General features: G+C 34.2%; 122 protein-coding genes and 1 riboswitch (2 of these 123 cut by a window edge). Of the genes, 119 read left to right on the top strand and 3 right to left on the bottom strand.

From position 1 onward, the window contains the following. From SPD45_RS00915 to cotE, 36 genes are all read left to right on the top strand, one after another. A protein-coding gene (locus SPD45_RS00915) for a phosphatidate cytidylyltransferase (RefSeq protein ID WP_336265698.1) crosses the window boundary here: on the top strand, positions 1-107 show its end. Its footprint begins 661 nt before the window's first position; 107 of the gene's 768 nt are visible here — the last part of the coding sequence; its start codon lies beyond the left edge, outside the window; it ends in the stop codon at positions 105-107. Positions 108-134: 27 nt separating this feature from the next. Beyond that, on the top strand, positions 135-1,394 hold the full coding sequence (rseP, locus tag SPD45_RS00910) for an RIP metalloprotease RseP (RefSeq protein ID WP_336265697.1): 1,260 nt from the start codon (positions 135-137) through the stop codon (positions 1,392-1,394). 145 nt (positions 1,395-1,539) lie between these two features. Then, positions 1,540-5,832, top strand: a complete 4,293-nt coding sequence (locus SPD45_RS00905; protein WP_336265696.1) for a PolC-type DNA polymerase III — start codon at positions 1,540-1,542, stop codon at positions 5,830-5,832. Between the two features lie 229 nt (positions 5,833-6,061). Beyond that, positions 6,062-6,532 carry a ribosome maturation factor RimP gene (rimP, locus tag SPD45_RS00900; RefSeq protein ID WP_336265695.1) on the top strand — a complete coding sequence of 157 codons (471 nt, stop codon included), beginning with the start codon at positions 6,062-6,064 and terminating at the stop codon, positions 6,530-6,532. A 14-nt stretch (positions 6,533-6,546) separates the two neighbouring features. Further along, positions 6,547-7,668 carry a transcription termination factor NusA gene (gene nusA, locus SPD45_RS00895; protein WP_336265694.1) on the top strand — a complete coding sequence of 374 codons (1,122 nt, stop codon included), beginning with the start codon at positions 6,547-6,549 and terminating at the stop codon, positions 7,666-7,668. A gap of 20 nt (positions 7,669-7,688) precedes the next feature. Beyond that, entirely contained in the window at positions 7,689-7,970 is a 282-nt protein-coding gene (gene rnpM / locus SPD45_RS00890) for an RNase P modulator RnpM (RefSeq protein ID WP_336265693.1), read from the top strand. After that, complete coding sequence (locus SPD45_RS00885) at positions 7,960-8,259, top strand: YlxQ family RNA-binding protein (protein ID WP_336265692.1); 300 nt, start codon at positions 7,960-7,962, stop codon at positions 8,257-8,259. Before rnpM ends, SPD45_RS00885 begins: the two co-directional genes overlap by 11 nt. Before the next feature lie 20 nt (positions 8,260-8,279). After that, positions 8,280-10,349, top strand: a complete 2,070-nt coding sequence (infB, locus tag SPD45_RS00880) for a translation initiation factor IF-2 (protein WP_336265691.1) — start codon at positions 8,280-8,282, stop codon at positions 10,347-10,349. Next, a complete protein-coding gene (locus SPD45_RS00875) occupies positions 10,349-10,627 on the top strand; it encodes a DUF503 domain-containing protein (RefSeq protein WP_336265690.1) in 279 nt (92 codons plus the stop codon). Before infB ends, SPD45_RS00875 begins: the two co-directional genes overlap by 1 nt. Positions 10,628-10,799: 172 nt before the next feature. Then, entirely contained in the window at positions 10,800-11,144 is a 345-nt protein-coding gene (gene rbfA / locus SPD45_RS00870) for a 30S ribosome-binding factor RbfA (protein ID WP_336265689.1), read from the top strand. Positions 11,145-11,296: 152 nt separating this feature from the next. Next, positions 11,297-12,199 (top strand): tRNA pseudouridine(55) synthase TruB, encoded by a 903-nt coding sequence (gene truB, locus SPD45_RS00865; RefSeq protein ID WP_336265688.1) that lies wholly within the window; start codon positions 11,297-11,299, stop codon positions 12,197-12,199. Between the two features lie 8 nt (positions 12,200-12,207). Further along, a complete protein-coding gene (locus SPD45_RS00860; protein WP_336265687.1) occupies positions 12,208-13,146 on the top strand; it encodes a bifunctional riboflavin kinase/FAD synthetase in 939 nt (312 codons plus the stop codon). Between the two features lie 125 nt (positions 13,147-13,271). Then, on the top strand, positions 13,272-13,541 hold the full coding sequence (gene rpsO / locus SPD45_RS00855) for a 30S ribosomal protein S15 (RefSeq protein WP_336265686.1): 270 nt from the start codon (positions 13,272-13,274) through the stop codon (positions 13,539-13,541). Between the two features lie 144 nt (positions 13,542-13,685). Then, entirely contained in the window at positions 13,686-15,803 is a 2,118-nt protein-coding gene (gene pnp / locus SPD45_RS00850; protein WP_336265685.1) for a polyribonucleotide nucleotidyltransferase, read from the top strand. Between the two features lie 332 nt (positions 15,804-16,135). Next, positions 16,136-17,356 (top strand): M16 family metallopeptidase, encoded by a 1,221-nt coding sequence (locus SPD45_RS00845; RefSeq protein WP_336265684.1) that lies wholly within the window; start codon positions 16,136-16,138, stop codon positions 17,354-17,356. A gap of 350 nt (positions 17,357-17,706) precedes the next feature. After that, positions 17,707-18,750: an aspartate-semialdehyde dehydrogenase gene (locus SPD45_RS00840; protein WP_336265683.1), complete on the top strand. Its 1,044-nt coding sequence runs from the start codon at positions 17,707-17,709 to the stop codon at positions 18,748-18,750. A 20-nt stretch (positions 18,751-18,770) separates the two neighbouring features. Further along, positions 18,771-20,003, top strand: coding sequence for an aspartate kinase (gene dapG / locus SPD45_RS00835; RefSeq protein WP_336265682.1), 1,233 nt, complete (start codon positions 18,771-18,773; stop codon positions 20,001-20,003). Positions 20,004-20,170: 167 nt separating this feature from the next. Further along, a complete protein-coding gene (locus SPD45_RS00830) occupies positions 20,171-22,402 on the top strand; it encodes an FtsK/SpoIIIE family DNA translocase (protein WP_336265681.1) in 2,232 nt (743 codons plus the stop codon). A 156-nt stretch (positions 22,403-22,558) separates the two neighbouring features. Further along, on the top strand, positions 22,559-23,680 hold the full coding sequence (locus SPD45_RS00825; RefSeq protein ID WP_336265680.1) for a BMP family lipoprotein: 1,122 nt from the start codon (positions 22,559-22,561) through the stop codon (positions 23,678-23,680). An 85-nt stretch (positions 23,681-23,765) separates the two neighbouring features. Next, positions 23,766-25,295, top strand: a complete 1,530-nt coding sequence (locus SPD45_RS00820; protein WP_336265679.1) for an ABC transporter ATP-binding protein — start codon at positions 23,766-23,768, stop codon at positions 25,293-25,295. Beyond that, positions 25,292-26,338: an ABC transporter permease gene (locus SPD45_RS00815; RefSeq protein ID WP_336265678.1), complete on the top strand. Its 1,047-nt coding sequence runs from the start codon at positions 25,292-25,294 to the stop codon at positions 26,336-26,338. Before SPD45_RS00820 ends, SPD45_RS00815 begins: the two co-directional genes overlap by 4 nt. Beyond that, on the top strand, positions 26,339-27,292 hold the full coding sequence (locus tag SPD45_RS00810; protein WP_336265677.1) for an ABC transporter permease: 954 nt from the start codon (positions 26,339-26,341) through the stop codon (positions 27,290-27,292). Between the two features lie 152 nt (positions 27,293-27,444). Further along, positions 27,445-28,737, top strand: coding sequence for an EF-P 5-aminopentanol modification-associated protein YfmF (gene yfmF / locus SPD45_RS00805; protein WP_336265676.1), 1,293 nt, complete (start codon positions 27,445-27,447; stop codon positions 28,735-28,737). Then, complete coding sequence (gene yfmH / locus SPD45_RS00800) at positions 28,730-30,016, top strand: EF-P 5-aminopentanol modification-associated protein YfmH (protein ID WP_336265675.1); 1,287 nt, start codon at positions 28,730-28,732, stop codon at positions 30,014-30,016. Before yfmF ends, yfmH begins: the two co-directional genes overlap by 8 nt. A 10-nt stretch (positions 30,017-30,026) precedes the next feature. Further along, complete coding sequence (ymfI, locus tag SPD45_RS00795; protein WP_336265674.1) at positions 30,027-30,743, top strand: elongation factor P 5-aminopentanone reductase; 717 nt, start codon at positions 30,027-30,029, stop codon at positions 30,741-30,743. Positions 30,744-30,953: 210 nt separating this feature from the next. After that, a complete protein-coding gene (locus SPD45_RS00790; protein WP_336265673.1) occupies positions 30,954-31,742 on the top strand; it encodes a YmfK family protein in 789 nt (262 codons plus the stop codon). A gap of 18 nt (positions 31,743-31,760) precedes the next feature. Next, entirely contained in the window at positions 31,761-32,642 is an 882-nt protein-coding gene (locus SPD45_RS00785) for a helix-turn-helix domain-containing protein (RefSeq protein WP_336265672.1), read from the top strand. Positions 32,643-32,720: 78 nt separating this feature from the next. After that, positions 32,721-33,299 (top strand): CDP-diacylglycerol--glycerol-3-phosphate 3-phosphatidyltransferase, encoded by a 579-nt coding sequence (gene pgsA / locus SPD45_RS00780; protein ID WP_336265671.1) that lies wholly within the window; start codon positions 32,721-32,723, stop codon positions 33,297-33,299. Further along, positions 33,296-34,537: a competence/damage-inducible protein A gene (locus SPD45_RS00775; protein WP_336265670.1), complete on the top strand. Its 1,242-nt coding sequence runs from the start codon at positions 33,296-33,298 to the stop codon at positions 34,535-34,537. The genes pgsA and SPD45_RS00775 overlap by 4 nt, the downstream gene beginning before the upstream one ends. Before the next feature lie 181 nt (positions 34,538-34,718). Beyond that, on the top strand, positions 34,719-35,768 hold the full coding sequence (gene recA / locus SPD45_RS00770; protein WP_336265669.1) for a recombinase RecA: 1,050 nt from the start codon (positions 34,719-34,721) through the stop codon (positions 35,766-35,768). 437 nt (positions 35,769-36,205) lie between these two features. Next, positions 36,206-37,771, top strand: coding sequence for a ribonuclease Y (rny, locus tag SPD45_RS00765; RefSeq protein ID WP_336265668.1), 1,566 nt, complete (start codon positions 36,206-36,208; stop codon positions 37,769-37,771). A gap of 134 nt (positions 37,772-37,905) precedes the next feature. Further along, a complete protein-coding gene (locus SPD45_RS00760; protein ID WP_336265667.1) occupies positions 37,906-38,706 on the top strand; it encodes a TIGR00282 family metallophosphoesterase in 801 nt (266 codons plus the stop codon). A 149-nt stretch (positions 38,707-38,855) separates the two neighbouring features. Beyond that, a complete protein-coding gene (locus SPD45_RS00755) occupies positions 38,856-39,116 on the top strand; it encodes a stage V sporulation protein S (protein WP_336265666.1) in 261 nt (86 codons plus the stop codon). Between the two features lie 201 nt (positions 39,117-39,317). Next, on the top strand, positions 39,318-40,892 hold the full coding sequence (miaB, locus tag SPD45_RS00750; RefSeq protein WP_336265665.1) for a tRNA (N6-isopentenyl adenosine(37)-C2)-methylthiotransferase MiaB: 1,575 nt from the start codon (positions 39,318-39,320) through the stop codon (positions 40,890-40,892). Next, entirely contained in the window at positions 40,892-41,332 is a 441-nt protein-coding gene (locus SPD45_RS00745; RefSeq protein ID WP_336265664.1) for a RicAFT regulatory complex protein RicA family protein, read from the top strand. The genes miaB and SPD45_RS00745 overlap by 1 nt, the downstream gene beginning before the upstream one ends. A 375-nt stretch (positions 41,333-41,707) precedes the next feature. Further along, positions 41,708-42,265 (top strand): outer spore coat protein CotE, encoded by a 558-nt coding sequence (gene cotE / locus SPD45_RS00740; protein WP_336265663.1) that lies wholly within the window; start codon positions 41,708-41,710, stop codon positions 42,263-42,265. Positions 42,266-42,315: 50 nt separating this feature from the next. Here the strand turns inward: cotE and SPD45_RS00735 are convergent, their stop codons facing one another. Further along, positions 42,316-43,230: an aldo/keto reductase gene (locus SPD45_RS00735; RefSeq protein WP_336265662.1), complete on the bottom strand. Its 915-nt coding sequence runs from the start codon at positions 43,228-43,230 to the stop codon at positions 42,316-42,318. 118 nt (positions 43,231-43,348) lie between these two features. Between SPD45_RS00735 and SPD45_RS00730 the strand changes: the two genes are divergently transcribed. The 18 genes from SPD45_RS00730 to SPD45_RS00645 all read left to right on the top strand — a co-directional run bounded on the left by SPD45_RS00730 (position 43,349) and on the right by SPD45_RS00645 (position 57,634). Further along, positions 43,349-43,897 carry an NUDIX hydrolase gene (locus SPD45_RS00730; protein ID WP_336265661.1) on the top strand — a complete coding sequence of 183 codons (549 nt, stop codon included), beginning with the start codon at positions 43,349-43,351 and terminating at the stop codon, positions 43,895-43,897. Continuing rightward, positions 43,897-45,060, top strand: a complete 1,164-nt coding sequence (locus SPD45_RS00725; RefSeq protein ID WP_336265660.1) for an endonuclease Q family protein — start codon at positions 43,897-43,899, stop codon at positions 45,058-45,060. Before SPD45_RS00730 ends, SPD45_RS00725 begins: the two co-directional genes overlap by 1 nt. A gap of 207 nt (positions 45,061-45,267) precedes the next feature. Then, positions 45,268-45,849 (top strand): stage II sporulation protein M, encoded by a 582-nt coding sequence (spoIIM, locus tag SPD45_RS00720; RefSeq protein WP_442961971.1) that lies wholly within the window; start codon positions 45,268-45,270, stop codon positions 45,847-45,849. A gap of 83 nt (positions 45,850-45,932) precedes the next feature. After that, entirely contained in the window at positions 45,933-46,388 is a 456-nt protein-coding gene (gene fur, locus SPD45_RS00715) for a ferric iron uptake transcriptional regulator (RefSeq protein WP_336265658.1), read from the top strand. Positions 46,389-46,582: 194 nt separating this feature from the next. After that, the gene (locus SPD45_RS00710) at positions 46,583-46,765 is read left to right on the top strand and encodes a hypothetical protein (RefSeq protein WP_336265657.1); all 183 of its coding nucleotides are present in this window, start codon (positions 46,583-46,585) and stop codon (positions 46,763-46,765) included. 16 nt (positions 46,766-46,781) lie between these two features. Beyond that, entirely contained in the window at positions 46,782-47,675 is an 894-nt protein-coding gene (gene xerD / locus SPD45_RS00705) for a site-specific tyrosine recombinase XerD (RefSeq protein ID WP_336265656.1), read from the top strand. A gap of 19 nt (positions 47,676-47,694) precedes the next feature. Next, positions 47,695-48,873, top strand: a complete 1,179-nt coding sequence (gene deoB / locus SPD45_RS00700; protein WP_336265655.1) for a phosphopentomutase — start codon at positions 47,695-47,697, stop codon at positions 48,871-48,873. Positions 48,874-48,889: 16 nt separating this feature from the next. Next, positions 48,890-50,194, top strand: coding sequence for a pyrimidine-nucleoside phosphorylase (locus tag SPD45_RS00695; RefSeq protein ID WP_336265654.1), 1,305 nt, complete (start codon positions 48,890-48,892; stop codon positions 50,192-50,194). 147 nt (positions 50,195-50,341) lie between these two features. Then, positions 50,342-50,692: an anti-sigma F factor antagonist gene (gene spoIIAA, locus SPD45_RS00690; RefSeq protein WP_336265653.1), complete on the top strand. Its 351-nt coding sequence runs from the start codon at positions 50,342-50,344 to the stop codon at positions 50,690-50,692. After that, entirely contained in the window at positions 50,692-51,129 is a 438-nt protein-coding gene (gene spoIIAB / locus SPD45_RS00685) for an anti-sigma F factor (protein WP_336265652.1), read from the top strand. Before spoIIAA ends, spoIIAB begins: the two co-directional genes overlap by 1 nt. A 10-nt stretch (positions 51,130-51,139) precedes the next feature. Further along, positions 51,140-51,901 (top strand): RNA polymerase sporulation sigma factor SigF, encoded by a 762-nt coding sequence (gene sigF, locus SPD45_RS00680; RefSeq protein WP_336265651.1) that lies wholly within the window; start codon positions 51,140-51,142, stop codon positions 51,899-51,901. Between the two features lie 383 nt (positions 51,902-52,284). After that, positions 52,285-52,905, top strand: a complete 621-nt coding sequence (locus tag SPD45_RS00675) for a stage V sporulation protein AA (protein WP_336265650.1) — start codon at positions 52,285-52,287, stop codon at positions 52,903-52,905. Next, positions 52,902-53,312: a stage V sporulation protein AB gene (locus tag SPD45_RS00670; protein ID WP_336265649.1), complete on the top strand. Its 411-nt coding sequence runs from the start codon at positions 52,902-52,904 to the stop codon at positions 53,310-53,312. The genes SPD45_RS00675 and SPD45_RS00670 overlap by 4 nt, the downstream gene beginning before the upstream one ends. A 23-nt stretch (positions 53,313-53,335) precedes the next feature. Further along, entirely contained in the window at positions 53,336-54,817 is a 1,482-nt protein-coding gene (locus SPD45_RS00665) for a spore germination protein (RefSeq protein WP_336265648.1), read from the top strand. Positions 54,818-54,889: 72 nt separating this feature from the next. Continuing rightward, entirely contained in the window at positions 54,890-56,212 is a 1,323-nt protein-coding gene (gene lysA, locus SPD45_RS00660) for a diaminopimelate decarboxylase (RefSeq protein ID WP_336265647.1), read from the top strand. Between the two features lie 55 nt (positions 56,213-56,267). Continuing rightward, complete coding sequence (locus SPD45_RS00655) at positions 56,268-56,699, top strand: peptidylprolyl isomerase (RefSeq protein ID WP_336265646.1); 432 nt, start codon at positions 56,268-56,270, stop codon at positions 56,697-56,699. A 9-nt stretch (positions 56,700-56,708) separates the two neighbouring features. Beyond that, on the top strand, positions 56,709-57,158 hold the full coding sequence (locus tag SPD45_RS00650) for a site-2 protease family protein (RefSeq protein WP_336265645.1): 450 nt from the start codon (positions 56,709-56,711) through the stop codon (positions 57,156-57,158). Between the two features lie 104 nt (positions 57,159-57,262). Continuing rightward, complete coding sequence (locus SPD45_RS00645; RefSeq protein ID WP_336265644.1) at positions 57,263-57,634, top strand: GNAT family N-acetyltransferase; 372 nt, start codon at positions 57,263-57,265, stop codon at positions 57,632-57,634. An 81-nt stretch (positions 57,635-57,715) separates the two neighbouring features. Here SPD45_RS00645 and SPD45_RS00640 read toward each other — a convergent pair whose 3' ends face one another. Further along, positions 57,716-57,820 carry a YjcZ family sporulation protein gene (locus tag SPD45_RS00640; RefSeq protein WP_336265643.1) on the bottom strand — a complete coding sequence of 35 codons (105 nt, stop codon included), beginning with the start codon at positions 57,818-57,820 and terminating at the stop codon, positions 57,716-57,718. 129 nt (positions 57,821-57,949) lie between these two features. On the opposite strand from SPD45_RS00640, the gene SPD45_RS00635 reads away from it, so the two are divergent. The 65 genes from SPD45_RS00635 to nth all read left to right on the top strand — a co-directional run bounded on the left by SPD45_RS00635 (position 57,950) and on the right by nth (position 115,045). Continuing rightward, on the top strand, positions 57,950-58,681 hold the full coding sequence (locus tag SPD45_RS00635) for a segregation/condensation protein A (RefSeq protein WP_336265642.1): 732 nt from the start codon (positions 57,950-57,952) through the stop codon (positions 58,679-58,681). A 15-nt stretch (positions 58,682-58,696) separates the two neighbouring features. Next, positions 58,697-59,263 carry an SMC-Scp complex subunit ScpB gene (scpB, locus tag SPD45_RS00630; protein ID WP_442961976.1) on the top strand — a complete coding sequence of 189 codons (567 nt, stop codon included), beginning with the start codon at positions 58,697-58,699 and terminating at the stop codon, positions 59,261-59,263. A 72-nt stretch (positions 59,264-59,335) separates the two neighbouring features. Continuing rightward, on the top strand, positions 59,336-60,412 hold the full coding sequence (locus SPD45_RS00625; RefSeq protein ID WP_336266055.1) for a D-alanyl-D-alanine carboxypeptidase family protein: 1,077 nt from the start codon (positions 59,336-59,338) through the stop codon (positions 60,410-60,412). After that, positions 60,409-61,008, top strand: a complete 600-nt coding sequence (locus SPD45_RS00620) for a nucleoside recognition domain-containing protein (RefSeq protein WP_336265641.1) — start codon at positions 60,409-60,411, stop codon at positions 61,006-61,008. The genes SPD45_RS00625 and SPD45_RS00620 overlap by 4 nt, the downstream gene beginning before the upstream one ends. A 23-nt stretch (positions 61,009-61,031) precedes the next feature. Next, the gene (locus SPD45_RS00615) at positions 61,032-61,529 is read left to right on the top strand and encodes a spore maturation protein (protein WP_336266053.1); all 498 of its coding nucleotides are present in this window, start codon (positions 61,032-61,034) and stop codon (positions 61,527-61,529) included. A gap of 94 nt (positions 61,530-61,623) precedes the next feature. Further along, the gene (locus tag SPD45_RS00610; RefSeq protein ID WP_336265640.1) at positions 61,624-62,367 is read left to right on the top strand and encodes a pseudouridine synthase; all 744 of its coding nucleotides are present in this window, start codon (positions 61,624-61,626) and stop codon (positions 62,365-62,367) included. A gap of 51 nt (positions 62,368-62,418) precedes the next feature. Further along, on the top strand, positions 62,419-62,985 hold the full coding sequence (resA, locus tag SPD45_RS00605; RefSeq protein WP_336265639.1) for a thiol-disulfide oxidoreductase ResA: 567 nt from the start codon (positions 62,419-62,421) through the stop codon (positions 62,983-62,985). Positions 62,986-63,010: 25 nt separating this feature from the next. After that, the gene (resB, locus tag SPD45_RS00600) at positions 63,011-64,678 is read left to right on the top strand and encodes a cytochrome c biogenesis protein ResB (protein ID WP_336265638.1); all 1,668 of its coding nucleotides are present in this window, start codon (positions 63,011-63,013) and stop codon (positions 64,676-64,678) included. Positions 64,679-64,690: 12 nt separating this feature from the next. After that, positions 64,691-65,881, top strand: a complete 1,191-nt coding sequence (gene ccsB, locus SPD45_RS00595) for a c-type cytochrome biogenesis protein CcsB (RefSeq protein ID WP_336265637.1) — start codon at positions 64,691-64,693, stop codon at positions 65,879-65,881. A gap of 55 nt (positions 65,882-65,936) precedes the next feature. Beyond that, positions 65,937-66,653 carry a response regulator transcription factor gene (locus tag SPD45_RS00590; protein WP_336265636.1) on the top strand — a complete coding sequence of 239 codons (717 nt, stop codon included), beginning with the start codon at positions 65,937-65,939 and terminating at the stop codon, positions 66,651-66,653. Next, the gene (locus SPD45_RS00585) at positions 66,653-68,404 is read left to right on the top strand and encodes an ATP-binding protein (protein ID WP_336265635.1); all 1,752 of its coding nucleotides are present in this window, start codon (positions 66,653-66,655) and stop codon (positions 68,402-68,404) included. Before SPD45_RS00590 ends, SPD45_RS00585 begins: the two co-directional genes overlap by 1 nt. 1 nt (position 68,405) lies before the next feature. Further along, positions 68,406-68,590, top strand: a riboswitch (cobalamin riboswitch). A 115-nt stretch (positions 68,591-68,705) separates the two neighbouring features. Next, the gene (locus SPD45_RS00580; protein WP_336265634.1) at positions 68,706-69,128 is read left to right on the top strand and encodes a DUF4430 domain-containing protein; all 423 of its coding nucleotides are present in this window, start codon (positions 68,706-68,708) and stop codon (positions 69,126-69,128) included. 6 nt (positions 69,129-69,134) lie between these two features. Then, entirely contained in the window at positions 69,135-69,644 is a 510-nt protein-coding gene (locus SPD45_RS00575; RefSeq protein WP_336265633.1) for an ECF transporter S component, read from the top strand. A 15-nt stretch (positions 69,645-69,659) separates the two neighbouring features. After that, positions 69,660-70,718, top strand: coding sequence for a helix-turn-helix domain-containing protein (locus SPD45_RS00570; RefSeq protein ID WP_336265632.1), 1,059 nt, complete (start codon positions 69,660-69,662; stop codon positions 70,716-70,718). Continuing rightward, entirely contained in the window at positions 70,715-72,238 is a 1,524-nt protein-coding gene (locus SPD45_RS00565; protein ID WP_336265631.1) for a RecQ family ATP-dependent DNA helicase, read from the top strand. Before SPD45_RS00570 ends, SPD45_RS00565 begins: the two co-directional genes overlap by 4 nt. Positions 72,239-72,242: 4 nt before the next feature. Further along, positions 72,243-72,809: a CPBP family intramembrane glutamic endopeptidase gene (locus tag SPD45_RS00560; protein WP_336265630.1), complete on the top strand. Its 567-nt coding sequence runs from the start codon at positions 72,243-72,245 to the stop codon at positions 72,807-72,809. A 9-nt stretch (positions 72,810-72,818) separates the two neighbouring features. Further along, on the top strand, positions 72,819-73,112 hold the full coding sequence (locus SPD45_RS00555; protein ID WP_336265629.1) for a hypothetical protein: 294 nt from the start codon (positions 72,819-72,821) through the stop codon (positions 73,110-73,112). 93 nt (positions 73,113-73,205) lie between these two features. After that, positions 73,206-74,129, top strand: coding sequence for a D-alanine--D-alanine ligase (locus tag SPD45_RS00550; protein WP_336265628.1), 924 nt, complete (start codon positions 73,206-73,208; stop codon positions 74,127-74,129). A 122-nt stretch (positions 74,130-74,251) separates the two neighbouring features. Beyond that, positions 74,252-75,535: a Glu/Leu/Phe/Val family dehydrogenase gene (locus SPD45_RS00545; protein WP_336265627.1), complete on the top strand. Its 1,284-nt coding sequence runs from the start codon at positions 74,252-74,254 to the stop codon at positions 75,533-75,535. A gap of 98 nt (positions 75,536-75,633) precedes the next feature. Next, positions 75,634-76,611 (top strand): YpdA family putative bacillithiol disulfide reductase, encoded by a 978-nt coding sequence (locus SPD45_RS00540; RefSeq protein WP_336265626.1) that lies wholly within the window; start codon positions 75,634-75,636, stop codon positions 76,609-76,611. A 116-nt stretch (positions 76,612-76,727) separates the two neighbouring features. Further along, positions 76,728-77,450: a spore cortex-lytic enzyme gene (sleB, locus tag SPD45_RS00535; RefSeq protein ID WP_336266051.1), complete on the top strand. Its 723-nt coding sequence runs from the start codon at positions 76,728-76,730 to the stop codon at positions 77,448-77,450. A gap of 15 nt (positions 77,451-77,465) precedes the next feature. Then, positions 77,466-78,803: a germination protein YpeB gene (ypeB, locus tag SPD45_RS00530; RefSeq protein WP_336265625.1), complete on the top strand. Its 1,338-nt coding sequence runs from the start codon at positions 77,466-77,468 to the stop codon at positions 78,801-78,803. 99 nt (positions 78,804-78,902) lie between these two features. Beyond that, positions 78,903-79,601 (top strand): (d)CMP kinase, encoded by a 699-nt coding sequence (cmk, locus tag SPD45_RS00525; protein ID WP_336265624.1) that lies wholly within the window; start codon positions 78,903-78,905, stop codon positions 79,599-79,601. A gap of 507 nt (positions 79,602-80,108) precedes the next feature. Further along, a complete protein-coding gene (gene rpsA, locus SPD45_RS00520) occupies positions 80,109-81,236 on the top strand; it encodes a 30S ribosomal protein S1 (protein ID WP_336265623.1) in 1,128 nt (375 codons plus the stop codon). A 111-nt stretch (positions 81,237-81,347) separates the two neighbouring features. Beyond that, positions 81,348-81,929 (top strand): YphA family membrane protein, encoded by a 582-nt coding sequence (locus SPD45_RS14360; protein ID WP_442961968.1) that lies wholly within the window; start codon positions 81,348-81,350, stop codon positions 81,927-81,929. Between the two features lie 91 nt (positions 81,930-82,020). Further along, positions 82,021-83,331: a ribosome biogenesis GTPase Der gene (gene der, locus SPD45_RS00515; protein ID WP_336265622.1), complete on the top strand. Its 1,311-nt coding sequence runs from the start codon at positions 82,021-82,023 to the stop codon at positions 83,329-83,331. 12 nt (positions 83,332-83,343) lie between these two features. Next, positions 83,344-84,351, top strand: coding sequence for an NAD(P)H-dependent glycerol-3-phosphate dehydrogenase (locus SPD45_RS00510; RefSeq protein ID WP_336265621.1), 1,008 nt, complete (start codon positions 83,344-83,346; stop codon positions 84,349-84,351). Positions 84,352-84,403: 52 nt separating this feature from the next. Beyond that, positions 84,404-84,664, top strand: a complete 261-nt coding sequence (locus tag SPD45_RS00505; RefSeq protein WP_336265620.1) for a stage VI sporulation protein F — start codon at positions 84,404-84,406, stop codon at positions 84,662-84,664. Between the two features lie 221 nt (positions 84,665-84,885). Next, positions 84,886-85,083 (top strand): DUF2768 domain-containing protein, encoded by a 198-nt coding sequence (locus SPD45_RS00500; protein ID WP_336265619.1) that lies wholly within the window; start codon positions 84,886-84,888, stop codon positions 85,081-85,083. 29 nt (positions 85,084-85,112) lie between these two features. Then, positions 85,113-85,823 carry a hypothetical protein gene (locus SPD45_RS00495; protein ID WP_336266050.1) on the top strand — a complete coding sequence of 237 codons (711 nt, stop codon included), beginning with the start codon at positions 85,113-85,115 and terminating at the stop codon, positions 85,821-85,823. 165 nt (positions 85,824-85,988) lie between these two features. Beyond that, a complete protein-coding gene (spoIVA, locus tag SPD45_RS00490; protein ID WP_336265618.1) occupies positions 85,989-87,467 on the top strand; it encodes a stage IV sporulation protein A in 1,479 nt (492 codons plus the stop codon). A 265-nt stretch (positions 87,468-87,732) separates the two neighbouring features. Continuing rightward, positions 87,733-88,008 carry an HU family DNA-binding protein gene (locus tag SPD45_RS00485; RefSeq protein ID WP_336265617.1) on the top strand — a complete coding sequence of 92 codons (276 nt, stop codon included), beginning with the start codon at positions 87,733-87,735 and terminating at the stop codon, positions 88,006-88,008. A 209-nt stretch (positions 88,009-88,217) separates the two neighbouring features. After that, the gene (locus tag SPD45_RS00480) at positions 88,218-89,000 is read left to right on the top strand and encodes a heptaprenyl diphosphate synthase component 1 (RefSeq protein ID WP_336265616.1); all 783 of its coding nucleotides are present in this window, start codon (positions 88,218-88,220) and stop codon (positions 88,998-89,000) included. Between the two features lie 3 nt (positions 89,001-89,003). After that, on the top strand, positions 89,004-89,711 hold the full coding sequence (locus SPD45_RS00475; protein WP_336265615.1) for a demethylmenaquinone methyltransferase: 708 nt from the start codon (positions 89,004-89,006) through the stop codon (positions 89,709-89,711). Between the two features lie 41 nt (positions 89,712-89,752). After that, positions 89,753-90,730, top strand: a complete 978-nt coding sequence (gene hepT / locus SPD45_RS00470; RefSeq protein WP_336265614.1) for a heptaprenyl diphosphate synthase component II — start codon at positions 89,753-89,755, stop codon at positions 90,728-90,730. 108 nt (positions 90,731-90,838) lie between these two features. Then, complete coding sequence (gene ndk / locus SPD45_RS00465; RefSeq protein ID WP_336265613.1) at positions 90,839-91,285, top strand: nucleoside-diphosphate kinase; 447 nt, start codon at positions 90,839-90,841, stop codon at positions 91,283-91,285. Between the two features lie 66 nt (positions 91,286-91,351). Next, positions 91,352-92,137: a CheR family methyltransferase gene (locus tag SPD45_RS00460; protein ID WP_336265612.1), complete on the top strand. Its 786-nt coding sequence runs from the start codon at positions 91,352-91,354 to the stop codon at positions 92,135-92,137. Between the two features lie 59 nt (positions 92,138-92,196). Next, positions 92,197-93,363: a chorismate synthase gene (gene aroC, locus SPD45_RS00455; RefSeq protein ID WP_336265611.1), complete on the top strand. Its 1,167-nt coding sequence runs from the start codon at positions 92,197-92,199 to the stop codon at positions 93,361-93,363. Positions 93,364-93,365: 2 nt separating this feature from the next. Then, positions 93,366-94,439, top strand: coding sequence for a 3-dehydroquinate synthase (gene aroB / locus SPD45_RS00450; RefSeq protein WP_336265610.1), 1,074 nt, complete (start codon positions 93,366-93,368; stop codon positions 94,437-94,439). Further along, a complete protein-coding gene (gene aroH, locus SPD45_RS00445; RefSeq protein ID WP_336265609.1) occupies positions 94,436-94,807 on the top strand; it encodes a chorismate mutase in 372 nt (123 codons plus the stop codon). The genes aroB and aroH overlap by 4 nt, the downstream gene beginning before the upstream one ends. Further along, on the top strand, positions 94,807-95,901 hold the full coding sequence (hisC, locus tag SPD45_RS00440) for a histidinol-phosphate transaminase (protein WP_336265608.1): 1,095 nt from the start codon (positions 94,807-94,809) through the stop codon (positions 95,899-95,901). The genes aroH and hisC overlap by 1 nt, the downstream gene beginning before the upstream one ends. A gap of 12 nt (positions 95,902-95,913) precedes the next feature. Continuing rightward, complete coding sequence (locus tag SPD45_RS00435) at positions 95,914-97,011, top strand: prephenate dehydrogenase (RefSeq protein ID WP_336265607.1); 1,098 nt, start codon at positions 95,914-95,916, stop codon at positions 97,009-97,011. Between the two features lie 18 nt (positions 97,012-97,029). Next, positions 97,030-98,322: a 3-phosphoshikimate 1-carboxyvinyltransferase gene (gene aroA / locus SPD45_RS00430; protein WP_336265606.1), complete on the top strand. Its 1,293-nt coding sequence runs from the start codon at positions 97,030-97,032 to the stop codon at positions 98,320-98,322. 155 nt (positions 98,323-98,477) lie between these two features. Next, complete coding sequence (locus tag SPD45_RS00425) at positions 98,478-99,740, top strand: tetratricopeptide repeat protein (protein WP_336265605.1); 1,263 nt, start codon at positions 98,478-98,480, stop codon at positions 99,738-99,740. A 52-nt stretch (positions 99,741-99,792) separates the two neighbouring features. Next, positions 99,793-100,317 carry a YpiB family protein gene (locus SPD45_RS00420; protein ID WP_336265604.1) on the top strand — a complete coding sequence of 175 codons (525 nt, stop codon included), beginning with the start codon at positions 99,793-99,795 and terminating at the stop codon, positions 100,315-100,317. 15 nt (positions 100,318-100,332) lie between these two features. After that, positions 100,333-100,797, top strand: a complete 465-nt coding sequence (locus tag SPD45_RS00415) for a DUF2487 family protein (protein ID WP_336265603.1) — start codon at positions 100,333-100,335, stop codon at positions 100,795-100,797. Between the two features lie 142 nt (positions 100,798-100,939). Continuing rightward, the gene (locus SPD45_RS00410; protein WP_336265602.1) at positions 100,940-101,446 is read left to right on the top strand and encodes a QcrA and Rieske domain-containing protein; all 507 of its coding nucleotides are present in this window, start codon (positions 100,940-100,942) and stop codon (positions 101,444-101,446) included. 20 nt (positions 101,447-101,466) lie between these two features. Then, positions 101,467-102,141: a menaquinol-cytochrome c reductase cytochrome b subunit gene (gene qcrB / locus SPD45_RS00405; RefSeq protein WP_336265601.1), complete on the top strand. Its 675-nt coding sequence runs from the start codon at positions 101,467-101,469 to the stop codon at positions 102,139-102,141. A 15-nt stretch (positions 102,142-102,156) separates the two neighbouring features. Further along, positions 102,157-102,933: a menaquinol-cytochrome c reductase cytochrome b/c subunit gene (locus SPD45_RS00400; RefSeq protein WP_336265600.1), complete on the top strand. Its 777-nt coding sequence runs from the start codon at positions 102,157-102,159 to the stop codon at positions 102,931-102,933. A gap of 251 nt (positions 102,934-103,184) precedes the next feature. Continuing rightward, positions 103,185-103,775 (top strand): DUF1405 domain-containing protein, encoded by a 591-nt coding sequence (locus SPD45_RS00395; protein WP_336265599.1) that lies wholly within the window; start codon positions 103,185-103,187, stop codon positions 103,773-103,775. A gap of 38 nt (positions 103,776-103,813) precedes the next feature. Then, the gene (locus SPD45_RS14355; RefSeq protein WP_442961975.1) at positions 103,814-104,023 is read left to right on the top strand and encodes a sporulation protein YpjB; all 210 of its coding nucleotides are present in this window, start codon (positions 103,814-103,816) and stop codon (positions 104,021-104,023) included. A gap of 60 nt (positions 104,024-104,083) precedes the next feature. Further along, a complete protein-coding gene (locus SPD45_RS00390; RefSeq protein WP_336265598.1) occupies positions 104,084-104,764 on the top strand; it encodes a zinc metallopeptidase in 681 nt (226 codons plus the stop codon). 134 nt (positions 104,765-104,898) lie between these two features. Next, positions 104,899-105,240 (top strand): nucleotide pyrophosphohydrolase, encoded by a 342-nt coding sequence (locus tag SPD45_RS00385; protein WP_336265597.1) that lies wholly within the window; start codon positions 104,899-104,901, stop codon positions 105,238-105,240. Positions 105,241-105,249: 9 nt separating this feature from the next. Continuing rightward, positions 105,250-106,056 carry a 4-hydroxy-tetrahydrodipicolinate reductase gene (dapB, locus tag SPD45_RS00380; protein WP_336265596.1) on the top strand — a complete coding sequence of 269 codons (807 nt, stop codon included), beginning with the start codon at positions 105,250-105,252 and terminating at the stop codon, positions 106,054-106,056. Between the two features lie 21 nt (positions 106,057-106,077). Then, positions 106,078-106,497: a methylglyoxal synthase gene (mgsA, locus tag SPD45_RS00375; RefSeq protein ID WP_336265595.1), complete on the top strand. Its 420-nt coding sequence runs from the start codon at positions 106,078-106,080 to the stop codon at positions 106,495-106,497. Continuing rightward, the gene (gene bshA / locus SPD45_RS00370) at positions 106,494-107,621 is read left to right on the top strand and encodes an N-acetyl-alpha-D-glucosaminyl L-malate synthase BshA (RefSeq protein WP_336265594.1); all 1,128 of its coding nucleotides are present in this window, start codon (positions 106,494-106,496) and stop codon (positions 107,619-107,621) included. Before mgsA ends, bshA begins: the two co-directional genes overlap by 4 nt. A gap of 4 nt (positions 107,622-107,625) precedes the next feature. Further along, entirely contained in the window at positions 107,626-108,792 is a 1,167-nt protein-coding gene (locus SPD45_RS00365) for a CCA tRNA nucleotidyltransferase (RefSeq protein ID WP_336265593.1), read from the top strand. Beyond that, positions 108,768-109,742 (top strand): biotin--[acetyl-CoA-carboxylase] ligase, encoded by a 975-nt coding sequence (locus SPD45_RS00360; protein ID WP_336265592.1) that lies wholly within the window; start codon positions 108,768-108,770, stop codon positions 109,740-109,742. The genes SPD45_RS00365 and SPD45_RS00360 overlap by 25 nt, the downstream gene beginning before the upstream one ends. 12 nt (positions 109,743-109,754) lie before the next feature. After that, positions 109,755-110,579 (top strand): 3-methyl-2-oxobutanoate hydroxymethyltransferase, encoded by an 825-nt coding sequence (panB, locus tag SPD45_RS00355; RefSeq protein WP_336265591.1) that lies wholly within the window; start codon positions 109,755-109,757, stop codon positions 110,577-110,579. Positions 110,580-110,583: 4 nt separating this feature from the next. Next, entirely contained in the window at positions 110,584-111,480 is an 897-nt protein-coding gene (panC, locus tag SPD45_RS00350) for a pantoate--beta-alanine ligase (RefSeq protein WP_336265590.1), read from the top strand. Beyond that, entirely contained in the window at positions 111,465-111,848 is a 384-nt protein-coding gene (gene panD / locus SPD45_RS00345) for an aspartate 1-decarboxylase (protein ID WP_336265589.1), read from the top strand. Before panC ends, panD begins: the two co-directional genes overlap by 16 nt. Positions 111,849-111,876: 28 nt before the next feature. Further along, positions 111,877-112,407, top strand: a complete 531-nt coding sequence (locus SPD45_RS00340; RefSeq protein WP_336265588.1) for a hypothetical protein — start codon at positions 111,877-111,879, stop codon at positions 112,405-112,407. Positions 112,408-112,428: 21 nt separating this feature from the next. Beyond that, positions 112,429-113,622, top strand: coding sequence for a pyridoxal phosphate-dependent aminotransferase (locus SPD45_RS00335; protein WP_336265587.1), 1,194 nt, complete (start codon positions 112,429-112,431; stop codon positions 113,620-113,622). Positions 113,623-113,703: 81 nt separating this feature from the next. Next, positions 113,704-114,378, top strand: coding sequence for a DnaD domain-containing protein (locus tag SPD45_RS00330; protein WP_336265586.1), 675 nt, complete (start codon positions 113,704-113,706; stop codon positions 114,376-114,378). 1 nt (position 114,379) lies between these two features. Next, the gene (nth, locus tag SPD45_RS00325; RefSeq protein ID WP_336265585.1) at positions 114,380-115,045 is read left to right on the top strand and encodes an endonuclease III; all 666 of its coding nucleotides are present in this window, start codon (positions 114,380-114,382) and stop codon (positions 115,043-115,045) included. A gap of 67 nt (positions 115,046-115,112) precedes the next feature. Here nth and SPD45_RS00320 read toward each other — a convergent pair whose 3' ends face one another. Continuing rightward, positions 115,113-115,343, bottom strand: the 3' end of a protein-coding gene (locus tag SPD45_RS00320; RefSeq protein WP_336265584.1) for a PBP1A family penicillin-binding protein. It continues 2,490 nt past the right edge of the window; only the last 231 of its 2,721 coding nucleotides appear in the window; the start codon falls outside the window, past its right edge; it ends in the stop codon at positions 115,113-115,115.

Here is a 115,343-nt window from a genome sequence, read left to right as displayed (position 1 = left end):
GAATTAAAGACTATGGTAAACTGTTTCCAGGACATGGTGGTATATTAGACCGTCTCGATAGTTTATTATTTGTATTATTAATGTTGTTCGTTTTACCACTTTTCTAAATAAGTTTTTAAAAAGGAGTGTTTCGTTTGACGACGGTTATCGCGTTTATTTTCATGTTCGGATTATTAGTTTCTGTGCATGAGTGGGGTCATTTAATTTTTGCAAAACGTGCTGGCATGTTAGCACGAGAATTTGCAATTGGATTTGGACCGAAGATTTTTTCAACGACAAAAAATGAAACGTTGTATACGGTTCGGTTATTACCTATTGGTGGGTATGTCCGAGTTGCCGGTGATGACCCGGAAATTATTGAATTAAAACCTGGACATCATATTGGATTAGAGTTTAATGATGCAGGTAAAGTGAAACAGATTATTGTAAATAATAAAGATAAACATCCAAATGCACATTTAATTGAAGTGGAATCGATTGACTTGGATCATGAGTTGTATATCGCTGGATATGAAATAGGTGATGAAACGACCGTGCACCGTTTTGATGTAGATAGAAATGCATTTTTCATTATGGACGAAAGAGAAACTCAAATCGCACCTTTTGATCGCCAATTTGCATCGAAAACAGTTGGACAAAGAGCGATGCAATTGTTTGCTGGTCCGATGATGAACTTTATTTTGGCGATAGTCATATTCATTATTTTAGGGCTTGTTCAAGGAGTGCCGACAGATCGTGCGTTAATTGGTGAAGTAGAACCAGATAGTCCGGCTGAAGCGGCTGGATTGCTAGCTGGTGATGAAGTTATCGCAATTGAAGGTAATAAAATTGAAAAATGGACAGAGTTTACTGCAACTGTACAGAAAAGTCCGGAAACAGCATTAGATTTTACAATTCTTCGGGATGGAAAAGAGACAAACCTTACAGTTACCCCAAAAGAGTTACAAGTGGAAGAAGAAACGATTGGACAAGTCGGTGTAAAATTAGCATTTGAAAAATCGTTTATCGGTACGTTTAAATACGGGTTTACCCAAACTTATGAAACGACGAAGCTCATTATAACTAATTTAGCGATGCTTGTAACAGGCCAACTATCACTTGATATGTTATCAGGTCCAGTAGGGATTTATGATGCAACAGATCAAGTCGTACAAACAGGATTTATGAACTTTTTAATGTGGACAGCGATGTTAAGTATTAACTTAGGTATCATTAATTTAGTTCCGTTACCTGCCCTTGACGGTGGAAGATTGTTATTTGTAGGAATTGAAGCGGTACGAGGGAAACCTATTGACCCTCAAAAAGAAGGATTTGTACATGTCATTGGTTTTGCGCTTCTAATGTTATTAATGCTTGTCGTTACATGGAACGATATTCAACGGTTATTTTTATAAAGATGAAAAGTTGGGATGGTTACACTGTTTATACATACATAAACAATTACTCTCCCAATTTTTTTGTATGTGTGAATCTATTAAAACTATGGTACAATTTATATTTAATAAAATATTGTACGAATAATTACTGGAGGAATGGTTCATGGATTTAACAAAACGAAAAAAGATGGAAATATTGCTCGAACAATTAAAACTTCCAGAAAATATCGTGGATGAATATTTCTCAACAGCGACAATGGACAAATTAATCGTTCATAAACGTAATAAAAAATGGCATTTTCATTTAAAAATTAAAAATGTTCTTCCATTCCATGTGTATGAATTATTACATAAAGGATTACAACAAACATTTCATCATATAGCACAGACTGAAATGACATTGTATGTAGAGGATACACAATGTCCGGAAACAGAATTACAATTTTATTGGAAAGACTTTATCCGACAAGTACCCGCATTGCTGCCAACACATATGGAGATGTTTATGCAACAATCGGTCACATTGAAAGATGGGAATCTTGTTACAGAAGTAAAATCAGAAGCAGAAGCGATTTCTTTACAACGAAAATTACAACCACAATTCCAATTATATACGGAAAAAATTGGGTTGAAAGCTTATCCACTTTTATTTGAGGTATCTACAACTTCAGATGAATTGGAGCATTTTCGTATGCAGACATATGAAGAGGATCGTCAAAATGCACAAAACACGATGAAGAAGCAACAAGAACAGATAGATAAATCTGAAAAGCAACAAGAAGTAACGGCATTGCAAATTGGTTATCCGATTAAAGACGAACCAGTGCATATGGAAGAAATTATAGAAGAAGAGAGACGAATTACTGTTCAGGGATATATTTTTAATGTAGAAGTAAGAAAATTACGATCAGGACGAAGTTTATTAATTATTAAAGCGACAGATTATACAGATTCGCTAGAAATAAAAATGTTTTCACGCACTGATGAGGACGAAGAAATGTTCCAATCCGTACAATCAGGGATTTGGATAAAAGCACGTGGACGTGTGCAGACAGATATGTATTCAAATGAATTATCGATGATGGCAAACGATGTGGAACAAGTTGATGTGAAAATAAGAATGGACGATGCAGAAGAAGATAAAAAACGTGTAGAGCTACACGCACATTCGACCATGAGTCAATTAGATGCTGTAGTTAGTCCAGGAAGATTAGTGGAACAAGCCGCAAAATGGGGACATAAAGCAATAGCAATAACAGATCATGCAGCCGTGCAAGGGTTTCCGGAAGCATATGCAGCAGCGAAGAAACATGGCATCAAAGCAATTTATGGTCTAGAGGCAAATATTGTAGATGATGGTGTACCAATTGCCTACAATCCGCAAGACTTATTGTTACGTGATGAAACCTATGTTGTGTTTGACGTAGAGACAACGGGATTATCTTCTGTTTTTGATACTATTATAGAACTTGCGGGAGTGAAAATTCATAAAGGTGAAATAATCGATCGTTTTGAAAGCTTTGCTAATCCCCACCGTACACTACCAGATAAAATTATTGAAATTACTGGCATTACAGATGATATGCTCGTTGGAGCGCCAGAAGTAGAAGACGTATTAAAGAAATTCCATGCGTGGGTCGGTGAAGATACATTAGTTGCTCATAATGCTACGTTTGATATAGGTTTCTTAAATCAAGGATATAGTAAAATTGGTATTGATCGTATTAGCACGCCTGTCATTGATACGTTAGAATTAGCGAGGTTTTTACTGCCAAATATAGGAAATCACCGCTTGAATACATTATGTAAACACTTTAATGTAGAACTAACACAACATCACCGAGCAATTTACGATGCGGAAGCGACGGGTTATTTATTTTGGAAGTTGGTAGAACAGTTAGCGGAAAGAGAAATTATAAATATGAATCAATTAAATGATCATATGGGAGAAGGCGATAGTTACCAACATGGACGTCCGTCACATGCAATATTACTGGCCCAAAATGAAGTAGGCTTAAAAAACCTATATAAATTGGTATCCTTATCTTTGACAGAGTATTTTTATCGCGTGCCACGAATTCCTCGTTCATTATTAGGGAAATTACGAGAAGGGATTTTGGTCGGTTCCGCATGTGATCAAGGCGAAATTTTTGATGCTTGTTTACAGAAGTCTGTGGAAGAAGTAAAAGATATGGTGCATTTTTACGATTACTTAGAAATACAACCTCCGGATAATTACTCCCATTTAATTGAGAGGGAATTAGTACAAAATGAAGCACAAATTTTAGAAGTAATTAAAAAAGTGATTCAACTAGGAGAAGACACTGGAAAAGTAGTCGTTGCAACAGGTAATGCACATTATATCGACGAACATGAAAAATTGTATCGAGAAATTTTAATCGCATCACAAAAAGGAAATCCTTTAAATCGTGTTACATTACCAAATACACCTTTTCGAACGACAAATGAAATGCTCGTTCAATTCGAGTTTTTAGGAATGGAAAAAGCGCATGAATTAGTTGTCGATAACAGTCAACAAATTGCAGACATGATTGAAGATATTGCTCCACTTAAAAAAGATTTATACACGCCAACAATTGAAGGTGCGGAGGAGGAAGTACGTAATTTAACGTATAAAACAGCCGAAAATATTTATGGCACCCCACTACCTGAAATTGTGGAAGCACGAATCGAAAAAGAATTAAAAAGTATTATTGGACACGGATTTGCGGTAATTTATTTAATTTCGCATAAACTCGTAAAAAAATCATTAATTGATGGTTATTTAGTAGGGTCACGTGGTTCTGTTGGATCTTCCTTAGTAGCTACGATGACTGAAATTACGGAAGTGAATCCACTGCCAGCACATTATGTTTGTACAAACTGTCACTATAATGAGTTTTTCACAGATGGTTCTTATGCGAGTGGCTTTGATTTACCGGATAAAGATTGTCCTAAATGCGCAACATCATTAAAGAAAGACGGACAAGATATTCCGTTCGAAACGTTTTTAGGCTTTAAAGGAGATAAAGTTCCAGATATTGATTTAAACTTCTCTGGGGAATATCAACCAAACGCACACAATTATACGAAAGAATTATTTGGGGAAGATTATGTATTCCGTGCAGGTACCATTGGAACTATTGCAACTAAGACTGCATATGGTTATGTAAAAGGGTATTCAAGTGATAAAAACATCCATTTTAAAGGTGCAGAGGTAGATAGATTAGTTCATGGTTGTGAAGGGGTAAAACGAACGACAGGGCAGCATCCTGGTGGAATAATTGTTGTGCCGAATGAGATGGAAATTTATGATTTTACACCAATTCAATTCCCAGCAGATGATCGAAATAGTGAATGGAAAACAACGCATTTTGATTATCGTTCTATTGAAGACAACTTGTTAAAACTTGATATACTCGGGCATGATGACCCGACTGTCATTCGTATGTTACAAGATTTAAGTGGGATAGAACCGAGTACGATTCCGTTAGACGATGAAGAAGTAATGGGGATTTTTTCAAGTCCAGCACCTTTAGGTGTCACGGCAGAAGACATCGATTGTGCCACAGGAACATTAGGTGTGCCGGAATTTGGGACAAGTTTTGTTCGACAAATGTTAGAAGAAACAAGGCCGAATACATTTGCGGAACTCGTTATTATTTCTGGTTTATCACACGGTACAGATGTATGGTTAGGAAATGCACAAGAGTTAATTAATAGTGGTACATGTGAAATTGGAGATGTAATTGGTTGTCGTGACGATATTATGGTGTATTTAATGCAACAAGGCTTAGAAGCATCTTTAGCATTTACCATTATGGAATCTGTCCGTAAAGGCCGAGGATTACAAGATGAGTGGGTAGTAGAAATGCAAAAGAATGGTGTGCCAGATTGGTATATCGAATCATGCAAAAAGATAAAATATATGTTCCCGAAAGCACACGCTGCGGCCTATGTTTTAATGGCTGTTCGAATTGCTTATTTTAAAGTGCATTATCCAATTTATTTTTATGCAGCATATTTTTCTATTCGGGCTGCGGACTTTGAGTTAGACACGATGGTTCGTGGACCTGAAGCGTTAAGAAAACGAATTTCGGAAATTAAAGAAAAAGGAAACGATGCACCACCGAAAGAAAGAAGCTTAATGACAGTGCTTGAAGTTGCATATGAAATGTGGATACGTGGTTTTTCATTCCAAAAAGTAGATTTATATCGTTCTAGTGCAACAGATTTTATCGTTGAAGGGGATAGTTTAATTCCACCATTTAATGCTGTAGATGGATTAGGAACAAATGCTGCGTTAAATATTGTAAAAGCTCGCGAACAAGGTGAGTTCCTATCGAAAGAAGATTTACGTGAACGAAGCAAAATATCTAAAACAGTTTTACAATATTTAGATACACATGGATGCTTAGATGGAATGGAGGAAGAAAACCAACTATCACTGTTTTAGGGAAAGATAAATGGAAATAAAACAATTGTCAACAGTGTATTCCTGTGTTATAATAATGAAAGACTGATGATAACTCGACGTGAAAGAGTGGGGATTCCCACTCTTTCTTCTATACAAAAGACTTTTTCCCTTGCCCATCTATCTGGCAAGGGTTTTATATTGAATAAGGATACAATACTGAATAGAACAAAAATCTCATCATAAACTAAGTGATGAAGGAGGAATACATTTGAGTAATGACGTTTTAGCAGAAGTTAAACAATTAATTGAACCTGTTTTAAAGGAAAATGAGTTATCTTTATTTGACATGGAATATGTAAAAGAAGGACAAGACTTTTTTCTACGTATTTATATCGATAAACGTGGTGGCGTAGACTTGAATCTATGTAGTCTCGTTTCAGAGCAAGTAAGTGAATTATTAGATGAACATGATCCGATAAAAGGGGCATATTTTCTTGAAGTAAGTTCACCAGGGGCTGAAAGACCTTTAACTTCAAAAGAGGATTTTCAAAATCACGTTGGTGAACATATTTACGTATCATTATATGTACACATCGAAGGTGAGAAAGAGTTTGTCGGTACATTATTAAGTTTTGAAAATGAAGTTATTACTATTGAATATCAATTTAAACATCGTAAAAAGCAAGTAGAGATTCCTTTTGATAAGGTTGCAAAAGCTAGACTTGCTGTTAAATTATAGAGGGGGATGTAAAAGTGAGCAGTGAGTTGTTCCAAGCGATTAACCTTTTAGAAGAAGAAAAGGGAATCGATAAAGAAGTATTATTAGAAGCATTAGAGGCAGCGTTAATTTCTGCATACAAGAAGAATTTTAAATCAGCAAACAATGTTTCTGTCTTATTTGATGAAGAAAAAGGTGCAATGGATATTTATGCACAAAAAACAGTAGTGGAAGAAGTAGAAGACGAACAGGAAGAAATTACTTTAGAAGAAGCACGAGAAATTAATTTACAATATAATATTGGCGACATCGTGGAAATTGAGGTAACACCGAAGAACTTTGGTCGTATCGCTGCACAGGCTGCGAAACAAGTGGTTACACAGCGTGTAAGAGAAGCGGAAAGAGGTATTATTTTCAGTGAATACCAAGACCGTGAAGATGATGTTATGACAGGAATTATTCAACGTGTAGATCCAAATTATGTATATGTTGATTTAGGAAAAATTGAAGCAAAATTAGCAAAGCAGGAACAAATTGTGACGGAAGAATATCATGTACATGATCGAATTAAAGTGTATGTCACAAAAGTTGAAAATACGAATAAAGGTCCACAAATTTATATTTCACGTTCACACCCAGGCTTATTAAAACGTTTATTTGAAATGGAAGTACCGGAAATTTATGGTGGGATTGTAGAAGTGAAATCCATTTCACGTGAAGCTGGGGATCGTTCGAAAATTTCTGTTTATGCTAGTGACGAAGAGATTGACCCAGTCGGTTCTTGTGTTGGACCGAAAGGACAACGTGTACAAGCAGTTGTGGATGAGTTAAACGGAGAAAAAATTGATATTGTGGAATGGTCAGAAGATCCTGTTATATATGTGTCAAATGCATTAAGTCCATCCAAAGTATTAAAAGTAATTGTCGATGAAGAAGAAAACTCAACGACAGTCATCGTACCTGACTATCAATTATCTTTAGCTATTGGGAAACGTGGTCAAAATGCACGATTAGCTGCAAAATTAACAGGATGGAAAATCGATATTAAGAGTGAAACAGTAGCACGTGAGGAAGGATTATTACGTGACGAAGATACTTTTTTTGACTCAGAAGAGGTAAAGGAAGACGAAGAAGACGATTTTTTACTTGATTTATAATATACAAGGAGGATAATACGATGCGGAAAAACAAAAAAACACCTCAACGAAAATGTATTGTGACACAAGAAATGAAACCGAAACAAGCGATGATTCGTATCGTACGCAATAAAGAAGGCGACGTATTTATTGATCCGACTGGAAAACAAAATGGTCGTGGTGCTTACATGACGATAGATGAAACGATTGTTCGTAAGGCAGAAGCAGACCGTGTGTTAGAAAAAACGTTTCAAGTGAAAATTGATCCGACAATTTATGAACAATTATTGGATTTAGCAAAGGACCAGGAACATGAAAAGTAATTATTTGAATCTCGTTGGGTTAGCAAATCGGGCTAGAAAAATAACGACCGGTGAAGAATTAATAATTAAAGATATTCAGGCTGGAAAAGTTTCGTTATTATTAATAGCCGATGATGTTGGCGACCAGACGAAAAAAAAATTACAAGATAAATGCACAACATATCAAGTACCTTATATGGAGGTAGATGACCGATATACGTTAGGTCATGCAATCGGAAAATCCGAGCGTGTTGCTATAGCTATTTTAGATAATGGTTTTGCCAAAAAAATACGCACACTACTTTCATAAATATTTTTGGGGGTGAACGTATGGGTAAAATGAGAGTTTATGAATATGCAAAAGAAAATAATCTTTCAAGTAAAGAAGTTATTGAAAAGTTACAAGGATTGAATATTGAAGTAAGTAACCATATGTCTTCAATTTCTAAGGAAACGAGAGAGAAATTGGATGAAATGTTCCAGAAAAAACAAGCTCCAGTGAAAGAAGCGAAAAAAATGGAAAAACAAAAAAATGAAACGAAACAAACACAACATAAAGATAAAAAGAACAAAAAGAAAAAGATGAATAAAAAAGAAAAACGTCATCAAAAACAAGCACATCAAGAAGTAAAAGTGGAAAAGAAAAAAACACCGGAACATATCGTTTATCATGATACATTAACAGTGAATGAATTAGCAGAAAAACTAAACAAAGATGTATCAGAAATCATTAAAAAATTAATGTTTTTAGGTGTTATGGCGAATAAAAACCAAGATTTAGATGATGATACGGTTGAATTAATTTGTAGCGATTACAATGTTACCGTTGAAAAAGAAATTATTTTAGAAGATACAGACTTTGATAAATATCGAAAAGAAGATAAAGAAAAAGATTTAGTGGAACGTCCTGCTGTCGTAACAATTATGGGGCACGTTGACCACGGAAAAACAACAACATTAGATTCCATTCGCCATTCTAAAGTTACGGATGGAGAAGCTGGTGGAATTACACAACATATCGGTGCATATCAAGTAGAAGTAAACGATAAAAAGATTACATTTTTAGATACACCTGGACACGAAGCTTTTACGAGCATGCGTTCACGTGGGGCACAAGTAACAGATATCGCAATTTTAGTGGTTGCAGCAGATGATGGCGTTATGCCACAAACAGTAGAAGCATTAAATCACGCGAAAGCAGCAGATGTTCCAATTATTGTTGCTGTCAATAAAATGGATAAAGAAGCGGCAAATCCTGATCGTGTCATGCAAGAATTAACAGAATATGAGTTAATTCCTGAGGATTGGGGCGGAAGCACTATTTTCGTACCAATTTCTGCAAAGAAACGCGAGGGTATTGATGATTTATTAGAAATGATTTTACTCGTAGCTGAAATGGAAGAATTAAAAGCTAACTCGAATAAAGTAGCATTCGGTACAGTAATCGATGCACAGTTAGACAGAGGTCGTGGATCTGTTGCAAGTTTATTAGTACAAGAAGGTACATTACATGTTGGAGATCCAATCGTTGTAGGAAATACGTACGGAAGAGTTCGTGCTATGGTAAATGACCTTGGTAAACGTATTGAAGAGGCAGGGCCTTCTACACCGGTAGAAATTACAGGGTTAAATGGTGTGCCACAAGCTGGAGACCAGTTTCTAGTATTCCGAGATGAGCGTCAAGCACGTCAAATTGGTGAATCTAGACAACAACAACACATTATTGAAAGTCGTGGTTCACAAGCTAAGATTAGTTTAGATGATTTATTTGAACAAATTAAACAAGGTGAAATGAAAGACCTGAATGTGATTATTAAAGCCGATGTAAACGGATCTGCTGAAGCGTTAGCTTCTTCGTTACGTAAAATTGAAGTAGAAACAGTAAACATCAATATTATTCATACAGGTGTTGGAGCGATTAATGAATCAGATATTATTTTAGCTTCTGCATCAAATGCGATTGTTATTGGTTTTAACGTTCGTCCAGACGTAAATGCACAAAAAGCGGCAGAATCAGAAAAGGTAGATGTACGTTTACACCGTGTAATTTATAAAGCAATCGAAGAAATGGAACAAGCGATGAAAGGATTATTAGATCCGGAATTTGAAGAACAAGTTGTTGGTCAAGCAGAAGTTCGAGAAACATTTAAAGTGTCCAAGATTGGAACGATTGCTGGTAGCTTTGTAACAGACGGAAAAATTACACGTAATTCTAGTGTGCGAATTATTCGTGATGGTATCGTCTTATTTGAAGGTGAATTATTAGCACTAAAACGTTTTAAAGATGATGTACGAGAAGTAGATGCTGGATACGAATGTGGGATTACTGTGAAAAATTTCAATGACATAAAAACAGGTGATATCATAGAAGCATTTGAAATGGTTGAGATTGAACGATAATGGTCGTCTATGCAGAAGTTGAATACATGATTTATGATGTACAATCTCTGAAAGAAAAGCGATCGATCGTAAAACGTATAACGAAGCGAGTACAAAACGAATTCAATGTTTCAATTGCGGAAATTGAATTTGAAGATTTATGGCAACGTACAAAATTAGGGATTGCAACTGTATCGAATGAATATGTACATGCAGAAAAAGTAATTCAACAAGTTATACGTTTTATAGATCAAAACCCTGAAGTGGAACGAACAATTACAAATATTTATCCATTATAAATTGCGTACTTGTTTTGATCGTCGGACATATTTATTTATATAGAAAATGTGTATGGCCAATTGTATTTTTTTGTGATGGTGCTTTACACACTTCTAATTTAGTTTATACTAAAAGATAAATATGGACACGATAAATATATCCCTCACATTCGTGAAGAAAGGGTGATAATAAATGGATAATATGCGTACAAATCGAGTAGCAGAACAGATGAAAAAGGAACTTGGAGAGATTATTAATCAAAAAATTAAAGATCCGCGAGTTGGTTTTGTTACTGTAACAGATGTTGATTTAACAAATGACCTACAAATTGCAACCGTATATATTTCTGTATATGGAGACGAGGCGGAAAAAGAGGCATCCTTAATTGGACTTTCAAAAGCGAGTGGGTTTATTCGTACAGAAGTGGGCCGTCGTATTCGTTTACGAAAAGTACCTGAGATTTCATTTAAATTTGATGAAGCTCATGAATATGGAAATCGCATCGATGCAATTTTACGTCAATTAAACAATGATTAATATATAGATGAATGCGTATGTGTGGGCTGAGGAAATAGCGGGAAAATGTAAATGATAAAGAGAAATAGTATAGAGATATTTCTTTTTACTTCTATTATTTTCCGACTATCCTTAGCCTTTTTTTAATTATAGTGGAGAAAGGCTGAGGCAAGATGCATGGAATAATACCTTTATATAAGCCAAAAGGAATGACGTCTCATGATTGTGTGATGAAAATAAGACGAATGCTACAAACGAAAAAAGTGGGTCATACCGGTACATTAGACCCTTCAGTGGAAGGTGTATTACCAATTTGTGTTGGAGAAGCGACGAAAATTATTTCGTTTTTATTACCTTTACATAAACAATATATTGCAGATGTGTTTTTAGGAAGAAGCACGACGACAGAAGATGCGGATGGGGAAACGGTTGAAGAGAAAACATTAGATTCTGTTCCAACAGAGGAAGAAATTAGACAAGTACTTGCATCATTTACTGGAGAAATTATACAAATCCCACCAATGTATTCTGCAATTAAAGTAAATGGGAAAAAATTATATGAATATGCACGAGAAAACATTGAAATTGAGCGCCCAGAACGAAAAGTGATGATATATAATATAGAGCATCTACATTCAAACGGGCTGATTACTAACCCATTTCGTATAAAAGTAACTTGTTCAAAAGGGACATACATTCGAACGTTATCTGTTGATATAGGGAAAGCGTTAGGGTATCCCGCACATATGTCTTTTTTAAAACGAATGGAAACAGATGGATTTCATCTAGATGAAACGATCACATTTGAGGAAATTGAACGGAAAATAGACGAAAACAATATTCCATCCATGCTCTTACCAGTTGAAAAAGCAGTTCGTCATCTATATCATTATAGTGTAGATGAAAAAATGAAGGATCGTGTATTACAAGGTCAAAAGTTTCCGAAGCCATCAGACATAATGACAAACGACCCGTTTGCAATGATGTATGAACAGAAATTATTGGCAATATACGAAATCCATCCAAATCATCCAAATTTAATTAAGCCAGTTCGAGTGTTTAATTTGCATAAGTAGGTGAAAGAATGGAAACGATACAATTAACATATCCTCATAATTTGGAAAAAGAAAAAATAAGTCCATCTGTTGCAGCAATTGGTTTTTTTGATGGAATTCATGAAGGCCATCAAGCAGTGATTCAAACAGCTGTGCAAAAGGCAAAGGAAAAACAATTAAAAAGTGCTGTTATTACGTTTTTTCCTCACCCATCTGTCGTACTGAAAAAGGGCAAAGAAACAGTTCACTATATAACGACTGTAAATGAAAAAGAAGCATTTTTATCTGAATTAGATGTCGATTATTTATATATTATTACGTTTAATAAAGAACTTTCCCAATTAAGTCCTGCTCAATTTATAGAGCATTTCATAGAGGGGTTACATATTAAACATCTAGTTGCAGGCTTTGACTATACTTTTGGTCATAAAGGTGCAGGGAATATGGATAATATACAGACATTTTTATCGAATGAAGTAGAAGTAACAGTCATAGATAAAGTGAACTATGCATCTGAAAAGATTAGTTCAACTAATATACGTGCAGCATTAAAAGAAGGGGATGTAGAAAAAGTACATCAACTATTAGGACGTCCTTATTTTACTTCGGGTATAGTTGTAGATGGAGATAAACGAGGAAGGCAAATAGGTTTTCCGACGGCAAATTTACAAATTGAAGAGGATAAATTACTTCCTAAACAAGGGGTATATGGGGTTTATGTGTATATAGCTGGGAAAAAGTATTATGGGTTGTTGAATTTAGGTGTAAAACCAACATTTCATGATCATTTACCGAAACCTTCTCCGGAAGTATATATTTTAGATTTCGAAGAAGATATATACGGTGAACAGATTACAGTTGAATGGATGACATTTGTTCGTGAAGAAAGAAAGTTTAACGGGGTAGATGAAATTGTTGCGCAATTAACAGAAGATGAAAAAAACATCCGAAAATACTTCCAAATTTAAACGAAATGCCTTGCTTTTTTATGGAAAAAAAGTTAATCTATAAAGGTAGAACCTCCGCTTGGCAAAATGTATCTCCGACGTTTGCTAGGGGGATGGGGATAATATAGAAATTAGGAGGTGCCAATATGGCTATTTCAAAGGATGTTAAAAATGAAATTATTAACGAATTCAAAGTACACGAAAATGACACTGGATCTCCAGAAGTTCAAATCGCTATTTTAACGAATGAAATTAATAATTTAAACGAACATTTACGTACACATAAAAAAGATCACCATTCACGTCGTGGTTTATTAAAAATGGTTGGTAAGCGTCGTAACTTATTAAACTATTTACGTAAAAAAGACGTTACACGTTACCGTGAAGTGATTCAAAAACTTGGATTACGTAGATAATGTAAGAAGCAGGAGAAATCCTGCTTTTTTTCATAAATGAAATGCATAAAAAAAGATGTTTTTATAAAAAATGAACATAATAATTAATCGTTACTTAAAGTGTAAAAATTGTAATATGTTCATTTGAAAGGGGTACAAATAAAGATGGTAGAAAACAAGCAAGTATTCTCTACTACGATTAATGGAAATAAATTAACGGTTGAAGTTGGCGAATTGGCAAAACAAGCAAATGGTGCTTGTATGGTACATTATGGAGACACATCTGTACTATCTGTCGCAACGGCTTCCAAAGAACCAAAAGACTTACCGTTCTTTCCTTTAACAGTAAACTATGAAGAGAAATTATACGCAGTTGGTAAAATTCCTGGAGGATTTATTAAACGTGAAGGTAGACCGAGCGAAAAGGCCATTTTAGCATCACGCTTAATTGACCGCCCAATTCGTCCACTTTTTCCTGAAGGGTTCAGAAATGAAGTTCAAGTTATTAGTACAGTGATGAGTGTAGACCAAGATTGTTCATCTGAAATTGCTGCGATGATTGGATCATCTATTGCTTTATCAATTTCAGATATTCCTTTTAACGGACCAATTGCTGGTATTAATGTTGGAATAGTCGATGGGGAATTTATTATTAATCCATCTATTGAACAGCAAGCACAAAGTGATTTAGAACTTACAGTTGCTGGAACGAAGGACGAAATAAATATGGTGGAAGCAGGAGCAAATGAAATTTCTGAAGCGACTGTTTTAGATGCTATTATGTTCGCACATGAAGAAATTGCCCGCTTAGTTGCTTTCCAAGAAGAAATCGTGGAACAAGCAGGAAAAGAAAAGACAGCAATTGAATTATTCGAAATCGATCCAGCAATTAAAACAGAAGTTGAAACAAAAGCAAAAAATGCTTTAACAAAAGCAATTCAAGTAGAAGAGAAACATGCACGTGAAGATGCGATTGAACAAGTAAAAGAAGAAACATTAGCACAGTATGAAGATGCAGAAGAAGATGTATTGAAACACGTGAAATTAACATTAGACGATATGTTAAAAGATGAAGTACGTCGTTTAATAACAGAAGAAAAAGTACGTCCAGATGGTCGTAAAACAGACGAAATTCGTCCGTTATCTTCTCGTGTTGGATTATTACCTCGTACACATGGATCAGGTCTATTTACACGTGGACAAACTCAAGTATTAAGTGTATGTACATTAGGAGCACTTGGTGATGTACAAATTTTAGATGGATTAGATTTAGAAGAGTCGAAACGTTTTATGCATCACTATAACTTCCCACAATATAGTGTTGGAGAAGTTGGTCCAATTCGTGCGCCAGGCCGTCGTGAAATTGGACACGGGGCATTAGGGGAAAGAGCATTAGAAAAAGTAATCCCATCAGAAACAGAATTTCCATATACAGTACGTGTCGTATCGGAAGTATTAGAATCGAATGGTTCTTCTTCCCAAGCGAGTATTTGTGCAGGAACATTAGCAATGATGGATGCAGGAGTACCAATTAAAGCACCTGTAGCAGGTATTGCAATGGGGTTAGTTAAAACAGGTGATGATTATTCAATTTTATCGGATATCCAAGGTTTAGAAGATGCTTTAGGAGATATGGACTTTAAAGTTGCTGGAACTGAAAAAGGTATTACAGCAATCCAAATGGATATTAAAATTGATGGATTATCGAAGGAAATTTTACAAGAATCATTAGAACAGGCGAAAATTGGTCGTCTTCACATTTTAAACTCTATGTTAGCAACGATTAATGAGCCAAAATCGAAATTATCACCATATGCACCGAAAATTTTAACGATGCATATTAATCCAGATAAAATTCGTGATGTCATTGGACCGAGTGGAAAACAAATCAATAAGATCATTGAGGAAACTGGCGTAAAAATTGACATCGAACAAGATGGAACAGTATTTATTTCATCTACAGAAGAAGAAATGAATGACCAAGCGAAAAAGATTATTGAAGATTTAGTTCGTGAAGTAGAAGTAGGACAAATTTATTTAGGAACAGTCAAACGAATTGAAAAATTCGGTGCATTCGTTGAGTTGTTTAAAGGAAAAGAAGGATTAGTTCATATTTCGCAATTACAAGATAAACGTACGAATAAAGTAGAAGATGTTGTAGATCTTGGCGATAAGATTATGGTTAAAGTGAAAGAAATCGATAACCAAGGTCGAGTCAATTTATCACGTAAAGATGTATTACAAGAAGAACGTGAAAATAAAGAACAATTAAAATCAAAGTAAAAGAGAGAAGCTGGAAATCCAGTTTCTTTTTTAATGGACTTTACTATATACGGTGTTCGTGGAAATCCACTGGCACCATTTTTTATGGGTAAAAATAAAAACATAACTTTATGATACAGAACTAGAAACTTTCGTGAATAAATCAATAGATTGGCACAATATGCGCATTTTTGATATGATAAACCGAGTTACATAACGATGTAATAAATAGAGAAATGAACGTATAATCCGTTATTTTATACATTTTGCATGAAGAAAGAAACAACTCGAATAAATTTTGATATGATAAACAAATGTATGGATGAATGACGGTGAACATCGGAGGGGAATTTATGATTGAAACATATACATGTAGGAACGGTGTACGCATCGTTTTAGAAAATATACCTACTGTACGGTCAGTTACTATGGGAGTATGGGTAGGAACAGGTTCAAGATATGAATCTGAAACGAATGGTGGGATTTCACACTTTTTGGAACATATGTTTTTTAAAGGAACAAAAACAAAAAGTGCACAAGAAATAGCGGAAAGTTTTGATGCAATTGGTGGGCAAGTAAATGCTTTTACATCTAAAGAATATACATGTTATTATGCGAGGGTGTTAGATACATATAAAGTATATGCAATGGAAGTGCTTGCTGACATGTTTTTCCATTCTGTTTTTCCAGAAGACGAAATAGAGCGAGAAAAAAAAGTCGTTTTAGAAGAGATTAAAATGTATGAAGACTCACCAGATAGTCATGTGCACGATTTATTAGCAAAAGCAAACTTTGGCAATCATCCGTTAGGTCGTCCGATTATTGGTACAGAAGCACTCGTTCGTTCCTTTACGAAAAAATCATTACAAGATTATAGAAAAGAATGTTACGTTCCGGAAAATGTCGTTATTTCCATTGCTGGAAATGTGGATGTTACATTTATTCAAACAGTCGAACAATTATTCGACCAATTTGAACAACAATCACAACTGATGGAACGAACAAAGCCAACCATGATATTTGATACGATTGTGAAACATAAAGAAATTGAGCAAGCACATGCTTGTTTTGGTTTTCGAGGAATCGCAGTAGATGATGAACGTATGCCCGCATTAATGGTATTAAATAGTGCTTTAGGGAATGGGATGAGTTCTAGATTGTTTCAGGAAGTTCGTGAAAAACGTGGTTTAGCCTATTCTGTCTTCTCTTATCATTCTGCTTATTTAGATAGTGGTGTTTTAGGTATTTATGCTGGAACGAATAAAGAGCAACTTCCATTATTAGAAGAGACAATAATCGATACGATTGAAGATATAAAGAAAAATGGTTTAATGGAAAAAGAATTTCATAACAAGAAGGAACAGTTAAAAGGAAATTTAGTATTAGGTTCTGAAAGTACGAATAGTAGAATGAGTCGTAATGGAAGAAATGAATTATTATTAAAAAAACATCGAACATTAGACGAATTATTAAAGGGAATTGATCAAGTGGACCATACGATGATCAATGAAGTAATCGAACATATTTTTACTGGGAAATATTCAAAGGCCGTCATTATGTCAGAGACGAAATAACGAATTAATTAGAACAAGTAGAATTATACAATAAATGGGGTTGATGGATAAGGTCATCTATCAACTCCATTTTATATATATTAATGATATTAATTCAACTCAATTTCATATCGTGTGGCTCGTTATTTGTCACCATTTCTATTATCCAAATTCATATTTTTCATGCGTATAGTCGTCGCAAAAATTTTTATTTTACTGTATGTTATCATAGCAAATATTTTAATTATTTATGAATTTAATTGACAAAATAATAAAATAATTAAAATGTTTTATTCGAATTCAAGAAAAAATATGTTAAAATGAACTTTAGGATAAGATTAAGATGATTTTGGAAGGGGAATTTTAATTACATGGCTAATGAAAAACAATACAATGTTGCAGTTGTTGGAGCAACTGGAGCAGTAGGACAGAAAATTGTACATTATTTATCGGAAAACTTATTTCCGATTAACGAATTGAAATTACTTTCGTCTAAAAGATCGGCAGGGACTAAAGTTAATTTTCAAGATAGAGAGATAACGGTAGAAGAAGCTACAGCAGATAGTTTTAAAAATATTGATATTGCATTTTTCTCTGCAGGAGGCTCTATTTCTGAAAAATTAGCACCGGAAGCGGTAAAACATGGTGCCGTTGTTGTGGATAATACGAGTCACTTCCGAATGGATGAAAATGTACCTTTAGTAGTTCCAGAAGTGAACCCTGAACATCTAGAAAACCATAAAGGAATTATTGCAAACCCGAACTGTTCAACGATTCAAATGGTGGCAGCATTAAAACCAATTCAAGATAAATTTGGTTTAAAACGTATTATCGTTTCGACATACCAAGCTGTATCAGGTGCTGGTTTAGCTGCTGAACAAGAGTTAACAAAACAAACTGGGCAACGTTTAGCAGGAGAGGAAATGGAAGCAAATGTTTTACCAGCAGGTTCGGATAAACGTCATTTCCCAATTGCATTTAACGCACTTCCACAAATTGATGTGTTTGATGAAGATGGTTATACAAAAGAAGAATGGAAAATGATGAACGAGACGAAGAAAATTATGGGAGATGCAAATTTACAAGTTGCAGCAACATGTGTCCGTCTGCCAGTATTTACGTCTCACTCTGAAAGCGTCTATATTGAGACGGATAATGAAGTATCTGTAGACGAGATTAAAGAAGCAATTAAACAAGGTGAAGGATTAATGTTAGAAGATGATCCAGCAACACAAACATATCCGACACCATTGAGTGCGACAGATAAGAAAGAAGTTTTTGTCGGTCGTATTCGTAAAGATGTAGACCATAAAAATGGTTTCCATATGTGGATTGTATCAGATAACTTAGTAAAAGGTGCTGCATGGAACACAGTACAAATTGCAGAAACTTTAGTAAAAAATAAAATTGTTTAAAGAAAAGGTTTGATTATAGAATGAAAATATTAGTTCAAAAATTTGGTGGAACTTCTGTACAGACAAAAGAAAATCGAACACATGTTATCAAACAAATTAAGCGTGGATTAGACGCTGGTAATAAACTAGTGGTAGTTGTTTCAGCTTTAGGTAGAAATCCCGATCCATATGCAACAGATACGTTATTAAAAATGGTCGATTATAAAGAGAAATCAATCCATGCAAAACGTGAGTTAGATATGTTGATGTCGTGTGGAGAAACGATTGCCTCTGTAGTATTATCTAATGAACTACAACAAAATGGGTTGAATGCTACAGCGCTCACTGGTGCACAAGCTGGTTTAATAACGAACGATGAATTTACAGAAGCAAAAATAAAAAAAGTAAAACCAGATCGGATTAAACATGAACTAATGGATCATGATGTTGTCGTTGTTGCAGGATTCCAAGGTAGGACAGAATCAGGCGATATTACGACGATTGGCCGTGGTGGTAGTGATACGACTGCGGTTGCATTTGGTGCATCATTACAAGCGGAATCTGTAGATATTTTTACAGATGTGGAAGGGATGATGACAGCTGATCCACGGGTGGTCGATTCAGCCCGGATTATCGATGTCGTCACATATGCAGAAACTTCTAATCTAGCTTATCAAGGTGCAAAGGTTATCCATCCACGGGCAGTGGAAATTGCAATGCAAGCGGAAATTCCAATTCGAATTCGTTCAACATACTCAGATCATATTGGTACACTCATCACATCGTCTCGAACGAAGGAAATGGGAGTTGATATTCCAGATCGCCTCGTAACTGGTATTGCACATATTGATGAAATTGCTCAACTGAATATTCCAATTAAGGAAAATGATATTCAATCGCAAGCAACGATATTTCAAACGATGGCAGATGCGAATATATCTGTAGACTTTATTAATATGTCACCAACGAAAGTTGTATATACTGTGTCGAATGATGTTGCTAAAAAAGCGGTACAACTGCTAGAAGAAAAAGGTTTTAAAGTGACTGTCGTTGAACATTGTGCAAAAGTATCTGCGGTTGGAGCTGGGATGACAGGAATACCTGGAGTTGCTGCAAAAATAACGACAGCATTAACGAAAAACGATGTGAAAGTATTACAATCTGCTGATAGTCATACGACCATTTGGGTATTAGTAGAAAATAATCAATTGAAATTAGCAATCAATGCTTTACATGAAGCATTCGAATTAAATAAAACTTCCGCTTATATTTAGTAGAATGGCATAAAGAAAGTTAGAGTAAAAGGAATAAAAGATCCTTTTATTCTAACTTCTTTTTGTTTGTAAACGGTCTACGACATCTTCATAGTATGATATACTAGAATCAATTGTTTAAGGGGAACGTAAGAAATATTCTCCATATGTTATAGAGGTGAAAGAAGTTGGCAAGAAAAAAAACGAAAACGAAACGAAAATCAAAAAAGAAAGAAACCCGACTGCTTCGCCATGAATTGGTCGGTTTGTTATTAATTTTTATCGCGATTTTTGGTAGCGGAGCATCTATTATAAGTGATGGATTTATTCCGGCAACTTTAGAAAACTTTTTCCGATTCTTTTTAGGAATATGGTATTTCGTATTATCCATCGCCATATTTGTGATAGGGTTGTATTTATTATTTAAAAGAGCATACCCCAATTTTTTTACGAAGCGTAAAGTAGGCTTTTATATATTCTTTTTAGGGTTATTATTGTTTACCCATATTCAATCCTTTCAAATGTTACCATTTGACATAAAAAATATAGACGTTTTTAAAGAAACATGGACTCAATATACGAGTTATGTAAATGGAACAGGAACGTACGCACTATTAGGTGGCGGCTTCATTGGAGCCATTTTATTAGTAGTGACAAAGTTTTTGTTTTCATTGGCTGGAGCGAAAATGATTGCTATTTTCGCCATTTTAATCGGTATATTTTTCATGTTAAATATTACGTTTGATCAGGTCGGTATGTTTTTTAAACGTATATTTTCGACAACGACAGAAAAAATTAGTGAAAATCGCCAAAAGCAGCAAGATAAAAAGTTGAAAAAGAAAGAAGAGATTGAAAAAATACCTTCTCCAGTGGAAGAAGATGTAGTTGATGTAGCATATAGTTTTGAAGAAACAGAGCATGGACAATTAGAAGTGCAATTAATGGAAGATGTACTAGAAGAACAAGATGATGCTTCCTTTTCTGTGCCGAATGTAACAAATGAAGATTATACATTGCCACCAGTATCGTTGCTTGCAGAACCGGTTAAACATACACAGCAAAAAGAAAAATCTCAAATTCAAAGCACGGTAAAGTTACTAGAAGAAACGTTTGATAGTTTTGGGGTTCGGGCGAAAATAACGAAGGCACATGTCGGTCCCGCAGTGACAAAGTATGAAGTACATCCTGAAGCAGGAGTAAAAGTAAGTAAAATTGTAAACTTACAAGATGATATTGCGTTAGCTTTAGCGGCACAAGATATTCGAATTGAGGCACCTATTCCAGGTAAATCTGCTGTAGGAATTGAAGTGCCAAACAGTGATGTTGCACCCGTATCACTACGTGAAGTATTAGATGTATCGAATGTGCATGAGAAAAAGTTATTATTTGCATTAGGGAAAGATATATCTGGGAATGTCGTGCAAGGGGAATTAAATAAAATGCCTCATTTACTCATTGCTGGGGCAACAGGTAGTGGTAAAAGTGTTTGCATAAACGGAATTATTACATCTATTTTAATGCGTGCAACACCTGATGAAGTAAAAATGATGATGATTGATCCAAAAAAAGTAGAATTAAATGTGTACAATGGTATCCCTCATTTATTAACACCGGTCGTTACAGATCCAAAAAAAGCATCTGTTGCATTACGAAAAATTGTCGTTGAAATGGAACATCGATATGAATTGTTTTCCGACACAGGTACAAGAAATTTAGAAAGTTATAATAGTTATATTCGAAAACAAAATGAATTATCAGATGAGAAGGTACAGCCATTACCATATATCGTCGTTTTAGTCGATGAGTTAGCCGATTTAATGATGGTTGCTTCTAACGATGTTGAAGATGCCATTACAAGATTAGCACAGATGGCTAGAGCCGCGGGAATTCATTTAATTATTGCGACACAAAGACCCTCTGTTGACGTCATTACAGGGGTGATTAAAGCGAATATCCCATCTCGTATTGCATTTAGTGTGTCATCACAAGTCGATTCACGAACGATCCTTGATATTGGTGGAGCAGAGAAATTACTTGGTAGGGGGGACATGCTCTATATTCCTGTAGGGATGTCTAAACCAATCCGAGTCCAAGGAGCATTTTTATCAGACGATGAAGTGGAAAGAATTGTCACACATTGTAAGAATGAACAAAATGTTCAATACGAAGAAGAAATGATTCCAGAAGAACCATCAGAAACTTTGTCGGATGTAGAAGATGAATTATTTGAAGAGGCGGTACAATTAATTGTCGAAATGCAAAGTGCTAGTGTATCCATGTTACAAAGAAAATTTCGAATAGGATATACGCGAGCAGCACGTTTAATTGATATGATGGAAGAGAGGAATATTGTGGGTCCATATGAAGGAAATAAGCCTCGTATGGTTTTAATTGAAAAGAATGATGAAAAAAGTTCATAAATAACTAGAATAAGAGTTCAAAAAAGTTTCAATAAATGCTATATTAATTTTAGTAATATAAAATTGCTATATTACTAACATAAAGTTTACATACATTCATAGAAAAGGGGGGAAATGACATCTGTTTTGCGCTAATAACGAAAATGGAGGAGAACAATGAAAAATAAAAAGTTTTTATTATCATTAGGATTAATTTTAGTTTTAAGCATGTTTTTAGCTGCATGTGGTGGTTCGAACAATAACAATAGTAATGATGGTAACAAGGATGCAAATGGAAATAACGGTGAGTCCACTGATGATTTTTCAATAGCAATGGTTACAGATACTGGTGGTATTGATGACAAATCGTTTAACCAATCTGCATGGGAAGGTTTAAACGCTTGGGGTGAAGAGCACGGTAAAGAAAAAGGTGCGGACGGTTTTGATTATGCACAATCAGAAGATGATAGTGATTATATGCCGAACTTTAGCCGTTTAGTGAAAAATGATTTTGATTTAGTTTACGGTGTTGGGTTTTTATTACAAGATGCTGTAGAAGAAATTGCATCACAAAATCCGGACAACTACTTTGCAATTATTGATACAGTTGCAGAAGAGGCTGACAATATTACAAGTATTACATTTGCTGAACATGAAGGTTCATTCTTAGCAGGTGTAGTTGCGGCAATGAAAACAGAAACAGATAAATTAGGTTTCATCGGTGGAGTGGAATCTGATTTAATTAGTAAATTTGAAGTAGGATTTGTTGCAGGAGCGAAATCAGTAAACCCTGATATTGAAGTGAAAATTCAATATGCGGAAGACTTTAACGCAGTAGATAAAGGAAAATTAATCGCTTCAAACATGTTTAATGATGGAATCGATATTATTTATCATGCAGCAGGAAACACTGGTAACGGTGCTTTCGCTGAAGCAAAAGACATTAAACAAAATGATGCAGATCGTGAAGTATGGGTGATCGGTGTAGACCGCGACCAATATGAAGAAGGACTTAATGAAGATAAATCTGCTAGTGTTACGTTAACATCTATGGTGAAACGTGTAGACATTGCAGTTCATGAAGTTGCAAATGAAACAATGAATGGAGAATTCCCAGGTGGAGAAACATTAGTATTTGGATTAGAAGATGAAGGTGTTTCTGTAGCTGATACGAATGAAGAAGCATTTACTGATGAAATTCGTGAAGCTGTAAAAGAGTGGGAAGAAAAAATTAAATCTGGCGATGTGGATGTTCCAAAAACTCGTGACGAGTTAAAAGAATTTGAAGAATCGCTATAATAAGAGAGGAGCTAGTAAATACTCTAGCTCCTTTTTCTTACATATCGTTTAACACAGTTATTTGTGTGAAGGGGTGAAGAACGCGGTGGATTACGTTATTGAAATGTTAGATATTCGTAAGGAATTTCCAGGGGTTGTAGCAAATAATAATATAACATTACAAGTTAAAAAAGGTGAAATTCATGCTCTATTAGGCGAAAATGGTGCAGGAAAATCCACTTTAATGAACGTATTATTTGGATTGTATCAACCAGAACGCGGTGAAATTAAAATTAAAGGTGAAAAAGTACACATTACAAATCCAAATATCGCAAATGATTTAGGAATTGGAATGGTACACCAACATTTTATGTTAGTAGAGCCTTTTACGGTTACACAAAACATTATATTGGGAAGTGAACCGAAAAAAGGTGTTAAAATAGATTTAAGAAAAGCGGAAAAAGAAGTTCAAGAATTATCTGACCGATATGGGTTAAGGGTAGATCCGAAAGCGAAAATTCGTGATATTTCGGTTGGAATGCAACAAAGGGTAGAAATTTTAAAAATGTTATACCGTGGTGCAGATGTACTTATATTTGATGAACCGACTGCTGTATTAACACCACAAGAAATTGATGAACTGATTGAAATTATGCAATCGCTAGTAAAAGAAGGTAAATCGATTATATTAATTACTCATAAATTAAAAGAAATTATGCAAACATGTGACCGCTGTACGGTAATTCGTAAAGGGGAAGGAATTGGTACGGTCAATGTTGCGGATACAACAGTTGATGAATTGGCAGCATTAATGGTTGGACGAGCTGTTAGTTTCAAAACAGAAAAAACAGAAGCTAACCCTCAGGAAGTCGTATTGGAAGTGGAAAATTTACATGTAAATGATACGCGAAATGTACCGACAGTAAAAGGATTAAACTTAGAGGTACGTGCAAATGAAATTGTTGGTATCGCAGGTGTCGACGGAAATGGACAAACAGAATTAATTGAAGCAATAGCTGGACTACGAAAAGTTGAATCCGGTTCAATCTCTTTAAATGGAAGACCAATTACGAAGTTATCGCCACGAAAAGTAACGGAAATGGGATTAGGACATATCCCACAAGACAGACAAAAAATGGGACTCGTATTAGATTTTCCAGTATCTGAGAACATTGTTTTACAATCTTACTACAAAGAACCGTATTCTAAATATAAATTATTAAAATATGAAAAAATTGATCAATATGCGAAGGAAATCGTCGATGAGTATGATGTACGTACACCGTCCATCCATACGAAGACGAGTGCGCTTTCTGGTGGAAACCAACAAAAAGTCATTATCGGTCGTGAAGTAGATCGTTCACCAGACTTTTTAATTGCAGCACAGCCAACACGGGGATTAGATGTTGGAGCGATTGAGTTTATTCATAAAAAATTAATCGAAGAACGCGATAATGGAAAAGCCGTTTTACTCGTTTCATTCGAATTAGATGAAATATTAAATGTGAGTGACCGTATCGTCGTTCTTTTTGATGGTAAAATTGTAGCTGATGTCAAACCGAGTGAAACAAATGAACAGCAATTAGGTTTATTAATGGCAGGTAGTGTGGAAGAAAGAGTAGGTGAGGAGACATGATATCAAATCGTCTATTTAATATCATCGTTCCATTTGCTTCCGTATTTATTGGATTAATTGCAGGGGCAATTATTATGTTAATTTACGGATATAGTCCAATTGAAGGTTATAAAGCATTATGGAATGGAGCATTTGGAGATGCGTATTTCTTTGGAGAAACCATTCGCCAAGTAACACCATATATATTTACTGGTCTTGCAGTAGCCTTTGCATTTAGAGCAGGATTATTTAATATTGGTGCAGAAGGACAAGTGTTTGCAGGGTGGTTAGCGGCGGTTTGGATAGGAACGTCTTTTGACTTACCGATATTCATTCACTTACCTTTGGCAGTTATTGTAGCTGCACTAGCAGGGGCCGTGATTGCATTTATTCCTGGATTATTAAAAGCACGTTTAGGAGTACACGAGGTAATCGTTACGATTATGTTCAACTATATCGTTTTATATAGTGCTAACTCGATTATTCGTAACGTTTTAACTGATTCAGCAGATAAAACTGAAAAAATTGCTCCAACTGCATCATTACAATCGGAATGGTTGCAAGGTTTAACAGATTATTCACGTATGCATTATGGTATTGTGTTAGCGTTGTTAGCAGTTTTTGTTATGTGGTTTATTATGGAAAAGACGACGATCGGATATGAAATTCGCTCTGTTGGATATAACCGTCATGCATCAGAATATGCTGGAATGAAAGTTAGTAAAAATATTATTTTAGCCATGGTTATCTCTGGTGCATTTGCTGGATTAGCTGGTTCAATGGAAGGATTAGGAACTTTCGGAAATATGTCCATACAATCAGGATTTACCAACTTAGGATTTGATGGAATTGCAGTTGCATTATTAGGTGCTAACCGAGCAATCGGTGTCGTGTTTGCAGCTATATTATTTGGAGCATTAAAAGTTGGAGCATTAAATATGCCGACGGATGCAGGAGTTCCTAGTGAATTAGTCGATGTTATTATCGCATTTATTATATTCTTCGTTGCTTCAAGTTATTTAATTCGTTTAATCATTTTACGTTTCCAAAAGGGGGAGAAATAAATGGTCGATATTTTAAATGCCATCATACCAGCAGCACTATTTTTCTCTGCCCCACTTATTTTTACAGCACTTGGTGGTGTGTTTAGTGAGCGTTCTGGTGTGGTAAACATTGGGTTAGAAGGTTTAATGGTGATGGGTGCATTTGTTGGAATCGTTTTTAACCTAACGTTTGCAGAAACACTTGGGCCTTGGACACCGTGGTTATCTATGCTCGTTGCAATGGTCGTTTCTGGATTGTTTGCGATTATACATGCGATTGCTACTGTTTCCCTAAGAGCTGATCATGTTGTTAGTGGTATTGCCATAAACTTTTTAGCTTTAGGTCTTGGAGTGTTTTTAACGAAACAGTGGTATGAAAAGGGACAAACAGATATGATTTCAAAGCCTTTTTATACAAAAACAATTCCATTATTATCTGATATACCTGTAATAGGAACGATTTTCTTTAAAGGTGTATATTTAACATCGTATATTGCAATTATTTTAGCATTTGTTGCATGGTACGTATTATATAAAACACCTTTTGGTCTACGTTTAAGAGCGGTTGGAGAACATCCAATGGCAGCAGATACAAACGGAATCAATGTGTATAGAATGCGTTATATCGCTGTCATTATTTCAGGAATGTTAGGTGGACTTGGCGGTTCCGTCTTTGCAATGACAATCGCATTAAACTTCTCTGCGACGACAATTGCCGGACAAGGATTTATGGCCTTAGCGGCGGTTATTTTCGGGAAATGGCACCCACTCGGAGCAATGGGAGCAGCCTTATTCTTTGGTTTTGCCCAAAGTTTAAGTGTCATTAGTTCAGGAGTACCGATTTTAGCAGATGTACCACAAGTATACTTATCTATCGCTCCATACGTCTTAACAGTGTTAGCATTAGCAGGATTTATCGGACGCGCGGAAGCACCGAAAGCATTGGGAGATCCGTATATTAAAGGTACAAGATAAATGACATTCAAATATTATTAATGTCATGAATTGAAAAACGGCTATGTTTATTTTTATCATAAACATGGCCGTTTTTTTATAGAAAAGCATTGGATAATGTATAAATGTTTTAAAATGATGTAAAATGAACGAGAGGTGAAAGGAGCGTTTTTATGCATAAAAAATTACAAGAAACAATAAAAAAATACGAAGGTTATCATGTTCATTTCATTGAGACGAAAAAATTCAAAACGATTCAATTTATCGTGAAGTTTCGCTCTCCTTTACATAGAGAAACCATTACGAAACGTGCTTTACTTCCTTATATATTAGAAAAAGGAACAGTAAACTATCCAACAGAAAAAAGTTTTATGCGTAAATTAGATGACTTATATGGTGCATCATTATCTGTAGATGCTAATAAACAAGGAAATCATCATATCATTAATTTTCGTTTAGAAATAGCGAACGAAAAATTTTTACCGTATAGTGAAGGAATAACAGAAGAAGCGTTGCTATTACTACAAGAAGTTATTTTTCATCCGCACATAGCTGGTGATTGTTTTCCGAAAGAAGTCGTTCGTCGTGAAAAAATAACACTTAAAAATGAAATTGAAGCAATTACAGATGATAAAGTTGCCTTTTCGAATAAAAGACTGATTGAGGAAATGTGTGAAAAGGAGCGTTTCAGTATTGCGACAAATGGATATGTAGAAGATCTTCCATTTTTAAATGAACATAATATGTATACATATTATGAACAAATGTTACAGGATGATCGTGTTGATGTTTATGTATTAGGTGATATAAATGCAAAAGAAATGGAAAAGAAAATAACTCATTTATTTGACCAGAAAAAGAGCATTTCTATTCCTATAGTAACGGAAGAGAATGTAGTTAAAAAAGAGGTAAAAAACATTACAGAAATCCAACAAATCCATCAAGCAAAATTACATATCGGTTATCGTACGAACTGTACATTACATGATGAAGCATATGCTGCACTTTTACTATTTAATGGTATTTTTGGAACGTATCCAAATTCAAAGTTATTTCAAGAAGTTCGTGAAAAAGAAAGTTTGGCCTATTATGCTACTTCCAGAATAGAAAGTCATAAAGGATTATTGATTGTGATGGCTGGAATTGAAGGGGCCATGAGTGAAAAAACAAAAACAATCATATTTAAACAATTAGAAGCAATGCAACAAGGCGATTTTACAGAAGAAATTGTCGAAGAAACAAAACGTTTATATATGAATGACCTTCGTGAAACACTTGATCATCCACGTGGAATTGTCGAGTTATTGTATCAACAAACATATGTAGCACATCCATGGTCTATCGATACATTTATGGAACGAATTAGCGATGTAACAAAAGAAGAAATTGTTAAAGTTGCCAACCAAATTGAACTTGATACGGTTTATTTATTAACGAATGAAGCAGAGGTGAAACAAGATGCATAAACATGTGTATGAAACAATTGATGAAACAGTGTATGAAACGACATTGTCTAATGGATTAAAAGTGATGCTTATTCCAAAAACAGAGTCAGAAAAAACATTTGGTATTTTTATGACGAATTATGGTTCGATTGATCGGACATTTACTCCATTGAATCAAAATGAAATGACGACAGTTCCAGATGGGATCGCACATTTTTTAGAACATAAATTATTCGAAAAAGAAGACAGAGATGTATTTACAGACTTTTTGTATGAAGGTGCATCACCAAATGCGTATACATCGTTTACTAAAACAGCATATTTGTTCTCGGCGACGAGTAATATTGAAAGAAATGTAGAAATATTACTCGATTTTGTACAATCACCTTATTTTTCAGAAGAATCTGTTGAAAAAGAAAAAGGCATTATTGAACAAGAAATAAAAATGTACGACGATCAAGTAGACTTTAAACTGTATATGAAAACATTGGAAAATATGTATGAAACACATCCAGTTCGAATTGATATTGCTGGGACAGTAGAATCGATTCAACATATTACAAAAGACGATCTATATACTTGTTATGAAACATTTTATCATCCGTCCAATATGGTGCTTTGTATCGTGGGAAATTTTCAAGTAGAATATTTAATGGATACAATCCAAAAAAATCAGGCAACGAAAACATTTGCTACACCGACACTAATTAAGCGAGCGGAAATTACTGAAAAAGAAACTGTATATAAGGCAGAACAAGTAATGTCCATGGATGTTTCCATGCCAAAAGTGATGATTGGTATAAAACATAACCCGGATTTTATAAGCGAAACAGAAAGAATGAAACATGAACTAATGGAACAATGGGTACTTGATTATTTCTTTTCTTCTAGTGGTGATTATTATGAAATATTGTATAAAGATGAGCTAATTGATGAAAGTTTTGATTATCAGTCAACCGTTGAAGAAGCTTTTAATTTCACGCTTTTTAGTAGTAACACAGAACAACCAACATTATTTCACAAACGACTGACTTCTCTTTTATATCAAATAAAGTCTTATCCATTTACTGAAGAAAATTTGGATAAAATGAAGCGAAAGTGGATGGGGGAATATATAATTGAAATGGATTCTATTGAAAATATAGCCAATGAATATTGCCATTATTATTTTGAAGGAATCGACTTTTTTACGATGCAACAAATTGCTCATAATATTACATTGGCAGACCTTAGGTCATTTATTGAAAATTGGGTCCAAGAGGATAAACTAACAGTAACGATGATAGAAAAAGAAAGTTAAAGGTGACATGATGAAAAATGTATTAATTTTAGGGGCGAGCGGAGATATTGGCCAAGCAATTGCGAAACAATTGGCAGATGAAGGATATCAATTAATATTACATTATTTTAAAAATGAAACATCTATGCGCCAATTACTCGAATATATTAACGAGGAAAGGGTATTACAAGTACTTCAAGCGGATTTAACGAGAGATGAAGGTGCAAAAACATTATGTGAGTCCGTATTGTATCAAGTAGACGGTATTGTTTATGTAAGTGGTACCGCACATATTGGATTGTTTCAGGATACTGAGGAAGATATAATGGATAAAATGTTACATTTACATGTGAAATCACCTTGGTATATTACACAACATTTTCTTCATCAAATGATTCAAAAACAGCGGGGGAAAATTATATTTATTACATCTATTTGGGGAAATGTTGGGGCAAGTAATGAAGTAATATATTCGTCTGTAAAAGGAGCACAAAACAGTTTTGTACGTGCTTTAGCTAAAGAGGTAGGTCCTAGTGGTATATCTGTTAATGCGGTAAGTCCCGGATTTATTGACACAAAAATGAATACTCATTTGGAAGCAGCTGAAAAAGCACAAATTATTTCACATATTCCTTTAAATCGAGCGGGGATGACAGATGATGTTGCAAATGCTGTTAGTTTTTTAATGAGTGATAAATCAAATTATATTCAAGGGGAAGTAATGAATATATCAGGTGGATGGTCTTAAAAATATGACTTAGACAGAGCTTGAGACAAACAATATGTTAATTATTGATTAACTTTTGTCTCAAGCTTTTCTTATATAAAATAAAAATTAAAAACAAATACACCATTGTATTGCATTTGTTCATTTGATTCGGTAAAATTAAATAGGACGTAAATAGATTATAGATATCTTTCAATTAATGTGAAAGATAAACGAAAAGAGGTTATTGTAATGGAAAAGAAAGAATGGTATTTTGAATACGAATTACAATATAACCGACCAGGACTCTTAGGAGATATATCTACGTTACTTGGTATGTTATCAATTAACATCGTAATGATTAACGGAATTGAAAATGCACGTAGAGGGATGCTTATACTTTCTCATAGTGATGATAATGTTGAACGTCTGAAAACGATATTAGAAAAAGTAGAAACGATAAAAATAAGAAAACTACGTAAACCAACTTTACGAGACCGTTTAGCTGTTAGGCATGGCAAATATATTCATCGTGATACAGAAGATCGAAAAACCGTTCGCTTTGTTCGGGATGAATTTGGATTACTCGTAGATTTTATGGCTGAATTATTCAAAAGTGATGGTCATAAATTAATTGGAGTAAGGGGGATGCCAAGAGTTGGAAAAACGGAGTCTATTGTTGCGGGAAGTGTGAGCGCAAATAAAAAATGGCTTTTTGTTTCTAGTACTCTACTAAAACAAACAGTTCGAAATAAATTGATTGATGGTGAATATGGAGAAGATTATATTTACATTATTGATGGAGTCGTATCACAACAAAGAGCAAACGAGCAACATTGGCAATTAATTAGGGAAATTATGCAGCTACCAGCAACGAAAGTTGTCGAACATCCAGATGTATTCATTCAAGCAACGGAATATACGATTGATGATTTTGATTATATAATTGAAATACGACGCGATGATGAAGAGGAAATTACGTATGAAATAATGGAGCGACAACATAATTTTGATCAAGGGTTTTCAATGTTTGATTTTTAAGATGGACGGTGTTGAAAAATGGAAATTGGACAAATATTAAAAGAGGCGAGGGAAGAAAAATCTCTTACATTAGATGATATCCAAGAGATGACGAAAATTCAAAAAAGATATCTCGTCGCGATTGAACAAAATGAATTTCAAGCATTACCAGGAAGATTTTATGCAAGGGCATTTATAAAAGAATATGCTGAAGTAATTGGTTTAAATGCTACTGAATTACTTGCAGAGTTCGATGAAGAAAAGATTGAAACAGAAGATTTAACAGAAACGGCTCAATATAGTAGATTAGAACGAACAAAAGCGCCGAAAGAAGCGAAAAGCATTTCCTTTTTATCCATTATTCCGACAATAATAGTCGTCATTTTAATTATTGCAATTGTCGTAGTTGCATGGATGTTTTTACAGAAATCATCAAATGATTCAGAAAATGAAGCAGTTCAGAATGACAATGAAATCATACGTGATGTGAATGAAGGAAAACAAACAGAAAACGAAAACGATAATGAAGCTGGAACAAATGAAGATGATGCAAAGAATGGAACAGACGAAGAAGAAAAAGAAACAGGTTCATTTGAAGTGGATGAAATTGGAGAAGAGAGTTCCCCACTATCTACCATGTCATTTACATATAGTGGTGATAAAGTAGAGATTGAACTTAAAGCAGAACAGGATACATATCTTGAAATAAAAGGTGCATCAGATGACGTCTATTATGCAGATACATTAATGGCAGATGCAGATAGTGATACATTTGATGTAACGGATGAAGATAGAGTGTATTTTAATATTGGAAATACTGCTGGATTAACCGTTTATATTAATGGTGTTGAAATGGAATATCCAGTCGACCGAAATGAAAAGGTACATCAAAAAATTTGGGTGAATTTAGTTAAAAACTAATAAAAGATTGAAGTTTGGATATCATATAAAAGTCCTTACTTCAATCTTACTTATTTTATAAAGAGAAAGGCGATAAAAATGAATATACCAAATAAAATTACGATTTCACGTATTTGCTTAATCCCGTTTTTTATCCTTATTTTAAGCATTCCTTTTGATTGGGGAGCTTGGGAAATAGGGGAAACGACATTACCAATCACACATTTTGTTGCAGCAATGATTTTTTTAGTTGCGTCATTAACAGATTGGTTAGATGGTTATTATGCTAGAAAATATAATTTAGTGACAAATATGGGGAAATTCTTAGATCCGTTAGCAGATAAACTACTCGTATCTGCGGCATTTATTTTACTAGTTCAACTTGGTTTAGCACCAGCATGGATTGTTATTTTAATTATTAGTAGAGAATTTGCGGTTACAGGATTACGTTTAGTTGCATCGGGTGAAGGAATTGTACTTGCTGCGAGCAATATGGGAAAATTAAAAACTGTATCACAAATTTTATCTATCGCATTATTATTACTACATAATTATCCGTTTTCATATATCGATATCCCAATGGATATCATCGTGTTATATATTGCATTTATTTTAACGACATGGTCAGGAATTGATTATTTTATTAAAAACTGGCACGTAATGAGGGATTCTAAATGACAAAGCAATTAAATACCGAAATTATTGCAGTCGGTACAGAATTATTACTTGGTCAAATCGCAAATACAAATGCACAATGGATGTCGGGTGAGCTAGCTGCTAATGGCATTAATACGTATTACCATACAGTTGTCGGTGATAATATGGACCGTTTAACAGCTGTGTTTAAGCGAGCACAACAAAGATCGAATGTTGTGCTTGTTACTGGTGGATTAGGACCAACACAAGATGATCTTTCACGTGAAGCGTTTCAACAGTTAACAGACTTACGTATAGTGGAAGAAAAAGACTCTTTACAAAAGATAATCGACTTTTATCGTGACCAAGGAACGGAAATGACCCCAAATAATCGGAGGCAAGCTAGAGTTTTTGAAGATTCAAAAGTATTACCAAATAAAGTTGGTATGGCGCCAGGAAATTTAGTTGTATATAAAGATGTAATATGGATATTTATGCCTGGTGTACCAAGAGAGATGAAACAAATATTTTCAGATGAAGTCATTCCATATTTAAAATCAATTAATGGTGAGATGGTTATTGAATCAAAAGTATTGAACTTTACTGGCATTGGTGAGTCAGTATTAGAACATACTTTAGAAGATTTAATTCGAACACAACATAATCCAACCATTGCCCCATTAGCTGTAAAAGGGAAAATTACAGTACGTGTTAGTGCAAAAGCGGAAACGAAAGAAAAAGCTCTTTCCATGATTGAGAATACAAAAAAAGAAATTCTGTCTTATATAGGTCGTTTTTATTTCGGTGAAGGTAGTATGACATTAGAAGAAAAAGTATTCGATTTATTAAGAGAACAGCAAATGTCGATTGCTAGTGCTGAAAGTTTAACTGGAGGTTTATTTGCAAGTAATATCGTTGATAACTCTGGTGCATCTGCTGTCTTAAAAGGTGGGGTCGTTTGTTATGATCCAGCGGTTAAACGTCAAGTTTTACAAGTAGCAGATGAAACAATTCGTACACATGGAACAGTAAGTGAACAATGTGCCAAAGAATTAGCGGAAAATGTTCGGCATATATTAGGAAGTTCTATCGGAATTAGTTTTACAGGTGTAGCAGGACCGAATGAAATAGAAGGTAAAAAAGCCGGAACAGTTTATATCGGCATTGCAACTGAAGAAGGAACGAAAGTAAATAAATTTGTTTTTGCAGGAAACCGAAAACAGGTGAGAGAACGGGCTGTATTAAAAGGATATGAATTATTATTTACATTTTTAAAATAGTTTTTTACACCATGAATGAGGGACAAAACTATCATTTTGGACAATGAAAGGTATGAAAAATGAATTTTTTCATATAGAAAGACGAACAAAACATAAGAACATGCATTCGCATATTGTTTGTATATTTTATATAAACGATGTATGATAGAAAGCAGATAGTTCAAATTGGGAGGTAACGCCAGTGAGTGATAAACAAAAAGCATTAGATGAAGCACTAAGAAAAATAGAGAAACAATTTGGAAAAGGATCGATTATGAAGCTTGGTGAAGAAGCGGAACGTAAAATCGACACGATTTCAAGTGGATCTTTAGCGTTGGATGTTGCATTAGGAATTGGTGGATATCCGAAAGGGCGTATTGTTGAAATATACGGACCAGAATCGTCAGGTAAAACAACTGTAGCATTACATGCCATTGCAGAAGCACAGAAAAAAGGTGGACAAGCCGCATTTATCGATGCTGAGCATGCATTAGACCCGAATTATGCAAGAGCTTTAGGGGTTAATATTGATGAATTATTATTATCTCAACCAGATACAGGTGAACAAGCATTAGAAATTGCAGAAGCATTAGTACGAAGTGGCGCAATTGATATTTTAGTAGTTGACTCTGTGGCAGCTTTAGTACCTAGTGCAGAGATTGAAGGGGAAATGGGAGATGCACACGTAGGTTTACAAGCTCGTCTTATGTCCCAAGCATTAAGAAAATTATCTGGTGCAATTAATAAATCTAAAACAATAGCAATTTTTATTAACCAAATTCGTGAAAAAGTTGGTGTAATGTTCGGTAACCCGGAAACAACACCAGGTGGTCGCGCATTAAAGTTCTATTCATCTGTTCGTCTTGAAGTACGTCGTGCTGAAACATTAAAGCAAGGATCAGATATGATTGGAAATAGAACGCGTATCAAAGTAGTGAAAAATAAAGTAGCTCCTCCATTTAAACAAGCAATGGTTGATATTATGTATGGAGAAGGGATTTCCATTGAAGGTGAAATACTAGATATAGGTTCTGAATTGGAAATTGTGGAAAAGAGTGGAGCATGGTACTCTTATCAAGGGGAACGCTTAGGACAAGGTCGAGAAAATTCCAAACTGTTCTTATTAGAAAATGAAACAATTCGTGACGAAATTCATCAAGCAATTCGTGATCATTATGAATTAGACGAGGCTGCTGAAAAAGCGCCAGAAGATGAAACAATGGATGAATTAATCGAAGAAGATTTACTATAACTTATTAGAAATGCCCATTTATTTTCCTTATGATGTCATAAGAATTGTAAATGGGCGTTTTTCTTACATCGATGACGGAGGCCACTGGTACCATTTTTCTGCGTGAACTAGAAAACAAGTAAAATGAAAGTAGTTGGACACTTTTGTTGTATATTAGCGACTACAATAACTAATCACTTGAATAGGTGAGGAACATTTTGTGACAAGTACACAAGTTTTTTACAATGAAGATATAAAACATGGATCGTATTTTCTAACGAAATTATGTGAAAAACAAATAAAATAAAGGCTTTTCATTGACATTGGTAATTAGTACATTTAAAATTAAATTGTATAATTATTTTTATATATTATACAAATTTATTCGCTATTGATTAAAGGTTTTTATGCCGACAATAAAGAATTGTACAATTTTATAGCAATAGGAGGTGAAGAACGTGGACAATCCTATACTCATCTCCGTTTTGCTTGCATTAGTCCTAATCGTCGGTATTGTTGTTGGTTATCTTGTTCGTAAATCAATTGGAGAAGCAAAAATTTCAAGTGCTGAAAACTTAGCCAAACAAATTGTTGAGGAAGCACATCGAAATGCAGAAGCAGCTAAAAAGGAAGCACTTTTAGAGGCAAAGGAAGAAAATCATGCATTTCGTCAACAAGTAGAAGAAGAATTACGTGAACGACGTACAGAGGTACAGAAACAAGAAGATCGCTTAATTCAAAAAGAAGAAATTTTGGACAAGAAAAGCATTACAATTGATAATCGAGAACTCTCATTAGAAAAAAGAGAACAAAATATAGCAGAACAACAACAACAGATTGAAGAAATGAGAAGCAAAGTAGATGCATTACTTGAAAAGCAACATACGGAGCTTGAGCGCATTTCTGGCTTAACAAGTGAACAAGCGAAACAAATTATTTTGAATCGTGTAGAAACAGAATTAAACCAAGAGACTGCGGTTATGATCAAAGAAGCAGAGAATCGTGCAAAAGAGGAATCGGATAAAAAGGCGAAAAACATTTTATCTCTTGCTTTACAACGACTTGCTGCAGATCATGTTGCAGAGACGACTGTTTCGGTCATCAATTTACCTAATGATGAAATGAAAGGTCGTATAATTGGACGAGAAGGGCGAAACATTCGTACGCTTGAAACGTTAACAGGAATTGATTTAATCATTGATGATACACCAGAAGCTGTAATTTTATCAGGTTTTGACCCAATTAGACGAGAAATTGCACGAATTGCATTAGAAAAATTAGTACAAGATGGTCGAATTCATCCAGCTCGTATTGAAGAAATGGTCGACAAGGCGAGACGAGAAGTTGATGATCATATTCGTGAAATTGGTGAGGAAGTTACATTTGAAGTTGGTGTACACGGATTACATCCTGACCTCATAAAAATATTAGGTCGCTTAAAGTATCGAACAAGTTATGGTCAGAATGTGTTAAAGCATTCGATGGAAGTTGCGCATCTATCAGGACTGCTTGCAGCTGAATTAGGAGAAGATGAAGTACTTGCAAGAAGAGCAGGTTTACTTCATGATATTGGAAAAGCGATTGATCATGAAGTAGAAGGTAGTCACGTTGAGATCGGTAAAGAATTAGCAATGAAATACAAAGAGCATCCTGTTGTTGTGAATGCTATCGCATCACACCATGGGGATGAAGAAGCAACATCAATTATTTCTGTACTTGTTGCTGCCGCGGATGCATTATCTGCTGCAAGACCAGGAGCGAGAAGTGAAACACTTGAAAACTACATTAAACGTTTAGAGAAATTAGAAGATATTTCCGATTCGTTTACAGGTGTTGAAAAATCATACGCTATTCAAGCTGGTAGAGAAGTACGTATTATGGTTAAACCAGATGAAGTTGATGATGCAACGGCAACGCATATGGCAAGAGAAATTCGTAAACGAATTGAGAGTGAATTAGAATATCCTGGACATATTAAAGTAACCGTTATTCGTGAAACGAGATCTGTAGAATATGCAAAGTAATTGCAAATAAATGAATTCAATATGACAAATAATAAAAAAAGCGGTTTTTTACCGCTTTTTTTTGTTACATAGGAAAGAACGCAATGAAATGATATAATATTTGTATATAAAGTATATAGTAAGGAATGGTAAGTGTGAAAATTTTATTTATTGGAGATGTAGTAGGTTCTCCAGGTAGAAAAATGGTGCAAGAGTATGTACCAAAATTAAAAGAAGTATATAAACCACAAATAACAATTGTAAATGGTGAAAATGCTGCAAGTGGAAAAGGGATTACGGAAAAAATTTATAAACAATTTATGCAACTAGGTATTCAAGTTGTCACAATGGGGAATCATACATGGAACAAGCGTGAAATTATTGATTTCATCGATGATGCACCAAATTTAATCCGCCCGGCAAACTTTCCGCCAACCAATCCTGGTAAAGGCATCACCTATGTAAAATATAATGATTTAATAGTTGCTGTCATCAACTTACAAGGAAGAACATTTTTAGACCCTATTGATGACCCATTTACAAAAGCAGATGAACTAATTAAAGAAGCAAAAGAAAAAACGAATATTATTTTCATTGATTTTCATGCGGAAGCTACGAGTGAAAAACAGGCATTTGGATGGTATGTTGATGGGCGAGTAAGTGCCGTTATTGGGACACATACACATACACAAACGGCTGATAATCGTATTTTACATGGCGGGACTGCATATATAACGGATGCAGGAATGACTGGTCCATATGATAGTGTATTAGGAGTTGAAAAAGATACAATCATTCAACGTTTTACATCGAATATGCCGGCAAGATTTGAAGTAGATACGAAGGGACGTGCTCAATTAAACGGTTGCCTCCTTACAATCGATGAAAAAACTGGCAAGGCAACAAAAATTGAAAGAATTATGATCAATGACGATCATCCGTTTATGAACTTATAAAATTAGAGAAATAAAATTGAATTTTCCATAAATTATGGAAGAACGGTTGTAATTTGCTGTAAATCGTGCATAATTAAAGTAATAAGGTATCATTTCTTAGAATATAGTATTAGTGAATCTATATTAGTTAATGAAGGGGGTACTTAGTAATGGATGTATTAAAAGTTTCAGCAAAATCTAATCCAAACTCAGTCGCAGGTGCATTAGCAAATGTTTTAAGGGAAAATGGTAGTGCAGAACTACAGGCAATTGGTGCAGGAGCATTAAATCAGGCGATCAAAGCTGTTGCAATTGCTAGAGGATTTGTAGCACCTAGTGGAATTGATTTAATTTGTGTTCCAGCTTTTACAGATATTTTAATCGAAAATGAAGAACGAACAGCAATTAAATTGATTGTAGAACCTCGTTAATAAAGGAATGGAAAGTCGGAATAACCTTAACAGGCATCTTTTCTGTTAAGGTTATTTTTCATGTACTCGGAACAAAAATATGACAGAATCATTAACAATGTACAAAATATATACGGTTTTATTGTGTAATAGGAAGAAAAAATATATACTATAATGATGAATGCAATTATGTATGAACATACATATGGAAGGAGAAAAAGCATGAACGAAGAACAGCGAAAAGAACAAGCGCAAATTAAACAAGAAGATATATCCGTGGACAGAAAATCCAGTCAGGATAAACCATTGTCGGAAAAAACGACGGAAGATTTTGCGCATTATTTCCAATCGACTTATCAACCACCAGATATTAAAAAAGCACGTAAACGTGGACGAGATAAAGTAGAAGTACATTATGATTTTGAAATTACAGAAGATATGCGCTCCATTGGAGAAGGTCGTAAGTTTCTAATTCAAACATATGGTTGTCAGATGAATGAGCATGATACAGAGGTAATGGCGGGAATTTTGACAGATATGGGATATGAAGCGACAACAACGACAGAAGATGCAGACATCGTTTTATTAAATACATGTGCCATTAGAGAAAATGCTGAAAACCGTGTTTTCGGTGAGATTGGGCATTTAAAAAGTTTAAAGGTTGAAAAGCCGGATTTAATTGTCGGTGTATGTGGATGTATGTCCCAACAAGAATCTGTTGTCAATCGTATTATGCAAAAACACCAGCATGTCGATTTAATCTTTGGTACACATAATATTCATCGCTTACCAAATTTAATTAAAGAAGCGATGTTTAGTAAAGCCCAAGTAGTCGAAGTATGGTCAAAAGAAGGAGATATTATAGAAAATCTTCCTAAAGCGCGTACAGGAAAAATTAAAGCTTGGGTTAATATTATGTATGGCTGTGATAAATTTTGCACGTATTGTATCGTGCCGATGACACGTGGAAAAGAACGTAGTCGTCGACCAGAAGATATTATTCAAGAGGTACGTCATTTAGCAGCACAAGGTTATCAAGAAATTACATTATTAGGTCAAAACGTAAATGCTTATGGAAAAGATTTTGAAGATATCGATTATACGTTTGCAAATTTAATGGATGATATGAGAAAAATTGATATTCCACGTGTTCGTTTTACAACGTCGCATCCACGAGATTTTGATGATGCATTAATCGATGTACTAGCAAAAGGTGGTAACTTATTAGACCATATTCATTTGCCAGTACAATCTGGAAGTAGCCATATTTTACGAAAAATGAACCGTAAATATACACGAGAAGAATATTTGGAACTTGTACGTAAAATTAAAAAAGCTATTCCAAATGCAACTTTAACGACAGATATTATTGTTGGATTCCCGAATGAAACAGATGAACAATTCGAAGAGACGATGACCCTCATGGAAGAAGTTGGTTTTGAAGCGGCATATACATTTATTTATTCTCCTCGTGAAGGAACGCCGGCAGCAGTACAAAAAGACGATGTTCCAATGGAAGTGAAAAAAGAACGTTTACAACGTTTAAATAAATTAGTAAATGACCAATCGGCAAAATCAATGGAAACGTATAAAGGTAAAATCGTGAAAGTACTAGTTGAAGGTACAAGTAAAAAAGATGATACTGTTTTAGCAGGGTATACAGAAAAAAACAAAGTAGTAAACTTTAAAGGACCAAAATCAATTATCGGTAAAATTGTCGATGTGAAAATTACAGAAACGAGAACATGGTCGTTAAACGGAGAGTTAGTAGAACAATCAGTTGAGGTGAGTGGATAATGACATTGTATACACGTAAAGAGGTAATGGATGAAGCAAAAAAGTTAGCTGAAATGTTAGCAAATACAGAAGAAATTGAGCGTTTCAAGGAATTAGAAGCAAAAGTGAATCAAAATGATAAAATACAACGGTTAGTAAAGAAGATTACAACATTACAAAAGCAAGCAGTAAATTTACAAGCATATGATAAAAAAGCTGCATTAGAAAAAGTAGAAGAGGCAATTACAGAAGCACAAAATGAATTAGATAGTATTCCTGTTGTGCAAGACTTCCAAGAAATTCAAATGGTAGTAAACGATGTATTACAATTAGTTTCTAGCACGATTGCACGTGAAGTGACAAATCACGTTATTAAAGATACTGGTGGAAATTTATTAAGTGGTGAAACAGGAACGAAAGTAGCTAATAAAGAAGATGCTTGTTGCAGTAGTAACGAATAAGGATAGCTCTACAAAATATGGTGTCGGTGAATAAAATCCATCGGCACCATTTTTTCTGCTTAAAAATCGAAAACGAATGAATTTTCTTTAAAAAGGAATACAATCTTACATCGAGATCATTAATGGTTATTTGGAAACCACCGTTATGACGCAAAAAGTGAGCAAGGTATATTTCCAAACGGAGCTATATGATTCATTTAGAAGAGATTTGAATCAATTCATTGATCATATTTGGCAACAAACTTTAAATATTCTTTCTCTTGAAACAAATTAAGCTATAAAACTCCTCTTACGAAAGAAAATTGTATAGACGAATGCACTAAAAAGATATTCGTGCATAAAATGACTATGACAAAAGAGGAGGTATACATTCCGATGAGTTTCTATGATCATGATTATCGTGAGATTATAACGAAAGCTGTTTGTAGTAGAGGAGAAAAGAAGGCAACATTATCCCATGTACTTACCCCTACATTTACGCCGTCCACTATATTAGGGTGTTGGATTATTAATCATACGTATGAAGCTAATAGTAAATCAAATAAAATAGTAGAGGTTAAAGGATCGTACGATATCCACGTATGGTATGCTTATAATGACCATATGAAAACAACCGTAATTTCTGAAAATGTGCCTTATTGTATCGACGTAAATTTATCGAAAGAAGATGAACATTGTTTAGAAAATAGTTGTCGTGATATTTTGGCTAAAGTAGAAAAACAACCAACTTGTTTACAATGTAAAATAAATGATGCGAAAAACATTTCTGTTGATGTTGCATTATCTTTTATTGTGAATGTTATCGGGGAAATGAAGGTACATGTGAAAGTTGAACCAGTAAAGCGAAAACAAGACGATCATGTGCGGGATTATCGGGGGAAACAAACATATGATACGTTTCAGGAACGTCCATCACAATCCCCATTTAAATAATTTTAAAACACCAAGGAAGGACAAAAACTGTTTGCTTCCTTGGTATTTATTTATAGACGATGTTGTTCATAAAGCAATTGTTTTGTGATAGATTGAAGCTGTATATATATGTCAGGCGGTAATTTTTCACTTGTATATGCAGCAATATTTTTATTAAGTTGGTCCATTGAACTTGCGCCAAAAACTGCCGAACGAACGACATCTTGTTGTAAGACGTATTGAAGGGCTATAGTTGCTAAATTGCTTTTTTGGAATGATGAAATAGATGTAAGGACCTCTTTCAGCTGTTCATAAGCATAACTTAAATACCCTTCTTTAGCTTTTTTCTCTATTTGTACTATAGTTTGATCTGTTAAAATTCCTTTTGCAAACGGTCCTCTTGCTAACACATGAATATCTTTCTCTGCTATTTTTGCAAAAAGTTCCTCGGGACGACGATCTAATATATTATATTGCATCATAATTGCATTGATATTTGAACGATGTACATACGCATCTATCACATTCGGTCGAATAGAAGAAATCCCATATGCACGGATTTTTCCTTTTTCTTTTAAACGTTCAAATGTTTCTATAATATCATCAATCGGATCTTCAATTGTACCTCCATGTAATAAATACAAATCAAGATAATCAGTCTGTAGTCTTTTTAAACTTGCATCAATTGCTTGATGGATATAGGCAGGGGATGGATCCCAAAACCACTCTTTCTTTTCTTTGTTAAAATGATTACCAACTTTTGATGTTAAAATAATGTCATGACGTTTCTCTTTAACCGCTTCACCGATAATCCTTTCATTTTCTCCAAAATCATATAAATCTGCCGTATCGATATGGTTAATGCCATTGTATATTGCTTCATCAATCATATTGCTCGCTTTTTGTTTGTCTTTACCGAGAGACATCGCTCCGAGCGATAATGGAGTAATATATATATCCGATTGTCCAAGTCTTTGTTTCTTCATGTTCATTCCTCCTCTATTTTAGTATACAATAAATTGTAATGGAAAATTTTAAATATACTTACTTGGAAGTAAATATGCTAAAATGTAAGCAGAACATTTTAAGTAAAGAGGGATTTTGATGAAAAAGTTTGAAGAAAAGACAATTGCAACGAATCAAATTTTTGAAGGCCATATTATTTCTTTACAAGTTGATGATGTGTTACTTCCAGATGGCAATAAAGGAAAACGAGAACTTGTAAAACATCCTGGAGCAGTTGCTATCGTCGCAGTTACGGACGAGGGGAAAATAATATTTGTCGAACAGTACAGAAAACCGTTAGAACGTTCTTTAGTTGAAATACCTGCTGGTAAAATAGAAGCGAATGAGGAGCCAATCGTAACAGCTCGGCGTGAATTAGAAGAAGAGACAGGATACACGACGGACAAATTACAGTATGTAACTTCTTTTTATACATCTCCAGGATTCGCTGATGAAATTATTCATATATATTATACGAATCAACTAAAAATACTAACAGATAAAGTTGCTGGAGATGATGATGAATTTGTGGAGCTGATTGCTCTAACACTAGAAGAAGCAGAACAATATATGAAAGAGAAAAAAATTCATGATGCAAAAACAGTATACGCAATACAATATTTAAAAATGATTGGAACGAATGCATAATGTTACAACAATATTTTGTTGACCTACATATCCACATTGGCAGGGATATATACGATCGACCCGTTAAAATTACCGCTTCTAAAAATTTAACATTAACGAATATTTTAGAGGAGTCATCTCGAAGGAAAGGATTACAAATGATCGGTGTCATAGATTGTCATGCACCAGCCGTTCAAGAAGAATTGCAACAACTTATCGAAGCGAATAAAGCAATTCCATTAAAAAATGGTGGTATCCAGTTTGAAAGTGTGACCCTAATTTTAGGGGCAGAATTAGAAATATATGACGAAAATTGTCAAGGACCCATACATGTATTATGTTATTTGCCAACCATTGATAAAATGCAACAGTTTACAGAATGGCTTCGACCTAAAATGAAGAATATTACATTAAGTTCTCAAAGAATATATGTCGATGCTAAAACATTACAATATAAAGTGAAAGAATTGGCAGGGATTTTTATTCCTGCCCACGTATTTACGCCATTTAAAAGTTTATATGGAAAAGGGGTCCATACGTCTCTAAGCGAAGTGTTTGATCCAGATTTAATCGATGGAATTGAATTAGGTTTAAGTGCAGATACTTATATGGCAGATAATATAAGTGAATTACACCGGTATACATTTGTGACGAATTCAGATAGTCATTCTTTACCAAAAATTGCACGAGAATATCAGTTAATTGAAATGAAAGAACCAACATTTAGCGAGTTGTGGTTTGCATTACATGGAGCGGAGGGGAGGAGAGTTGTCACGAATTATGGGATGAATCCATTGTTAGGGAAATATTATACGACCGTTTGCCAGCAATGTTTTGCACCTGCCACATTTGGGTCGCTAATTTGTGAAAAGTGTAATAGTACTAAAATTATTAATGGTGTGTATGATCGAATACAAACATTGAAAGACAATGAAGAAAACATAAATAAGCGTCCCGATTATATGTATCAAGTTCCTTTAGAATATATAAAAGGGCTTGGGCCGAAATCGATGGAGAAACTATTAGAGAATGGGAAAACAGAAATGCATATTATCCATCATATGCCACAAGACATATTAGAAAAATATGTAAAACCTACCATTGCAGCACAAATAATACAATTACGTCACGGCAAACTCCAGATTGAAGCGGGTGGAGGAGGAAAATACGGGAAATTAAAATAGTGATTCAATTAAATAAATGAAAAGGAACCAAAGCCTCTAAGGAAAAACACTTTATGTCATGAAACTTGTTTCTCATTTTAGATGCATGAATTGGACAACCTCATCATATTGTTTCTATATACGATGAAAAAGATGGAGGCTATGATGAGGTATATGAAAACTATCTTTCGCAACTATATACGGGAAAATAAGTGGATTGTATTGTTTATGTCAATTTTGTTTTTAACTGGCATTGTTTTTGGCGCCATTATTGTGAACAGTATGAGTTTTGTTCAAAAGGAAGATGTCTTTTTCCATCTACAACAATATTTTACATTAGTAAAGGAAAATAAAGAAATAGACCATTGGGAGCTATTTCGACGGAGTTATTTTTTTCATGTGAAATATTTGTTTATATTGTTCATTTTAGGTATGACGATTATCGGATTACCAATTATATGGGTACTCTTATTTATGAAAGGGTTAATTGTTGGATTTTCTGTCGGTTTTATCGTTCATCAATTAGGATGGAAAGGTTTAGGACTTGCTACACTGTCAGTTGCACCACAAAATATGATTACAGTACCAACTTATATATTAGCGAGTACAGTGAGTGTACATTTTGCGATTATTTTATGGAAAAAATTATGGGGAAAAAACAATAAAGTGTCTCCGATTCAGTTAGTCCGTATGTATGCTACCGTATTTCTTTTCTTTTTCATTTTAGCTTTTATAAGTTCAGGAGTTGAAACGTTTATTTCGAATCAACTATTTCAATACTTTTTAAAAATATTTATGACTATTTTATAATTATTTTAATTATATAATGATTATTTTTTGACAGTTGTTTCTCGTGTGCCTATAATGAAAGTGACAGATGGAGGGGTAAATCCATGAAACAACGAATAGAACGAATAAAAAAACAATTACATTCACAAGGGTATAAGCTTACTCCACAACGAGAGGCAACTTTATTGGTCTTATTAGAGAGAGAAGAAGATCATTTAAGTGCGGAGGAAGTATTTTTACTTGTGAAGGAAAAAGCACCAGATATTGGTTTAGCTACTGTATATCGTACATTAGAATTATTATCTGAATTAAAAATTGTTGACAAAATTAACTTTGGTGATGGTGTTTCTCGATATGATTTACGTAAAGAGGGAGCAGAACATTTCCATCATCATTTAGTTTGTATGGAATGTGGTTCCGTAGAAGAAATTATGGAAGATTTGTTACATGATGTTGAGAAAATTGTCGAAAGTCAATGGGAATTTCAAGTAAAAGATCATCGTTTAACATTCCATGGTATTTGTAAAGTTTGTCAAAACAAAGAAGTAAAAGCAAATTAATCTGCTTTTACTTTTTTTTGTTCATAAATGTTTATAATAGTGTAAAATAGAGGTATATAAACAAAGAATATTGTACACCTTTTTAATAAAGTGAAATTATCTATATATTATGGATGCATCATGATTAATTTATTTTGTAACTAAATAAACTGTAATGATTGTATAGATGATTCATAACGAAAGGGTACGATAAGATGTGGAAATGGATTCGATCATTTTTACAAGCAGTAATCGTTTTTATTAGTTGTACAATTATATTTTATTTTGCTATCCAGTCATTTCATCATCAGTATGAATCATATGTTGATGATCCATTTGAACACGTAAAATGGTTGAAAACATGGCATGAAAAAGTACGGACGATACGATTATTTTAATCATAGGAGAATGAAAATGTTACGAAACGAAATAGAAGACTTTTTTCACTATATTCGAATTGAAAGAGGGTTAGCTGATAATACGATTCAGTCGTATCGAAGAGATCTCCAACACTATGAACAATTTTTAACAGATACATGTAAGCGAACAGCATGGAACAATGTGACGAGAAATGATATGATGTTATTTCTTAGCTCCTTACGTGAGGATGGGAAATCAGCCGCGACAATTGCTCGAATGATTTCAGCGATTAGAGCTTTGCATCAATTTTTAATACGGGAACAAGTCGTGAAGACAGATGAAAGTTTACATATTTCAACACCAAAAAAGGATCGTTTACTTCCGACTGTTTTATCGATGGAAGAAGTAGACCAACTATTACAATTAGAACAGAATACACCTTTACAAATACGTAATAAAGCGATGCTAGAGTTGATGTATGCAACAGGATTACGTGTATCCGAATTAGTAAATTTACACATAAGAGACGTGCATCTGGAAATGGGGTTTGTTCGTTGTATCGGAAAAGGAAATAAAGAGAGAATTATCCCATTAGGAGATATGGCAAAAAAGGCATTAGAACAATATGTCGAATTTTCTCGTCCGATACTGACAAAAAAGAACGAGAGAGAAATGATGCTATTTGTCAATCATCATGGTCGCTCATTATCAAGGCAAGGGTTTTGGAAAATTATAAAAAGTGTTGCGACAGAGGTAGGGTTAATGAAAGAAATTACCCCTCATATGTTACGCCATTCATTTGCGACCCATTTACTTGAGAACGGGGCAGATTTACGTTCGGTACAGGAAATGCTCGGTCATGCGGACATTTCAACGACACAAATTTATACACATATTTCTAAAACGAGATTAAAAGATATGTATGAGCAATTTCACCCTCGAGCATAAAGGAAAGGATAGATAGAATATGGACAAGTTTAAAAGAGTATTTTTAGTTGTATTAGATTCAGTAGGAATAGGAGAAGCACCTGATGCAGAGCAATATAATGATATAGGGGCTAATACGTTAGGAAATATTGCAAAACATGTGGAAGGCTTGCACTTACCTAATTTACAAGCATTAGGATTAGGAAATATTGCACCAATAGACGGAGTAGCAACAGTTTCGTCCCCAAAAGCACATTATACGAAAATGGAAGAAGCTTCAGCAGGTAAAGATACGATGACAGGTCATTGGGAAATTGCCGGTTTACGTATTGACCAACCGTTTCAAACGTTCCCTGAAGGGTTCCCTGCTTCACTGATTAAAGAAATTGAAGCACGAACAGGAAGAAAAGTTATTGGTAATAAGCCTGCATCTGGAACTGCTATTATCGATGAATTAGGTCCTGAACATATGGCGACGGGAGCAATTATTGTATATACATCAGCTGATTCTGTTTTACAAATTGCCGCACATGAAACAATTGTTCCATTAGAAGAATTATATAATATTTGTGAAATTTGTCGGGAATTAACATTAAAAGAAGAATATTTAGTTGGTCGTGTTATTGCACGCCCATTTGTTGGAGAAATTGGCAGCTTCACTAGAACTTCGAATCGACATGATTACGCTCTGAAACCGTTTGGTAAAACAGTATTAGATAATTTAAAAGAGAATGACCTTGATGTTATTTCATTAGGAAAAATTGCTGACATTTTCGACGGCGAAGGGATTACAAAAGCAATCCGTACCGTTGATAATGATGATGGAATGGTAAAGTTAGTGGCATCTATAAAAGAAGATTTTCATGGTTTATGTTTTTTAAATTTAGTAGATTTCGATGCACAATATGGCCATAGAAGAAATCCAGAAGGATATGCTCAAGCATTGGAAACATTTGACCAGCAGTTAAAAGATGTTCTACCTTTATTACAGGATGATGACTTACTTATTTTAACTGCGGACCATGGTAATGATCCAACACATCATGGGACAGATCATACGAGAGAATATGTACCGATTTTGATGTACCATAACCAAATAGACATAGGAAAGGCACTGCCAATCCGAAATACGTTTTCTGATGTCGCAGCAACAATTGCAGAAAATTTCTCTGTAAAAGCTCCAGCATATGGAAAAAGTTTTTTAAACGAAATTAAATAAGAAAAGGTGATACACATTGCGAATGTATGACATTATTGAAAAAAAGCGTGATGGACATGTGCTAACGACTGAAGAAATTAATTTTGTCATTGAACAATATGTTGCAAACCATATACCAGATTATCAAGTAAGTGCATTGTTAATGGCAATTTATTTTCAAGGGATGACAATTGAAGAAAGTGCAGCACTAACAATGGCCATAGTACATTCGGGAGAAGAGATAGATTTAAGTGGAATTGATGGTGTAAAAGTTGATAAACATTCTACAGGTGGGGTTGGCGATACAACGACATTAGTCTTAGCACCACTTGTTGCATCTTTAGGTGTTCCGGTTGCAAAAATGAGTGGCCGTGGACTAGGTCATACAGGTGGAACTATTGATAAATTGGAAGCCATTAAAGGTTTTCATGTGGAAATAACGAACGAGCAATTTATTGAATTAGTGAATCAAAATAAAGTTGCGGTCATCGGACAGTCTACGCAATTAGCTCCTGCCGATAAATTACTTTATAGTTTGCGAGATGTAACTGCGACAGTAAGTTCGATTCCACTTATTGCAAGCTCCATTATGAGTAAAAAAATTGCCTCTGGGGCGAATGCGATTGTATTAGATGTTAAAGTTGGGACAGGTGCATTCATGAAAAATTTGGATGACGCACGAAAACTTGCTAAAACGATGGTTCAGATTGGAAACGAAGTCGGAAGAAAAACGACCGCCATCATTTCAAGTATGGAAGAACCATTAGGAAATGCGATAGGAAACGCTATTGAAATTCAAGAAGCAATAGAAACTTTACGGGGAGAAGGACCGGAAGATTTAACAGAATTGTCCTTAGAGCTTGGTGCTGAAATGGTCGTATTAGCGGATGGTAGTATGACGAAAGAGGTAGCAAAACAACAATTAAAAGAGCAATTAACAAATGGAAAAGCAATCGAGATGTTCAAAACCTTTATTGAAGCACAAGGTGGAGATGGATCCATCGTGGATAATGTGCAAAATTTACCAACAGCACGATATACTTTTGATGTATTAGCAAATGAAGCTGGATATGTGTCTCATATCGTTGCCAATGAAATTGGCGCTGCTGCGATGATGTTAGGTGCGGGTAGAGAAACGAAAGATTCTAAGATTGATTTATCTGTCGGAGTACAATTGCATAAAAAAGTTGGAGAATTTGTCGAAAAAGGGGACATAATTTGCAGCTTGTATGCAAATACGGAAAATACAACAAAAGTAAAAGAAAAAATAAGTGAAAATATCATTATTTCAAATGACATGCCAAAGAAAGAACCATTAATTTTTGATATTATTTCCTCATAATTTGTATAAATTTGAGCAATATTGGAAAACCTATCTATATATATTATATATGTGGATAGGTTTTTTTGTCGTGAATCCACTAGTTTTGTCTAAAACAAGGATACTAGCACATGGATGAAGAAAAGAATATTAAAGAGGAGGGTTAATATGGCATTACAAAGTTATTTTGTTCAAATGGATGATGTATTAATTATTCGTTTAGACGGAGAATTAGATCATCATGCTACAAAAGAATTGAAACGTAGATGGCAAGAAGCAATAGAAAGGGAGGATATTCAACATATTGTACTGAATTTGGAACATCTTACATTTATGGATAGTTCAGGAATCGGAATCATTTTAGGGAGATATAAAGAAATTGAAGCGAAAAATGGGGAAATTGTAATTTGTGCCGTTCATCCAAGTGTCGAAAGATTATTAACGATGGCAGGAATATTTAAAATTATTCGTAAAGAAGCGTCAGAAGAAACAGCATTATTATGTTTGGGGGGAGTATGATGAAAAATCAAATGCAAATTACATTCTTAAGTAAAAGTGAAAATGAGTCTTTTGCGAGGGCGACTGTTGGGGCATTCGTTGCACAAATCGATCCGACTTTAGATGAAGTGACAGAAATTAAAACAGTTATATCTGAAGCGGTGACAAATGCGATAATCCATGGGTATGAGAATCGTTCCGATGAATGGATTGTAATTGATTGTTTATTAGAAAATGATGAAATAACGATTAAAATTATCGATGAAGGAATTGGCATTGATAATATAGCAATTGCAATGGAACCTCTTTTTACCTCAAAAGAACATTTAGACAGATCTGGAATGGGTTTTACTATAATGGAAACATTTATGGACGGTATTCAAGTAGAATCAGAGATAGGCAAAGGAACAACGGTTATATTGAAAAAACAACTAGTGAAAACGACTGTTTTTCAATAAGGTGATAAATATGACGCATACGGATTTGCAAGAATATAAAAACAACCGTTTAACGAATGAGGAAGTACGGCATTTATTACAAAAGAGTCAAACAGGAGATATGGTTGCTCGAGATATATTAGTAGAAAAGAATACAAGGCTTGTTTGGTCTGTCGTTCAACGATTTGCTCACCGGCAATATGAATTAGATGATTTATTTCAAATAGGTTGTATCGGTCTTATTAAAGCGATTGATAAATTTGATTTATCATATGACGTGCGGTTTTCTACGTATGCTGTTCCGATGATTATCGGGGAGATTCAACGTTTTATCCGTGATGACGGAGTAATTAAGGTTAGTCGCTCTTTAAAAGAAATGGCTAATAAAATTCGTAAAGAAAAAGAAATGTTAACGAAACAATTAAAAAGAGCGCCAACCGTTTCGGAAGTTGCGGAAGCTTTAAATGTAACGAAGGAAGAAGTTGCACAAGCTGAAGAGGCGACGAAAAATCCAAAATCAATTTATGAAACAGTTTATGATGGTGGCGGGGATCCGATTTACTTAATGGATCAAATTGCAGATGAAGCAGGAGGAGAAATAGATAAAATAGCATTACAACATGCGATGGAAAAATTAAATAAGCGAGAGAAGTTAATTATTTATTTACGATATTTTAAAGATTGGACACAATCTAGTGTTGCCGAACGATTAAATGTATCGCAAGTACAAGTGTCAAGATTAGAGAAAAAAATATTACAGGATATGAAAAAAGATATGACAGAACAAAAATAAAACCCCCACTCGGAATAAAATGAAGCGGTGGAATGAAATGCGAATGAATGGTTATAAAAACAAAATTATGTGTAAAAACACAATTAGAACAATATAAGCTAGCATCATTTTGTATAAAAGGACAATATTATGATGGGTGACTGTCGGGAGTCTGGAATACAAAGAAAAAGTATCAGATGTTAGTCAAAACATTGTAAGAGGAATAAACATCCTTATATAGTGTGACAGTTCTAAATTACGTGGGCTACATGTATATGGCGTAAACAACTTATTCGGTGTATTTCATTCTATCTATCACTTTTTATCCCGAGTTTTTTCTTTTTTGCATAGAATTAGGTTAGTTGTTCATACTATGCGTATTATCATATCGAAGGAAGAGGTATATGCAAGAGATTATTTATATTCGTTTACGAAAAAAAATAACAATTCCTAAGGCAAAAGAAAGTGTTTCCTTTCACCATATCGCATCATTTATAGGAAATGAGGAAAAAATTGCACCATTAAAACAAATGACCATTCCTATTTCCTTTCCATCTAAACATATCACAACATTTATTCTCGATAGTTTTCAATTAGTGGAAAAGATAAGGGAATATGACGAATCATTGTTCATTCAATTTATCGGTCCAACAGAAGTATTAATTGAACAAGAAAAAAATCCAAAACGTCCGTCAATTTTTATTCTTACTGGTATTTGGATAACATTATTTGTCGGTGCAGTGATGACAATTATGAATTTTCATTTTGATGTGAACATGCAAGAAGTACATACAAAAATACATTACTTATTAACAGGGGAAAAAGTGAAACATCCATATATGATCCAAATTCCATATGCAATAGGGATTGGTGTTGGAATGATGTTATTTTTAAATGAATCATTTTTTCCACATAAACGAAAAGAACCATCCCCGATTGATATTGAAATGTTTCGATATGAACAAACACGTAAAAGTTATTTAGAAAAACAAGAAGATGAAAAGAAAGGCGATCCAACATCGTGATCATACTCGAATGGTTAATAGGTTTTTCAAGTGGTTTATTAATTGGGGCAATTTTTGCCGCCATATTAACGTTGCTTACCATTTTTCCGAGAATTTTCACCTATTTTCCGACGACGAATTTATCGCAAAAATTATCAATTGTTATTTTAATTTCAGTTCTAATTGGTACATGGATGTCGTTTACGGAGGCCTCTATTTCTATGCCATTCTTTAGTTCAATTATAGTCGGCTTTTTTCATGGAGTATTTAATGGCATACTTACATCTGCCTTATTAGAAATCATGAATGTCTTTCCAAAAATGATAAGCACATTACATATAAAACAATACTTTATTATATTTTTATACGCTATTTTATTTGGAAAAATAATTGGTGTCATTTTACAAGCAGTTTATTTTATCGATTAAGTATATTGAAGGAGCATCGTGTGATGAAACAGAAGAAATCCTTGCAAGTCGTCTCAAAAAAACTAGATGAAAATGCACAGTTTATGAAAGATGAAGTTGGTGTCGGTATTTCTTTTGATGTCGATTATCGCGAAATTGTCGTACTACAAAATCGAATGCAGTTATATTATATTAACGGCCTTGTCGATGATACGGTTATCGTTCATTTATTAAAAGAATTAGTTAATTTAAATGACCATGAAAATGAAGAAGTAAATATTTTTGAGTTGACAAAAAATAGGCTCGTTAATCAACAAGTAGAGGTAGAAAATAAACTACAAAATATTACAGATCAATTACTTGCAGGATTAATTATTATATTTATCGATGGTGAAAAAGAGGCTTTCATCATTGATGTACGTAATTATGCCGGAAGACAACCGGAAGAGCCTGATACAGAAAGAGTTATTAGGGGAGCAAGGGATGGGTTTACCGAAAATATTATCGAAAATTGTAGCCTTATGCGTAGAAGGATTAAAGATCCCCGATTACGAAATAAAATTGTACAAATAGGAAAACGTTCTAAAACAGATGTTTGTATTAGTTTTATTGATAATATTGCAAATGATTTTTATATCGAGGAAATTGAAAAATTACTTGATGAAATTGATATCGATAATTTAGTTATGGCAGATAAAGCATTAGTTGAATTAATGATTGACAAAAAATGGAGCCCATTTCCACTCGTTCGTTTTACGGAAAGGCCAGATGTAGCAGCACACCATATTTTATCAGGATATATTGTATTAATTGTGGACACATCTCCGAGTGTGATCATTTTACCAACGACATATTTTGACCATTTAGAACATGCGGAAGAGTATCGTCAGACGCCAACAGTGGGAACATTTACAAGGTGGATTCGAATAACTGCTGTTTTAGCATCAATTTTTTTATTACCTTTATGGTTGTTGTTCGTATTAGATCCGAATCTATTACCAGAAACCTTATCATTCATTGGGCCGAAGGAAAAAAGTTCGATCCCCGTCTATATACAAATTATCGTAGCAGATATTGGAGTGGAGTTTTTACGAATGGCAGCAGTCCATACACCAACCCCGCTAGCGACTGCATTAGGTCTTATTGCAGCAGTGTTAATCGGAGATATAGCTGTAAAAGTGGGTTTGTTTACTCCAGAAGTTATTTTGTATGTAGCAATAAGTACGATTGGAAGTTATGTAACTCCGAGTTATGAGTTGAGTGTTGCAAATAAATTTATTAAATTCTGGATTGTCATTATGACGATCTTATTTAAAGCAACTGGATTTGTCTTTGCAAGTACGATTGCAATTTTATATTTAGTACAATTAAAGACATTAAGGACACCTTATTTTTGGCCATTAATTCCATTTCATCCAAAGGGGCTTTGGCAATTTATCGTACGTGTACCAGTTCAAAAAGTTTCAGAACGACCTGTTGTCATCCACCCGAAAGATATCATTCGTCAACGTGTGAAAGATAATTAAACTTTAGTTTTGTACTTGAATATGGTACATTATTTTTATCTTACGAAATGGATGTGGAGGATTGAAGGAAAAATGGCCAACCATTCTTATCCAATAAATGAAGCAGGAAATTTAATGATTGGTGGTGTAGACGCGACAGTATTAGCCGAACAATATGGGACACCACTGTATGTATATGACGTTGAAAGAATACGTCAACAATGTCGCGGATTTGTAGATACATTTAAAACGTTAGGCGTTCGAGCTCAAGTTGCATATGCGAGTAAAGCTTTCTCGACAATTGCTATTGTGCAAGTAATGAAAGAAGAAGGGTTAAGTTTAGATGTTGTTTCAAAAGGAGAGCTTTACACAGCATTAAAAGCAGGGTTTCCTCCAGAAAAAATACATTTTCATGGCAATAATAAAACAATAGACGAATTAACGATGGCGATTGAAGCTAATATTGGTTGTATTATTGTAGATAACTTTTATGAATTGGAATTATTAGAAGAAATTCTTCAAACTAAACAGAAAACGATGGATATTTTATTTCGGGTTACACCAGGAATTGAATCGGAAACACATCAATATATTATGACTGGAAATGAAGATTCAAAATTTGGTTTCAATTTACAAAATAATCAAATAAATGAAGCATATGAATTGGTGAAACAGTATAAACATATTCAATTAAAAGGTATTCATAGCCATATTGGTTCACAAATATTTAATACGAAAAGTTTTACATTAGCAATTGATATGTTATTTGAATTATTACAACAATGGCATGAACAAGATCAGTTTATTCCAGAAGTATTAAATGTTGGTGGAGGGTTTGGAATTCGATATACAGAAGATGATGAACCGTTACCATCAGAACATTATGTAAAAGCTATTGTGAAAACTATTCAATCACATGTACATGACATGCAAATTCCGATGCCAGAAATTTGGATTGAACCAGGTCGTTCCATCGTTGGAGAAGCAGGCACGACATTGTACACGGTCGGTTCCATGAAAAACATTCCAAACGTACGTAAATATATTTCTGTCGATGGTGGGATGGCTGATAATATTCGACCAGCATTATATGAGGCAAAATATGATGGAATTCTTGCAAATAAAGCGACAGAAAAATGTCAAGAAACCGTGTCCGTTGCTGGCAAATGTTGTGAGTCAGGAGATATGTTAATTTGGGATATCGATTTGCCAAAAGTAGAACATAATGATATATTAGCGATGTTTTCCACTGGTGCATATGGTTATTCGATGGCAAGCAATTATAATCGCTTTGAAAAACCAGCCGTCGTATTTGTAGAAAATGGACAAGCACAATTAGTGGTGAAAAGAGAGAGTTTAGACGACCTAATTGATAACGATTTACCATATTCATCTAGCGTTTCGACTGGAACATAATAGATAACTAGTGTAAAATATATAATGAACTTAATGAAAAAGGGAGAATAAAAGCATGAAAACAGGATATATTTTATTAGAAGATGGCAACAAAATTGAATTTAATTTATTTGAAGAAGAAGCTCCAGGAACGGTTGAAAACTTTGTTACTCTTGCGAATGACAATTTTTATGATGGCTTAACTTTTCACCGCGTCATCCCTGGTTTTGTAAGCCAAGGTGGTTGCCCAATTGGAAACGGAACAGGTGGTCCAGGACATACAATTAAATGTGAAACAGAAGGGAACCCGCATAAACATGAAGAAGGTTCTTTATCAATGGCACATGCTGGTCGTGATACAGGTGGGTCTCAATTCTTTATCGTACATGAACCACAACCACATTTAGATGGTGTTCACACAGTATTTGGTAAAGTTACTTCAGGCATCGAGTTTGCAAAAAACATGCAAAATGGAGATGTAATGCAAAAAATCGTGATTAACGATTAAGGTCAACAAATGATATACGTTCTATACTTTATTTTTTTAATATTCTTTGTTGCACCGTTTAGTTTGCTCATCCATGAACTTGGGCATATGTTTGGTGCAGTGAGGATGAAGGCTACGAAAATACAGCTATCAATTGGAACAGGGAAAAAACTTTATGAAAAAGATGAATCCCAATTCCATATAATTATTCGGCGATTATTTTTATTCCATTATGCAACAGCGACCATTAGAGACGAACCTTTTACAACGAAAGAAAAGGTAGTTATTACACTGATGGGGCCTGTATTTAATGGAATTGTCGCATTTGTTTTCTTTATGATTGATTTGTTCTTTTATGAACATATAGGTATTCAATTATGTATGTTATTTAATTTCTGGTTATTTTTTGTGAATTTAATTCCATTTAAAATTGGACAGAAACAATCAGATGGATATACTATATATAGATTATTTTTTTAATATCATTGTTCAGTTGACAGTAGAACATAATAAACATGATGTGTATAATATAATCTAAATAAAAATGTTACACATAACATGGAAAGTTGATGAGGGGTTTTTGAATGTTAATTCGTTATAAACAAAACCAAGAAAAAATTGCAATGGGTTTGCTTTCCTTTATGCCGACTGAAAAAGATGATGTTCGTATGTTACAGCAAACGATGCGTAACTATATGGAACATGCAAATTGGCATTTATATTTATGGAAAGAAGAGGATGATATTGTAGGTGCGATTGGTTTTAAAATAGAGGATGAATTAAGTGTTGTCGTTCAACATATATCAGTAAATCCATCATATAGAAATATGGGCATTGGCCGAAAAATGATTGATGCAGTAAAAGAAATGTACGGGGAAAAATATGATATTTGTTCGAATGAACTAACGAATGATTTTTTCCATAAATGTACGGATACAGAAGATGAAGAAGAGTAAAAGAAAGGCTAAGATTGATAACGGCATTTTCGTTATCATCTTAGCCTTTTTTACAAAAATCTTTTTATATTTATATTTGTTTTATAACCAAGCTGCACCAACAATAACGAGTAAGATGAATAACACTAAAATAAGTGCATATCCACCACCAAATCTACGATATCCACCCTCATATGAATGACCCACGAATGATCTCTCCTTTTCACTGAAATTTATTTTCAATAATAACGTATGTATGATGGTGTAAAGGTGTATAGGCAAATGTGTGTTTTCATATTATAATAGAATATGAACGAACGATTAAAGGAGTTTATAATGAATCGAACATATGAGGTAAAGTTACCAGAATTTGAAGGCCCATTAGATTTATTGTTGCATTTAATTAATGAATTAGAAATTGATATTTATGATATACCAGTAGCAGAAATTACAGATCAGTATTTACAATATATTCATACGATGCAAACAATCGAATTAAATATAGCGAGTGAATATTTAGTAATGGCTGCAACACTTATTGAGATGAAAAGTGCAATGCTACTTCCAAAACATGAACCTGTATATGAGGATACATATGAAGAAGATCCACGTGAACAGTTGATGCTACGACTAATCGAATATCGTAAATTTAAAGAAGCAGCTAACCATCTTCAGGAACAGGAACTTCAGGAAAATGAAATATATACAAGACCACCATTTTCCTTTTCAGATGAGGTTTTAGATAAAGTAGAAAATTATGTAGATGTTTCTTTATTTGATATGATCGGTGCATTACAAAAGGTGTTTAAAAGAAAAAAATTACGTGCACCACTAGATACAACGATTAATCGAGTAGAAATTTCTGTTGAAGAAAGAATGACTGAAATAGAGATTATCTTAGAAAAGGGGAAAGCACCTATTTTATTTGATGATTTATTTTCGACTCCAAGTAAGCAACATATCGTATCGACATTTCTTGCTATTTTACAATTATTAAAAAACGGTAAAATACAATGTACACAAACAGCCCATTTTCAACCAATTTATGTACATAAAATGGAGGAATAAATTTTGACATTAAAAATGAAAGGTATTGTAGAAGGATTACTTTTTGCTAGTGGTGATGAAGGGATGACGCTTCAACAACTTGCAAAAATTACACAAGTCTCTAAAGAGGTAGTCCTTCATATTATCGAAGAATTAATGTACGATTATGAGCATGAACAAAGAGGTATTACCATCATGCAATCAAATAACATTTATCATCTTACAACGAAGCCGGAACATAATGATTATTATAAAAAAATGTTACAAAATCCACGGAAATCTAGAATGTCACAAGCTGTTTTAGAAACGTTAGCAATCATTGCTTATAAACAACCGATAACAAAAATAGAAATGGAAGAAATTCGTGGAGTGAATAGTGACTATGCTGTGCAAACTTTACTTGCCAGATCATTTATCGAAGAGGTTGGGCGAAAAGATACGATAGGCCGCCCGAAAATGTACGGAACGACGAAAGAGTTTTTAACATATTTTGGTCTTTCTACATTAGATGCATTACCACCGTTACCAGAAAATATTGATGAACAATTACTCGATGAAGAGAAAAATTTATTTTTTGATGCATTAAAAGAAGAGCCATTTTAAATATACATTCATATAAGCGATATGTGCGCATAACATATAGTATTCCAGATGGAAGCAGGAGGACTATATGTGATGCGCATTTTTTTGTTTGTATCGATTTTTATCGTTCTTTTTTTATTTCCGACTAGTGGACTAGCAACCAATGAAACATTCACTTTATCTGCCGAACATGCAATTGTTATGGAGAGTGAGTCTGGGAAAGTTTTATATGATAAAGATGCCAATGTGAAGAAACCAATCGCCAGTATTACAAAAATAATGACGGCTTTAATTGCGATTGAAAATGGTCAGTTGGATGACCCTGTAGTGATTAGTGAAAATGCCGAACAAATTCATGGCTCATCACTCTATTTAAAGAAAGGGGAACAAATGACGTTAGAATCATTGTTATATGGATTGATGTTACGATCAGGTAATGATGCGAGTATAGCTATTGCTGAACATATTGGAGGAAGTGAAGAAGGTTTTGTCGCCATGATGAATGAAAAAGCGGAAAAAATTGGCATGACGAACACCCATTTTAAAAACCCACATGGACTAGATGAGGAAGATCATTACTCAACAGCATATGACATGGCACTTTTAATGAGAGAAGCAATTAAACATGAACAATTCCAACAAATTTCGGAAACGAAAAAATATAAACCAAAAGAGAAAGACTATCCTTACATTAATAAAAATCAATTATTGCATGGAATGTATGATGCAAGTACAGGGGGAAAAACAGGGTTTACAAAACGATCTGGTAGAACATTAGTATCGACAGCGAAAAAAAATAAGATGACACTTATTGCCGTAACATTGAATGCACCGGATGATTGGAAAGATCATATGGCGATGTTTGAAACGACGTTTTCTACTTATTCTATCTTTACATTGATGAAAAAAGGATGGTTTACAGTCCAAAACGAAGGGGAACAGCTTCATTTTTATGTACGTGACGATGTTATTTATCCATTACAGCATAATGAAAAGGAAGCACTTCAAATGAAAGTAATTTGGAAAAAAACGAATGAGGGAAAAAAACCATATGCTCAATTTCATATTGAGGAAGAAATCATTCAGACGATTCCACTGGAGGCAAAAGAAAAAGAAGAAGAACCATTTTACATAAAATTGAAAGATTGGTTTTTGCGGTGGTGGAAATGATCCATCTGATTTGGGCTTTAATGGCAATTATAGGGATTATATATGCGATGATACATGGCACTATGGAGGAAGTGAATGAAGTTATTTTGACAAGTGCAGCAGAGAGTGTCACATTAACTATTCAGTTGTTGAGCATTTTAGTCTTTTGGTTAGGGATGATGAAAATTGCACAAGAAGTAGGGTTATTGCAAAAAATAACGAAATTATTAACGCCCGTGCTAAAAAGATTATTTCCTGAGTTACGACACAATAATGTTGCTCTCGGTTATATCGTTTCTAATGTTATTGCTAATATGTTTGGTTTAGGTAATGCCGCTACCCCCTTAGGGATAAAAGCAATGCAAGAAATGAAAAAAGATAGTAAAGATGGAGAGGCAACACGTTCCATGATTACATTTTTGGCGATTAATACATCAAGTTTTACCCTTATTCCTACAACCGTGATAGCTATCAGAATGCAATATGGATCTGTTAGTCCGACTGATATTGTTATAACAACGATTATATCCTCTTTCGTTAGTGTCATATGTGCTGTCCTTTTTGATCGATATTTTTATCATAGAGAAATAAAGAGAAAAGGGGGCTGGAAGGAGTGATCCAAACTATTAGCTTATGGATCATGCCAATGCTCATCTTATGTATATTAAGTTATGCCACCTTTAAACGTGCACCAGCATATGAATGGTTTGTAGAAGGCGGTAAAGAAGGAATCGATATAGCGATATCTATTTTACCTTATTTATTAGGAATGTTTGTATCAATCTCTATATTACGAGAATCAGGGGCGTTAGATGCCTTTATTCAACTATTTGTTCCTGTATTAGCTTTTTTTGGTGTCCCTGCAGAAATTGTTCCTCTAGCAATAGTTAGACCAATTTCAGGTACGGCATCTTTAGCTATGATGACAGAGATAACGAAAGTATATGGACCAGATTCCTTTATTGGACGACTTGTTGCAACGATGCAAGGAAGTACAGATACGACATTGTATATTTTAACTGTTTACTTCGGTGCAGTACAAATTAAAAAAATGAAATATGCGATGAAAGTTGGGCTTATGGCAGATTTTGTGAGTGTCATTGTTTCCATAATCATTGTGAAATTACTATTTATGTAAAGCGTTTATAATTTTAAACGCTTTATTTGTTGTTTTTAAGTATGGTATGATAAAAAGCGAAACGAACTATAATATAAATGAGGGTAAGATACACATGAGTGAACAATTAGAAAGATTGCAAAAGGTAATCGCACAAAGTGGTATTACATCAAGAAGAAAGGCAGAACAATTTATTTTAGATGGTCGTGTAAAAGTAAATGGTACACTTGTCACGACATTAGGCACAAAAGTGTCACAATCAGATGAGGTCAGTGTAGATGATGTACCAATCGATAAAGAAAAACACGTTTATTACGTATTAAATAAACCGCGTCGTTATATTACTTCCTTAGATGATGAGGCAGGAAGAGAGACGGTCATTGATTTACTAGAAGATGTAACAGAAAGGATATATCCGATTGGACGCCTTGATTACAATACTTCTGGTATTTTATTGTTAACAAACGATGGGGATTTCGCCCATTTATTGATGCATCCAAAACATGAAATCGAAAAAGAATATGTCGTAAAAGTAGAAGGGATTGCAAAGCGTGAAGTTTTAGATCGTATGTTAAAAGGCGTACGAGATGAAGGAGATGTATTAAAAGCAATTCATTTTAAAGTTATGTCAATTGATAAGAAAAAGAAGACGATGATTTTACGTATTACATTACACGAAGGTAAAAACCGACATATTCGTCGAATGCTAGAAAGATTAGGGCATCCAGTGATGAAAATTAAACGAGAAAAGTATGGTTCTGTTGATTTAGGAACGTTACAACCGGGAGAATATCGCCCATTAACGAAACAAGAAATAACTTCATTAAAGAATTTAGCAACGAAAAATGTTAAACAATAGACAAATTTGAACGGAAAATAAATGGTATAATGTCTTTTGGGGTGAATGTAAATGGGTACAAATAATATAGACAAGAAACAAAATAAAAAGAAAAAGCGCTATATGTTTAGATTTATTGTCCTAGTGATTCTTTTAGCAGCAGTAGGGTATGCATTATACTTTAATTTATCAGCAGATAAAGATATTTATGAGGAAGGAGATCAGGCACCAGATTTTCAATTAACACAAATAAATGAAAATAATGAAGTGGAAAGCATCCGCTTAAGTGATTTAAAAGGAAAAGGAGTTATGTTAAACTTCTGGGCAACATACTGTAAGCCGTGTGAAGCGGAAATGCCGTACATGGAAGATCTGTATCCACAATATGAAGATGACATTGAAATAGTGGCGGTAAGTTTGGACGCAAGTGAATTAGTTATTCACCAATTTATCGATAAATACAATTTAACATTCCCGATATTACATGATACAAAAAGTGATGTGATGGATTTATATGGTGTTGGTCCAATTCCAAGTACATATTTTATAGATGCGGAAGGTAAGATTGTAGAAGTTGTTGCCGGTGCATTAACATTGGAAACATTAGAGGAAAAGTTTCAAATGATCGCACCTAACTAAGTCGATGTATAGTGAGGGATATGAATTGGATAAAATAAAATGTGAATGTGGTCACGTAAACCCGGAAGGAACGGTTTTATGTGAAGCATGCGGAAAGCCGGTAGAACGTAACCAGCATATCGATGGGAACGATAAAACGAAATTACTAAATATGCGGTATGAAGGTTCAGCAAGAAGGTCACAAACATATAATCGATCCATCGTCGATAAAATATGGAATTTTTTCTCTTCTGTAAAAGTTGGTGTATGGCTCATCGTTTTAGCATTAATTGCATCTGGACTAGGGACGATTTATCCTCAAGAGATGTATATTCCAGCAGAAGCAGTAAATAGAGACCCTGCTGTGTTCTATGAGGCGTCATATGGGCTATTAGGGAAAATTTATTACCAGTTAGGACTACATAATTTATATAGTTCTTGGTGGTATATGATTTTAATTGCATTAATTGGTATTTCGTTAGTTATTTGTAGTATTGACCGTTTTGTGCCATTACACCGTGCATTAAAAAACCAACAGCCAAAACGTCATAGTAATTTCTTAAGCCGTCAACGTTTATATAGTTTATCTGAAAATGTATCAGAGGACGAGCGAGAAGTAGTTATTGACCGCTTGAAAAAACAACGTTATAAAATTATGAACAAAGATGGCAATATTTTAGCTGAGAAAAATCGTTTTTCTCGTTGGGGTCCATATGTAAACCATATTGGATTAATTATTATTTTACTAGCAGCTATTTTACGTATGACACCTTTTTTATTTTTAGACGATTATATTTGGGTACGTGAAGGAGAACAGAAAGTAATTCCAAGTACGGATGGGGATTATTATATTAAAAATAATCGCTTTATATTAGAAACATATGATGAAGACGATGAGAAATTCCAAGCAGCGATGGAACAAAAAGGGGAATTAACCCATAAAAACTATCAAACAGATGTCGTCATTTCGAAAGTAGTTGGAGAAAAAATTACTGGAGTAGAACCAGAGTTAGAAAAAGTTACAGAAGGTTCTATCCAAATGAATAAACCATTGAAGTTTGATGGGTATACATTGTATCAATCAGGGTTCCAAGAAAATGAGTTTTCGAGCATGACTTTTAAAGTGTACGATGTAAATGATGAAGATGAAACATCACTAGGAGAAGTGAAGGTAGAAAACTTAATGTCTCCTGAAAAAACATATACTTTAGATAATGGAATTGAAGTGCATCTTAACAAATATTATCCAGATTATGAAATGGATAATGGGGAACCTAGATCTGTATCGAAATTCCCAAGAAATCCAGCGTTTGTATTTGAAATAACAGATCCGGATACAGGTAAAAAAGAAATTAGTTTTCTAGGGATTGGAAAAAATATTGATGCAACTGGGGAAAATCAATATAAGTTAGGAATTGTCGATTTTGAGATGCATTATGTAAGTGGCCTGACTGTTCGTAAAGATTATACATTACCATTTTTCGTAGTTGGGGCAGCCATTTTTATGATTGGAGTTATCCAAGGAATGTATTGGCAACACCGAAGAGTTTGGATTAACCCTGAAGGTGATGGTATTGCAATGGCAGCACATACGAACAAAAACTGGTTCGGTTTAAAGAAAGATATTGAAAAAGCTATCGAAAATACGAATATTAAGATGGTTGTTGACCAAGAGGAAAGAGAGAGAAAAGAACAGGAAGAACAGGAAGCCTAGGAGGTTCGAGTGATGGAAAGTTTATTAAATGTTAGTAGTAATGCTTTATATACAGCATTTGTCATCTATTTAATTGCGACAGGTTTTTTTGCAGCAACAATTCGTGATAAAAGAACATCAGATGGTAAGAATACAAAAACATCAATTATTGCAATTAGTTTAACGATCATCGGATTTATTGCACAAGTCGTATACTTTGTAACGAGATGGATTGCAAGTGGACATGCACCTGTAAGTAATATGTTTGAATTCGTTACGTTTTTAGGAATGAGTATCGTTTTAGCGTTTATCATTCTATTCTTTATTTATCGTTTAAATGTATTAGGATTGTTTGCACTGCCAATTGCAATGTTAATCATTGCTTATGCAAGTATGTTCCCAGGTGAGATTTCACCATTAGTACCGTCATTACAAAGTAACTGGTTATTTATTCATGTAATTACGGTATCTTTATCACAAGGAATTTTAGCAATTAGTTTTGTTGCTGGATTAATTTATTTAGTGAAGAAAATTGACCAATCAAAAAGGTCATCTAAAACGACATGGTTAGAAATTATTTTATATTCATTATTTGTAACGTTAGGATTTGTCATTATTACGTCTACATTTAATGCAATGGATTATGAAGCAACTTTCGTCCAAAGTGAAAATGAAAATATAAACATGGTATATCACTTACCGGCAATTGCAGGACCTGAAGGATTTGAGTTAACGACAGCAGATCGTATGGAACCATACTTTAACGCGCCGACATGGATGCAAGGAAGTGAAGCACCTAAAAAGTTTAACACTTTAGTTTGGTCGTTTTTAATTGGTACAATCATTTATGGTATTGTAAGATTAATTTTACGTAAACGAGTCGGTGCTGCCATTCAAAAGTTTGTAAAAAATATAAACTTAGACTTAGTCGATGAAGTTACGTACCGTGCAGTAGCAATTGGCTTCCCGTTATTTACTTTAGGTGGATTGATTTTCGCAGCAATTTGGGCGCAAATTGCTTGGGATCGTTTTTGGGGTTGGGATCCAAAAGAAGTATGGGCACTTATTACATGGTTTTTCTATGCCGCATTTTTACATTTACGTTTATCAAGAGGATGGCATGGAGAAAAATCAGCTTGGTTAGCAGTAGTTGGGTTTGCAATTATTATGTTTAACATTATCGTTGTAAACTTAGTACTTGCAGGTTTACACTCTTATGCTTAAAATATGAAGTAAATGATGTAAGAAACATAGAAGAAGTGGTAGGAGGAACGATTAGATGAGTGATTCGAATAGAATTTTAGTAGTAGATGATGAAGAACGTATTCGTCGCTTAATTAAAATGTATTTAGAACGTGAAGACTTTGTTGTTGAAGAAGCTGAAAATGGTGTGGAAGCATTAGAAAAAGCATTAGAAAACGATTATGACTGTATTTTATTAGATATTATGATGCCTGAGATGGACGGTATTGAAGTGTGTGAAAAATTACGAGAAGAGAAAAACACACCAATCATTATGTTGACAGCTAAAGGGGAAGAATCCAATCGTGTGCAAGGATTTGAGGTTGGAGCAGATGATTATATTGTAAAACCTTTTAGTCCACGTGAAGTTGTTTTACGAGTGAAAGCCGTACTTCGAAGAACAGGGCAAACGAATGTGAAACAAACGTCGATGCAAACAAATAATTTAATCGTTTTTCCACATTTAACCATTGATTTGGATGCATATCGTGTTACTGCAAATGATCAAGAAATTTCGTTAACTCCTAAAGAATATGAGTTACTTGTGTTTTTAGCGCAGTCGCCTGATAAAGTGTATAAAAGAGAAGACTTGTTAAAAGAAGTGTGGCAGTACGAATTTTTCGGTGACTTACGAACAGTCGATACCCATGTGAAGCGATTACGTGAAAAACTAACGAGTGTTTCAAAAGAAGCAGCGAAAATGATTGTTACAGTATGGGGAATCGGATATAAATTAGAGGTAGAAGAACAATAATGTTCTGGAGAAGTGTAGTAGGGAAACTAGCAATAACGATTTTATTGCTAGTTTCTTTTGTCTTATTTATTTTATCGATTTTACTGTTACAATTTTTCGAAAGATTTCACGTACAAGAAGCCGAAAAAGCGATGATTCAAGCAGCGACTAAAATTTCAATGATTGTGGAAGAACATGATGATAAAGATATGGTAATGGATTTGGTGGAGACAGTAAAGGAACCTTCGAGTAAAGTACTTTTATATAAGCATAATGAATCTTTATGGGAATCAAAAACGACGAATCAATCGTTAGCTAAAGTAAAAGAAATTTCTCCGGTTGTTAATGAAGATATGTTGCATGTCGCAACACAAAACGAAGTATTTAATGAAAAACTTACAGTACCAAATAATGATTCAGAAATAATGGTTATTGGTATTCCAATGCGTAAACAACAAGGTGCTATTTATGTTTTACAATCATTGGATGTCATTAACCAAACACGTGCAGAGACGACAAGAATTATTTATGTTGGAGCCGCAATCGCAATCATCTTAACGACCATTTTTGCATTTTTCCTATCGACGAGAATTACTGCACCATTAATTCAAATGCGTAAAGCGGCGATTCAAGTTGCAAAGGGTGAATTTAATACGAAACTTCCAGTGTTATCCAATGATGAAATAGGTGAACTCGCAGTCGCATTTAATAAAATGGGGAAGCAATTGAATTTTCATATTGATGCGTTACGACATGAGAAAGAACAATTAAGTCGGTTAGTTAATTCGATGGCAGATGGCGTTATTACCTTAACGAGGGATGCAAAAGTAATTGTTATTAATCCACCTGCAGAACAATTTATTCGTGATTGGTATTTTGAGCATAATATATTAGATGAAATGATGCAGCAATTACCTGATGATGTATATGCTGTGTTCCAAAAGGTAATTGAAGAGGAAAAAGAGGTTATTCAAGAAGTTCAACTACAAGGACGAAATTGGGTAATGATTATGACACCTTTATATGATGATACATATATCCGTGGTGCTGTTGCTGTTATACGTGATATGACAGAGGAAAGACAAATGGATAAACTAAGAAAAGATTTTATTTCGAATGTATCTCATGAGTTACGTACACCAATCGCCTTAATGCAAGGCTATAGTGAGGCAATCGTAGATGATATTGCAGAAAGTAAAGCAGAGAAAAATGAACTTGCTCAAATTATTCTCGAAGAATCTTTAAGAATGAGTCGTCTAGTTAATGAATTACTTGATATTGGAAGAATGGAAGCCGGCCATATTGAGTTAAATAAAGAAGAAATAGACACACAAATGTTTGTAGAAAAAGTGTACAAAAAATTTTATGGTATGGCAGAGGAAAATGGTGTACAATTATTACTGACAATGGATATAGAGCAGCAATTGCTTTTCATTGATCCTGACCGAATGGAACAAGTATTTACTAATTTAATTGATAATGCGATCGGTCATACACAAAATGGTGGTCAAGTGGAAGTAGTAGTACAATCAAAAGAAGATGCTTTACATGTAGAAGTACGTGATAATGGTAGTGGAATTCCTGAAGAGGACCTTTCCTTCGTTTTTGAACGTTTTTATAAAGCGGATAAAGCACGAACGAGAAGTGATAAAAAGGGTACAGGCCTTGGGCTAGCAATTACAAAACATATTATCCAAGCGCATGAGGGAGTCATTTCTGTCAAAAGTAAATTGCATGAAGGTACAACTTTCTATTTCACCATACCACAATAATAATTTCATAAAAATTATTGGCCAAATGATGTTCATACATCGGGAATCTAGTGCAAATCTAGAACTGTCCTCGCAACTGTAATACTGGACGAAATGGATGTAATCCACTGTATCGATTGATATGGGAAGGAATCCAAAGTAGGATGATAGTTAAGTCAGTATACCTACCAATAATTGTGTAAAAGAGCTTCGGGGTTCAAGCTACTTCTATATGAATATGTTTATAGAGGTTGTAACAAAACGAGTGAGCTTTTGTTACAGCCTTTTTTAATTTTATACTATAATAAAGGAGAGTTTTACAATGAAAAAATTAATGACTATTTTATCTGCACTATTATTATCTGTAGGTGTTTTAGTAGGTTGTTCAAATGATGCAAATGAAACAAATAACAGTGTGAACAATCAAGCAAACAATGAAACAAATGAAGTGTCAGAGGAGATTACGGTTGATGTCGTAATTTCTTTGGATAAAGGCGAGGAAGTATTAGAAGAGAAGGAAATTAAGACAGAAGATGGCGCAATTTTATTAGACGTTATGAAAGAAAACTTTGATATTGAAGAAGATGGTGGCTTTATTACGTCAATTGATGGAAAAGCAGCGGAAGAAGGAGAAGAAAAAGCTTGGATGTATTTTGTAAACGATGAAATGGCAATGGTTGGTGCAGGAGAGTATGAACTTTCCAATGGAGATGAAGTTAATTTTGATTTTCAACCTTGGGAGTAATCGACGTTGAATACGTATAAATTAACGATATTAGCAATACTTGCCACGTTAGGAATCGTAGGAAGATCTTTTTTAGTTTTTATTCCTAATGTACAACCAGTAACAGCGATTATAATAATCGCTGGCATCATTATGGGACCAGGTGCTGCGTTTGTTTTGGCATTGCTTATTACATTTTTATCCAATATGTTACTTGGAATGGGGATTTGGTCAATATGGCAAGTCTTCTCCTGGGGATTAATTGGTGTAATTAGTGGATGTATAGGTAAATATGTAAAACATATTCCTGTTTATATGTTAGCACTGTATGGAGTCTTTTGTGGATATTTATATGGGTTTATTATATCGTTAGTGACTTACCAAGTAGCAGGAAAATTCTGGCCGTACTATCTTTTAGGGTTACCTTTTGATACGTATCATGCAATTGGAAATGCAGTGTTCATTATTGTGCTTTATCCAATTTTTGCTTATTTAATGAAACGATATGCAAAAGACCGTTTCAATATTCAACATTAAAAGGAGGAGTGTTCATTGTTTCGACAAATTATTTTATATTGTTTGTATAGAATGGAAGGTGAACGCTCCGCTAATTCACCATATTATATTATACAAGGAAAACAATCGATCCAAACGATTCAAGATGCAAATTTATTTCATTTGAATCGTTTTTTTACTATTTATAAACAATTAGATAAAGCTGTGTATGATAGGGAAATTCTTTCACTCGTTGAAGCTGACAAGCTGAAAATAGTGGGACAACAATATACATTATGTAATATGACAGATGAATCTATCTTACAATTACAACATGAAATTTCTATGTATCATTTAAATGGGGGGAAATTGGAGCAGATTGATCGTATCTTTTTTGAACGATTACTTTTGTTAATTCAAGTTTGGACAAATAAGTCTGTTGGAAACAAGCAATATATTCCAATTATAGAAAACAGACCTGTCGAGCAGTGGGTGAAATTAGTATATGGAAAAACGAAAGATCGAGTAAATGAATGTTTAGACAAATTATTTATGGAATTACGTAGCTTGTTACTTCAAGTTACTGATCTAGGAGCAGCTTTATTCGTAGATCAGTTAACAGGTGCTACGGTCATTGGGCAATCCAAACAACAGTTGGTCGATAAGTATAATTTATCTGTAGCAGATATAGAGTTGGAGACGTTAAATGTTATTCACTATATTTTACAACATATAAACGTTGATCTACATCCTATTTTATACCATATGAAACAAGAAATTCGTGGTGAAACAATTCATTCCAAATTAACCCATTCTACAAAACAAACATACAATTTATGGCAACAAGGTCATCAATTAGAAAAAATTGCCTCTATACGTAAATTAAAAATAAATACGATTTATGACCATCTAGTAGAAATTGCATTATATGAACCGAATTTTCCATATACACAATTTATTGCATTAGACAAGATAGAAGAAATACATGATGTGATTCAACGTACAAAAACATTTAAATTAAAACCGATTAAGGATCATGTTGGTCCATCGATCACCTATTTTCAAATCCGCTTAGCATTAACATATTTGCAAAAGAAAGGGGGAGATAACAAATGAAGGAAAATTTACAAACATTATTGCAGGAGCATTTTTCTTATGATTCATTTCAAGAAGGACAGGAAGAAATTATTCGTGATGTGTTACAAGGCAAAAATGTGTTAGGAATGTTGAAGACAGGATCAGGGAAGTCGATTTGTTATCAATTACCAGCAAAAGTGTTACCATATTTGACAATCGTTGTTTCTCCCCTTATTTCGTTAATGATTGATCAAGTACGAGAAGCAAAAGCTTTTGGGTTTAAAGAAGTTGCGGCATTACATAGTATGCAAACGTGGGAAGAAAGACAATATATATTGCGCCATCTCCATACATATAAATTATTATATATCTCTCCGGAATTAATACAACAACAAATGATCTTGGATCTATGCAATCGTAGAAAACTCTCGCTATTCGTTATTGATGAGGCGCATTGTATTTCACAATGGGGGCATGATTTTCGCCCAGATTATTTACGGTTGCATACGGTAATAAACGCTTTAGGTGATCCGCCAGTATTGGCGTTAACTGGAACAGCTACTCCTGCTGTACAAGATGATATTCAACGGCAATTACAATTACATCATATGGCTAGACATTTATATAAAATCGACCGAGAAAATATAGCTTTAGTATTGGAAAAAGTAATAGATGATCAAGAAAAACTAGATATGCTCGTTTCATTGTTAAAAAATTATAAAGTACCAACAATTATATATTTTTCGAGTAGAAAAATGACGGAACAGATGGCACAAACATTACAACTACATTTAGGACATCGATCTATCGCCTATTATCATGGTGGAATGGATGCGAATGATCGTCTAAAAGTGCAACAACAATTTATGCATGATCAACTACAAATTATTTGTTGTACAAGTGCATTTGGTATGGGAATTAACAAAAAAAATATTCGTTTAGTCATTCATTATCAAATGCCATCGAATATTGAGGCGTTTATTCAAGAAATTGGACGGGCGGGTAGAGATGGAGAACAAAGTGTCAGTTTTGTTTTATATAAGGATGGAGATATTCATCTGCCACTACAATTAATCGAGCAAGATTTACCGACAAAGAATGAATTATTAGTTATAAATGATATACTTCAACCTTTTATAAAGCAAAAGGAGCCATTACCACAAAAAGATGAAGAAGTAGAAATGTTATTTCGAATGAAGGCAACAAAGATACGTTTTTTATATTTTCAATTACAGACTCATGGTATGATGGATAGCAATATGATTGTACAAAAAATTATTCCACCATCAATTTGGATAGATATGGAGGCATATATTCAAAAACGAATTCAATTAAAGAAAGAAAAAGCATTTGAGTTACAATCGTATATGACGTATGATAAATGTTTAAGGGAAGAATTGTACCGTGGATTCCAACAAACTATTAGCAAAGTAACAAATTGTTGTACGAATTGTGGGTTCCAATTATCTCATTGGGATGTTGAACAGAAAAACGATTCACCTATACAACCGTTAAATTGGATGGAACAATTGAGGTCATTACTTTTAGTAAAGGAATAATATAATGAAGCAGGCAGAAATCATCAAAAATTTAACAGATAAACAAATAAGAGAACAGTTGTATGTGACACAATTTATATTTATTATCATTAGTTTGTTGCTCAGTTTATTTCTTTTCGATTCGTTCTCCACGTGGAAATACTTATTCTCGGTTCAATTTATGCAAATTATACTGTTTGGTGTTGTTCCAGCATTAGGCTTAGTAGGAATTGAAATTATATTATCGAAAATAATCGCTGCACATCATTTAGATGATGGGGGCATAAATGAACGGGTTTTTAAAAACCAATCCGTTTTTCATATTTTTTGTATTTCTATGATTGTTGCAATAAGTGAAGAAGTATTATTTCGTGGAGTCATTCAAACGACCTTTGGCTTTGTTTTTGCAAGTACATTGTTCATAATTGTTCATTTTCGATACTTGAAAAAGCCAGTTTTACTTATTGCCATTATTATAACGAGTTTTGGAATCGGTTATCTATATGAAGTGACAAATAACTTACTCGTAACGATTGTGTTCCATTTCATCGTAGACTTTTTATTAGGATTATACATAAAATTTAGGAAGTGAGGAGTACAAATGAGTGAAGAATTGAAAGAGTCACAAGCAAAACAATTACAACAATTATTTCAGGAAGTAAATAGTGAACATGAGAAAGAAACAAAACCAATTGAAAAACAAGACTTAGTTGAAATTGATGTATTAAGTTTGCCTCCGCGTAGTGAAGTACATCTATCAACAAAAAGAAAGTTGAAAATCTCACTCAAACGTCCACTAGGAAGATTTTTATTCGTACTTTTCATTTTAATACTTATTCTCGGTGGAATGTATATTTATTTTGGAGAAGAAATAATTTATTTTTTTACACATTAAATGAATAAATACACATAAAAAATAATAGTAACAATATATAAATAATGGTATCATATTATTGTATATGAATAAAAAATGATAGGAGTGGACACGATGAAAATTGCTGTCCTTTATGGTGGAGTTTCAAACGAAAGGGAAGTTTCTATTTCCTCAAGTAAAGGTATTATAGAAGCATTAGAAAAAAATGGTCATGATGTCATCGGAATTGACTTTCATCCAGAACGATTACAAGAAGTTATTGAATTAAATGTTGATTTAGTATTTATTGGCTTACATGGAAAACATGGAGAAGATGGTTGTGTTCAAGGGTTATTAGACATGTTAGAAATACCTTATGTCGGCTCTGGAGTTATGGCATCTTCTGTTGCAATGAATAAGTTTAAAGCAAAGCAACTTTTTGAGCAAGCGGGTATTCCGGTAGCGAAAGGGGAACAATACCGCATGGATCAAGAAACAAATATCGATGAAGTTGTCGATCATATCCATGCAAACTTTGAATTTCCGTTCGTGATTAAACCGAATCGAGAAGGTTCAACGGTCGGTTTAACGATTGTTCGTCATGAAAATGAAACGAAAGAAGCGGTTAAAAAAGCTGCTGAAAATGATCTCTACATTTTAGTAGAACAGTTTATTAAAGGAAAGGAATTAACTGTTCCTGTACTCGGCGAAATACATAAAGAAAAATCTTTACCAATTATTGAGATTATACCGAAAAATGAACTGTATGATTATGAAGCAAAATATTCTGTTGGTGGTAGTGAACATATTATCCCAGCAAGGATCGATAAGGATATAACGGAAAAAATTCAGGCATATGCAGTATTGGCACATCAAATTTTAGGATGTGAAACATATTCAAGGGCAGACTTCTTACTAACTGAAGAAGGAGTCCCATATATTTTAGAAGTGAATACTCTTCCTGGGATGACACCGACTAGCTTGTTTCCAGATGCAGCAAAAAGCATTGGAATTTCTTATGAAGAGATGATCGAACAATTTGTCCAATTATCTTTGTGAAATGAATAAATTGCTTGTTAGAACTTCCTTTCATAGCATTGATTATTTCCTTTAAAAGTGTATACTTAACACTAAAGAAAGAGTTATACTACATATGATACGTTTTCATAGGAGGTAACGGTATGGTAGCCGATCATAAAGAAGCATCTAAGAAAGAAGAAAATGAAAAAAATGATGATATATTAACGTCAACTAGAACGGTTATTAAAGACGCTTTAGATAAATTAGGTTATCCTGATGAAGTATATGAATTATTAAAAGATAGTTTACGAATTTTAAAAGTTCGTATCCCAGTCCGAATGGACGACGGATCGGTTAAAGTATTTACGGGATACAGAGCGCAACATAATGATGCAGTCGGTCCAACAAAAGGTGGTGTACGTTTTCATCCAAATGTAAATGAAGATGAAGTAAACGCATTAGCAATTTGGATGAGCATCAAAGCAGGAATTGTTGATTTACCTTATGGTGGTGGAAAAGGCGGTATTATTTGTGACCCGAGAGAAATGTCGTTTCGTGAATTAGAGAGTTTGAGTCGTGGATACGTACGAGCGATTAGCCAGTTTGTTGGCCCGACAAAAGATATTCCAGCACCAGACGTATTTACAAATTCTCAAATTATGGCATGGATGATGGACGAATATAGCCGGATTGATGAATTTAATAATCCAGGTTTTATAACAGGGAAACCAATTGTATTAGGTGGTTCTCATGGACGTGAGTCTGCAACTGCTAAGGGTGTAACAATTTGTATTGAAGAGGCTGCTCGAAAGCGTGAACTTGATCTGGAAGGATCACGAATTGTCGTTCAAGGGTTTGGAAATGCGGGAAGTTTCTTAGCGAAATTTTTACATGAGGCAGGAGCTAAAGTTGTTGGAATATCTGATGCATATGGTGCATTACATGATCCAGAAGGATTAGATATTGACTATTTGTTAGATCGCCGCGATAGTTTCGGAACGGTAACAACATTGTTTAATAACACTCTCTCAAATAAAGAGTTATTAGAATTAGATTGTGATATTTTAGTGCCGGCAGCAATTGGAAATCAAATTACTGCCGACAATGCACATAAAATTAAAGCAGATATAATTGTCGAGGCGGCAAATGGACCTACGACAATGGAAGCGACAAAAATATTGAATGAACGTGGAAAATTACTCGTTCCCGATGTGTTGGCATCATCAGGTGGTGTCACAGTATCTTATTTTGAATGGGTACAAAATAATCAAGGGTATTATTGGACAGAGGAAGAAGTAGAAGAAAGATTACATGAAGTAATGACGAAATCTTTTGATACAATTTATCATACTGCCCAAACACGTCGTGTTAATATGCGTCTTGCAGCTTATATGGTCGGTGTTCGAAAAATGGCCGAAGCATCAAGATATCGTGGATGGGTATAACAATTACAAGGATAAATGCCGAACGTTAAATGAACACCTTTGTTCATCTTAATCGTTCGGTTTTTTCATGTTTTTTAAAACATTTGGAGGTCTTATATATGAAAGAAAAAATTATTATTGTAGGTGCTGGACCTTGTGGTTTATCTACAGCACTTTACTTGAAAGAAGCGGGCTATGATCCATTAATTATTGACCGAGGAAATATTGTCCATACAATATATCGTTTTCCAACACATCAAACTTTTTTTAGTACGAGTGAAAAATTAGAAATTGGAAATATGCCTTTCGTATCCCCAAACTCAAAGCCGGTACGTATGGAGGCTTTAAGTTATTATAGAGAAGTAGTGAAAAGAAATAACTTACGTATTCATCCATATGAAGAAGTGATCGATGTCCAAAAAGAATCAACTCGCATTAGCGTAACAACGTTGAAAAACGGTCATCAACACGTATATGAAGCATCATTCGTCGTTATGGCAACAGGATATTATGATCAACCTCAATGGATGGGCATTAAAGGAGAACATTTAGAAAAGGTTTCCCATTATTTTAAAGAGGCTCATCCATATTTCGGAACAGATGTGGCGGTCATTGGTGGGAAAAACTCTGCAGTGGATGCTGCATTAGAATTGTATCATGCTGGAGCAAACGTCACAGTATTTTACCGTGGAAAAGATTACTCTTCAAGTATAAAACCGTGGATTTTACCGGAATTTGATTCGCTCGTTCAAAAAGGTGAAATTCAAATGCATTTTAACGTTAATGTTTTGGAAATAAAAGAAACGACTATGATATATGAGCTGGACGGAAAACAATATTCTATCCCGAATGATTTTATATTTGCGATGACAGGCTATAAACCAAACATATCGTTTTTAGAAAAGTGTCATATACAAATTGATAAAGAAACTGGTAGACCAATCAAAAATGATGCAACTTTTGAAACGAACATAGAAAATATATATGTCGCAGGTGTTATAATATCTGGATATAATGGAAACGAAACATTTATAGAGAATGGTCGATTTCATGGTGGGAAAATTGCGGCGGCTATCATTGAAAAGTGTAAAAAATAAATAAAAGAATGTATAAAAAGGGTCATTTAACAAAATATACAAGTAGCACATTTATTTGGAGGAGTAAAATGAAAAAACGCTACTATATATTATGTTGGATTGTATCCTTTTTTTTCATGTTTATGTTTGCCCCATTGAAATCTGAAGCCTTTACAGACCAAGTAATTCGTCAAGGGGCTGTTGGCGAAGATGTCATCGAATTACAAGCGAGATTAAAGCATATTGGCTTTTATTCGAAGGAAATTGATGGAGTATTTGGGTGGAGTACATATTGGGCATTACGTAATTTTCAATATGAGTTCGGTATGGAGATTGACGGTATGGCTGGAAGTGCAACGAAAGAAAAGCTAGTAAGAGCAACAAAGTATGACCGGGAACAAACAAAAAAAGAAATGTATCAAACGACAAATCAAGCTACACCAAACAAACAAACACAAAACGAAACAGAAGTCACACCAACTGCCACAAATGTACCACATGGATTTTCGCAAAACGATATTAAACTAATGGCGAATGCAGTATATGGAGAGGCTAGGGGAGAACCTTATGAGGGACAAGTGGCAGTCGCTTCAGTTATTATTAATCGCGTAAAACACGAAAACTTTCCTAATACGATTTCAGGAGTTATTTTTGAACCACGCGCTTTTACAGCAGTAGCAGATGGACAAATATGGTTAACGCCGAATGATACAGCAGAACGTGCTGTATTAGATGCGATGAATGGTTGGGATCCAACTGGAGACGCCATATACTATTTTAATCCTGATACTGCAACATCGCCATGGATTTGGACACGTCCACAAATTAAAAAAATTGGGAAACATATTTTTTGTGAATAGGAAGGGGACAAGACAATGATACGAAATATAGTAATTGGTGTCCTCGCAATTGGTGTAATTGGATTATCGGTATTTGCTTATAATTCAAATAAGGAAAAGGAAAATTTTCTTACTTCTGTTGAAAATAATTATCAACGAGCATTCCATGAATTGACGTACCATATGGACCTTCTTCACGATCATATCGGGACATCTTTAGCAATGAATTCCAAAGATAGTCTTTCGCCACAGTTCGTTGAAATTTGGAAGGTAACATCAGAGGCAAAAGGAAATGTAAGTCAACTTCCATTAGACCTTGTACCAGTTCATGACACGGAACAATTTCTACACGATGTAGGTAATTTCACGTATGAAACATCTATCCGTGATTTAGATGATGAACCTTTAAATAAAGAAGAAATACAAACATTGGAAGATTTATATGAACAATCTGCAGAAGTGAAAGATAACTTACGAAAAATGCAACATGTCACACTAAATGATGGGTTAAAATGGGTAGAGATCGATCAATTATTAGCAGATGGTTCCGAGGAAGAACATGAAATTATCGACGGTTTTAAAGCGGTAGATGGACATATAACTAAATTTAGTGAGCAAAATAATCCTTTATTACAAACTGCGAAAAATGAGGACAATAAATATGGTCTTTTAAAAGAGAAAAAAGAATCAGAGGAATCTATCGAAAAAAAGGTACGCCATTTATTTTCAATTGAAGAAGATCAACCATTAACAGTAACGAAAAGTGAACAAGATGCACCAATACAAACATATTCTTTTACGAGTGAATTGGATGATCTTTATATGTATGTGGAGATGACAGAAAATGGTGGATATCCACTATCATTATTAATTGATAGGGATGTAAATGAGGCGACTGTTTCTTTATATGATGGGCAAATAAAAGCGGAAAAATTCTTGGAGGATTTTGATTTTGAAACAATGGATTTATATGAAACACAACAGTTTCAAAATATTGGATTATATAAGTTTGTTCACGTACAGAACGATGTGCGAATTTTTCCTGATACGGTATCTGTAAAAGTTGCATTAGATGATGGTGAAATTATCGGGCTACAAGCATATGATTATGTAAGAAATCATCATAATCGAAACATAGAAAAACCAAAACTTTCGAAAAAAGAGGCAGAAAAGGAAATACATGAAAACATTCAAATTGAAGAAGATAATCTTGCTATAGTGGAAAATGACCGAGGGGATGAAATTTTGGCATATGAATTTATAGGAACGATGAATAATGAAACATATCGAGTATTTATCAATGCGGAATCAGGTGCTGAAGAAAAAATAGAAAAATTAAGTAATAAAGAAATGAATTTTGATATGATGGGATGATTGTATTCGTGTAATTAAATTGCATATACATTTAAACTTGGCATTTGCCAAGTTTTTTTTATACAATAGTACTAGTTGAAATAAGTAGGGGGAACAATGATGGAACAACAGAAATTAAATATTGCAATCGATGGGCCGGCAGCAGCTGGAAAAAGTACCGTAGCAAAACAGCTAGCGGAAGCTTTATCGATTATTTATATTGATACAGGAGCAATGTACCGTGCATTAACATATGTTGCTTTAAAAAATAATGTATCTTTAACAGATGAAAAAGCATTAATGGATATATTACATGACACGAGTATTACATTACAACAATCGCCAAATGGTCAGTTAGTTTTTGTCGATGGAAAAGATGTTACGATGACGATTAGGGAAGAAAATGTCACGAATCATGTGTCACTTGTTGCAACACATCGTCTCGTTCGTGAGGAAATGGTAGAACGACAAAGACAATTAGCGGCAAATCAAAATGTTGTCATGGATGGTAGAGATATCGGTACGCATGTACTGCCAGATGCAGAAGTGAAAATATTTTTAATTGCCTCTGTAGAAGAAAGGGCAGAACGTCGCCATCAAGAAAATATTGCAAAAGGATTTTCGTCTAATTTAAAACAATTAAAACAGGAAATACAAGAACGAGATGAGCTAGATATGAATCGTGAAGTATCTCCTTTAATAAAAGCAAATAATGCAATTGAAATTGATACGACATCCTTATCTATCGAACAAGTGGTCGAGAAAATTTTAGCAATTGATACTGTTCAAACATTTAAAAATGCCGTTTCAAATGAATAATTTTTCCTTTTTATTTAGATGGTCATTGACGATAAAATAGCTTTTCATACATAACTGTAAGAAAACAGACAAAATTATGAAGGGAAATAAGACTTGTACAAATGTATACGTAAGCAAGTCTTGTTTCCCTTATATTGCACAATTTATAGAAAAATGGTTATCAATTCTTACTAAAAGGGTAGAAGATGAAGAAGGATTTATTTTCCTTTTCATAAGACATGGAAAAACATGCATCTTTATAGTTACATACTTTTTATAAAAACGTAAAAAAGTGTAAATATTTCAAATATTATAGTAAGATATTATAAAGTAATGCGTTTTCATGTTATACTATAAGAAATGAAACTGAGGATATGTTATATTTAGTCATAACATAAGAAGGAACATATTTAGCAAGATACATATACCATTCAAAATAACTTGAATGTGCTTCGTGGCTAATATACGTCTCAGGTTCATCAACCGAACCAATAGTTTTTAATTTGTGGACTTAGGAGTGAGTAACTGATGGAAGAAATGAACAATGATTTACAAGTAGGTAATACGGTAAAAGGTACAGTCGTTAAAATCGAAGAAAAACATGTATTAGTAGATATCGGTTTTAAATCTGAAGGAATTGTTCCAATCAGCGAGTTATCTAATCTTCATGTTGAATCTCCTGGCGATGTTGTTAAAGAAGGAGACGAATTAACTTTACAAATTAAAAAGGTCGATGATGAAGAAGTCGTACTTTCCAAAAGATTAGTTGACGCCGAGATTGCTTGGGAAGATCTTCAATCAAAATTAGAATCTGGCGAGGTATTTGAAACGGAAGTAAAAGAAATAGTAAAAGGTGGTCTCGTTGTTGATGTAGGTTTACGAGGATTTATACCAGCATCATTAGTGGAGACTTATTTTGTAGAAGATTTTGCTGATTATTTAAATAAATCATTACGCGTAAAAGTAGTCGACCTTGATAAAGAACAAAATCGAGTGATTTTGTCACACCGTGCTGTAGTGGAATCAGAAGAGTCTGAACAAAAACAAAATTTATTACAGTCTATTGGGGTAGGTCAAGTTTTAGATGGAACAGTTCAAAGAATTACCGACTTCGGAGCATTTGTCGATATCGGTGGAGTAGATGGATTGGTACATATTTCAGAACTTGCACATACACATGTTGATAAAGTAACAGATGTCATCAATGAAGGTGATGAGATAAAAGTAGAAGTACTTTCTGTTGATCCTGAAAATGAACGAATTTCTTTATCGTATAAAAATACGTTACCTGGTCCATGGTCAGGTGTTGGAACGCGAATTAATGAAGGCGATACCGTAGAGGGAACAGTAAAACGTCTCGTTACTTTCGGAGCATTTATCGAAATTGAAGATGGTGTAGAAGGACTTGTACACATTTCACAAATCGCAAATCGCCATATTGGTACACCAGATGAAGTGTTAGAAGTAGGGCAAGTGGTGAAAGCGAAAGTACTTGGAGTTAGCGAGCAAGAAGAACGAATTTCATTAAGTATGAAGGAATTAGAAGTACAACAAGAAAAAAGTGATTATGAACAATATGAAAAAGATGAAGATTCGTCTAGTTTCCAATTAGGGGATATCATTGGACAACAATTAGATGATTACAAGAACGAGTAATGTATAAAAACGTTAGTATTTTAGATGTGTTCACACTGGGACACCTGAAATCTAACGTTTTTCCTCGTTTACGACATGTTTAATTTGCCAATACTAAAATAAAAAGCGGTGATGACAATAGAAACACCATTTTTATTTTATTGGTCTTTTTGGTTTTTATATTTTATTCTATTTGCGTATACAAAATTTCCTAATAAAAACGTTTATTTAGGAGTACTTTTATTATTTTTGAGTGTTCGAACATTTTCGTTTTCGGTCCAGCAAGTAACAATCAATATGTCTGAAATAGTGTTTGTCTTCTTTGTTTTATTCCTTTTTATGAAAGAGAAATTTCAAAAGGGCGATTATTATTATACTTTTATGATAGGGATTTTTTATACTTCCTTGCAACTATTTGCCTTGCTTAATCCAATATTGTTCACCTATGTTTCTTTCATGACGCTTCCTATATACATGGCATTATTTGCACTTCTCATACCTGGAACATTTCGAAGGAAAATATATATTACGTGGATTGGTACATTTTTTGGTAAAACATTTTATGAAACAATATTAGTAGTGTATCAATTGCACAATGAGTATGGGATGTATAAACAATATATGATGATACAATTAACTATTATTTTTTTATTAGGGTTTCGTTTTATTAAAAAGGTTTGCTGTCACTCCTTTTCGTACATAATGAATCGATAATATGTACATAGAAATTGTGATAATGGCTTGTATTTGCTAAAATGGATAAAGATTTATGATAATTAGAAAATAGAAAGGAATGTACTTCCTTATGAGAAAAGCAACAGTAGCAATTGTCGGACGACCGAATGTAGGAAAATCAACCATATTTAATAGATTAGTTGGAGAAAGAGTATCGATTGTTGAGGATGTACCTGGAGTTACACGAGACAGAATTTATGCAGAAGTTGAATGGTTATCTACGTCTTTTAATTTAATTGATACAGGTGGAATCGAAATATCGGATGAACCAATGTTACAAAAAATTAAAAACCAAGCTGAAATAGCGATCGATGAAGCTGATGTTATTATTTTTATCGTGAATGGTCGTGACGGTATTACAGCACAAGATGAAGAAGTAGCAAAAATTCTATATAAATCAAATAAACCAACTGTTTTAGCTGTAAATAAAGTTGATAATGTTGAAATGCGCGAATTGCTTTATGAATTTTATGCATTAGGTTTTGGAGAACCATTCCCTATTTCTGGAACACATGGTTTAGGACTTGGTGATTTACTTGATGAAGTTGTGCATCATTTTCCGGAAATAGAAGAAATAGAGAAAGATGAAGATACGATTTACTTTAGTTTAATTGGACGACCAAATGTTGGAAAGTCTTCTTTAGTAAATGCTATCTTAAATGAAGACCGAGTCATTGTCAGTGATATGGAAGGGACAACCCGTGATGCAATCGATACATTCATTCATAAAGATGATCAAGATTTTGTCATAATCGATACGGCAGGGATTCGTAAAAAAGGGAAAGTGTACGAATCGACAGAAAAATATAGTGTTCTGCGTGCATTACGAGCAATTGAACGCTCAGATGTTGTTTTAGTAGTATTAGATGCCGACACTGGTATCCGGGAACAAGATAAAACTATTGCGGGTTATGCCCATGATGCTGGGAAAGGGATTGTTATCGTTGTAAACAAATGGGATACGGTGGAAACATCCGAGACTGCAATGAAAGAATTTGAATTAACGGTTCGTGAACAATTCCCGTTTTTAGATTATGCACCAATCATCTTTTTATCGGCAAAAACAAAAAAAAGGTTACAAAGATTAACACCCATTGTAAAATTAGTAAGTGAAAGTCATTCTAAACGGGTTCCAACAAATGTATTGAATGATATTATAATGGATGCAATGGCAATGAATCCGACGCCAACAGTGAAAGGGAATCGATTAAAGGTGTTATATGTTACCCAAGTTGGTGTAAAACCACCAACATTTGTTTTATTTGTGAATGATCCAGAAATTGTTCACTTTTCATTTAAACGTTTTATTGAGAATAGAATTCGTGAAGCATTTGGTTTTACAGGTACACCAATTCATATTATTGCACGAAGAAGAGCGTGAGAGGGGATTATGATGAAGAAAATAGCAGTATTAGGTGCAGGCAGTTGGGGTACTGCACTAAGTATCGTTTTAGCAGATAATGGTCATGATGTCCGTTTATGGTCGCATCGAAGAGATCAAGTAGAAGAGATAAACGAAAAACACGGCAATGAACGATATTTGCCAAATATAACATTGCCAAAAAACTTAATAGGATATGAACATATAGAAGAAGCGGTACAAGATGCAGATATTGTTTTGTTTGTTGTACCTACAAGTGCGATTCGAGAAGTTTGTGCAAAAATAAAAGATATTGTTTCCGTTCAAACTGTGTTCGTACATGCTTCGAAAGGAATTGAACCAAATTCGTTAAAAAGAATTTCTGAAATTATTGAAGAAGAATTGCCGATATGTAAGCAAGAAAACATCGTTATTTTATCTGGACCATCCCACGCGGAAGAGGTTGCACTGCGTCAGCCAACTACTGTAACCGTTGCTTCTAAAAATGATTCACATGCAAAATTAGTGCAACATGTGTTTATCAACGAAGTGTTTCGAGTCTATACGAGTGATGATGTTGTTGGTGTAGAGTTGGGGGGCGCCTTAAAAAATATTATTGCATTAGGTGCAGGATTATCTGACGGTTTAGGCTTCGGTGACAATGCTAAGGCAGCATTAATTACTCGAGGTTTGGCTGAGATTACTCGACTTGGTACTTCGATGGGGGCAAACCCATTAACATTCTTAGGGTTATGTGGTGTCGGTGACTTAATTGTTACATCAACGAGTGTACATAGTCGTAATTGGCGTGCAGGTAATTTATTAGGTAAAGGAAAAACAGTGGATGAAGTATTATCCCATATGGGAATGGTAGTCGAAGGAATTCGTACGACAAAGGCAGCATATCAGTTAAGTGTAGAACAAGACGTTGAAATGCCGATAACCAATGGATTGTATAGTATTCTATTTGAAGATGAAGATCCAAAAGAAGTAGTGGAGCAATTAATGCGTAGAGAACGTAAAAAAGAATTAGATCAATAACAAATTATCCCTTTTTACATATACTAACGTTGACAGTAAGGAGGGATTTTTAATGGATGATGCACTTAAAAATATGATGGAATATATGGAGAGAAACAGTCAAATATCAATGGATGAAATATTTCAAGTCGCAAATAGTTTGCAACATGCATCCTTACAAGATGAGGAGGCTATTCGAACAATTGTCCGTCAATTGTCACATTTAACAGGGCATACTGTATCGAAGGATGTAGAAAACCAAATTGTGCAAGCGATCTTAAATGGAGACGCACCGACAACGACAGATCATTTGCAGCGATATTTTTCGAAATAGGTCATTAGATAGGCAAATAAATATACATGTAAATGAAAGACGACATAGTATATACTATTACGAGCATGCATGTGTATGAGATGCTGAGGGGTTGTTTAGTCAGAAGGCTAAGGATGGTTTATGAAATCATTCTTAGCCAATCTTAAATAGGTGGAACAAGTATATCCTACTTGAAATATGTTATAATGATGAAGGAATTTATGAATGGTAGGAGTGACAAAATGTCTGCAGCAGAAATTAATGAAATTATTTCATTTATAGGCATCGGTTTATTAATTTTGGCAATTGCACTTATAACGTTAGCAAGAAAAAAATTAAAAGGTATTTTTAGTTTTATCTTTTCATTCATTGCCTATATATGTTTATTTGTTGGTGGATTAATTGTACTATATATTGTTATTAGTGGACCGACAATGTAAGAAAAAAAGGGGTAATATTTGTGAAAAAAATGTATCGTTTATTAACTGCCTGTATGGTAGTGATGATGTTAACTGGCTGTTTATATCCTCAAAGTGAATTAGCAAAAAATCAAGTACCGAATGAGGCACAACTTGAAATGGTGCAATCAGCAGTGGAACAATATAAAGAAGACAATAATGGAATTGTACCAATTAAAACGAAAGAAAATGATGTTTCTTTATATGAAAAATATGTAGTAGATTTTACTAAGTTAAGAGAAGAACAATATTTAGCAGAAATTCCGGGTACAGCTTATGAAAATGGTGGAGTCTATCAGTATGTACTTATTGATCCGGAAGATGCTGTTGCGGTAAAGTTAATTGACCTGCGTTTAACGGACAAGCTTAGAGAAGTAAATTTAAAATTAAATGAATACCGAGTGAAAAATACATATCCACCATTTGGAGAACAAATTGAAAAAGGAGTATTCCGATTAAATTATGAAAAGTTAGGTTATAAAAGTGAGCCATATGTCGTAAGTCCATATTCTTCAGAAAATTTACCGTTTATCATCGATGCTGATGGCGAGTTATTTATCGATTACCGTCTTGATTTAGCGAAAATGTTAGAAGAATATGAGCATGATTTTAAAGAAGGCGATGATATTCGTCCAATTTTAACAGATAATGCACCATTTGTTCCAACTTACTCGTTACCTTACACACTTGAAGGAAATGAACCGAAGTTTTTAGTTAAATAAAACATCGAGTAAAATGTCCTCTATCATACGATGTATGAAACATCTTTAAAGCGTTTTTTTTCGTTTTAAAGGTGTTTTTTTGAATTGAGGTAATTTTCATTCCGATTACAACATACGTATGTAATAGCATGTTATATTGTGTGAATCGTATGGGAGGGAATATATGTGAATAAAGTAGAGTTATTTAAAGATATTTCAAAACGGACAGATGGAGATGTATATTTAGGTATCGTCGGCGCTGTTAGAACTGGTAAATCATCCTTTATTAAAAAATTCATGGAATTAGTTGTCTTACCTAATATTGCTGATGAAAACGAAAAAATGCGTGCACTTGACGAAATACCACAAAGTGCTGCAGGAAGAACTGTTATGACTACAGAACCGAAATTTGTACCAAATCAAGCAGTTTCATTAAACTTAGAAGAGGGTTTACCAGTTCATGTCCGAATGGTTGATTGTGTCGGCTATCCAGTTGATGGTGCGAAAGGTTTTGAAGATGAAAATGGACCACGAATGATACATACACCATGGTATGATGAATCAATACCATTTTATGATGCGGCTGAAATCGGGACAAGAAAGGTTATTCAAGATCATTCTACAATAGGAGTTGTCGTAACAACGGATGGTTCTTTTGGTGAAATGGGTCGTGACAGTTATGTAGAGGCGGAAGAAAAAGTAATAGAAGAATTAAAAGATGTAGGAAAACCTTTCATCGTTGTCATTAACTCTGCCACCCCGACAATGCCTGAAACAGAGGCGTTACGGCAAGAATTAATGGAATATTATGATGTTCCAGTCATTAATGTAAATGTTGAAACGATGACAGAAAAGGATATATATAATATTTTAAGAGAAGCATTGTTAGAATTCCCTGTGTTAGAAGTAAATATTAATTTACCTAGTTGGGTGACCGTATTAGACGAGGAACATTGGTTAAAAGAAACATATGAAGGTTTAATGGAGTCAACCGTGCAAAATATAAAACGTTTAAGAGATGTTGATCAAATTGTACAACAATTGACAACCCATGAATATATTGAACATGCACAAATAGTTCATATGGAAATGGGAGAAGGAATAGCCGAAATCAATATGGAAGCACCACCACATCTATATGATACAATATTACAAGAAATTGTAGGAGAAGAGATCACTGGAAAGGATCATCTATTAGCGTTAATGCAGAGTTTAACATTTGCTAAAAAAGAATATGACCAAGTTGCATCCGCCCTTCAAATGGTAAAACAAACAGGTTATGGTATTGCAGCACCAGCGATAGAAGATATGTCACTAGATGAACCAGAGATCATTAAACAGGGTCCAAGATATGGAGTGCGTTTAAATGCTGTTGCACCGTCTATTCATATGGTTAAAGTCGATATTGCTTCAGAATTTTCTCCAATTATAGGGACGGAAAAACAGAGTGAAGAATTAGTGAAGTATATTATGCAAGATTATGAAGATGATCCTTTATCCGTATGGGACTCAGATATATTTGGTCGATCATTAAGTACCATTGTGCAAGATGGTATGCAAGCAAAAATTGCCTTAATGCCGGAAAATGCTCGATATAAATTAAAAGATACGCTAGAAAAAATAATAAATGAGGGTTCAGGTGGGTTGATTGCGATTATTTTATGACATTTGACCGTAGGAAATAGTAAGGAAATGGTGAGAAAAGTCACTATTTTCTTACTATTTTTGTTTGAATTGGCAATTTTTGCCCCAAACAAATGCCTGAAAATAAAAAAAATAATAAATTACAGATTTTATGTTGAATTTTATGAGAAAGTCGGTTAGTATAGCTTTACATCAATATTTTCATCCAAAGTGTAAAGTTGATGTATTAAACATTTCAAATAATTTGTAGTAGACAAATTATAATTTCGTTGAGGAGGTGAATATCATGAACAAAACAGATTTAGTTAATGCAGTAGCTGAAAAAAGCGAACTTTCTAAAAAGGACGCTGCAAAAGCTGTGGACGCAGTTTTTGAATCAGTCATGGATTCACTAAGCAAAGGTGAAAAAGTACAAATCATCGGTTTTGGTAACTTCGAAGTACGTGAGCGTTCAGCACGTAAAGGTCGTAACCCACAAACAGGTGAGGAAATTGAAATTCCTGCGAGTAAGGTTCCAGCATTTAAAGCAGGTAAAGCTCTTAAAGATGCTGTTAAAAACTAATACATAGAGCTTTAAAAAGATGTGTAGTTTAACTACACATCTTTTTTTATTTCATATATAAAATTGACCTCTCTTCCTTTATTGACTTGTTTACTTTTATTTAATATACAATGTTGTTATAATATGAGAAGTAGTTTTAGTAAAATATCATTTATTATATGTTATTTTATTGTGCTATACTATGAGTAATGAGGAATAGAAGGGCATAGGTGGTTTACGTGCGCACTTTAAGTTCGAAAGTTAATGAAATTGAAACAATGATATATAATAAAACAGAACATCCATACGTGGAGAGATTTATTCAAAAGCCCTTTATCGATTCAGATAAATTATTTGTGTTACATCACTTATATGAAAAATCTTCTGTAAAGGACGACCTAAAACAACCATATATGGTATCGATTATGCTTGTGCAAATGGCATTAGATACACATGAAACCATTCCATCAGAATTTGCAGCTCCTATGCAGGAAACAACAAAACAGATTACTGTTTTAGCAGGAGACTTTTACAGTGGTCTATATTATTACTTATTAGCAGATTTAGAAGATATCGCAATGATTCGAACGTTAGCACATGCGATTGAACAAATTAACGAAGCAAAAATGAAGTTATATAAAAATGATTGTGTCTCATTTGATTCATTCGTTCAAACGATTGAAAAAATAGAGACTTTCTTATTGGAAGCAGTCGTCCATGAAACAAGAATGGATACGGACACGTTTTCGATTATTAAACAATTTTTAACATTAAGTCGTTTAATGTCAGAAAATGAAAAATGGATGAATGGCCAAGTTTCTTATATAGAACGGTTTGCACAACAATATTTGTCCGATCGGCAAATGGAGCAATACGTTAAAGAGAAAACGAACAATTTGAAAGAAAAGTTTGTTGAGCAATTGCGACAACCATTTGTAGACATAGAATTGCGAAATTATATGTGTGAAAAATTAAACGTTACGATAGATACAACGGCTGTGGAAGAAGGGTAATAGATGACTGGACAAACAAAAGAAGAACGAGTACATGGTGTATTTGAAAAAATTTCGGAGCAATATGATACGATGAATTCGATTATTTCTTTCAAACGTCATATCGCTTGGAGAAAAAATGTCATGAAAAAAATGGACGTAGAAAAAGGCGCCAAAACATTGGATATATGCACTGGTACAGGAGACTGGGCATTATCACTTGCTGAAGCAGTAGGTCCTAACGGAGAAGTGATAGGACTTGATTTTAGCGAAAATATGCTAAAGGTTGCACAAGAGAAGAAGGAAAATGCGCATGTTGAGCATGTAACATTTATGCAAGGAAATGCAATGGAACTTCCATTTGCTGATAATTCCTTCGACTATGTTACGATAGGGTTTGGCTTGCGTAATGTTCCAGATTACAATCAAGTCATTCAAGAAATGTATCGTGTCGTGAAACCTGGTGGGAAGGTTGTTTGTTTAGAAACATCCCAACCAACTTTAATTGGCTATCGACAATTATATTTATTGTATTTTCGTTTTATTATGCCACTGTTCGGTAAAATATTTGCGAAAAGTTATGAAGAGTATTCATGGCTCCAAGAATCAGCAAGAGATTTTCCAGATAAACAAACATTGAAAGAAATGTTTCACCGAGTAGGATTTCCGGAAGTATATGTGAAAGGGTATTCGGGTGGTGTCGCTGCAATGCATATGGCGATTAAACGATGAAAAGCTACGAATTGATTTTTATAATAAAAAGGTGAAATGTAATGAAACTTGCAAATATTTATGGCTTTTTAAGAAAAGACCTACAAGAAATCGAAAATGAATTAGCGAATACAATTGATGCAGAGCACCCTTTATTGAAGGAGGCTTCTATTCAACTGTTACGTGCGGGCGGGAAAAGAATCCGTCCAGTTTTTGTTTTATTAGCGGGCCATTTCGGTCAATTTAAAGAACATGAACTACATATTAAAAAAGTAGCAATCGCCTTAGAATTAATTCATATGGCAACACTTGTGCATGATGATGTTGTAGATGAAGCAGATCTACGACGTGGAAAACCAACTGTAAAACAATTATATGGAGACAGAGCGGCAATGTATACAGGAGATTATATGTTAGCGAAGTCACTCACATTAATTACAGAAGTGGAAAATCCATCATTACATAAAACATTATCCAAAACATTAGTGAAAGTTGTAGAAGGTGAAATTGCTCAAATCGAAGATAAGTATAATGTGGAACAAGATTTACGCAATTATTTACGACGAATTAAACGAAAAACAGCTTTACTTATTGCAACAAGTTGTAAATTAGGTGCAATTGCAAGTGGAGCTACAAAAAAGGAAGCTAATTTATTGTATCGATATGGGTATAATGTAGGGATGTCCTTCCAAATAATTGATGACATATTAGATTTTACAGCTTCGGAAAAAGAACTTGGAAAACCGACAGGCAGCGATCTAATTCAAGGAAACGTTACTTTGCCAATTTTATATGCAATGGAAAATGAACGTTTTTATTCCCGATTATCTTCTTTGTTTGATGAACCGAATAAAGTAAATGAATCAAATATTAATGTTATTTTAGAAGAATTAAAAGAGACCGATGCGATTGATCGTTCCTACCATTTAAGTAATTTATATTTACAAAAGGCTTTACACTGTTTAGACAGTTTACCGATGAACAGAGCTCGGAAAACTTTGGAAACAATTGCTAAGCTTATTGGAAAGAGAAGATTTTAACTTTTATCTTTAATTGTATTTAACGCCATAATTTGATAAAATTTTATCGAATTATGTTATTTACACATAAGAGGAGAAATTAATTTTACGAAAAGAGGAGAAATTACAATGGAAAAAACTTTTATCATGGTTAAACCTGACGGGGTACAAAGAGGATTAGTAGGAGAGATTGTAAACCGTTTTGAACAAAAAGGATTTAAATTAGTAAGTGCAAAATTAATGCAAGTTTCAAACGAATTAGCTGAAGAGCATTATGGCGAGCACAAAGAGCGTCCTTTCTTTGGTGAATTAGTAGACTTTATTACTTCTGGACCAGTTTTTGCAATGGTTTGGGAAGGGGAGGAAGTTATTAAAACTTCACGTAACATGATTGGTGCAACGAACCCACAAGAAGCTACTCCAGGTTCAATTCGTGGAGATTATGCATTAACAGTTGGAAAAAATATTATTCACGGTTCTGACTCACCTGAAAGTGCAGAGCGTGAAATTAATTTATGGTTTAACGAAAACGAAATTTCATCGTATACAAAGCAAGATCAAGATTGGATCTATTAATAAACTATGTGGCCTCTGTATTTTACGGAGGCTTTCTACTATTTACATTTGAAAGAGGACAAATAAGTGGCAGATTATGAACAGTTTATAGCAAAAGTTTATGATAAAACAGGAATCGATTTACAGTTGTATAAGGAACAACAAATGCGTAGAAGATTAACATCATTAAGAAATAAGCGTGGATATACAACATTTTCTCAATATTTTGATGCAATGGTCAAAAATGAAACATTAATGGAAGAATTTATGGATCGAATGACGATTAATGTGACAGAGTTTTATCGTAATCCAAGACGTTGGAATGTTTTACAGGAAAAAGTTATTCCGAAATTAACAGAAGGAAAACGTCAAATGAAAATATGGAGTGCTGCTTGTTCGACTGGAGAAGAACCGTACAGTTTAGCAATCATGTTAAAAGAATATTTTCCTCAATTACGTGTAACGATATTGGCAACTGATTTAGATGATGAAGCATTAAAACGCGCAAAAGAGGCGAAATATGCTGCAGTAGCGTTAAAAGAATTACCAAATGAATTAATAAAGAAATATTTTACATATAAAAATAATGTGTATGAATTAAATCATGACATAAAGTCCATGGTCACATTTAAAAAACATAATTTATTGCATGATACATATCCGGCAAATAATGATTTAATCGTCTGTCGAAATGTCGTGATATACTTTACAGATGAAGCGAAAGCACAAGTGTATAAAAATTTTAGTGAAGCGCTTGTTTCCAATGGTGTGCTGTTCGTTGGAAGTACAGAACAGATTTTTCAACCGAGTACATATGGTTTTAAAATATATGATACATTTTTTTATGAAAAACGATCTTCATTTACGACATAGGCATTCATTGTCTATATGTTCAAAAGTTTAAAAATTCAATCTATTTAGAGGTGGTAGAAGTGAGATATTTAACAGCTGGGGAATCACATGGGAAACAATTAACAACAATTATAGAAGGGATACCTGCACGTATGCCTTTATTAAAAAGTGATATTAATGCTTCTTTATTACGCCGTCAAAAAGGACATGGTCGTGGTAGACGGATGCAAATTGAAAAAGATTTAGTAGAAATTACGAGTGGTGTACGTCACGGATATACATTAGGATCGCCAATCTCATTAACTGTAACAAATGATGATTATAAAGCTTGGGTAAGTATTATGGGAGAAGATCCTATTGATGAAGATGAAAAAGTCCGTCGAGTCGTCACACGTCCAAGACCAGGACATGCAGATTTAAATGGTGCATTAAAATATGGCCATCGTGATATGCGTAATGTATTAGAACGTTCATCTGCTCGTGAAACGACTATGCGTGTTGCGGCAGGTGCGATTGCTAAAACAATGCTTCGTCATTTAGGCATTGAAGTTGTCGGATATGTAAAAGAAATCGCAGGAATTAAAGCTAAGGAAGTGGAAGGGCTTGATGCAAAAGAACGTTTTGAGATTTCGGATGCATCGCCAGTTCGTGTATTAGATAAAAATGTTGAACAAGAAATGATGGATTGTATTGATCAAGCAAAAGCTGATGGTGATTCCATAGGTGGTGTTTGTGAAGTGTATATTGAAGGAATGCCAGCTGGTGTTGGATCGTATGTACATTATGACCGAAAATTAGATGCGAAATTAGCTAGTGCAGTAATGAGTATTAACGCATTTAAAGGGGCCGAAATCGGAATTGGATTTGAGGCTGCACGTAAAAACGGAAGTGAAGTACATGATGAGATCCTATGGGATGAAACACGCGGATATTACAGGCGAACGAATAATTTAGGTGGATTTGAAGGTGGTATGACAAATGGAATGCCTATCGTCGTAAAAGGTGTGATGAAACCAATACCGACTCTTTATAAGCCATTACAAAGTGTTGATATTGATACGAAAGAGCCATTTAATGCAAGTATTGAACGTTCTGATTCATGTGCTGTTCCAGCAGCATCTGTTGTGATGGAACATGTTGTAGCATTTGAACTAGCTAAAGCAATTACAGAACAATTCCCAAGTGATAAATTCGACACATTAAAGAGAGCAATTGATGAATACCGTGAAGAAATAAGAGGGTTTTAATGATGAAAGAACTACATGTTCAAACGAGTACACATCCGTATACTATTCATATAGGTGAAAAAATTCGTTTCCGCTTGAAAGACTATCTAGTGGAAACTTATTCATCTATTTTTATCATTACAGATGATACGATTGCTCCATTATATTTACAAGATGTGATGGATAACTTACAACATGAATCAATCCATTATGACATCATACCTAGTGGAGAGGCATCCAAAAATATTGAAACGTATTATCGTCTACAAACAAAACTAATGGAAGCCCAATTGGATCGCAAATCATTGATCATCGCATTAGGTGGTGGTGTCATCGGTGATATAGCAGGATTTGTCGCTGCGACATTTATGCGTGGTATTGACTATGTTCAAGTACCGACAACCATTTTATCCCATGACAGTAGTGTCGGTGGGAAAGTGGCGATTAATCATGAATTAGGAAAAAACATGATTGGTTGTTTTTATCCGCCTAAAGCTGTTATATACGATATTACGACATTACATACATTACCAGCACATGAAGTACGTTCAGGTTATGCAGAATTGATCAAAGAGGCATATATTTATGATGAGGCTTTTTTACAAGAACTATTCACGTGTAATTTACAGAATATTAATAACTTGCCGTTAATTGATCATTTGTATCAAGGTATAGCAATAAAAGCAAACATTGTTGAACAAGATGAAAAAGAATCAAACATTCGTATGTTTTTAAATTTTGGGCATACGTTAGCACATGCCATCGAAGCTTCATTAGGTTATGGAAAAATTACACATGGAGAAGCAGTGGCAATTGGGATGTTATTTGCACTTTATATAAGTGAGAAAAAATATCAAACACCCCTACAATTACGAACATATTATGATTGGTTAAAACGGAATGGTTACCAGACAACATTGCCAGCTATACCGATTGATCAAATCATTCAGTTAATGAAACTAGATAAAAAAGCACAGTTTGGAACGATTCAAATGGTTTTATTAGAAAAAATAGGAAAGCCATTGATTGTACCAATGACAGAAAATGAAATAGCAGACTATCTTCGTTCATTCAAAGAGGAGTGGAATATATCATGACGAGAGGGTTTCGAGGTGCAACGACAGTTACTGAAAATAAAGCAAATGAAATTTTACATGAAACAGCAAAACTAGTAAAAGAAATGGTACGTGTCAATGAAATTCGACCAGATGATATATCACACGTATTTTTTTCTGTAACGGATGATTTAAATGCTAGTTTCCCAGCGAAAGCAGCTAGGGAGCTAGAAGGATGGACACATGTACCGGTTATGTGTATGCGAGAAATTGACGTTCCTAATAGCTTACCGAAATGTATTCGAGTCATGTTAGTGGCGGCAACGACGTTAAAACAACATGAAGTGACACATATATTTCTAAATGATGCGATAAAGTTACGACCAGATTTGATAGAAGGTGAACAATAATGACAGTTGGTAAATTAGTATTACAACATATGCAACCATATAAACAAGGAATGCAGATTGATGAAGTGAAACGTTTATATGGTTTGAATGAAATTGTGAAATTAGCCTCGAACGAAAACCCGTTCGGCTTTTCGGATAAAGTAAGAGAAGCATTCGAAACATACTCATTTGAAATGGAAATGTATCCAGATGGATATGCCTATGATTTACGTAAAAAACTAGCTGGGAATTTACAGGTACAAGATGATCAACTAGTTTTTGGTAGTGGTTCTGATGAACTTATCGCCATTATTTGCCGTACATTTTTACATGAAGGAACAAATACTGTAATGGCGTCACCTACTTTTCCGCAATATCGACATAGTGCCTTAATTGAAGGGGCGGAAGTGAGGGAAGTGCCAACTGTAAATGGCCGTCATCAGCTTGATCAAATGTTACAACAAATAGATGAAAATACAAAAGTTGTATGGTTATGTACACCAGATAATCCTTCAGGAGAGTTGATAGAAGAAAATGACTTCCTCTCATTCATACAAAAATGCCCATCAGAAACAGTTGTCGTCTTGGATGAAGCGTATTATGAGTTCGTGGATCAAGATAAACGTTATAATTTATTAAAAAATCTTGCATCTTTTCCAAACTTAATCGTATTAAGAACTTTTTCAAAAGCATATGGATTAGCGAATTTGCGACTTGGTTATGCTATTGCGAGTGAGCGCATCGCTAATTTATTAAATGTGGTACGTAGTCCGTTTAATACGACGTCTTTATCCCAGTATTTAGCGACAGTTGCTTTAGACGATAACGACTTTGTGCGAGAAACAAAAAAATTAAATGACGAAATAAAAGCATCGTTTCAAACATTTTTAGATGATATTGGCTGGACCTATAATGAGTCACATACGAACTTTTTATTAGTACACACGCCAGTAAATGGAAATGAAATGGCGCAATATTTATTAGAACATGGATATATTGTTCGTTCTGGTGCACTTTTAGGTTATCCAAACACAGTACGAATAACGATTGGTACGAAAGAACAAATGGATGGCCTACAAAGTGTCATACGTAAATTTCAAACACAGCAAAAGTAATGAGGTATACAGATGAAGAAAATTTTAGTAGCAGGTTTAGGATTGATTGGTGGTTCGATTGCAAAGGCATTGAATGAAGTAGAAGGTCGTTATGTAATCGGATATGACGTAAATGAAGCGTCTTTACAATATGCGAAAGAAACAGGGATGATATCGGAATCAGAGACAGATTTTGAAACGGCATGTAAAAAAGCAGAGATTATCATTCTTGCGGCACCTATTTCAGCAACAATTCAATTAATGGAAAAAATTGCCCATATATCATTCGATCATCCTGTAATTGTCACTGACGTTAGTTCTGTAAAAGGTTCTATTTTACAAACATCGGATAGATTAGTGAATGATCAAGTAACTTTTATTGGTGGACATCCAATGGCAGGCTCACATAAAACTGGCGTGGAAGCGGCAAAAGAACATTTATTTGAAAATGCAATTTATGTATTAACCCCGCCGACTGATTGTGCAAAACAAAAAGTAGATACGTTAAAAGAAGTATTAGCTCCTACGAAATGTAATTTTATTATATTAGAACCAAATGAACATGATGAAATGACGAGTGTTATTTCTCACTTCCCTCATTTAATTGCATCTTCATTAGTGCATCAAGCGAGGAAATGGGAGCAAGTACATGAGTATTTACCCGAACTTGCAGCAGGTGGATTCCGTGATATTACGAGAATTGCATCAAGTAATCCAAAAATGTGGCAAGATATTTTCCAACATAATGGACAAAAAATGTCTAAATTATTACAGGATTGGATCAATGAAATGGTGACCTTAAAAGAATTTCTTGATAAAAATAGTTCAGATGAGATGATTCAATATTTGGATCAGGCAAAACAATATCGGGATGGACTTGGAGAGAAAAAGACGCGAGGTGCTTTACCGTCATTTTACGATATGTATGTAGACGTTAAAGATGAACCGGGATCTATTGCAAAAGTAGTACAGTTATTAGCGAACGCCTCGATTAGTTTAAAAAATATCCGTATATTAGAAATACGCGATAATGTGAACGGTGCATTACGTTTAAGTGTGACAACAGAAAAAGATCGCCAACGTGCTGTTACATTATTAAAAGAAAATGATTATGAAGTTACAGTGGAATAGTAGAAAGGGGCACTATATATGGGGAATATACAATTAAAACGTGTAACGGCTCCATTACAAGGAGAAGTATATATTCCAGGAGATAAATCGATTTCCCATCGTGCAATCATGTTTGCTTCTTTGGCAGAAGGTAAAACAGAAATAACTAATTTTTTAGATGGCGAAGATTGTTTGCATACGATTGATATTTTCAAAAAGTTTGGTGTGCAAATTGAACAGACTGGAACAAATGTAATTGTACAAAGCAAAGGTGTCCACAATTTTGAAGAGCCAAAAGTTCCGTTATATTTTGGTAACTCTGGAACGACAGCAAGATTGCTATTAGGTTTGTTTAGTGGGATTCCATATTTTACGACTATGCATGGGGATCAGTATTTAACTGTTCGCCCAATGGACCGTGTCGTAAACCCTTTAACAAAAATGGGGGCAAAAATAGAGGGTCGTCAAAATGGGAAATATTTGCCAATTGCCGTTCGTGGAAAACAATTGCAAGGAATGACATATGAAGCTCCAGTGAAAAGTGCACAAGTAAAGTCGGCCATATTATTAGCTGGATTATTTGCACAAGGCAATACGACCGTTATTGAATTAGCAAAAACTAGAGACCATACCGAAAATATGTTAAGAGCATTTGGAGCAAACATCAAAACAGAGGGTTTATCGGTAACGATAGAACCGGTAGATACGTTAACACCTGTAAATGTTACTGTACCTGGAGATATTTCTTCAGCAGCATTTTTAATGGTTGCAGGAGCCATCGTGCCGAATAGTAGTATTACTTTAAAAAATGTTGGATTAAATGAAACGAGAACAGGTATAATCGATGTGATGCAAAAAATGAATGCTAAGATGACGATTACGAATCAAAGAGAAATTAGTGGGGAATGGTTAGGGGATATCACTGTGTCATACAGCACGTTAAAGTCGATGACGATAGATGGTTCCTATATGGCAAGATTAATTGATGAGATTCCTATTATTGCTTTATTGGCAACACAAGCAGAAGGTACGACAGTTATAAAAGATGCAGAAGAACTGCGTGTAAAAGAAACAGACCGAATTAAAGCTGTTGTAGATGTATTATCTACATTAGGAGCAAACATAGAAGAAACAGAAGATGGTATGATTATTCATGGTAAAACAGCGTTAAGGGGAGGAAATATTTCAAGTTATTATGACCATCGAATTGCGATGATGGGAGCGATAGCAGCATTAATCGCTAATAGTGAAGTATGGATAGATGATACGGACTCGATAAACATTTCTTACCCAGCGTTTTTTGAGCATTTAAATTTATTGTGTAAACAATAGTGTTTAGAAGGTTAGACAGTTTCAAATGGAATGTAAAATACATTTTCTTTGCTATAATTATGAAAGAATAGTTATGATACAAAGGAAACTTTTACAAAACAATGAAACGATGTCTAACCTTTTTTCTTTAGACAAGTTTTTTAGGAGGAAATATGTTGGAAAAACTGGAGGAAATTGTTCAACTTTTTGAAATTGGCCAAGTAGAGGAAGCGTTACAATTATTACAAGATTTTATGAAACATGCAACAGATGAACAGATGTTTACAATTAGTGAAATATACAGCCAATTCGGTTTTTTTGAAGAAGCAATCAATGTATTGGAATTGTTGTTGAAAAAATATCCAAACGAAGGACAAATTTTAGCTGGGCTTGCCCATATGTATATTGAATTAGAAGAAGACGATAAGGCGATCCAATTAATCAATGACATAGATCAAGATGATCCCTTTTATGGACAATCATTGTTACATTTAGCAGATTTATATCAAGCACAAGGATTGTTTGAAGTAGCCGAGCAAAAATTATTAGAAGCGAAAGAAATATATCCAGATGAATTTATTATTGATTTTGCATTAGGCGAATTATTATTCTCTATCGGTCAAACATCACGCGCCTTACCATTTTATGAAAGAGTATTAAAAGAAACGGATCAAGTAAATGAAGTATTGATTGAAGAACGAATAGCAGAATCTTATGCATTGATTGGAAAATACGAAGATGCATTAGCGTACTATAGTCACATTAACTCGAAAAATCCTAATACATTATTCAAATATGGAATGACAGCTTTTCAACAAAAACAATTCCGTTTAGCCATCCGTGTTTGGGAAGAATTATTAGAGGTTGATCCGTATTACCATACAGTATATCGGGAATTAGCAACTGCTTGGAAAGAAGAGGGAATGGTACAAGAAGCATATGATACAGTAAAAAAAGGGTTAATGTATGATGCGTTCGATAAATCATTATATTTATTAGCAGGTCAACTAGCGGTACAATTAAAAAATAATAAACAGGCAATACAATATTTAGAAGAAGCAATCGCATTAGACCCAGATTACAAGGAAGCTATTATTGCATTAATTTCCTTATATAAACTAGAAGGCGAATTTGAGCAAATCATCGCATTTATGACAGCTAATGAGTTAGATGTAAGTGATGAACCTATTTACCATTGGGAATTAGCTAGAACATATAATGAGCTTGAAATGTATGATAAGGCGGTTCGATATTATGAGATGGCAAATGAATTTTTACAACATGATGTGGACTTTTTAAAAGAATTCGGCTATTTTATGATGGAAGAAGGACAGACAGACATCGCTTTGGATGCATTGGAAAAGTATATTTATAAAGAACCATCAGATGAAGAAGTATTATCACATATTGAACGGTTAAAATTTTCATCTTTTGATTAAAATATGATACGATGAGTTTGTAAAATGAACTTTGAAAGGATTGTTCTTACAGATGAATTATCCGGTTACGATTCAGTTGAAAAAACAATTTTTATTATGGTTTCAAGAAATGTATACGATAGATCATTACGATTATGATTGGTTTTTTGAAGAATTAATAGGAGATGAACAAGCATTATTCCATTTATACTTTGTGGATGATATTGAATATTGTCCTAAGGGTGTCATCGTTGATGTTGTAGATGGAGAGCAAATGAATTTTCGCTTTTTTAAGGATCATGTTACGACAACAGATGTGTATACTGCATATCACGAATTACAGTTGTATCGCCATGATTCCTTTTATATGAAAGTTAATTTTCATGATGGCCACCGACCAAAACTATACGATAAAGTCATTGAAAATGAATTGAGTTATGATTGTAATATAAAAGAAACTTCCGATGATCTATTACAATACTTATTAGAAGAAGGTAAAGACAAGTTTATTAAAGATGAGATAGATATTGCATTAGAACAACGTAATATGGAACGTTTTAAACAACTTACAAATTGGTTACAAATGAAAAACAATTAGGAAAGAAGGAGAACGATGAAGTGGTTTAGTGAAGACATGCCAAAATATGTTCAAGCAAAAGAATATATTGATACAGCGATTGTACCACTACAACAGTTTCATTTAACGGATGAAGCAAACTTGGAAAAAGATGCCTTCCAACGTGAAGTTTTATCGATATATGCAAATGAAATTGAAAAAGAATTAAGTGGTCGTATTTTATTAACTCCAACTTATCATTACTTAAAAGTTGAAAATATGAATATGGAAAATGAAGTGGAAAGATTGAATGAGTGGATTACACATTTACAATCTCAACCATTTAAACATATTTTTGTCATGACATTTGATAATGGATGGAAAAAGAACGAGCGAAACTTAGCTGGAGAATTGTTATGGCTTCCGGGAATTAAAAAAGGAAATATCCATTCCGAAGAGACAATTCAAGTCATTAAGAGTCAAGTGGAACAAATAAGTGAGTTAATTCGCTCATATTGGTAAAACAATATGAAATATGCGAAATAATTCGTGACAAATTGTATAATTTATTGACCAAGGGAATAGTTTGAGATATTATAGAAATGTCCTAGTAATAAATTTATATAATTTTGTCCGTGATTAAGCAATAAGAGGGGGGAAAACCATGAGCGACAAAAAACAACAAGTGTCTCGTAGACAATTCCTTAACTATTCTTTAACAGGATTAGGGGGATTTATGGCTGCAGGTATGCTTGTACCGATGTTACGATTTGCAGTAGATCCTGTATTACAAAAATCAGCTTCTGATGGTGGTTTAGCAAGTGTTATTTCAGTAGATGATATTACAGATACACCACAGCGTGTTGACTGGAACGTTGACCAAGTTGATGGATGGTATGAATCAGAAGTAAACCGTACAGCTTGGGTCTTCAAAGATGATAATGGAGATATTCAAGCATTTTCCCCGGTATGTAAACATTTAGGATGTTTCGTTTCTTGGGAAGGTAGTGACAAATATCAGAATGAGTTCTTCTGTCCTTGTCACGATGGACGCTACAATAAAGACGGTACAAACATTCCAGGTACACCGCCTTTAGCACCATTAGACGTATATGAACAAGAAGTAAAAGATGGAATGTTGTATCTTGGTGAAGCAAAACCTAGAGAATAAGGAAGGAGGCATATTAAAAGATGATCCAAAAACTTTATGATTGGATTGACGATCGAATTGATGTTACTCCTATTTGGCGCGATATTGCTGACCACGAAGTACCTGAGCACGTTAACCCGGCTTATCACTTCTCAGCATTCGTATATTGCTTTGGAGGATTAACATTTTTCGTCGTAGTAATCCAAGTACTTTCAGGAATGTTCTTAACAATGTATTATGTTCCTGATATTGAAAATGCATGGAAATCTGTTTACTATTTACAAAGTCAAGTAGCTCATGGACAAATAGTACGTGGAATGCACCACTGGGGAGCTAGTGTTACTATAGTTATGCTTTTATTACATACTATGCGTGTGTTCTTCCAAGGAGCATACAAGAAACCTCGTGAACTAAACTGGATGGTTGGGGTATTAATTTTCTTCGTTATGTTAGGACTTGGATTTACAGGTTATTTATTACCATGGGATAACAAAGCATACTTTGCGACTCAAGTTGGTCTTGAGATGGCAGAACAAGTTCCATTTATTGGAGTATATTTAAAAACATTATTATCTGGACACCCAACAATTGTAGGTGCACAGACATTAACACGTTTCTTTGCGATTCACGTGTTCTTCTTACCAGCTGCATTATTTGGATTATTAGCAGTTCACTTTATTTTAATCCGTAGACAAGGTATTGCTGGACCACTATAAAAAGGAGGGGTAGCTATGAAAAAAGGTAAAGGAATGCGCTTTGTCGGTGATTCACGAATTAATGCCGATAAAACGTCCCAAGTACCTAAAGATTATTCGGAATATCCTGGTAGAACGGAAGCATTCTGGCCGAACTTCTTATTAAAAGAGTGGCTAGTTGGATCTGTCTTTTTAGTAGGATTTTTATGTGCAACGATTGCTTCACCTGCTCCTTTACAAGGGCTAGCTGATCCTTCAGATGCAGGATATATTCCATTACCAGACTGGTATTTCTTATTTTTATATCAATTATTAAAGTATCCATTTGCGAGTGGAGATTTCATTATTTTAGGTATGATTGTATTACCTGGTTTAGCATTCGGGGCTCTATTCCTTGCACCATTCTTAGATAATGGTCCTGGAAGAAGACCACCACAGCGTCCAATCGCTGTAGGAATGATGTTATTAGCGTTAATTTCTGCAATATGGTTAACATATGAAGCTGCAGGTCCTGTTGATTTCAAACAAATTGCGGAAGATAACCCACCGGTATTACAAGCTGATATCGAAATCGATACGGAACACCCAGGATATGAAGCATACGAAAGTAGCTGTTTATCATGTCACGGTGATTCATTAGATGGTGGAGCTGCAGGTCCATCTCTAATCGGTATCGAACATACAGAGGAAGAAATTGCTGATATTGCTGTAAACGGTACTGGAGACATGCCTCCGGGAATGTTTGAAGGTTCGGATGAAGAGTTAGCTGATTTAGCGGACTTCATTTTAACTGTAAACGAAGAAGCAGAATAATAGCAAATTACTCTCTAACTATATAAACAGTCATGTGTATCAACAGTGATATACATGGCTGTTTTTGTTTTCATTAATCTATGCTTAAGTTCGTTCATATCCGTCAATAATGGATAATAGCTGACAAATTTACATTCATTTTATTGTGTAGAAGGTTCTTCTTCTTTCAATGAAATGTTTTCCGTATTGTATACGTGTCAAGTTATGATACACTAAAAGATATTCCTGAAAAGAAGGGAGGATATCCACGTATGAATTGGAAATTTATATTGACGTATAAACCATTTTTAATCATACTATTTTTAATTAATTTATTTGGCACCATATACGGTTACTATTGGTACAAATATCAATTGGAAATAACACCGCCTATTTTTATCCCATTCGTACCTGATAGTCCAACAGCAAGTTTGTTTTTCACCATTTTTTTGCTCTTTTTTATGTTTGGCAAGCACGTTCCTTATATTGAAGCATTAGCGATTACTTCTTTAATAAAATATGGTATTTGGGCAGTTGTCATGAATATTCTTACATTGATTATTACTGGAAGCTTAAACTGGCAAGGATATATGTTAATAGCATCACATGGAGCGATGGCTATTCAAGGAGTGTTATATGCACCATATTATCAAATACAATTAAAACATTTAGCTGTTGCAGCGATAGTTTTATTACATAATGAAATAATTGATTATGTATATGGTATGATGCCAATTTATCCTGTTATAAATGATTATATGAAAGAAATAGGTTACTTCACATTTTGGTTATCCATTTTTACCATTTTATTTACATATCATATAACGATTAAAAAGAAACAAAACAATTCAATACATAAATAAAAAATGGATACATACAATGTCGTATAACATTTTTGAAGGTGGTGGTCTCTATACATTTATATATATCGATCATTCTCATAGGGATCATAATAAATGTATATATTTACACCCCGTTATATGAAGGGCAATTGTATCCATTTACGATCATTTTTATAATTATTTCTACTGTAATTATTTCTGTATTAACATATGTAAGTTGGAGAAAATATAAAGCGATGAAACAACAGGAAAAAGAACGCCATCGTTGACTTTCATCATTGATTTGACTATTATTGACGATAGGAGACGAAATAGTTGGAGGGTGAATCATGTCATTAGGAGCGTATATTATATACTTTATCTTATTAATGATTATTCCATTGTGGGCCCAATCGAAGGTAAAAACAACGTACAGTAAATATTCAAAGGTTGTTACATCTTCTTCATTAACGGGTGCACAAGTAGCACGTAAAATATTAGATGAAAATGGTCTATTTGATGTTCATATTGAAGAAGTTAAAGGAACGTTAACAGATCATTATGATCCGAGATCAAAGGTCGTTCGATTATCAACAGGGAATTACCATGGTCATTCTATGGCTGCTGCAGCTGTTGCGGCACATGAGGTTGGTCATGCGATTCAAGACGCTGAATCATATGCATTTTTAAATTTTAGAACGGCTTTAGTACCGTTAGCTAGTTTTGGCTCGAATAGTGCATTTATCATTATTTTTGCTGGAATAATATTAAATTCCATGAATTTAATATTATTAGGTATTATTTTTATGTCGTTTGCTGTTTTATTTCAACTTATAACATTACCAGTTGAATTTAATGCATCAAGTAGAGCGATGGATCAGCTCGTCATGACAGGTATTATTACGAACAGTGAAGAAAGGGAAACAAAAAAAGTGTTAAATGCCGCAGCTTTAACATATGTAGCTGCAGCGCTTGTAGCAGTTGCTGAATTACTTCGTTTTATATTGATGTTTTTAGCAAACAGAGATTAAAGAGATAGTAGTATGTAACAAGAAAGATTGTTATATACTACTTTTTTTATGTTAGAAACAGTTAAAACAGTTGTCAAAAGAAGTTGTTTTCGTTAACATTATGATTAATTAATGAAAATAATGGAGCGATTACAATGGAAGATAATCCAGTTTATACAACGAAAGAAATTGAAAAAGCAGTAGATAATTATATTTCACAATTTAAAGAAGGATATTTTTCTCCACTCGCTTTAATGGCAAGGCTTTCCGAAGAAACAGGGGAGCTAGCAAGAGAAATAAATCATTATTATGGAGAAAAACCGAAAAAAGCAACAGAAGAAGTGAAAACGGTCGAGGAAGAGATCGGGGACATATTGTTCGTCTTAGCTTGTATAACGAATTCACTCGATTTAAATTTATCAGAAGCGTTTCATACGTCTATTACTAAAATAACGACGAGAGATAAAGATCGTTGGACAAAAAAAGAAGAAAATTAGGGGGATATAATGATGGCGATTAAAATAGTATTAGCTGGTCCAAGAGGGAAAATGGGTACAGAAGCAATAAAAATGATTGAGAATGAATCTAATTTTGAATTAGTTAGCTGTATTGATCGAAAAAACAATGGAAAGAAATTATCTGAAGTAATACCGAGTACGGCATTACAAGCACCAATTTTTGAAGACCCAGAAACCTGCTTTTCATCTGTTAAAGCAGATGTATTTATAGATTTAACGATTCCGAATGTTGGGTATATTAATACAAAAGCAGCTTTAGAACACGGCGTTCATGCCGTAGTTGGAACATCTGGTTTTACGGATGAACAAATAAGTGAGTTAACTAAAATAGCTGAAGCAAAAGGTATCGGTTGTATTATTGCACCTAACTTTGCATTAGGGGCTGTTTTAATGATGGTCTTTAGTAAAATGGCTGCAAAATATTTTCCAGACGTAGAAGTAATTGAAAAACATCATGATCAAAAAATTGATGCTCCATCTGGTACAGCGGTGAAAACAGTGGAAATGATAAAGGAAGTACGTGAAGCGAAGCAACAAGGTCATCCAGATGAATATGAAAGTGTGGAAGGAGCAAGAGGAGCAAACATAGATGGGATCCATCTTCATAGTATGCGTCTTCCAGGTTTAGTAGCACATCAGGAAGTCGTATTTGGAAGCAAAAGTCAATTATTATCGATTAAACATGATTCGTTCCATCGAGAATCATTTATGGACGGACTACGTTTAGCAATAGAAGAAGTGAGTAAATATAAAACGCTCGTGTATGGTTTAGAAAATATTTTAGATTTACAATAAATAAGAAAGATTGGTGAAATAATGAACATCGCATTAATTGCACATGATAAAAAGAAAGATGATATGATTAAATTTTCGATTGCTTATAAACATATTTTAAAAAAGCATACACTATTTGCAACGGGTACAACAGGTTCTTTAATTGAAAAAGCGACAAATTTATCGATTAAGAAGTTCCAATCAGGACCAATAGGTGGAGACCAACAAATCGGTGCTTTAGTTGCGACGAATGATATGGATATTATTTTCTTTTTTCGCGATCCATTGACAGCACAACCACATGAACCAGATGTTAGTGCATTAATGCGATTATGTGATGTTCATTTAATTCCTTTAGCGACAAATATTGCAGCTGCAGAAGTATTGATCCATGGATTAGAACGTGGAGATTTTCAGTGGCGAACATATATGAAAAATCGAGAAGAGGGTTCTAATTCATGAAAAAAATTGGTATTACATGCTATCCGACAGTTGGTGGCTCGGGTATAATAGCAACAGAACTTGGTAAAATGTTAGCGGAACGAGGATTTGAGGTACATTTTATAACTTCTAGCTTACCATTTCGCTTAGATTGTATTCATCCAAATATTTATTATCATGAAGTTGAAATCAACCATTATCCGGTATTTCAATATCCACCATATGATTTAGCATTAGCGGCTAAAATGGCCGATGTCATTGACCGCGAAAAATTGGATATATTACATGTACATTATGCTATGCCACATGCAATTAGTGCAATTTTAGCAAAAGATATCGCAAATCATGATGTGAAAATTGTGACCACATTGCACGGAACAGATATAACGGTATTAGGTATTGATAAAACATTTAAACGAATGATTAAATATGGTATTGAGCAATCTGATGCTGTTACAGCTGTATCAGATTCACTTGTCAATGACACCATTCAACAATTACTAGTCGAAAAAAAAATACATGTTATTTATAATTTCGTTAATGAAGAACAGTATTACAAAAAAGAGCGCCAGTTTGTAAAAAAAGATTATGAGATAGAAGATGATGAATGTGTCGTAATTCACATATCTAATTTCCGGAAAGTAAAACGAATACAAGATGTCATTCAAACATTTTCACTAATTCAACAAGGAGTAAAAAGTAAATTATTGCTTGTTGGAGATGGACCGGAAATGCAAACAGCGATTGATTGTGTGAAAAAATACGACATAGAAGATAAAGTGTTGTTTTTAGGAAAACAAAAAAACATTAGTGATCTACTATCAATCTCGGACCTAAAATTATTAATGTCTGAGAAAGAGAGTTTTGGTTTAGTATTATTAGAAGCAATGGCTTGTGAGGTACCGACAATCGGTACAAGTGTTGGTGGTATACCAGAAGTAATCATCCATGATAAAACAGGATATATTGTCCCTTTAGGGGACACAGAAAAAGCAGCAACATATGCCATTGATTTATTGAAAGATAAGAAAAAATTAGAGCGATTTAGACATAATGCATTGGAACGAGTCCATAATATGTTTGGATCGGGAAAAATTCTAGATGAGTACATTACCTTATATGACCAATTACTAGCAAATAGGTGAATTTATGTTACCAAAGTCATTTGAACATGTATATGAAATATTAGAACAAATTGAAAAAAATGGAGAAGTTGCTTATATCGTTGGGGGAGCAGTTCGTAATTATTTATTGGAAAAAGAAATAAATGATATTGATATTACGACATCTGCAACTCCAACACAAATAGCAACATTTTTCCCTAATGTTGTTGATATTGCAAGTGAATATGGAACCGTTTTAGTCATTCATCACAATGTTCCTTATGAAATCACTACTTTTCGTGGACTGAAAAGCACACTAGAAGATGACTTAATGTATCGTGATTTTACAATGAATGCGATTGCAATGGATAAGAGTGGAGATATAGTTGATGTTTATGAAGGTCTCACTCATTTACATGAAAAACGTATCGTAGCGGTTCAACATGCAACTGATAGAATTACGGAAGACCCTTTGCGAATTATTCGTGCCATTCGTTTTGTTAGCGAACTTCAATTTTCACTAGATGATACATTAGTAAACGTTATGAAAGATGAAGCATTTCGATTAGAACAAATTGCAACAGAACGGATGTTACAGGAGTGGACGAAGCTCATAAAAGGTCACTCTATTCAACTTGCATGGAAATATATGAACACAGTACAAATCGCTTTATATTTGCCACTTTTCAAAGAGAAGCCAATAATGATGAACGAGTTAGCTACAATAACGAGACCATTTAGCGGATTGGCAGAATTTGTCGCTTATATGTGCATACAAAAAAATGATTTTTCTATTCAACATTGGATAAAAAAATGGAAAATGCCTAATGAAGTTAGAAATAATGCGAATAAACTTCTTGTTTATTATGATCATTACCAGTTACATGGAATCGATGATATGCTAATATACGATGTGGCAGAGCCGTTAATCACGCCATTTGTACAACTGTTACAAAAAGTAACAGAAAGTTTATCAAAGAATATAGATCGTCATAAGTGGATAGAAAAAAAACAAGCTTTGCCGATTGAGAGTCGATCTGCACTTGTTGTCACCGGACGTGATATAATGGAGTTATTCCCAGAAAAACGGACAGGTAAATGGATAGGTGACTTACTTCGTGAAGTAGAAGTTGCTGTCGTAAAAGGTCATTTACCAAATGAAAAAATAATTTTAAAGGAGTGGATTCAATGTCATCCACCCGTAAACGATTAATAGAGTTATTAATGCATCATGAAGATACATATATTTCTGGACAAGTTTTATCCGAAAAATTATCTATCTCTCGTAATGCGGTTTGGAAACATATGAATGAATTAAAAAAAGATGGATATACCATTGAAGCGAAAGCAAAATTAGGCTATAAAATTATAAGTTATCCGAATAAAGTAAGCGAAAACACGATCTCATGGGGATTAAACACAAATTGGCTTGGTAACCGTATCGTACATAGAGAAACAGTTACTTCGACACAAAGAATTGCACATGAACTTGCTTTAGACGGTGCACAACACGGTACGATTGTCATTGCAGATGAACAAACAGAAGGAAAAGGTCGAATAGGCAAGCAATGGGATTCAAAAAGTGGTAAAGGTATTTGGATGAGTATGATTTTACGCCCTAATATACCACCTTATTTAGCACCACAATTGACCTTATTAACAGCAACCGTTGTAGCTGAAGTAATCGATAAAGAAACTTCTGTTACACCACAAATTAAGTGGCCAAATGACGTGTTAGTAGATGGTAAAAAAATTGCAGGCATTTTAACCGAAATGCAGGCGGAACAAGATCAAATATCTTATGTTATTGTTGGAATTGGGATAAATGTCAATCAGGAAAAAAATGAAATACCTGTTAATACAAATTATGAAGCAAGTTCCTTGTTCTTAGAAACAAAACAGGAATTGAACATGGTCGCCCTTTTGCAAAGAATATTACAAACATTTGAAGATAAATATGACCGTTTCCTTGATCGTGGTTTTGAAGAAGTGAAACAGCAATGGGAAAGTTATGGATTTCGGATACATGAACGTTTACAAGTAACGATTGCTAAGGAAACATGGGATGGTATTTTTCTAGGCATTGCAGAGGACGGCGCATTATTAATGGATCGAGCTGGAGAAATAAAACGAATTTATTCAGGTGAAATTGCTTGGTTTTAAGGAGGAAAACAATTGTTAACAACATTAAAATGGAAGCAAATGAAAGAGAATAATGAAAAAATTACGATGCTTACTGCTTATGATTATCCATCAGCTAAACAAGCAGAACAAGCAGGTGTTGATACTATTTTAGTTGGAGATTCTTTAGGAATGGTTGTTTTAGGGTACCAATCGACAACAGAAGTGACGATTGATGATATGGTGCACCATGCAAAAGCAGTTAGACGAGGGGCACCAAATACATTTGTTGTCGTCGATATGCCTTTTATGTCTTACCACGAATCATTAGAAAAAGCAGTCGAAAACGCAACGCGATTGTTTCAATCATCGAATGCACAAGCACTTAAAATTGAAGGTGCATCGGATTTAACATTACAAGTGATTAAACGTTTAACTGAAGGCGGGATTCCTGTAGTCGGTCATTTAGGGTTAACACCACAAATGGTTAATGTATTAGGAGGATATCGCGTTCAAGCTAAAAATAACGAGGCAATTGATCAATTAATACACGACGCAAAACAGTTAGAAGCACATGGAGCGTTTGCCATTGTTTTTGAATGTATACCGAAAGAAATTGGTGCATTAGTGACAGAGTCTTTAACTATACCAACAATCGGTATTGGAGCTGGTGCTGCCTGTGATGGACAAGTATTAGTGTACCATGACATATTACAATATGGCGGGGATGGCTATCCTAAATTCGTCAAACATTTTGGTGATTTTAATCATATCGGCGTTCAAGCAATTCAACAATACGTACAAGAAGTAAAATCCGGTGCATTCCCTGAAGAAGCACATACGTATACAGTTGGCAAAGATTTGGTCAAAGAAGGGTAACGAGATGAAAGTTATATATGATGTAAAGTCATTAAAAGAAGAATTAAATACATGTGGAGATAAATCAATTGGTTTTGTACCTACGATGGGTTATTTACATGAAGGTCATTTATCACTCGTGACAGAAGCTAAAAATGAAAATGATATAATAGTGATGAGTATTTTTGTTAATCCATTACAATTCGGACCGAACGAAGACCTAGATACATACCCACGAGACGAGGAAAGAGATTGTGTATTGGCAGAAGCCGCTGGAGTAGATATTCTATTTATGCCTTCTGTAGAAGTAATGTATCCAAATCATATGTCCATTCAAATGACGGTAACGAATAGAACGGATGTATTGTGTGGACAGAGTAGGCCTGGACATTTTGATGGTGTTGTAACAGTGTTAACAAAATTATTTCATTTAATTATGCCGACGAGAGCTTATTTTGGATTAAAGGATGCCCAGCAATTTGCAGTCGTTCATTATCTTGTAAAGGATTTAAACTTTCCATTAACAGTGATTGGTTTACAAACAGTTCGTGAGCGTGATGGTTTGGCAAAAAGTAGTCGTAATGTATATTTATCTGAAACGGAAAGAAAAAATGCATTAGCATTATACCGTTCTTTACAACATGCGAAGGATTTAGTGCAAAATGGTTGGACAGATGTTGTTCGTTTAAAAGAGGAGATACATCGTTATTTAGAACATAATTGTACTGGAACTGTAGATTATGTTGATATACTACGTTATCCGGATTTAACAATTGTGGACGAGCTTCATGAACAGGTAATTATCGCCGTAGCAGTTCAATTTGCCAAAGCAAGGCTAATCGATAATATTATTTTAACTAAAGATGGTCATGAAGTGAAAACTGTAAATGGGGAGATGAACGATTCATGTTTCGTACAATGATGAAATCAAAAATACACCGTGCACGTGTGACAGAAGCAAACTTAAATTATGTAGGTAGTATAACGATTGATCAAGATATTATGGATCAAGTGAATATTATTGCAAATGAACAAGTGCAAATTGTAAATAATAACAATGGTGCACGTTTTGAAACGTACGTCATTCCTGGTGAAAGAGGTTCAGGTATTATTTGCTTAAATGGGGCTGCTGCAAGATTAGTCCAAAAAGATGATGTCGTTATCATTATTGCTTATGCGATGGTACAAGAAGAAAATTTAAAAACATTTACACCGAAAATTGCCATCATGAATGAAAAGAATGAAATTGAACAATACATCGAGGAAGAACCATCGTTAACGATTTTATAAGGAATATATGAAGGAAGTTGGATGGAAAATGCTAACAAAACAACGTCCATACATTAATTGGAAGATAGTATTTATTTCTATCATCATTATTGCAATTTTGGCATGTGCATTTTATATACTTCAAAGTTATCGAACGATTGTCGCATCAAAATTGCCGAATGAAGAAAAAGTGGAAAAATTAATTCAACAAGAAACAAATATAATTGACATTGATGATGTTACCGAGTTCCAAGAAATAGATACGATTTATATTGCAACAGGTAAAAATGAAAAAAAAGAACCTTTAATTGCTTTTATAAAAGAAAAAAGTGAGGATTCAAAACAATATATAAAACAGTATAAACAAGAAGAGTTACAAAGTGCAGAAGAGTTAGTAAAAGAATGGAAAAGTGAATGTACATCTTGTATATTAAAAAAGACAAACTACGCAATGATTGATAAAAATCCATTATTAGAAATAACGTATGAAGATGAACATAAGCGTTACGTTTTTGTATATTATTCATTAGAAGATGGAAGTGTTTTTGAACAAATGAAATTAAATAGGAAATATCAATAGAAAGGTAAAGGTAGATATAAAATGGAGTTATCAAAACGTGTACAATCTTTATCTGGTTCACCAACTTTAGCAATTTCAGCGAAAGCAAAACAATTAAAAGACGAAGGCCATGATGTGATCGGTTTAGGTGTAGGGGAGCCAGATTTTAATACACCTACTTATATCATGGATGCGGCTAAAAAAGCAATGGATGAAGGCATGACAAAGTATACACCAGCAGGCGGAATTCCGGCTTTAAAAACAGCTATTGTCGAAAAGTTACAAACAGATCATCATTTGACATATGAGACAAATCAAGTGATTGTTACAACAGGTGCTAAATATGCGTTATATGCATTATTCCAAGTTGTGTTAAATGAAGGGGACGAAGTAATCATTCCTACACCTTATTGGGTTAGTTATCCTGAACATGTTCAACTTGCTGGCGGTAAGCCTGTTTTTGTGGAAGGGTTAGAATCGAAGGACTTCAAAATAACGAAAGAACAATTAGAAGCCGTTATTACCCCTAAAACGAAAGCTGTTATCATTAATTCCCCTAGTAATCCAACTGGAATGATGTATTCAAAAGAGGAATTAGCAACAATTGCAGAAGTTTGTATTAAACATAATATTTTAATTGTATCAGATGAAATTTATGAACGTTTAATTTATGCAAAAGAACCACATGTATCGATAGCAGAAATTAGTAATGCTGCAAAAGAACAAACTGTTATTATAAATGGAGTGAGTAAATCCCATGCAATGACAGGATGGAGAATTGGGTATGCAGTTGGACCTGACAATATTATTAAAGCAATGACAAACCATGCATCACATGCGACATCAAACCCAACATCGATTGCACAGTATGCTGCATTAGAAGCATATACAAATCAGACTGAAGATGAAAAAATTGCCAATGAAATGCGACAAACGTTTCATGAACGATTAGATCGTTTATATGAATTAATGAACGACATTCCCGGATTTTCTTGTGCGAAACCAAAAGGAGCATTCTATATTTTCCCGAACGTGATAGAGGCAGTAAAAATGAATGGCTTTCATGATGTGAATGAATGGGCTAAAGCATTATTAGAGGAAGAAAAAGTTGCAGTTGTACCAGGAATAGGATTTGGTGCTCCAAATAATATTCGTTTATCCTATGCTACATCACTAGAATTATTAGAGGAAGCGGCTAAACGGATTAAACGATTCGTTATAGAGTATCAAAAGTAAAATTAATCGAGATCGATAGAGAAATGTCCTTTTTCCTCTATCGATTTTTTCATGCTATACTATAGGTTGGGAGGGGAAGAAATGAATGAACAATATAATTTAGAACAGATGCTATTAGACCAAATGTCAGTGCCTATGAAATTATTAACTGATTACAAAAAAATTGGTCTCCATGAATATGATGTGATGGTTGTATTACAAATTCATCGTTTTTTACAAAAAGATGAAGAATTTCCGACCCCTTCAGAATTGGCTAATTATTTAACGATTTCTGTCGAACAATGTATGGAAATTATTCGTAAATTGATGCAACGAAATTTATTAACGATGATACAAAAAGAAAATGAACTTGGGCAATTAACAGAAGCATATAGTTTATTGTTGTTATGGAAAAAATTATATACAGAAGAAAAACAAGAAGAAAATGAAGAGGGCACGATTTTTATCTTATTTGAACAAGAATTTGGTAGACCATTATCTCCATTTGAAATAGAAACCATTAGCGTTTGGTTAGATGAAGATAAAATGAAGCCATCGTTAATAAAGGCTGCTTTAAGAGAAGCGGTTTTAATGAGTAAATTAAACTTTAAATATATTGATCGAATTTTAAGGGAATGGAAGCGAAAAGGTATTCGTTCGGTTGAACAAGCTAGAACGGAAGGCGAAAAATTTCGTACCAATCAGGTAACAAAGCATTATGAAGTGGAAAAAAGAGACACTTCCATTTATTTCAATTGGCTCGAGGGGGACGACTAATTTGTTAACAAGAAAAGAAATTCGTTTTTGTTTAGATGAAATGGCAAAAATGTTTCCAGATGCACACTGTGAACTCGTACATGAAAATTCATTTGAATTAGTTATCGCAGTTTTAATGTCAGCACAAACGACAGATGTAAATGTGAATAGAGTAACTGAAACGATGTTTAAAAAATATAAAACTCCAGAAGATTATTTAGCTGTACCATTGGAAGAATTAGAAAATGATATACGGACAATTGGATTGTTTCGTTCAAAGGCAAAAAACATTCAAAAATTATGCCGAACATTAATAGATGAATATAATGGGGAAGTTCCACAAACGAGAGAAGAATTAATGAAACTAGCAGGTGTAGGACGAAAGACAGCAAATGTTGTCATGTCCGTTGCATTTGACGAACCAGCAATTGCTGTAGATACGCATGTGGAACGAGTAGCAAAACGGCTAGCATTTTGTCGTTGGAAAGACTCTGTGTTAGAAGTGGAAGAAACATTAATGAGGAAAATACCGATGGAAGAGTGGAGTGTAACACACCATCGATTAATATTCTTCGGACGATATCATTGCAAGGCAGCAAAACCTAACTGTGAAACATGTACTTTGCTTACAGTTTGTCGTGAAGGTAAAAAAAGAATGCGTGCAAAAGAGAAAGCATTAAAAAAATAATGTATGTATGAAGAAAAAGGATTTCAGTACACTACTGAAATCCTTTTTTGATGTGATGTAATGATATTTACTCTTCATTAGTATTGTTTACAGGTTGTTCGTTTTCACTACTATTACCCTCTGGATCTTCTGCTTCGTTGTTTTGTGTCTCATTCTCATTATTTTCTTGTTGGTTGTTACCATTACTATTGTCATTATCATTATCATTATTATTTTCATCATCATCTGGAACGTCTATACTCGTACTCTTACTATTTCCTTGTTCTCCATCGACAACCGGGGTCACCGTAATGGTATA

The organism is Pseudogracilibacillus sp. SO10305 (assembly GCF_037072005.1).
In the GTDB taxonomy this organism is placed as follows: Bacteria; Bacillota; Bacilli; order Bacillales; family Amphibacillaceae; genus Pseudogracilibacillus; species Pseudogracilibacillus intestinigallinarum.
Note: the sequence above shows the minus strand (reverse complement) of the source record. Positions and strands in the feature narration are given on the sequence as shown.

Bases quoted from the DNA above. Each gene is read 5' to 3' on its own strand.
- SPD45_RS00510 (WP_336265621.1), top strand. From the start codon at position 83,344: ATGAAGAAAATAGCAGTATTAGGTGCAGGCAGTTGGGGTACTGCACTA.
- SPD45_RS00610 (WP_336265640.1), top strand. From the start codon at position 61,624: ATGAGTGAACAATTAGAAAGATTGCAAAAGGTAATCGCACAAAGTGGT.
- hepT (WP_336265614.1), top strand. From the start codon at position 89,753: ATGAAACTTGCAAATATTTATGGCTTTTTAAGAAAAGACCTACAAGAA.
- resA (WP_336265639.1), top strand. From the start codon at position 62,419: ATGGGTACAAATAATATAGACAAGAAACAAAATAAAAAGAAAAAGCGC.
- SPD45_RS00650 (WP_336265645.1), top strand. From the start codon at position 56,709: ATGATATACGTTCTATACTTTATTTTTTTAATATTCTTTGTTGCACCG.
- SPD45_RS00590 (WP_336265636.1), top strand. From the start codon at position 65,937: ATGAGTGATTCGAATAGAATTTTAGTAGTAGATGATGAAGAACGTATT.
- panC (WP_336265590.1), top strand. From the start codon at position 110,584: ATGAAAGTTATATATGATGTAAAGTCATTAAAAGAAGAATTAAATACA.
- SPD45_RS00710 (WP_336265657.1), top strand. From the start codon at position 46,583: ATGTGGAAATGGATTCGATCATTTTTACAAGCAGTAATCGTTTTTATT.
- SPD45_RS14360 (WP_442961968.1), top strand. From the start codon at position 81,348: ATGACAATAGAAACACCATTTTTATTTTATTGGTCTTTTTGGTTTTTA.
- SPD45_RS00550 (WP_336265628.1), top strand. From the start codon at position 73,206: ATGAAAATTGCTGTCCTTTATGGTGGAGTTTCAAACGAAAGGGAAGTT.
- scpB (WP_442961976.1), top strand. From the start codon at position 58,697: ATGAAAGGTATTGTAGAAGGATTACTTTTTGCTAGTGGTGATGAAGGG.
- SPD45_RS00840 (WP_336265683.1), top strand. From the start codon at position 17,707: ATGGCTAATGAAAAACAATACAATGTTGCAGTTGTTGGAGCAACTGGA.
- SPD45_RS00665 (WP_336265648.1), top strand. From the start codon at position 53,336: ATGAAACAGAAGAAATCCTTGCAAGTCGTCTCAAAAAAACTAGATGAA.
- SPD45_RS00620 (WP_336265641.1), top strand. From the start codon at position 60,409: ATGATCCATCTGATTTGGGCTTTAATGGCAATTATAGGGATTATATAT.
- lysA (WP_336265647.1), top strand. From the start codon at position 54,890: ATGGCCAACCATTCTTATCCAATAAATGAAGCAGGAAATTTAATGATT.
- ndk (WP_336265613.1), top strand. From the start codon at position 90,839: ATGGAAAAAACTTTTATCATGGTTAAACCTGACGGGGTACAAAGAGGA.
- aroB (WP_336265610.1), top strand. From the start codon at position 93,366: ATGAAAGAACTACATGTTCAAACGAGTACACATCCGTATACTATTCAT.
- SPD45_RS00755 (WP_336265666.1), top strand. From the start codon at position 38,856: ATGGATGTATTAAAAGTTTCAGCAAAATCTAATCCAAACTCAGTCGCA.
- SPD45_RS00625 (WP_336266055.1), top strand. From the start codon at position 59,336: ATGCGCATTTTTTTGTTTGTATCGATTTTTATCGTTCTTTTTTTATTT.
- ccsB (WP_336265637.1), top strand. From the start codon at position 64,691: ATGGAAAGTTTATTAAATGTTAGTAGTAATGCTTTATATACAGCATTT.
- yfmF (WP_336265676.1), top strand. From the start codon at position 27,445: ATGCATAAAAAATTACAAGAAACAATAAAAAAATACGAAGGTTATCAT.
- SPD45_RS00435 (WP_336265607.1), top strand. From the start codon at position 95,914: ATGAAGAAAATTTTAGTAGCAGGTTTAGGATTGATTGGTGGTTCGATT.
- SPD45_RS00475 (WP_336265615.1), top strand. From the start codon at position 89,004: ATGACTGGACAAACAAAAGAAGAACGAGTACATGGTGTATTTGAAAAA.
- SPD45_RS00365 (WP_336265593.1), top strand. From the start codon at position 107,626: ATGTTACCAAAGTCATTTGAACATGTATATGAAATATTAGAACAAATT.
- cotE (WP_336265663.1), top strand. From the start codon at position 41,708: ATGAGTTTCTATGATCATGATTATCGTGAGATTATAACGAAAGCTGTT.
- aroA (WP_336265606.1), top strand. From the start codon at position 97,030: ATGGGGAATATACAATTAAAACGTGTAACGGCTCCATTACAAGGAGAA.
- SPD45_RS00810 (WP_336265677.1), top strand. From the start codon at position 26,339: ATGGTCGATATTTTAAATGCCATCATACCAGCAGCACTATTTTTCTCT.
- SPD45_RS00545 (WP_336265627.1), top strand. From the start codon at position 74,252: ATGGTAGCCGATCATAAAGAAGCATCTAAGAAAGAAGAAAATGAAAAA.
- rpsO (WP_336265686.1), top strand. From the start codon at position 13,272: ATGGCTATTTCAAAGGATGTTAAAAATGAAATTATTAACGAATTCAAA.
- SPD45_RS00845 (WP_336265684.1), top strand. From the start codon at position 16,136: ATGATTGAAACATATACATGTAGGAACGGTGTACGCATCGTTTTAGAA.
- spoIIM (WP_442961971.1), top strand. From the start codon at position 45,268: ATGTCAATTTTGTTTTTAACTGGCATTGTTTTTGGCGCCATTATTGTG.
- yfmH (WP_336265675.1), top strand. From the start codon at position 28,730: ATGCATAAACATGTGTATGAAACAATTGATGAAACAGTGTATGAAACG.
- SPD45_RS00885 (WP_336265692.1), top strand. From the start codon at position 7,960: ATGAAAAGTAATTATTTGAATCTCGTTGGGTTAGCAAATCGGGCTAGA.
- rbfA (WP_336265689.1), top strand. From the start codon at position 10,800: ATGGATAATATGCGTACAAATCGAGTAGCAGAACAGATGAAAAAGGAA.
- SPD45_RS00390 (WP_336265598.1), top strand. From the start codon at position 104,084: ATGTCATTAGGAGCGTATATTATATACTTTATCTTATTAATGATTATT.
- der (WP_336265622.1), top strand. From the start codon at position 82,021: ATGAGAAAAGCAACAGTAGCAATTGTCGGACGACCGAATGTAGGAAAA.
- SPD45_RS00505 (WP_336265620.1), top strand. From the start codon at position 84,404: ATGGATGATGCACTTAAAAATATGATGGAATATATGGAGAGAAACAGT.
- SPD45_RS00875 (WP_336265690.1), top strand. From the start codon at position 10,349: ATGGTCGTCTATGCAGAAGTTGAATACATGATTTATGATGTACAATCT.
- SPD45_RS00565 (WP_336265631.1), top strand. From the start codon at position 70,715: ATGAAGGAAAATTTACAAACATTATTGCAGGAGCATTTTTCTTATGAT.
- aroH (WP_336265609.1), top strand. From the start codon at position 94,436: ATGACGAGAGGGTTTCGAGGTGCAACGACAGTTACTGAAAATAAAGCA.
- spoIIAA (WP_336265653.1), top strand. From the start codon at position 50,342: ATGGCATTACAAAGTTATTTTGTTCAAATGGATGATGTATTAATTATT.
- rpsA (WP_336265623.1), top strand. From the start codon at position 80,109: ATGGAAGAAATGAACAATGATTTACAAGTAGGTAATACGGTAAAAGGT.
- miaB (WP_336265665.1), top strand. From the start codon at position 39,318: ATGAACGAAGAACAGCGAAAAGAACAAGCGCAAATTAAACAAGAAGAT.
- dapB (WP_336265596.1), top strand. From the start codon at position 105,250: ATGATGGCGATTAAAATAGTATTAGCTGGTCCAAGAGGGAAAATGGGT.
- SPD45_RS00400 (WP_336265600.1), top strand. From the start codon at position 102,157: ATGAAAAAAGGTAAAGGAATGCGCTTTGTCGGTGATTCACGAATTAAT.
- SPD45_RS00775 (WP_336265670.1), top strand. From the start codon at position 33,296: ATGACAAAGCAATTAAATACCGAAATTATTGCAGTCGGTACAGAATTA.
- SPD45_RS00485 (WP_336265617.1), top strand. From the start codon at position 87,733: ATGAACAAAACAGATTTAGTTAATGCAGTAGCTGAAAAAAGCGAACTT.
- SPD45_RS00675 (WP_336265650.1), top strand. From the start codon at position 52,285: ATGCAAGAGATTATTTATATTCGTTTACGAAAAAAAATAACAATTCCT.
- xerD (WP_336265656.1), top strand. From the start codon at position 46,782: ATGTTACGAAACGAAATAGAAGACTTTTTTCACTATATTCGAATTGAA.
- SPD45_RS00745 (WP_336265664.1), top strand. From the start codon at position 40,892: ATGACATTGTATACACGTAAAGAGGTAATGGATGAAGCAAAAAAGTTA.
- SPD45_RS00860 (WP_336265687.1), top strand. From the start codon at position 12,208: ATGGAAACGATACAATTAACATATCCTCATAATTTGGAAAAAGAAAAA.
- SPD45_RS00415 (WP_336265603.1), top strand. From the start codon at position 100,333: ATGAAGTGGTTTAGTGAAGACATGCCAAAATATGTTCAAGCAAAAGAA.
- SPD45_RS00360 (WP_336265592.1), top strand. From the start codon at position 108,768: ATGTCATCCACCCGTAAACGATTAATAGAGTTATTAATGCATCATGAA.
- SPD45_RS00790 (WP_336265673.1), top strand. From the start codon at position 30,954: ATGGAAAAGAAAGAATGGTATTTTGAATACGAATTACAATATAACCGA.
- SPD45_RS00395 (WP_336265599.1), top strand. From the start codon at position 103,185: ATGAATTGGAAATTTATATTGACGTATAAACCATTTTTAATCATACTA.
- mgsA (WP_336265595.1), top strand. From the start codon at position 106,078: ATGAACATCGCATTAATTGCACATGATAAAAAGAAAGATGATATGATT.
- rnpM (WP_336265693.1), top strand. From the start codon at position 7,689: ATGCGGAAAAACAAAAAAACACCTCAACGAAAATGTATTGTGACACAA.
- SPD45_RS00905 (WP_336265696.1), top strand. From the start codon at position 1,540: ATGGATTTAACAAAACGAAAAAAGATGGAAATATTGCTCGAACAATTA.
- pnp (WP_336265685.1), top strand. From the start codon at position 13,686: ATGGTAGAAAACAAGCAAGTATTCTCTACTACGATTAATGGAAATAAA.
- dapG (WP_336265682.1), top strand. From the start codon at position 18,771: ATGAAAATATTAGTTCAAAAATTTGGTGGAACTTCTGTACAGACAAAA.
- SPD45_RS00645 (WP_336265644.1), top strand. From the start codon at position 57,263: ATGTTAATTCGTTATAAACAAAACCAAGAAAAAATTGCAATGGGTTTG.
- SPD45_RS00330 (WP_336265586.1), top strand. From the start codon at position 113,704: ATGAATGAACAATATAATTTAGAACAGATGCTATTAGACCAAATGTCA.
- SPD45_RS00585 (WP_336265635.1), top strand. From the start codon at position 66,653: ATGTTCTGGAGAAGTGTAGTAGGGAAACTAGCAATAACGATTTTATTG.
- SPD45_RS00555 (WP_336265629.1), top strand. From the start codon at position 72,819: ATGAGTGAAGAATTGAAAGAGTCACAAGCAAAACAATTACAACAATTA.
- SPD45_RS00725 (WP_336265660.1), top strand. From the start codon at position 43,897: ATGTTACAACAATATTTTGTTGACCTACATATCCACATTGGCAGGGAT.
- SPD45_RS00815 (WP_336265678.1), top strand. From the start codon at position 25,292: ATGATATCAAATCGTCTATTTAATATCATCGTTCCATTTGCTTCCGTA.
- truB (WP_336265688.1), top strand. From the start codon at position 11,297: ATGCATGGAATAATACCTTTATATAAGCCAAAAGGAATGACGTCTCAT.
- SPD45_RS00825 (WP_336265680.1), top strand. From the start codon at position 22,559: ATGAAAAATAAAAAGTTTTTATTATCATTAGGATTAATTTTAGTTTTA.
- cmk (WP_336265624.1), top strand. From the start codon at position 78,903: ATGGAACAACAGAAATTAAATATTGCAATCGATGGGCCGGCAGCAGCT.
- spoIIAB (WP_336265652.1), top strand. From the start codon at position 50,692: ATGAAAAATCAAATGCAAATTACATTCTTAAGTAAAAGTGAAAATGAG.
- SPD45_RS00635 (WP_336265642.1), top strand. From the start codon at position 57,950: ATGAATCGAACATATGAGGTAAAGTTACCAGAATTTGAAGGCCCATTA.
- qcrB (WP_336265601.1), top strand. From the start codon at position 101,467: ATGATCCAAAAACTTTATGATTGGATTGACGATCGAATTGATGTTACT.
- SPD45_RS00410 (WP_336265602.1), top strand. From the start codon at position 100,940: ATGAGCGACAAAAAACAACAAGTGTCTCGTAGACAATTCCTTAACTAT.
- ymfI (WP_336265674.1), top strand. From the start codon at position 30,027: ATGAAAAATGTATTAATTTTAGGGGCGAGCGGAGATATTGGCCAAGCA.
- SPD45_RS00385 (WP_336265597.1), top strand. From the start codon at position 104,899: ATGGAAGATAATCCAGTTTATACAACGAAAGAAATTGAAAAAGCAGTA.
- sigF (WP_336265651.1), top strand. From the start codon at position 51,140: ATGACGCATACGGATTTGCAAGAATATAAAAACAACCGTTTAACGAAT.
- SPD45_RS00735 (WP_336265662.1), bottom strand. From the start codon at position 43,230: ATGAAGAAACAAAGACTTGGACAATCGGATATATATATTACTCCATTA.
- SPD45_RS00500 (WP_336265619.1), top strand. From the start codon at position 84,886: ATGTCTGCAGCAGAAATTAATGAAATTATTTCATTTATAGGCATCGGT.
- SPD45_RS00615 (WP_336266053.1), top strand. From the start codon at position 61,032: ATGCCAATGCTCATCTTATGTATATTAAGTTATGCCACCTTTAAACGT.
- sleB (WP_336266051.1), top strand. From the start codon at position 76,728: ATGTTTATGTTTGCCCCATTGAAATCTGAAGCCTTTACAGACCAAGTA.
- deoB (WP_336265655.1), top strand. From the start codon at position 47,695: ATGGACAAGTTTAAAAGAGTATTTTTAGTTGTATTAGATTCAGTAGGA.
- SPD45_RS00560 (WP_336265630.1), top strand. From the start codon at position 72,243: ATGAAGCAGGCAGAAATCATCAAAAATTTAACAGATAAACAAATAAGA.
- SPD45_RS00785 (WP_336265672.1), top strand. From the start codon at position 31,761: ATGGAAATTGGACAAATATTAAAAGAGGCGAGGGAAGAAAAATCTCTT.
- SPD45_RS00655 (WP_336265646.1), top strand. From the start codon at position 56,268: ATGAAAACAGGATATATTTTATTAGAAGATGGCAACAAAATTGAATTT.
- SPD45_RS00340 (WP_336265588.1), top strand. From the start codon at position 111,877: ATGCTAACAAAACAACGTCCATACATTAATTGGAAGATAGTATTTATT.
- bshA (WP_336265594.1), top strand. From the start codon at position 106,494: ATGAAAAAAATTGGTATTACATGCTATCCGACAGTTGGTGGCTCGGGT.
- SPD45_RS00540 (WP_336265626.1), top strand. From the start codon at position 75,634: ATGAAAGAAAAAATTATTATTGTAGGTGCTGGACCTTGTGGTTTATCT.
- ypeB (WP_336265625.1), top strand. From the start codon at position 77,466: ATGATACGAAATATAGTAATTGGTGTCCTCGCAATTGGTGTAATTGGA.
- SPD45_RS00335 (WP_336265587.1), top strand. From the start codon at position 112,429: ATGGAGTTATCAAAACGTGTACAATCTTTATCTGGTTCACCAACTTTA.
- SPD45_RS00420 (WP_336265604.1), top strand. From the start codon at position 99,793: ATGAATTATCCGGTTACGATTCAGTTGAAAAAACAATTTTTATTATGG.
- SPD45_RS00580 (WP_336265634.1), top strand. From the start codon at position 68,706: ATGAAAAAATTAATGACTATTTTATCTGCACTATTATTATCTGTAGGT.
- SPD45_RS00730 (WP_336265661.1), top strand. From the start codon at position 43,349: ATGAAAAAGTTTGAAGAAAAGACAATTGCAACGAATCAAATTTTTGAA.
- hisC (WP_336265608.1), top strand. From the start codon at position 94,807: ATGACAGTTGGTAAATTAGTATTACAACATATGCAACCATATAAACAA.
- fur (WP_336265658.1), top strand. From the start codon at position 45,933: ATGAAACAACGAATAGAACGAATAAAAAAACAATTACATTCACAAGGG.
- pgsA (WP_336265671.1), top strand. From the start codon at position 32,721: ATGAATATACCAAATAAAATTACGATTTCACGTATTTGCTTAATCCCG.
- SPD45_RS00495 (WP_336266050.1), top strand. From the start codon at position 85,113: ATGTATCGTTTATTAACTGCCTGTATGGTAGTGATGATGTTAACTGGC.
- infB (WP_336265691.1), top strand. From the start codon at position 8,280: ATGGGTAAAATGAGAGTTTATGAATATGCAAAAGAAAATAATCTTTCA.
- panD (WP_336265589.1), top strand. From the start codon at position 111,465: ATGTTTCGTACAATGATGAAATCAAAAATACACCGTGCACGTGTGACA.